Annotated in this window: 91 protein-coding genes and 1 other annotated feature (2 of these 92 cut by a window edge); of the genes, 73 read left to right on the top strand and 18 right to left on the bottom strand. The window is 34.6% G+C overall.

Annotated elements, in window-relative coordinates:
• A protein-coding gene (locus ACLTBU_RS06695; protein WP_412218268.1) for an MATE family efflux transporter crosses the window boundary here: on the top strand, window positions 1-287 show its end. The gene continues 1,084 nt to the left of window position 1, outside the view; only the last 287 of its 1,371 coding nucleotides appear in the window; its start codon lies off the left edge, out of view; the stop codon is at window positions 285-287.
• Window positions 288-359: 72 nt separating this feature from the next.
• Here ACLTBU_RS06695 and ACLTBU_RS06690 read toward each other — a convergent pair whose 3' ends face one another.
• Window positions 360-1,421 carry a PQQ-dependent sugar dehydrogenase gene (locus ACLTBU_RS06690; RefSeq protein WP_412218267.1) on the bottom strand — a complete coding sequence of 354 codons (1,062 nt, stop codon included), beginning with the start codon at window positions 1,419-1,421 and terminating at the stop codon, window positions 360-362.
• A 221-nt stretch (window positions 1,422-1,642) separates the two neighbouring features.
• On the opposite strand from ACLTBU_RS06690, the gene ACLTBU_RS06685 reads away from it, so the two are divergent.
• The 3 genes from ACLTBU_RS06685 (at window position 1,643) to brnQ (ending at window position 10,440) form a co-directional block, all read left to right on the top strand.
• Window positions 1,643-6,298: an Ig-like domain-containing protein gene (locus tag ACLTBU_RS06685; protein ID WP_412218266.1), complete on the top strand. Its 4,656-nt coding sequence runs from the start codon at window positions 1,643-1,645 to the stop codon at window positions 6,296-6,298.
• A 121-nt stretch (window positions 6,299-6,419) separates the two neighbouring features.
• Window positions 6,420-8,642: a glycoside hydrolase family 2 TIM barrel-domain containing protein gene (locus tag ACLTBU_RS06680; protein ID WP_412218264.1), complete on the top strand. Its 2,223-nt coding sequence runs from the start codon at window positions 6,420-6,422 to the stop codon at window positions 8,640-8,642.
• Window positions 8,643-8,759: 117 nt separating this feature from the next.
• Window positions 8,760-9,020, top strand: a binding site (T-box leader).
• Between the two features lie 73 nt (window positions 9,021-9,093).
• Window positions 9,094-10,440 carry a branched-chain amino acid transport system II carrier protein gene (gene brnQ / locus ACLTBU_RS06675; RefSeq protein ID WP_320650707.1) on the top strand — a complete coding sequence of 449 codons (1,347 nt, stop codon included), beginning with the start codon at window positions 9,094-9,096 and terminating at the stop codon, window positions 10,438-10,440.
• A gap of 47 nt (window positions 10,441-10,487) precedes the next feature.
• On the opposite strand, the gene ACLTBU_RS06670 is transcribed toward brnQ, so the two are convergent.
• The gene (locus ACLTBU_RS06670; RefSeq protein ID WP_320650706.1) at window positions 10,488-11,180 is read right to left on the bottom strand and encodes a YjjG family noncanonical pyrimidine nucleotidase; all 693 of its coding nucleotides are present in this window, start codon (window positions 11,178-11,180) and stop codon (window positions 10,488-10,490) included.
• A 557-nt stretch (window positions 11,181-11,737) separates the two neighbouring features.
• On the opposite strand from ACLTBU_RS06670, the gene ACLTBU_RS06665 reads away from it, so the two are divergent.
• From ACLTBU_RS06665 to ACLTBU_RS06605, 13 genes are all read left to right on the top strand, one after another.
• Window positions 11,738-12,256 (top strand): GNAT family N-acetyltransferase, encoded by a 519-nt coding sequence (locus ACLTBU_RS06665; RefSeq protein ID WP_412218263.1) that lies wholly within the window; start codon window positions 11,738-11,740, stop codon window positions 12,254-12,256.
• Between the two features lie 291 nt (window positions 12,257-12,547).
• The gene (locus ACLTBU_RS06660) at window positions 12,548-15,109 is read left to right on the top strand and encodes a transglutaminase domain-containing protein (RefSeq protein WP_412218261.1); all 2,562 of its coding nucleotides are present in this window, start codon (window positions 12,548-12,550) and stop codon (window positions 15,107-15,109) included.
• A 316-nt stretch (window positions 15,110-15,425) separates the two neighbouring features.
• Window positions 15,426-16,418 (top strand): glycoside hydrolase family 18 protein, encoded by a 993-nt coding sequence (locus ACLTBU_RS06655; RefSeq protein ID WP_412218259.1) that lies wholly within the window; start codon window positions 15,426-15,428, stop codon window positions 16,416-16,418.
• Between the two features lie 30 nt (window positions 16,419-16,448).
• Window positions 16,449-19,343 (top strand): extracellular solute-binding protein, encoded by a 2,895-nt coding sequence (locus ACLTBU_RS06650; RefSeq protein ID WP_412218257.1) that lies wholly within the window; start codon window positions 16,449-16,451, stop codon window positions 19,341-19,343.
• 28 nt (window positions 19,344-19,371) lie between these two features.
• Complete coding sequence (locus tag ACLTBU_RS06645) at window positions 19,372-20,319, top strand: carbohydrate ABC transporter permease (protein ID WP_412218255.1); 948 nt, start codon at window positions 19,372-19,374, stop codon at window positions 20,317-20,319.
• Window positions 20,320-20,332: 13 nt separating this feature from the next.
• Window positions 20,333-21,226, top strand: coding sequence for a carbohydrate ABC transporter permease (locus ACLTBU_RS06640; protein ID WP_412218254.1), 894 nt, complete (start codon window positions 20,333-20,335; stop codon window positions 21,224-21,226).
• Window positions 21,227-21,250: 24 nt separating this feature from the next.
• Window positions 21,251-23,362, top strand: coding sequence for a YIP1 family protein (locus ACLTBU_RS06635; protein ID WP_412218252.1), 2,112 nt, complete (start codon window positions 21,251-21,253; stop codon window positions 23,360-23,362).
• A gap of 43 nt (window positions 23,363-23,405) precedes the next feature.
• Complete coding sequence (locus ACLTBU_RS06630; RefSeq protein ID WP_412218250.1) at window positions 23,406-25,937, top strand: DUF5696 domain-containing protein; 2,532 nt, start codon at window positions 23,406-23,408, stop codon at window positions 25,935-25,937.
• Window positions 25,927-26,823, top strand: coding sequence for a carbohydrate ABC transporter permease (locus ACLTBU_RS06625; RefSeq protein ID WP_412218248.1), 897 nt, complete (start codon window positions 25,927-25,929; stop codon window positions 26,821-26,823). Before ACLTBU_RS06630 ends, ACLTBU_RS06625 begins: the two co-directional genes overlap by 11 nt.
• A 28-nt stretch (window positions 26,824-26,851) precedes the next feature.
• A complete protein-coding gene (locus tag ACLTBU_RS06620) occupies window positions 26,852-27,796 on the top strand; it encodes a carbohydrate ABC transporter permease (protein WP_412218246.1) in 945 nt (314 codons plus the stop codon).
• 54 nt (window positions 27,797-27,850) lie between these two features.
• Window positions 27,851-29,341, top strand: coding sequence for an ABC transporter substrate-binding protein (locus tag ACLTBU_RS06615; protein WP_412218243.1), 1,491 nt, complete (start codon window positions 27,851-27,853; stop codon window positions 29,339-29,341).
• 31 nt (window positions 29,342-29,372) lie between these two features.
• Entirely contained in the window at window positions 29,373-30,812 is a 1,440-nt protein-coding gene (locus ACLTBU_RS06610; protein WP_412218241.1) for a glycosyl hydrolase family 18 protein, read from the top strand.
• Window positions 30,813-31,027: 215 nt separating this feature from the next.
• Window positions 31,028-32,077 (top strand): AraC family transcriptional regulator, encoded by a 1,050-nt coding sequence (locus ACLTBU_RS06605; protein WP_412218240.1) that lies wholly within the window; start codon window positions 31,028-31,030, stop codon window positions 32,075-32,077.
• Between the two features lie 235 nt (window positions 32,078-32,312).
• Here the strand turns inward: ACLTBU_RS06605 and ACLTBU_RS06600 are convergent, their stop codons facing one another.
• Window positions 32,313-32,822, bottom strand: coding sequence for a hypothetical protein (locus ACLTBU_RS06600; RefSeq protein ID WP_337528461.1), 510 nt, complete (start codon window positions 32,820-32,822; stop codon window positions 32,313-32,315).
• Window positions 32,823-32,997: 175 nt separating this feature from the next.
• Between ACLTBU_RS06600 and ACLTBU_RS06595 the strand changes: the two genes are divergently transcribed.
• The 7 genes from ACLTBU_RS06595 (at window position 32,998) to ACLTBU_RS06565 (ending at window position 40,480) form a co-directional block, all read left to right on the top strand.
• Window positions 32,998-33,942: an LCP family protein gene (locus ACLTBU_RS06595; protein WP_412218237.1), complete on the top strand. Its 945-nt coding sequence runs from the start codon at window positions 32,998-33,000 to the stop codon at window positions 33,940-33,942.
• Window positions 33,943-34,109: 167 nt separating this feature from the next.
• Window positions 34,110-34,682 (top strand): cysteine hydrolase family protein, encoded by a 573-nt coding sequence (locus ACLTBU_RS06590; protein ID WP_177668741.1) that lies wholly within the window; start codon window positions 34,110-34,112, stop codon window positions 34,680-34,682.
• A gap of 71 nt (window positions 34,683-34,753) precedes the next feature.
• Window positions 34,754-35,869, top strand: a complete 1,116-nt coding sequence (locus tag ACLTBU_RS06585; RefSeq protein ID WP_412218234.1) for a glycosyl hydrolase family 8 — start codon at window positions 34,754-34,756, stop codon at window positions 35,867-35,869.
• A 22-nt stretch (window positions 35,870-35,891) separates the two neighbouring features.
• Window positions 35,892-36,737: a diguanylate cyclase domain-containing protein gene (locus tag ACLTBU_RS06580; protein WP_412218231.1), complete on the top strand. Its 846-nt coding sequence runs from the start codon at window positions 35,892-35,894 to the stop codon at window positions 36,735-36,737.
• The gene (locus tag ACLTBU_RS06575) at window positions 36,727-37,185 is read left to right on the top strand and encodes a hypothetical protein (RefSeq protein WP_412218228.1); all 459 of its coding nucleotides are present in this window, start codon (window positions 36,727-36,729) and stop codon (window positions 37,183-37,185) included. Before ACLTBU_RS06580 ends, ACLTBU_RS06575 begins: the two co-directional genes overlap by 11 nt.
• Window positions 37,186-37,197: 12 nt before the next feature.
• Window positions 37,198-38,448: a glycosyltransferase family 2 protein gene (locus tag ACLTBU_RS06570; RefSeq protein WP_412218225.1), complete on the top strand. Its 1,251-nt coding sequence runs from the start codon at window positions 37,198-37,200 to the stop codon at window positions 38,446-38,448.
• 10 nt (window positions 38,449-38,458) lie between these two features.
• Window positions 38,459-40,480 (top strand): cellulose biosynthesis cyclic di-GMP-binding regulatory protein BcsB, encoded by a 2,022-nt coding sequence (locus ACLTBU_RS06565; protein WP_412218222.1) that lies wholly within the window; start codon window positions 38,459-38,461, stop codon window positions 40,478-40,480.
• Between the two features lie 71 nt (window positions 40,481-40,551).
• On the opposite strand, the gene ACLTBU_RS06560 is transcribed toward ACLTBU_RS06565, so the two are convergent.
• A complete protein-coding gene (locus ACLTBU_RS06560; protein ID WP_177668729.1) occupies window positions 40,552-41,493 on the bottom strand; it encodes a 2-hydroxyacid dehydrogenase in 942 nt (313 codons plus the stop codon).
• 54 nt (window positions 41,494-41,547) lie between these two features.
• On the bottom strand, window positions 41,548-42,369 hold the full coding sequence (locus ACLTBU_RS06555; RefSeq protein ID WP_412182524.1) for a MerR family transcriptional regulator: 822 nt from the start codon (window positions 42,367-42,369) through the stop codon (window positions 41,548-41,550).
• Between the two features lie 102 nt (window positions 42,370-42,471).
• Here ACLTBU_RS06555 and ACLTBU_RS06550 point away from each other — a divergent pair, with 102 nt between their 5' ends.
• On the top strand, window positions 42,472-44,202 hold the full coding sequence (locus tag ACLTBU_RS06550; protein WP_412218219.1) for an ABC transporter ATP-binding protein: 1,731 nt from the start codon (window positions 42,472-42,474) through the stop codon (window positions 44,200-44,202).
• The gene (locus ACLTBU_RS06545; RefSeq protein WP_412218215.1) at window positions 44,199-45,959 is read left to right on the top strand and encodes an ABC transporter ATP-binding protein; all 1,761 of its coding nucleotides are present in this window, start codon (window positions 44,199-44,201) and stop codon (window positions 45,957-45,959) included. Before ACLTBU_RS06550 ends, ACLTBU_RS06545 begins: the two co-directional genes overlap by 4 nt.
• A gap of 196 nt (window positions 45,960-46,155) precedes the next feature.
• On the opposite strand, the gene ACLTBU_RS06540 is transcribed toward ACLTBU_RS06545, so the two are convergent.
• Both ACLTBU_RS06540 and ACLTBU_RS06535 read right to left on the bottom strand, forming a co-directional pair.
• Complete coding sequence (locus ACLTBU_RS06540; RefSeq protein WP_320649728.1) at window positions 46,156-46,959, bottom strand: TPM domain-containing protein; 804 nt, start codon at window positions 46,957-46,959, stop codon at window positions 46,156-46,158.
• Complete coding sequence (locus ACLTBU_RS06535; RefSeq protein ID WP_337528433.1) at window positions 46,956-47,528, bottom strand: LemA family protein; 573 nt, start codon at window positions 47,526-47,528, stop codon at window positions 46,956-46,958. The genes ACLTBU_RS06540 and ACLTBU_RS06535 overlap by 4 nt, the downstream gene beginning before the upstream one ends.
• A gap of 153 nt (window positions 47,529-47,681) precedes the next feature.
• Here ACLTBU_RS06535 and ACLTBU_RS06530 point away from each other — a divergent pair, with 153 nt between their 5' ends.
• The 9 genes from ACLTBU_RS06530 (at window position 47,682) to ACLTBU_RS06490 (ending at window position 60,637) form a co-directional block, all read left to right on the top strand.
• Window positions 47,682-49,094: a carbon starvation protein A gene (locus tag ACLTBU_RS06530; protein ID WP_249333604.1), complete on the top strand. Its 1,413-nt coding sequence runs from the start codon at window positions 47,682-47,684 to the stop codon at window positions 49,092-49,094.
• 122 nt (window positions 49,095-49,216) lie between these two features.
• Entirely contained in the window at window positions 49,217-49,849 is a 633-nt protein-coding gene (locus tag ACLTBU_RS06525; protein ID WP_320650209.1) for a pentapeptide repeat-containing protein, read from the top strand.
• Window positions 49,850-50,067: 218 nt separating this feature from the next.
• A complete protein-coding gene (locus ACLTBU_RS06520) occupies window positions 50,068-51,597 on the top strand; it encodes an alkaline phosphatase (RefSeq protein ID WP_412218210.1) in 1,530 nt (509 codons plus the stop codon).
• Window positions 51,598-51,701: 104 nt separating this feature from the next.
• A complete protein-coding gene (locus tag ACLTBU_RS06515; protein ID WP_412218208.1) occupies window positions 51,702-52,835 on the top strand; it encodes a YibE/F family protein in 1,134 nt (377 codons plus the stop codon).
• 66 nt (window positions 52,836-52,901) lie between these two features.
• Window positions 52,902-53,681, top strand: coding sequence for a histidinol-phosphatase (locus tag ACLTBU_RS06510; protein WP_412218206.1), 780 nt, complete (start codon window positions 52,902-52,904; stop codon window positions 53,679-53,681).
• A gap of 468 nt (window positions 53,682-54,149) precedes the next feature.
• Entirely contained in the window at window positions 54,150-55,172 is a 1,023-nt protein-coding gene (locus tag ACLTBU_RS06505; RefSeq protein WP_177668710.1) for a LacI family DNA-binding transcriptional regulator, read from the top strand.
• A gap of 15 nt (window positions 55,173-55,187) precedes the next feature.
• Window positions 55,188-56,501: a xylose isomerase gene (gene xylA, locus ACLTBU_RS06500; RefSeq protein ID WP_412218203.1), complete on the top strand. Its 1,314-nt coding sequence runs from the start codon at window positions 55,188-55,190 to the stop codon at window positions 56,499-56,501.
• 9 nt (window positions 56,502-56,510) lie between these two features.
• Window positions 56,511-58,034, top strand: coding sequence for a xylulokinase (gene xylB / locus ACLTBU_RS06495; RefSeq protein ID WP_412218200.1), 1,524 nt, complete (start codon window positions 56,511-56,513; stop codon window positions 58,032-58,034).
• An 11-nt stretch (window positions 58,035-58,045) separates the two neighbouring features.
• Window positions 58,046-60,637, top strand: a complete 2,592-nt coding sequence (locus ACLTBU_RS06490; protein ID WP_412218198.1) for a glycoside hydrolase family 3 N-terminal domain-containing protein — start codon at window positions 58,046-58,048, stop codon at window positions 60,635-60,637.
• 498 nt (window positions 60,638-61,135) lie between these two features.
• On the opposite strand, the gene ACLTBU_RS06485 is transcribed toward ACLTBU_RS06490, so the two are convergent.
• A protein-coding gene (locus tag ACLTBU_RS06485) for an IS3 family transposase (protein WP_316350628.1) occupies window positions 61,136-62,280 on the bottom strand; the annotation gives its coding sequence in 2 pieces (ribosomal slippage) (window positions 61,136-62,022 and window positions 62,022-62,280; 1,146 coding nt in all).
• Window positions 62,281-62,370: 90 nt separating this feature from the next.
• Between ACLTBU_RS06485 and ACLTBU_RS06480 the strand changes: the two genes are divergently transcribed.
• Window positions 62,371-62,643, top strand: coding sequence for a transposase (locus ACLTBU_RS06480; RefSeq protein WP_249334864.1), 273 nt, complete (start codon window positions 62,371-62,373; stop codon window positions 62,641-62,643).
• 23 nt (window positions 62,644-62,666) lie between these two features.
• Window positions 62,667-63,449 (top strand): IS3 family transposase, encoded by a 783-nt coding sequence (locus ACLTBU_RS06475; protein WP_412218195.1) that lies wholly within the window; start codon window positions 62,667-62,669, stop codon window positions 63,447-63,449.
• A gap of 86 nt (window positions 63,450-63,535) precedes the next feature.
• On the opposite strand, the gene adhE is transcribed toward ACLTBU_RS06475, so the two are convergent.
• The gene (adhE, locus tag ACLTBU_RS06470) at window positions 63,536-66,151 is read right to left on the bottom strand and encodes a bifunctional acetaldehyde-CoA/alcohol dehydrogenase (protein WP_177668703.1); all 2,616 of its coding nucleotides are present in this window, start codon (window positions 66,149-66,151) and stop codon (window positions 63,536-63,538) included.
• A 729-nt stretch (window positions 66,152-66,880) separates the two neighbouring features.
• Between adhE and ACLTBU_RS06465 the strand changes: the two genes are divergently transcribed.
• The 15 genes from ACLTBU_RS06465 to ACLTBU_RS06395 all read left to right on the top strand — a co-directional run bounded on the left by ACLTBU_RS06465 (window position 66,881) and on the right by ACLTBU_RS06395 (window position 87,582).
• Window positions 66,881-68,767 carry an FUSC family protein gene (locus ACLTBU_RS06465; protein ID WP_412218193.1) on the top strand — a complete coding sequence of 629 codons (1,887 nt, stop codon included), beginning with the start codon at window positions 66,881-66,883 and terminating at the stop codon, window positions 68,765-68,767.
• Between the two features lie 128 nt (window positions 68,768-68,895).
• Entirely contained in the window at window positions 68,896-69,765 is an 870-nt protein-coding gene (locus ACLTBU_RS06460) for a radical SAM/SPASM domain-containing protein (RefSeq protein WP_177668699.1), read from the top strand.
• A gap of 260 nt (window positions 69,766-70,025) precedes the next feature.
• The gene (locus tag ACLTBU_RS06455; RefSeq protein ID WP_249333596.1) at window positions 70,026-71,240 is read left to right on the top strand and encodes a cation:proton antiporter; all 1,215 of its coding nucleotides are present in this window, start codon (window positions 70,026-70,028) and stop codon (window positions 71,238-71,240) included.
• Window positions 71,241-71,337: 97 nt separating this feature from the next.
• Window positions 71,338-72,507 (top strand): flagellin lysine-N-methylase, encoded by a 1,170-nt coding sequence (gene fliB, locus ACLTBU_RS06450; RefSeq protein WP_412218190.1) that lies wholly within the window; start codon window positions 71,338-71,340, stop codon window positions 72,505-72,507.
• A 24-nt stretch (window positions 72,508-72,531) separates the two neighbouring features.
• Window positions 72,532-73,212 carry a DUF554 domain-containing protein gene (locus tag ACLTBU_RS06445; protein WP_412218188.1) on the top strand — a complete coding sequence of 227 codons (681 nt, stop codon included), beginning with the start codon at window positions 72,532-72,534 and terminating at the stop codon, window positions 73,210-73,212.
• Between the two features lie 186 nt (window positions 73,213-73,398).
• Window positions 73,399-74,307 carry a thioredoxin-disulfide reductase gene (gene trxB, locus ACLTBU_RS06440; protein ID WP_412218187.1) on the top strand — a complete coding sequence of 303 codons (909 nt, stop codon included), beginning with the start codon at window positions 73,399-73,401 and terminating at the stop codon, window positions 74,305-74,307.
• A gap of 322 nt (window positions 74,308-74,629) precedes the next feature.
• Window positions 74,630-75,451: a pyridoxamine kinase gene (locus ACLTBU_RS06435; RefSeq protein ID WP_249333592.1), complete on the top strand. Its 822-nt coding sequence runs from the start codon at window positions 74,630-74,632 to the stop codon at window positions 75,449-75,451.
• On the top strand, window positions 75,448-75,975 hold the full coding sequence (locus tag ACLTBU_RS06430) for a TIGR04002 family protein (RefSeq protein ID WP_412218184.1): 528 nt from the start codon (window positions 75,448-75,450) through the stop codon (window positions 75,973-75,975). Before ACLTBU_RS06435 ends, ACLTBU_RS06430 begins: the two co-directional genes overlap by 4 nt.
• 2 nt (window positions 75,976-75,977) lie before the next feature.
• Window positions 75,978-76,577 (top strand): TIGR04100 family radical SAM protein, encoded by a 600-nt coding sequence (locus tag ACLTBU_RS06425; protein ID WP_320651026.1) that lies wholly within the window; start codon window positions 75,978-75,980, stop codon window positions 76,575-76,577.
• A 413-nt stretch (window positions 76,578-76,990) separates the two neighbouring features.
• Entirely contained in the window at window positions 76,991-77,710 is a 720-nt protein-coding gene (locus tag ACLTBU_RS06420; protein ID WP_320651027.1) for a YdcF family protein, read from the top strand.
• Between the two features lie 98 nt (window positions 77,711-77,808).
• Window positions 77,809-79,443 (top strand): glycosyl hydrolase, encoded by a 1,635-nt coding sequence (locus tag ACLTBU_RS06415; protein WP_320651028.1) that lies wholly within the window; start codon window positions 77,809-77,811, stop codon window positions 79,441-79,443.
• Between the two features lie 211 nt (window positions 79,444-79,654).
• Window positions 79,655-80,347 carry a response regulator transcription factor gene (locus ACLTBU_RS06410; RefSeq protein ID WP_177668678.1) on the top strand — a complete coding sequence of 231 codons (693 nt, stop codon included), beginning with the start codon at window positions 79,655-79,657 and terminating at the stop codon, window positions 80,345-80,347.
• Entirely contained in the window at window positions 80,322-82,529 is a 2,208-nt protein-coding gene (locus ACLTBU_RS06405) for a sensor histidine kinase (RefSeq protein WP_412218182.1), read from the top strand. Before ACLTBU_RS06410 ends, ACLTBU_RS06405 begins: the two co-directional genes overlap by 26 nt.
• Before the next feature lie 146 nt (window positions 82,530-82,675).
• Entirely contained in the window at window positions 82,676-87,058 is a 4,383-nt protein-coding gene (locus ACLTBU_RS06400; protein ID WP_412218180.1) for a PolC-type DNA polymerase III, read from the top strand.
• 23 nt (window positions 87,059-87,081) lie between these two features.
• On the top strand, window positions 87,082-87,582 hold the full coding sequence (locus ACLTBU_RS06395) for a hypothetical protein (protein ID WP_249333135.1): 501 nt from the start codon (window positions 87,082-87,084) through the stop codon (window positions 87,580-87,582).
• Between the two features lie 135 nt (window positions 87,583-87,717).
• Here ACLTBU_RS06395 and ACLTBU_RS06390 read toward each other — a convergent pair whose 3' ends face one another.
• Window positions 87,718-88,110 carry a DUF2500 domain-containing protein gene (locus ACLTBU_RS06390; RefSeq protein WP_412218179.1) on the bottom strand — a complete coding sequence of 131 codons (393 nt, stop codon included), beginning with the start codon at window positions 88,108-88,110 and terminating at the stop codon, window positions 87,718-87,720.
• Between the two features lie 150 nt (window positions 88,111-88,260).
• Between ACLTBU_RS06390 and ACLTBU_RS06385 the strand changes: the two genes are divergently transcribed.
• The 14 genes from ACLTBU_RS06385 to ACLTBU_RS06320 all read left to right on the top strand — a co-directional run bounded on the left by ACLTBU_RS06385 (window position 88,261) and on the right by ACLTBU_RS06320 (window position 102,024).
• On the top strand, window positions 88,261-88,887 hold the full coding sequence (locus tag ACLTBU_RS06385; RefSeq protein WP_249333133.1) for a YczE/YyaS/YitT family protein: 627 nt from the start codon (window positions 88,261-88,263) through the stop codon (window positions 88,885-88,887).
• Window positions 88,888-88,914: 27 nt separating this feature from the next.
• The gene (locus tag ACLTBU_RS06380; RefSeq protein WP_412218178.1) at window positions 88,915-90,351 is read left to right on the top strand and encodes a DEAD/DEAH box helicase; all 1,437 of its coding nucleotides are present in this window, start codon (window positions 88,915-88,917) and stop codon (window positions 90,349-90,351) included.
• A 135-nt stretch (window positions 90,352-90,486) separates the two neighbouring features.
• Complete coding sequence (locus tag ACLTBU_RS06375; RefSeq protein ID WP_283246213.1) at window positions 90,487-90,618, top strand: clostri-philic family protein; 132 nt, start codon at window positions 90,487-90,489, stop codon at window positions 90,616-90,618.
• A 95-nt stretch (window positions 90,619-90,713) separates the two neighbouring features.
• A complete protein-coding gene (locus tag ACLTBU_RS06370) occupies window positions 90,714-91,445 on the top strand; it encodes an NAD-dependent protein deacylase (RefSeq protein WP_177668666.1) in 732 nt (243 codons plus the stop codon).
• Between the two features lie 136 nt (window positions 91,446-91,581).
• Window positions 91,582-92,661 carry an ABC transporter ATP-binding protein gene (locus tag ACLTBU_RS06365; RefSeq protein WP_320651036.1) on the top strand — a complete coding sequence of 360 codons (1,080 nt, stop codon included), beginning with the start codon at window positions 91,582-91,584 and terminating at the stop codon, window positions 92,659-92,661.
• The gene (locus tag ACLTBU_RS06360; RefSeq protein WP_320651037.1) at window positions 92,658-93,962 is read left to right on the top strand and encodes an ABC transporter substrate-binding protein; all 1,305 of its coding nucleotides are present in this window, start codon (window positions 92,658-92,660) and stop codon (window positions 93,960-93,962) included. The genes ACLTBU_RS06365 and ACLTBU_RS06360 overlap by 4 nt, the downstream gene beginning before the upstream one ends.
• On the top strand, window positions 93,952-94,827 hold the full coding sequence (locus tag ACLTBU_RS06355) for a carbohydrate ABC transporter permease (protein ID WP_249333138.1): 876 nt from the start codon (window positions 93,952-93,954) through the stop codon (window positions 94,825-94,827). The genes ACLTBU_RS06360 and ACLTBU_RS06355 overlap by 11 nt, the downstream gene beginning before the upstream one ends.
• On the top strand, window positions 94,820-95,647 hold the full coding sequence (locus ACLTBU_RS06350; RefSeq protein WP_412218175.1) for a carbohydrate ABC transporter permease: 828 nt from the start codon (window positions 94,820-94,822) through the stop codon (window positions 95,645-95,647). The genes ACLTBU_RS06355 and ACLTBU_RS06350 overlap by 8 nt, the downstream gene beginning before the upstream one ends.
• Window positions 95,647-96,570 (top strand): prenyltransferase, encoded by a 924-nt coding sequence (locus tag ACLTBU_RS06345; RefSeq protein ID WP_412218172.1) that lies wholly within the window; start codon window positions 95,647-95,649, stop codon window positions 96,568-96,570. Before ACLTBU_RS06350 ends, ACLTBU_RS06345 begins: the two co-directional genes overlap by 1 nt.
• 15 nt (window positions 96,571-96,585) lie before the next feature.
• Entirely contained in the window at window positions 96,586-97,419 is an 834-nt protein-coding gene (locus ACLTBU_RS06340; protein WP_412218170.1) for an ABC transporter substrate-binding protein, read from the top strand.
• A gap of 76 nt (window positions 97,420-97,495) precedes the next feature.
• Window positions 97,496-98,662, top strand: a complete 1,167-nt coding sequence (locus tag ACLTBU_RS06335) for an MFS transporter (RefSeq protein ID WP_320651038.1) — start codon at window positions 97,496-97,498, stop codon at window positions 98,660-98,662.
• A gap of 121 nt (window positions 98,663-98,783) precedes the next feature.
• Window positions 98,784-99,431, top strand: a complete 648-nt coding sequence (locus ACLTBU_RS06330; RefSeq protein WP_177668650.1) for an HAD family hydrolase — start codon at window positions 98,784-98,786, stop codon at window positions 99,429-99,431.
• Between the two features lie 18 nt (window positions 99,432-99,449).
• Entirely contained in the window at window positions 99,450-100,202 is a 753-nt protein-coding gene (locus ACLTBU_RS06325) for an exodeoxyribonuclease III (protein WP_249333126.1), read from the top strand.
• A gap of 484 nt (window positions 100,203-100,686) precedes the next feature.
• On the top strand, window positions 100,687-102,024 hold the full coding sequence (locus ACLTBU_RS06320; RefSeq protein ID WP_412218168.1) for a dicarboxylate/amino acid:cation symporter: 1,338 nt from the start codon (window positions 100,687-100,689) through the stop codon (window positions 102,022-102,024).
• A 63-nt stretch (window positions 102,025-102,087) separates the two neighbouring features.
• Here the strand turns inward: ACLTBU_RS06320 and ACLTBU_RS06315 are convergent, their stop codons facing one another.
• A complete protein-coding gene (locus ACLTBU_RS06315) occupies window positions 102,088-102,726 on the bottom strand; it encodes a helix-turn-helix transcriptional regulator (protein ID WP_177668646.1) in 639 nt (212 codons plus the stop codon).
• A gap of 149 nt (window positions 102,727-102,875) precedes the next feature.
• On the opposite strand from ACLTBU_RS06315, the gene ACLTBU_RS06310 reads away from it, so the two are divergent.
• Genes ACLTBU_RS06310 through ACLTBU_RS06285 form a run of 6 tightly spaced genes read left to right on the top strand, consistent with a single transcriptional unit; the run spans window position 102,876 to window position 107,873 of the window.
• Complete coding sequence (locus tag ACLTBU_RS06310) at window positions 102,876-103,376, top strand: flavodoxin family protein (RefSeq protein ID WP_177668643.1); 501 nt, start codon at window positions 102,876-102,878, stop codon at window positions 103,374-103,376.
• Window positions 103,377-103,378: 2 nt separating this feature from the next.
• Complete coding sequence (locus ACLTBU_RS06305) at window positions 103,379-104,605, top strand: coproporphyrinogen-III oxidase family protein (RefSeq protein ID WP_249333123.1); 1,227 nt, start codon at window positions 103,379-103,381, stop codon at window positions 104,603-104,605.
• A 2-nt stretch (window positions 104,606-104,607) separates the two neighbouring features.
• Complete coding sequence (locus tag ACLTBU_RS06300) at window positions 104,608-105,540, top strand: ABC transporter substrate-binding protein (RefSeq protein WP_412218165.1); 933 nt, start codon at window positions 104,608-104,610, stop codon at window positions 105,538-105,540.
• Between the two features lie 2 nt (window positions 105,541-105,542).
• Entirely contained in the window at window positions 105,543-106,523 is a 981-nt protein-coding gene (locus tag ACLTBU_RS06295) for a FecCD family ABC transporter permease (protein ID WP_177668637.1), read from the top strand.
• Window positions 106,524-107,330 carry an ABC transporter ATP-binding protein gene (locus ACLTBU_RS06290; protein ID WP_249333122.1) on the top strand — a complete coding sequence of 269 codons (807 nt, stop codon included), beginning with the start codon at window positions 106,524-106,526 and terminating at the stop codon, window positions 107,328-107,330.
• A 12-nt stretch (window positions 107,331-107,342) separates the two neighbouring features.
• A complete protein-coding gene (locus tag ACLTBU_RS06285) occupies window positions 107,343-107,873 on the top strand; it encodes a HugZ family protein (RefSeq protein WP_412218162.1) in 531 nt (176 codons plus the stop codon).
• Window positions 107,874-107,922: 49 nt separating this feature from the next.
• Here the strand turns inward: ACLTBU_RS06285 and ACLTBU_RS06280 are convergent, their stop codons facing one another.
• The 6 genes from ACLTBU_RS06280 to ACLTBU_RS06255 form a co-directional block, all read right to left on the bottom strand.
• The gene (locus ACLTBU_RS06280) at window positions 107,923-109,350 is read right to left on the bottom strand and encodes an oxaloacetate decarboxylase subunit alpha (RefSeq protein ID WP_412218161.1); all 1,428 of its coding nucleotides are present in this window, start codon (window positions 109,348-109,350) and stop codon (window positions 107,923-107,925) included.
• Window positions 109,351-109,364: 14 nt separating this feature from the next.
• Entirely contained in the window at window positions 109,365-110,540 is a 1,176-nt protein-coding gene (locus ACLTBU_RS06275; RefSeq protein WP_177668629.1) for a sodium ion-translocating decarboxylase subunit beta, read from the bottom strand.
• A gap of 28 nt (window positions 110,541-110,568) precedes the next feature.
• A complete protein-coding gene (locus tag ACLTBU_RS06270) occupies window positions 110,569-110,937 on the bottom strand; it encodes an acetyl-CoA carboxylase biotin carboxyl carrier protein subunit (protein ID WP_412218158.1) in 369 nt (122 codons plus the stop codon).
• A 20-nt stretch (window positions 110,938-110,957) separates the two neighbouring features.
• Window positions 110,958-111,230 carry an OadG family protein gene (locus ACLTBU_RS06265; protein WP_412218157.1) on the bottom strand — a complete coding sequence of 91 codons (273 nt, stop codon included), beginning with the start codon at window positions 111,228-111,230 and terminating at the stop codon, window positions 110,958-110,960.
• 107 nt (window positions 111,231-111,337) lie between these two features.
• Window positions 111,338-112,045, bottom strand: a complete 708-nt coding sequence (locus tag ACLTBU_RS06260) for a response regulator (protein ID WP_177668624.1) — start codon at window positions 112,043-112,045, stop codon at window positions 111,338-111,340.
• On the bottom strand, window positions 112,035-113,138 hold the full coding sequence (locus ACLTBU_RS06255) for a DUF4118 domain-containing protein (protein WP_412218156.1): 1,104 nt from the start codon (window positions 113,136-113,138) through the stop codon (window positions 112,035-112,037). Before ACLTBU_RS06255 ends, ACLTBU_RS06260 begins: the two co-directional genes overlap by 11 nt.
• A 182-nt stretch (window positions 113,139-113,320) precedes the next feature.
• Here ACLTBU_RS06255 and ACLTBU_RS06250 point away from each other — a divergent pair, with 182 nt between their 5' ends.
• Window positions 113,321-114,181, top strand: coding sequence for a DUF368 domain-containing protein (locus ACLTBU_RS06250; protein WP_320651049.1), 861 nt, complete (start codon window positions 113,321-113,323; stop codon window positions 114,179-114,181).
• 78 nt (window positions 114,182-114,259) lie between these two features.
• On the opposite strand, the gene ACLTBU_RS06245 is transcribed toward ACLTBU_RS06250, so the two are convergent.
• A protein-coding gene (locus ACLTBU_RS06245; RefSeq protein ID WP_412218154.1) for a DEAD/DEAH box helicase crosses the window boundary here: on the bottom strand, window positions 114,260-115,343 show its 3' portion. It continues 29 nt past the right edge of the window; only the last 1,084 of its 1,113 coding nucleotides appear in the window; the start codon falls outside the window, past its right edge; its stop codon occupies window positions 114,260-114,262.

Here is a 115,343-nt window from a genome sequence, read left to right as displayed (position 1 = left end):
TTGCGTTATTCTTCTTCTTACTGGCCTTTTCACATTGTATGGCAGGTATATTAAGAGGAGCAGGAAAGTCTATTATTCCAATGATGGTTATGTTGGCTTGTTGGTGTATGATTCGTGTTATTTATGTTACAATGGCGACTCATTTTATACATGATATTCAAGTTATCTTCTGGGCTTATCCACTTACATGGTCGTTAAGTTCTATTATATTCCTCATTTACTACTTGAAATCAAATTGGATGTATACCTTTAAGAAAACTACATCTGAAGAGGTTGTAGAGGCCTAAATATTCCATATAGAACATAAAAAATACCTTAAAATCATACCAATGATTTTAAGGTATTTTTTATAGAAGACTTTAAACTGATCTAGGAATGAGCTGGAGTATTTGATCATCAGCTATGTTAGGAATACCTCTACCATCACGATTACTAGTTGTTAAATAAAGGGAGCCATCAGGGCTTTCTATTATTTCGCGTAAACGCCCGTAATCGTTTTTAAGCCATACTTCCATACGTGTTACAAGGGTACCATATGGGTCTAATAAGAGAGCAAGGAGCTGCTCGCCACGTAAACAAGCTACAAGTAGCTTACCTTGCCATGGTCCATGTTTGATAAATACCAGACCGGAAGGAGCCCAGGTATTTTGCCCACTATGAATTAAAGGTTTTTGAACTATAACATTTGGCGCAATTTCATCATCTTGTACTAGAGGCCAACCATAATTAGCACCAGGATAGATAATATTGATTTCGTCATGAGCAGAAGGACCATGTTCGCAGGCGTATAAGGTATTTTGAAAATTCCAAGTTAGACCTTGAGGATTACGATGTCCTAGACTATAGACAGGAGAGGATGGAAAAGGATTATCAATAGGAATGCTACCATCTAATGCTATACGCAGTATTTTTCCTGCTGTGCTTTGAAGGTCTTGGGCTAGCATGGCATTACCTGCATCACCAGTTGTCACATAAAGTTTTTGATCTGGACCTATTTTTATTCTTCCACCGTTGTGGATCCTTCCGCCAGGTATTTGGTCCAGAATAATACGGTCAATAGAAGCTCTATTACTGATTTCAAGCAATCTTATAACACGGTTGTAGATTTGATTATTCTGAGTATAAGAATGCATAACGTAGAGATAATGATTTTGAGTAAAGTTAGGATCTAAAGCAATACCCATTAGACCTCCTTCTCCGGTACTTATAAAAGGTGGAGGTAAAGTGATCAGGGGCTCGGAGCGAAGGGCGCCATATTCTATGACTCTAATTGAGCCAGAGCGTTCTGTGAAATACAAGTTACCTTCACTGCTAATGGCTATAGCCCAAGGTACGTATAGATTTTGTGCTATAGCTCTAATAGCATAAGGAAATTGTCTGGATGATAAAGTTCTTGAATTTGAAAAGGATATTTTTTTCATATGTCTATTCTCCAGATTATGAATAATATAGGTCTTATAAGTATATTATTCATAACTTGGGATGATGGGACCTCTTAATTTATGATATTGAAAATAAATTTTAGATATTAAAATAAAATAAAGGTATTTTAGTACTTTGTAAATAATAATAAAAATAGTATAATCTAGATAGTAAAATTTTAAAAATATCAAGTAATTTATGTGAGAAATGGAGAAACTATATGACAATTCGAGGGACACAAAGTGACAGAAAGATAGAAATGAACAAAGATTGGACATTTTGCTGGGCGGGAGATGTTAATCATCCAAGGGCGGATATAAGTGATGCCTATAAAATCAATTACAATGATTCTGAATGGAGAAAGTTAAATTTACCACATGATTGGAGTATTGAGTTTGACTTTAATATCGAACATTCTTTAGTAGGTTCAGAAGCCGGTTACTTAGATGGTGGTACAGGTTGGTATCGTAAGAAATTAGTTTTACCACAAGAAATGAAAGATAAAAGAATTGCTATTCATTTTGGCGGTGTTTATATGGATAGCACAGTCTATGTGAATGAAAAGCAAGTTGGGAAATATCCTAATGGTTATATGCCTTTTACATATGATTTAACAGATTATATCATTGCAGATGGGGTAACAGAAAACGTTATTGCTGTTAAAGTAATAAATGAACAGCCAAGTAGTAGATGGTACTCAGGAAGTGGAATTTACCGTGATGTAGAGCTGATTGTAACAGAGTCAGTACATGTAGTAGAATACGGAACTTTCGTTACGACACCGTTTATTGAAGAGGAGTATGTAACAGGCAAAGTGACTATGCATATTCAGACAGAAGTAAAAAATACTTCAGAATCAGATAAACAAGTTGTAGTGCGTTCTACACTTTTAGACTATAAAACAAATGAGGTAGTAGCACAGGCGGTAGAAAGTGAAGTATATACTATAGCTGCTAGCCAAATAGATAAGGTAGATCAACAAATCGTTGTATCTGAGCCGAAACTTTGGTCTACAGCAGAGCCTAACCTTTATACAATGCTTACGGAAGTTGTTGTAGAAGGAGAAGTTGTAGATACTTATAAAACAAGATGTGGTTTTAGATGGATTAAATTTGATGCCAAGGAAGGTTTCTTCTTAAATGGTGAGTGGATGAAACTTAAAGGTGTATGTATGCATCATGACCAAGGAGCACTTGGAGCTGTTGCGAATACGCGTGCTATTGAGCGTCAGATGGAGATTATGCAGAATATGGGTGCTAATGCAATACGTGTGACTCATAACCCAGCGGCAGATGAGCTTTTACGTATCTGTGATGAAAAAGGACTTCTTGTTATTGATGAAGCTTTTGATACTTGGTATGGTGGAAAGAAACAATATGACTTAGGACGTTTCTTCTCACAAGGGTCCACTTCTCATCCAGATGGTGCTAATACTGTAACTTGGGCAGAGTTTGATCTTAAACGTATGGTAAAACGAGGACGTAACTTCCCATGTATTATTAAATGGTCCGTAGGAAATGAAGTAAGTGAAGCAAGTGGAGATGAACGTTCTTTAGAAACCATTAAAAATATGAAAAAGTGGGTTTATGAAGTAGATCCAACAAGAGGCATTACACAAGGTGCTGATAAATTTAGATTTGGTACAGGTGAAGGTGGTCATGAAGATATCGCTGCTGTGCAGGATACTGTAGGCTTTAACTATGCAGAAGAAAACTATGATAGCATACATGCAAAGCATCCTGATTGGGTGATTTATGGTTCGGAGACTTCTTCAGCAACTAAATCAAGAGGTGTATATAGTCATCCAGATTGGTTAGGAAGTCATGATTCAGGGGATCATTCAGATTATCAACAATCTTCTTATGATAATGACCATGTAGGCTGGGGAAAAACAGCGACAAACTCATGGATTCCAGATCGAGATAGAAAATATATAGCAGGTCAGTTTATTTGGACAGGCTTTGACTACATTGGTGAGCCTACACCTTGGCATAATACAGGAGGACCAGGTCATGAGTTATCACCTAAAAGTTCTTATTTTGGTATTGTAGATACAGCAGGTTTCCCTAAAGATGATTATTACCTTTACCAAAGTGTATGGAAGTGCGTAAGCGAAGCGCCAATGGTACATATTTTACCGCATTGGAATTGGGAAGATGATACTCTTAGAAGTCATGTAACAGGAGAAGATGGCAAGATTCCACTTAGAGTATACTCTAATGCACCACGTATTGAACTCTTTATAGATGGTGTAAGTCAAGGTGAAAAAATTTTCGCTCAGAAAGTAACAGATTATGGTTTTGCTTATCAACAACAATCTGAAACAAGTGATCGCCTGTATTTAGAATGGCGATTAGATTATGAGTATAGACCGGGAACTAAGATCCAAGCAGTTGCTAAAAGTGCAGAAGGCATAGTAATAGCTGAAGAAACTATTGTAACAGCAGATAAAGCAGCTCAAGTAGCTTTACAAGCAGATAGAAGTGTCATTCGTGCTGATGGCAAGGATCTTTGTTATATTACAGTAGATATTCAAGATGAAAGGGGTAACTTTGTCCCAACGGCAGATAATGAAGTACAATTTGAAATAATAGGACAAGGGCAAATTGTAGGAGTCGATAATGGAAATCCTGTAAGTCATGAACGCTATAAAGCACAGGCCGATGGCACATGGAAACGTAAAGTCTTTAATGGAAAAGCCGTTGTTATTGTTCAAGCAACAGAAGAATGTGGAAGTTTTACACTTAAAGCATCTTCTAAGGGACTAGAAGGGGCATATGTAACAGCTTATACAGTAGAAGATACTAGAAAAACATCGCAAGAAGTATTGGGTTATGAGGTTTACCCTATAAAAACAGAAGTAGGTGTGATGCCTACACTTCCTGAAAACGTAATAGCTGTACTGGCGGATGGAAGTAAAGTAAATCAAGCTATAAGATGGAATGAACTTAGTAAGCAGCAGTTTAATCAAATGGGTGTAGTAACAGTTGAGGGAACTGTAAATGGAGTAGAGGCGACAGTAAGTGTTGAAGTGGTAGTAGTAGCTATCAGACAAGGTGAAAAGGCAAGCGTAGCAGAGCTTACAAGTCTTATGATTAATAATAAGGAAGTAGCAGGCTTTAACCCGAATACATTTATTTATGAAATGAAAGTACCATATGGCGAGCAAATTACACATATTACTGCAGTTGCCAAAGATAATGCAAAGGTATGCATTGTGCCACCAAGTAGTTATACAGGCGTAGTAATAGTTGAAGTAGAAGCAGATGAGCATATAAAACAGAAATATATTGTTCATATAGACGAAGCTATGCCACAGCTTAAAGAAGTAAACTTTAAAGTAGAACATACACTTATTAAAGAAGATGAAAAAGTAGGCTTTATTTTAGAAGGAGTCAAGGAAGATGGCATAGCAATAGACCTTTCAAAAGCAGAAGTTCATTATCATGTAACAACAGAAGATAAAGCATATATTGAGTTTGTACAAAGTGAGATTTATGCCTATACAGCAGGTACTTTAAAAGTTGCTGTAGAAGTCATTTATGGAGGCATAAGTCTTACATCTGATGAAGTAACTTTAACGATTGTACCGAATGAAGTTGTTAAAGAAGTAGTAGCTTATGAAGAAGTTCAAATAGGCTGTACAGTCGGTAACAGTCCAAACTTACCAAAGATGGTGAAAGCATACTTTAACGTAGGTTTTCCTCGTATGGTAGAAGTAGAATGGAGTGAACTTTCAGAAACAGACTACAATACTTATGGTCAGTTTGAGGTAGAAGGAAAAGTAAAGGGATATGCACTTTTAGTTAAAGCTATTGTTGTAGTAAAAGGCATTCTGGCTATAGAAAGTGTAAGTGTGGCAGCGGTAAAAGGTATTCCAGCAGAATTACCTGAAAAAGTAATGGTTTACTATAGTGACCATACAAAAGCAGAAAGCTATGTAAGATGGAACGAGACTTGTGTAAATTACAGTGCTGTAGGTATAGTAGAAGTTACAGGAATGCTAGAAGATGTTAGGATGCCAGTTACTGCAAGTGTGAGAATTACTGAAGTAGCAGAAGAAATTAAAGAAAGTAAAAATTACGCAAAACAATGGACAGGCTCTCAGTTCCCAGCAGCTTTAGCATCCTTTACAAATGATGTAGAAGGTTCAAAAGATAATATTTCACATGTTAATGATACAGTCATTGCTTTTGATGAAATGCAACATAATAGATGGAGTAACTGGCAGCATGCACCTAGAGATAAAGAGTGGGTAGGTATTCTCTTTGCTGAAGGTGGTAATATTACAAAACGTTATATGGATACTGTAAAAGTAGGATTCTTTGAAGATCATGGAGTAGGTGCACCAGAGAACTTTACAATTGAATACTATGTGCCAGATAGAGAGCCAGCTGCGCCAAATCGTTTTGGGCATGTAATAGAAGGTGAATTAGCAGAGGAAGGAAATTGGAAGCCAGTTGTGGGAATCCAAGGAGATAAAGTAGGTGTAGAAGCTGGAAGAATGCATACCTTTACATTTGAACCAGTCCATACTTATGCAATTCGTCTTAATATGATTAGAAAAGCGGATAAGCAAGGTATCGCTATAACAGAGCTTGAAGCTTATGGTAAAGAAGCCATTGCATATGAAGACTATGAAGTAGCAGAAATTTTAGTAGATGGATGCAATATACTTGATAATTTTGATGAGGCATTACACTGTGTATGTGATATGCAGGGGGATAGAATGCCAGAAATTAGAGTAAATGCTACAAAACATGCTAAAGTAACAGTGATTCCAGCGGTAGATATAAACAGCATAGCTCAAATAGAAGTACTCCCAGAAAATGGAGATGTAACAAAAACTAAAATTTATCATATTAGTTTTAAATAAGAATATATCAATAAAAATAAAGGATATAGGGAATGTACTAGGAATCTACTGCTAGTATTTTTATTGTATATCATGTGACAAGATATAAATAGATTAGAAAATACTAAGAAAGGGGAACAATATGATTGCATCAAACAAAAAAACATGTATCAATAAGGGATGGTTTTATCGCATAGATAAGCAAGAAGAAGGGGTAAAAGTTAATTTGCCTCATGCTAATAAAGAAGTACCGTATAATTATTTTGATGAAAAAATGTATCAATTTATCAGCTTTTATGAGAAAGAGCTGTGGATAGAACATGGAAATGATAGAGAGTTTTTAGTTTTTGATGGTGTTATGACAGCTTTTAAAATCTTTGTAAATAATGTTTTTATAGGAGAGTATAAGGGCGGTTATATCCCACATCATGTAGAAATTACGGATTTTGTACAAAGGGGAGCATATAATAAGATTCTGGTAGAGGTAGATTCTACAGAGCGAGCAGATATTCCACCTTTTGGATATGTAGTAGATTATTTAACCTTTGGTGGGATTTATAGGGATGTATGGCATTATACACTTAGCCAAGCTTATATTAATCATGTATATTTTAAATACACTATTTTAGAGCATAATGGTGAACGGGGAAAAGTACAATGCTTACCGATTATTGAAATTGATAGCAAAGAAGAGGCTCAAAGTGTAAAGCTTATGGTACAGATTAATGACCATGGGGTAGAGATGCAGTTAGATGTAAAAAAAGGTATACATAGATATGATTTCACGCCATTTGTAATGGAAAATATGACATTATGGGATATAGAAAATCCACATAGATATAACTGTAAAGTTAGGATGCAAGGTGAGATCGGGAATGATGAAGCAAGTCTAAAAGTAGGGTTTAGAGAACTACATATAGAAGAGAATAAGCTTACTTTAAATGGCAAATCACTTACTTTATTAGGGCTTAATAGACATCAAAGCTATCCTTATGTAGGATATGCTATGCCAAAGAGAGTTCAAGAAAAAGATGCATACATTCTTAAGTATGAGCTTGGGCTTAATGCAGTAAGGACTTCACATTATCCACAGTCACCTTATTTCTTAGATGCATGTGATGAAGTAGGGCTATTGGTTTTAGAAGAGATACCAGGTTGGCAGCATATTGGACAGAGGGAAGATTGGCGTAGTAAGGTAATGGAAGATGTAAAAGCTATGATAGAAAGAGACTACAATCATCCTTCTATTATTACATGGGGGGTACGTATTAATGAATCTGGGGATGACCATGAATTATATACTGCAACCAATAAACTAGCAAGAAGTCTAGATGATACAAGGCCCACATCAGGAGTAAGATGCATGGAAAGAAGTGAGTTCTTAGAAGATATTTATACGATGAATGACTTTATCCATGATGGTTCAGAGAATATCTTAAGAACAAGGGAGCGTTGTACAGGGTCAGAAAAGCCTGTACCATATATGGTAACAGAATTCTGTGGTCACATTTACCCAACTAAAAAGTTTGATCAAGAAGAAAGATTAGTAGAGCATGCGCTAAGACATGGACGTGTACAAAGTATGGCAAGACAAAAAGATGAAGTGCTTGGTGCAATAGGTTGGTGTGCTTTTGATTATAATACACACTTTGACTTTGGGAGTGGAGATAGAATTTGTTACCATGGCGTAATGGATATGTTCAGAATTCCAAAGTTTGCAGCAGCAGTTTACAAAAGTCAAAGAGATCCAAAACATGGTTATGTTATAGAACCACTTACCTACTGGGCAAGAGGGGAGAAAAATAAAGGGGTTGTATTCCCAATTCATGTGTTTACTAACTGTAATAAGATAGAGGTTAAATTAGGTGGAGTGAGTAAAGGTGTCTTTTCAAGGCAATTCCATAATACAGATCCTAAGATGCAATATCTTAAACAACCACCTTTTGTATTAAGCATGAATAATGGTGAGTGGGGAGCACATTGGACAGATGCAGAGTTTATTGGTTATGTAGGAGATGAAGTAGTAGTAAGTAAAAAGTTTGCTGCGAACCCTGTATATTCAGGAATACAAGTAGAAATAGATGATTATAAACTCTATGCAGATGAACTAGATGCAACACGTGTTGTTGTACGTGCTATAGACCAGGTTGGCAATACCTTACCGTACTTAAGTGAAGGTATTCAGATAGAAACATTTGGGGATATAGAAGTAATAGGACCTAAGCAGCTTGCTTTAACAGGCGGAAGTATTGCTTTCTGGATTAGAACAAAGATAGAAAGTAGAGAAGGTATAGCAAAAATAAAAGTAAATAGCTATGGTGGATATAAAGAAGAAATAAGTATTGAACTTGAGAAGAGGGCTTAGATAAAATAAATTAAATAAAAAAGTCAGGCAAAAGAAGTTCGTATATAAATTAAAATTAATTGTTGACATATGTATAATTTTTGTGTAGAATCATAAACAACGAACAAAACACATCATATAAATTCGATGAAGAGAAAAAGTAAGTTATAAATTTGTTCCCCAGAGAGTTGGTGTATGCTGAAAGCCAATGTTCAAATTATAGCTGAATATCATCTCTAAGAAGCAATGCTGAACAGTTTTTAAGTAGGTGTTGCCGGAGTCTTTCCACGTTATAGGAAAAGCGTATTGGTAGATACGAAATGAGAGCTATAAACCTTTATTAATAATAAAGGAAGTTTATAGAATTAGGGTGGTAACGCGGTTAATCCCGTCCCTTGTTGTAGACAAGGGGCGGTTTTTTTATTGTCTAAAAATCAATTTAATGATGTTGTGATAAGGAGGAGAATGTAAAATGAAACAGTTATCAAAAAAAGATCTATTATTCGTAGGGCTTATGCTTTTCTCATTATTCTTTGGGGCAGGAAATCTGATTTTTCCACCTTTCTTAGGCCAATCAGCAGGGAATAAAGTATGGATTGCTATGGTGGCCTTTCTCATTACAGCAGTAGGATTTCCAATTTTAGGCGTTATTGCTGTAGCAAAATCAGGAGGGCTTGAAAATTTAGCAAGAAGGGTAAATCCTGTATTTGCTACTATATTTACAGTGCTTATTTATTTATCTATTGGGCCATGTTTAGGTATACCAAGAGCTGGGAGTCTTCCGTTTGAAATGGCAGTAGCACCATACCTTCCAGAGAGTATGTCTGTAGTTGGGGCAAGATTCATCTTTACTTGTGCCTTTTTCTCAGTAGCCTATTGGCTTTCTCTATCGCCAACTAAACTTGTTGATCGTATGGGGAAAATTTTAACTCCAACATTATTAACTATGATTTTTGTGATTGTTATCGCTTCATTATTCAGACCAATTGGAGAATATGGCAGTGCAGTAGCAGAATATGCTGAGTCACCTTTTGTAAAAGGATTTTTAGAAGGTTATTTAACAATGGATACCATTGCAGCTTTAAACTTTGGGATTGTTATTGCCTTAGCGATTAAGTCGAAAGGCGTAGAGGATGAAAAGACTGTTGTAAGAACTTCTATTAAAGCAGGTCTTATTGCAGGTGGATTACTAGTTGTTATTTATGTACTTTTAGCACACTTAGGAGCATCAAGTGGTGGAAGATTTGGAATGACAGAAAATGGGGCACAGACTCTAACACATGTTATGTCTTACTTATTTGGTAAACCAGGCGCTGTACTTTTAGCTGTGATCTTTACACTTGCTTGTTTAACAACAAGTGTAGGTCTTATTACTTCATGTAGCCAATATTTTTCCACTTTAGTACCTAAAATGACATATAAAAACTGGGTTAGAATCTTATCCCTTTCAAGTATGATTCTTGCTAATATGGGGCTTAATATGATTCTTTCGATTTCTATACCTGTATTAGATATGATTTATCCAATAGCAATCATGCTTATTGTGCTTGCTATGTTTGATAAATTATTTAAAGGCAATAGATATGTTTATGGTCTAACTATGCTCTTTACAGGTGTAGTAAGTATTATCTATGCATTAGATTCATTAGGATTTAAATTGAATTTTGTAACGCAATTACTTAATAAATTACCTTTCTATGGCCAAGGATTAGGATGGATTGTGCCAGCTTTAGTGGGAATAATTGCAGGCTATATAGTAGGTTTAGTAAAGCAAGAGCAAATAAATGAAGATTTAAGCATAGAACTTCCTGGAGAATAAGAAAATAAATAAAAAGGATAGAACGTATAGGGTTCTATCCTTTTTATTTACTCTGCAAATATTATAGCTTTAAGCTGCTCGAAATTTGCAACTTCATAAGTTGGTGAGATATTCTTAGTATTAGCAAGTCTGTCAGAATTATACCAACAAGTATCTATACCAAAGTTAATTCCGCCTTGTATATCAGAAGTAAGACTATCTCCCACCATCAGTACAGTAGTTTTATCCTGATGATTAATATTATTTAAAGCAAGTTCAAAAATTTTAGGATTTGGCTTGGAAACCTTAACTGTTTCAGAAATGACAATATCTTTAAAGTATGGAGCAATAATAGATTGACCAATACGTTTCGTTTGTACATCGGTAAGTCCATTTGTAATAATACTTAATGTACATACTTTAGAGAGGCTGTCTATAAACTCGAGAGCTCCTTCATATAAGAAAGAGGCATCTGCTAGGTGTTTCATATAAGAGGTAGAGAATGCTTGTGCATCAAATGTAACCCCTAAGCGTGTAGCTAGCCTTTCAAAACGTTCAATTTTCAGTTTGGCTTGTGTGATAAGACCTTCTTCGAACTCTTTCCAGATTGCTGTATTAATTTCTTGGTATATTTGTAAATGATAACTTTCATCATAATCTATACCAAATTCAAGCATAGCATTTTTAAACGCTTCTCTTTCGGATTTTTTAAAATCAAATAAAGTTTCATCAGCATCAAATAGTATAACATCATATTTCATAGTCGTTTCTCCCTTATGTAGTATAGTTATAACTGTTATAGATTTTATCATAATAAAGGAGAGAAGGATAGAAAATAGGATCGTAATAAATTTTATAGGAATTTTTATCTTCATCTAAAAGCTCTCTTTCTAATAGCTTCAAATCATAAGTAGCTTTATTATAAAGACGAGCTTTTTCTAAAGTATGAGCTTGAGAGGGGATGAGTATTAAGCGAGTATAAGTAAGGGGAACAATAAATTATTTAAAAAATTTTTTAGAGATAGAATTTGAGTTTAGTTTTTTCAAGTAAAACCTATAGATTTAATAATTGGAAAATCATGGAATTGAAAAATGGAAAAGTAGTTTAGAATAATATAATATTTATAAATAGAAGTATAAATGAGAAAGAGATGGACATAAAAAATAAATTTAAAATTGCAATTGTACAGACAGTAAGATATCCTTTTGATTATGATAAAAATACTCAGAGATGTAAGAAGTCCTATAATTTCTGTTTGAGTTAGTAGATAGATTGAAAAGAGTGATATAATAAGCGAGATAAAGTAGAGGGAGTAATATGGAGCGTATGAATAGACTATATTTACATATACCGAGATTAGAGGAGTTAGATTATAGACAGAAGATTTTACTGCAACCAGATACTATGGCTTATAATAAAGGATTTCATTTACAATTTATAGATTATGATAATGAAACGGGATGTATTTATTTTAGAAAGCAAGACTGGAAGAGTTGGTTTGATTTTTGGATTAATCAAGGACCAGATAGGTTTTATGCCTATATTGTGAAAAGGGAAAATCATCAGTTTATAGGAGAAGTCTCTTTTAGATATGATAAGCATTATGAGGCACATATGGTAGGTATTATTATAGAAGCTCAGCATAGGGGGAAAGGGTACTGTGAAGAGGCACTAAATTTATTAGTACAAGTAGCTTTTGATATATACGGTTTGGAGAGGCTTCAAGATGATATTCCAGCAGAGCGTGAAACTGCACACAAAGCTTTTGCAAAAGTCGGGTTTAAGAAAAAAAGAGTAAAGCATGGTAATATACTTGTAGAATTAGTTAAGAAATAAATTGTGCATGCTACATCAAATGATGTAAGTCTAGCATAGAGTTTGCCAAAGGGGATTTCAATAAAATCCATATCTTAGAAAGTTGTTTTAAAAGGTTATATGCAAGTTATAAAAAATATAACTTTAAATCTTTAAAAATATACAATATGTACAAGTTGTATAAAAGTGCTTTCGCGAAAATAAAAGAAAAGATAAACAATTTATAGAGGTTGTTTTATTTAATTTTAAGTTGTACTATGGTACTATAACTAAGTAGGATTGATAAAGGAAAACTAGAAAGGTAGGAAAACTATGCTAGTAAGTAATAAACACAAACAAATCATTGAAGAACGCTTTGCAGTCGTTCGAGAAAATGCTAAAAATAGAGAGACAGAGCTTTTTGACATACTTGATACATGTACAGAAGATGAGGCTGTTTGCTTAAAGTATCTTTATGCTTTTATGCCTGAACAAGATCTTGCTAACCATGATGGTGAACTTTTCCTTAAATTTGTAAGACAAGCTTTAAAAGTACGTCAAATTGTACCTTGGGGAGATAAACTTACAGGGGGATTATTCTTAAACTATGTTCTTCAATATCGTATGAGTAATGAAAATATTGAATACTATAAGGACGATTTCTTTGAAGAGCTTTATCCAAGAATTGAAGGAAAAAGCATGAAAGAAGCAGCCCTTATTATCAACTACTGGTGTTTTGAAAAGGCAACTTATCAAACAACAGATTCAAGAACAACTTGTCCACTTACAACAATCCGTAATGCATATGGTAGATGTGGTGAAGAATCTGTACTTGGCGTGGCTGCATTTAGAAGTGTGGGTATTCCAGCAAGACAAGCATACACACCAAGATGGGCACACTGTGATGATAACCATGCATGGGTAGAAGTATGGACAGATGGTGAGTGGCACTTCCTAGGTGCATGTGAACCAGAAGCAACACTTGACTCAGGTTGGTTCCAGCTTTCAGCATCCCGTGGTATGCTTATCCAAAGTAAAGTATTTGCTACAACTGTAGAGAATGAACTTATTACACGTCAGACAGATAGTGCAACGGAAGTTAATACACTTGATCGTTATGCATCGACAAAAGAAATTACGATTTATGTAGTAGATGAAGAGAATAAGCCGGTAGAAAATGCAAAAGTAAGATTTGAAGTGATTAACTACTCTGAGTTTTCAGCGCTTACAGAACTTGTAACAGATGCTAATGGGCAAGTGAAATTTACAACTGGTTTTGGCGATTTAGTCGTTTATGTACATAAAGACGGTATTGCAACCTTTGATCAAATTGATGTACGTTTAGCAGACAGTCTAACGATTACACTTAAAGACAGAGCACGTACATCAGGGACAGTAGAAAGTGTAACCCTTGTACCACCAAAAGGTGCATCTCCAGATGAAAATGCTGTAACTGAGGAAATGAAAGCCCTTCATGAAGAGCGTCATGGGCACGCCCTTCGTACAAGAAATGCTTTTGTAGAGACATTCTTCTTAGGAGAAAAAGCAAATGAATGGGCAAAGGACTTTGCACCATTTGAAGAAGGTGTAGCAAGACACTTAGAGGCAGCTCGTGGAAATTACGAAGAAATCCAAGCATTCTTTAAAGATGAAGAGACAAAAGATCTGTTAGAGTATAAAGTAAAGATGCTCGATACAATGAATAAAAAAGATATGTCAGATACAAGCTGTGAAACTTTAAAAGCACACTTAGAACATGCGATGCAGTTTAAAGACGATTTTGAAGAAGAAATTTTTGTAAAAGGCATTCTTGCACCTCGAATTGCTACAGAGAAAATCACGCCTTATAGAGCTCAGTTAGAGGCTATGTTTGATGAGGCAAGTAAAGCAGCTTATAGAAATAATCCAAGAAGTCTTTATGATTATGTTGATGAAACAATTGTGACTGCAACAAGTATGCAAAACGTTTATTTATGTGCACAACCAGTAGGTGTTATGAAACTTAGATGGGGACATGTAAGTGCTAAGAAAATTTTATTCGTAGCATTATGCCGTACATTTGGTATTCCAGCACGTTTAAATAAAGAAAATGGTAATATGAGTTACTACAAAGATGGTAATTGGGTAGAAATTGAAGTAGGTGCAGTGCAAGAAGAAGTTATTAAAAATAGTAACTTAACACTTCATGGACAAGACGATACTGTATGGGAATATATGAAAAACTACACAGTAGGTCGCTATGTAAATGGTGTATATCATACACTTTACTTAGGAACAGGCCAGTGGCAAGATGGTAAAGTAACTTATCCAGTAGAAGCTGGACAATACCGCATTGTAACTGTTAATAGAGAAGCAAGTGGGACAGTACATGCTAACCTTTACTATATGGACATTAAAGAAAATGAAGATGTGACAGTAGAAGTAGCACTTGCAGAAATAAATGCAGCACACCAAAAAGAAACAGCAGTTAATGAAACTACATTTAGGGATACTAACGGAGATGTATGTGAGCTTTCAAAAGTAATAGGAGAAAGTAATAATATTGTAGCATTCTTAGATGCAGGCGCAGAACCTACAGAACATCTTCTTAATGAAATGATCGAAGCCAAAGAGCAGTATCTTGAACTTAAACCAAATGTAATCCTTGTTGTAAAAGAAGAAAAAGACTTAAATAATCCAACACTTGTTAAAACATTAGAAGCAGTACCATTTATTAAAGTATTTGTTGGATATGAAAAAGAAGAACTTTCATATCTTTATGAAGGATTTGAAATTCTAGATAAGAAACTTCCGTTAGCTTATGTTATGAATAAACCTATGATTGCTTCTATGGCCATTGCAGGTTATAACGTAGGTATTGGTACAATGTTACTGAAATACTTAGCAGTAGAATAGTATAAAAATAGAAGGCCCTAATACTTTTATAGTATTAGGGCCTTCTATTTTTATACTATTAAAAGAGTTCCTGCTAAGATTGACAAAGAATATAAAAAATATTAACAAAATAAAAATAAAAAATAATAAATTTTAAAAAATGTAAAACAACAGAATATGGATTCCATTTTTTACACTATTTTAATTAAATTTTATAAAAAAATAATTAAATTCAGACTATATATTGATGCATATAGAGCAAAATGATAATATAAATAAAAAAATGGATAAAAATTTAGTGAATATTTACCGGTAATCGTATAAAGGAGGAGTAAAAATGAGCATTCTTTCTGTTTATGCAACAAATAAAAGTTTGTTACAATTAACAAAACAAGATATAGGTAAGCTTAATATTTTAAATGTGGGATTTGGTATTTTAGAGCAAGGAGAGATCTCTCTTAAAAATTTAACATATATTCATGCTATAAGAGAATTTAAAGTAATTAATCCAAATTTGAAGATTTATCTTTCATTAGCAAGTGGTTTAGAATGTAGTTTTTCAACAGCTTGCAGAACCAAAGAAGCTCGTGAAAAAGTAATACGTAGTATTGTGGCACTTATTAAAGAGTGGGATTTTGATGGAATAGATATTGATTGGGAATATCCATCAGGGAAAGAAGATAGACATAATCATACATTATTGTTAAAAGAATTAAGAGAGGGATTAGATACTATTTCAGCTCATAAATACCGAGGGCTTTCAATAGCTGCTGGTAGCAAGAGTTGGTACTTTGATATTACAGAATTAACAGAGTCTGTACGTTACTTAGATTATGTGAATTTAATGACATATGATATTAATGCTAATGAACATGTTACTATGCACCATACTTGCCCAGCTAAGATGAATACAGAATTAGTACAAGAAGGAAGTACTGAAGAGAATATTGAACTTTTTATAAAAAAAGGAGTACCCCCAGAAAAACTTATCATAGGTGCAGCATTTTACTCTCGCCAATGGAAGAATGTTGAGAATAAGAATAATGGTCTACATAGTTATGCAGGTAGTGCAAGTGAATATGGTCCAGTATATACCAAACTTATAAGAGATTATGTGAATAAAAATGGGTATATACGTTATTGGGATGAAGTGGCGCATGCGCCTTATTTGTTTAATGGTGATAATTTTATTACATATGAAGATGAAGACTCTCTTAAATATAAATGCTATTTAGTTAAAAAGTGGAAAATTGCAGGAATTATGGCATGGGAATATTCCTATGATGAGGAGCATACTTTGATAGCTTTAATAGATGACGCCCTAAAGTAAAAGTCTGTATAGAGAGGAGAGAAATTTTTCATGAAAAGGTTTAAAAGATATGTTGCTTTATTGATGAGCACTTTCATGGTTGTATCTACATCATCCGTTTTGTGTGCAGATATACCTAATGTTTTAGAAATTACACAGGATGTTCAAATAGACACTTTACTAAAAGCAGACGATTATGATGAATTTCTAGATACTTACAAAGATGCTAAAAGACCAGATAAAAGAGCTGAGTTCACATTTGATGTGGATAGAAGCAGCTCTGTAAGTTTAGTGACAAATTATGTAGAAGATATGGAAACAGGTGTTTATACACAGCAAGGGGATAAGACAACTTGGACGGTAGAGGTGGAAGAAGCAGGATTATATGCATTAGAGTTAGAATATGTAGCTGAATATGATAGAGGTTCTGCTATCCAACGTACTTTTTATATTAATGGAGAACTTCAGCATACAGGTGCTAAGGAAGTAGAATTTGCAAGAGTATATATAGATAATCCTTCAGATATTGGAAAAAGGGATCAGAATAATAATGAAATTAGACCTTCACAGTTAGAAATAAGAAAACTCCAAAAAAACTATGTAAAAGATCCTTTGGGTTATTACAATGAACCTTATTTATTCTATCTAAATAAAGGGATGAATATATTGGAAATCGAAGCAGTAAGTGAGCCAATGGTTATAGGAAAGGTATGGGCCAGTCCTATAGAGAATTATCCTACATATGAAGAGTATAAGGCTATGCAAAGTAATAAAAAGCTAGCGGGACAAGAAACCATTTTCCTGCAAGCAGAAAAAGCAGATTTTAAATCTACACCAGTACTTTATGCACAGCATGATAGGACAAGTCCTAAGACAATTCCTTTTAATAAAGATGCACAATTACTTAATATGGTAGGAGGAACTAACTGGAATACACCAGGGCAGAGTCTAACTTGGAATTTTGAAGTAGAAGAATCAGGATTATACCTAATAAATCTAAAAGCTAAACAAAATTTTAATAGAGATTTTAAAGCAAGTAGAGCCATCTATATTGATGGAGAAATTCCTTTTGAAGAGTTTGCACAGTGGGAATTTGGATATGCACCTAAATGGCAATTAATAGAGCTTGGAGATGGGGAAGAGGCTTATGCTGTTTACTTAGAAAAAGGGGCACATGAGTTAAAGATAGAAGCAAACTTAGGAGCTATAACTCAGCCAATCAGACGTGTACAAGATATTTTGCTACAGCTTAATGCTTTATACACGAGTATTATGATTGTTACAGGACCTACGCCTGATAGAATGAGAGATTATAGATTAGGTACTTTAATGCCAGATTTAACAAGTGAAATGGCAAGACTTGCAGATGAATTGCAGGAAGTATCAGATTGGATGATTGCTTATGGCGGAAAGGGTCAAAATAATGCTTCTTTAGATATACTCGTACGTCAGCTAAAAAAAATGAGTAAAGATGCAGATATTATTCCTAAAGAATTAGATTTTTTCAAATCTAATAATGGAGCCTTAGCGAACTGGCTTATTAAAGTAAGAGATCAATCATTAGCAATAGATTATATTGCACTTGCCTCTCAAGAGGAAACACAATTAGAAGAACCAAATGCAACATTTGTTGAACAGTTTATCTATGAATTTAGAAATTTCATTAGATCTTTCTCAAGTGACTATGCAACACTTGGAACTGCTACCTCACAAGAAGGGCAGAGAGAGAGTATTAAGGTTTGGATTCCAACAGGTAGAGATCAGGCACAGGTATTACGTAAGCTGATTGATATGTATTTCATACCAGAATATGGAATAGATGTTGATCTGCAGCTTGTTACAGCAGGGTCTTTACTACCAGCTACAGTAGCAGGAATTGGCCCGGATGTGGCGTTAAGTATGGGAGATACAGAGCCTGTTAACTACGCAGTCAGGGATGCTGTTATTGATTTGAATCGATTTCCAGATTTTGAAGAAGTATCACAGCGTTTTCTTCCAGAACGTATGGTACCTCTAACTTTTAATGATAAAGTTTATGCACTTCCCGAGACGCAAAACTTTAATGTTATGTTCTACCGAACAGATATATTAGAAGAATTAGGGATTGAAGTACCACAAACTTGGACAGATGTAATATCAATCATTCCAATTTTACTCAAAAACAATATGAACTTTGCGCTTCCAGTATCTGTACCAAGAGCAGACCTTATTGAAGCAGGCACAAGTACATATTATACAATGCTTTTTCAAAAGGGTGGAGAGATTTATAAAGATCAAGGAATGTCTAGTGATTTAGATTCAGAAATAGGGCTCGATGCTTTCAAACAATGGACCAATCTATTTGTAAACTATGCTTTACCGCAGGAGTATGATTTTCTTACTAGATTCCGAACAGGTGAATCACCCATTGTTGTAGGTAATTTTGCTAACTTTAATACACTTATGGTATCAGCACCAGAAATCAAAGGATTATGGGATTTCTCATTGATTCCAGGGACAGTTGGAGAGGATGGTGCACTAGATCATAGTACCCCGATATCAGGAGCAGATTGTTTTATATTAAAAAACTCTAATCATTATGAAGCATCTTGGAAGTTTTTAAAATGGTGGACAAGTGCTGAGATTCAAGTAGCATTTGGTAAAGAGATGGAAAGTGTATTAGGTCCTTCAGCTAGATATGCAACAGCTAATATAGAAGGCTTTTCACAAATTCCATGGGACAATAAGTTCTATGAAGTGCTAAAAAAACAAATGCAATGGGGAGTAGGCATTGAACAAGTGCCAGGTGGTTACTTTACAGGAAGACACATTAATAATGCTTTCCGTAAAGTTGTTACAAGTGGCGGAGATATTAGGGGGACATTGCTAGATTACGTTTATGTTATTAACCAGGAGCTAATTGGTAAACGTAAAGAGTTTGGACTACCTATTGCTGAGAAGTACTAGAAAAGACACATAGGTAAGGAGGGCTACCGTGAATTTAGAACAGAATCAAAAAATGGATTTTATGCAAAGGCAAAAAAGTAAGATTTTATATACATTAAAGCAGATGCGTCTTAATTATGATGCTTATCTGTTGCTAGCACCATTTGGTATTATTTTTATTTTATTTACGTTGTTACCTGTTGTTATTGCATTATATTACAGTTTTACTTACTACAATATTTTGGAACCAGCGCAATTTATAGGTTTTCAAAATTACATTAATCTTTTTGTTAATGATGATGTGTTTTTAATAGCACTTAAAAATACATTTATTATTGCGGCAATAACAGGCCTTATAGGTTATTTTGCATGTTTCTTTTTTGCTTGGCTCATTAATGAGCTACCGCCCATACCAAGAGCTATAATGGTTGTAATCTTTTATGCTCCATCTATTTCGGGATCAGCATTTTTAATATGGTCCATTATCTTTAGTGGAGATGCGTATGGCTATTTAAATGCCTTTTTACTTAATTTAGGACTTATTAATTCACCAATTAAATGGCTTACTGATCCTAAATATATGCTAACAGTCGTCATTATTGTACAGCTTTGGATGAGCCTTGGTGCAGGGTTCTTATCATTCGTAGCAGGCTTTAAAATGGTTGATCAGACTCAATATGAAGCAGGCTATATTGATGGAATTAAGAACCGTTGGCAAGAACTTTGGTATATTACATTTCCTTCAATGAGACCTCAATTAATGTTTGGTGCTGTTATGACCATTACATCTTCTTTCACGGTAGCAGAAGTAACAGCGCAACTTTGCGGAAGTCCAAGTACAGATTATGCAGCACATACCATACTTAACCATCTGAATGACTATGGTGGGGTAAGGTTTGATATGGGATATGCTTGTGCTATTGCAACAATCTTATTTATTACAATGCTAGGACTTAATCAAGTCATTCAAAAGATGCTTACTAAACTAGGTCGTTAAGAGAGAGGAGGATATGTCATTGGTTATTAAAAATAAAACAATTAATAAGTGGCGAAAATCAATGGGAGCACGTGTTGGGCGTTCAGCTACGGGTAACATGCTGAACTTAATTCTATTAGCCCTCGTAGGATGCTTTATGATTATACCTTTGGTTTATACGGTATGTAATGCTTTTAAACCTATGGATGAGTTATATAGATTTCCTCCTAAGATATTAGTTATGAATCCTACTTTAAATAACTTTAGTGATTTAGGACTTTTACTTGGTGAATCTTGGATACCATTTCCAAGGTACATCTTTAATACAATCTTTATTACGGTAGTAGGGCTAGGAGGACATATCATCTGTGCTTCTATGGCTGCTTATGCCTTAGAAAAAAGAAGATTTCCGGGAAGAGAACTCTTCTTCAAAATTATTGTTTCTACCTTGATGTTTACACCAGCAGTTACTCAAATTCCTAACTTCATTATTATGAAGCATTTAGGGTGGGTAGATTCTTTAATGTCTATTATTGTTCCAGCTTTTGGGGCACCTATAGGACTTTACCTAATGAAACAGTTTATGACAGGTATTCCAGATTCCTTACTCGAAGCAGCTAAAATAGATGGAGCAAGTGAATCTTATATTTTATGGAAAATTGTAATGCCTAACTTAAAGCCAGCATGGCTTACACTAGGAATGTTTACTATTCAATCTTTATGGAATGCCACCGGAGGGGTATATATTTTCTCTGAACAGAAAAAAACTCTTTCTTATGCCATGAGCCAAATTGCAGCAGGTGGTGTAGCAAGAGCAGGTGCAGGAGCAGCAGTAGGGGTTATTATGCTTATTGTACCTATTACAGTGTTTATATTCTCACAGAGTAATATCCTAGAAACAATGGCATCTTCAGGGATGAAAGAATAAGTCTGGGGCAAAGGAGGTTTAATAATGCAAGCAAGAAGAATAATAGTAAGCAATCAAATCAGAAAGATATGTATCTGGTTTCTGCTAGTTGCTATGTTGATAGCTTCCGTTGGTAACGTCTTTGCTGAAGAAGTTAATCAAAGTTATTTATATGGACCAAATAACTTTGTAAAAGCACCTATAGCTGCCGAACCAGGAAGAGATATAAACCATAGTGTAATAGGAACTACGACACTTAAGAATCCGAGTGATCTATATGCTACAGAAGATTATCTTTATATTGTGGATACAGGAAATAATCGTATTTTAAAGGTAGATAAAGATTATAAGTTAGTAAAAGAATATACAGAGTATACAGTAAAGGGTATAAAGGTTCCTTTTGCACAGCCACAAGGTGTATATGTAGATGAAAAGGAAAACTTACTTGTTGCGGATACAAATAACGGTAGCTTAGTTAAGCTTACACCAGATGGAGAGGTAATTGATATCTATGAAAAGCCAGAATCAAAAGTTTTACCTACTACATTTAACTATTTACCATCCAAAGTTGTATGTGATGCAGCAGGACGTATATTTGTAGCAGTTTCAGGTTTTAATATGGGACTTGTAGAACTTGATAGTGATGGAAACTTTGTTCAACTTTTAGGGGCATCTAAAGTTACATATAGTGTTACAGATGCAATATGGAGGCTCATATCGACTAAAGAGCAGCAAAAACGTATGGCTGCCTTTGTACCGGCAGAGTACAACAATATTTCAGTAGATGAAGATGGTTTTGTCTATGCTACAACAGGAACAATGAGCCAACAAAATGATGAGGGGATGAAGTTTGTACGTAAACTTAATGCACGAGGAGATGATGTGCTTAGGCGTACAGATTATGATGCAGTATGTGGAGATTTGGAATGGGCTAATATAGGATCTATAAAAGGGCCTTCCCAAATAGTAGATTGCCTAACACTTTCAGATGGTGTTTATGCCATTTTAGATCAGAAACGAGCAAGAGTTTTTGTATATAATTCTGAAGGTATCATGCTTTTTATTTTTGGAGAACTAGGTCAGACAGAAGGGACAATGACTTCTCCATCTTCAATTGTTATGTTTAATGATGACTTCTTAATCTTAGATAGTGTAAAAAATAAGATAGTATCTTTTAATTTAACGGAATATGGACGTACTATTTTAGAAGCGTGCCATTACCGTGAAAAAAATGATCTTCAGAATGAAGAAGTAGCATGGCAGAAAGTTTATGCTATGAATAATAATCACCCTGTTATTATGAGGGAAATGGGTAAAATTGCATATAGAGAAAGAGATATGCATACAGCAATGTACTATTTTGAACAGGGAGAAGATCAAGAAGGATACTCAAAAGCTTTCCAGTTTTATAGAAGGGAACTGATTAATAAGTATTTTACACCTGGAGCACTTTGTATTATTGCTTTAATTATTTTATATATGGGTTATAGGATTTATAAAAAATATTGGTGCAAAAAAGAGAAAGTAGTAAAAAAGCAAGGGCCTCTAAGATATACACTATATGTTATTTGTAGGCCATTAGATGGTTTTTGGGATTTAAAGCATGAAAAACGTGGTAGTGTAAAAGTAGCTTTGGGGCTAATGGTAGCAGCAGGAGTAGTATTAGTAATACAATCACTTACTACAAGTTTTATATTCAGTAAAGTAAGAATAGAGGATTATAATTTTATTTTTGATTTACTAAAAGCTTATGTACCACTAGTGCTTTGGACAGGTAGCATTTGGTGTGTATCTACACTTCTGGATGGAGAGGGATCTTATAAGGATATTATTATAGCTACAGGATATAGCTTAACACCTATGATACTTATTATTCCTTGCGTAGCTATCTTTTCAAATTTCCTTATTCAAGATGAAGGTATTTTGTGTGCCTTTTTCATTAATGTCGCTTACATATGGATGGGTGTACTGCTTGTAGCAAGCGTTATGCAAACACATAATTATGCCTTGAAAAAGACCCTTTTAGTTATTCTTATTTCTTTATTGGTTATTGTAATCATCCTATTTATTGCATTACTCTGTTTAGCTTTAATCCAAGAGATTTTAGCATTTGGTATAGATTTGAAAACTGAAATAGTCAATAGATTAGAGTTGTGATAAACATAAGACTAATAAAAAGAATGGGAAAGGAGATTTGCTTGTGAAAAAGATTGCTAGGCTAATATTGCTTATAGGGATAGTGCTTTCACTTTCAGCTTGTGCAACAGAAGAAGTAGAAACAGAATTACCTGAAGAACTTATTAAGCCAAATACTACAGCATTTTCTGAGGATGCAGACATTTATCAAACTATAGTAGAAAATGAATATTTATCATTAGCCTACTGTGAAGAGTCAGCTCAATTTAAGATAATAAATCAAAAAGATGGTTCAGAATTTTACACAATGACAAGTGAACCGGCTGTAAATGCCGAAAAATCCTTGTTTGAAATCTATTATATGGATGATAAAAATAATTTTTCTAGAATGTATAGTTATTCAGATTCAGTAGCAAAAGGTCAATATCAAACAGAATTAATAGATAATGGACTAAAGATAGCATTTACATTAGGAGAGGTGGAGCAAAATGTTTTTTGTCCTCCAGCTATTTCTAAAGAACGCTTTGAGGCAATAGTAGAAAAAATTGATAAGCAATTTGATAAAATTAGGTTTAAACAAAGCTATTTCTTACCTAATTTAGATAAATTATCAGAAGATAAAAAGGCAGACTTGTTTAAGAAATATCCTAAATTAGAAACAGAGGAGCTATATGTATTAACACAAAGTAATCTACCAAGTAGTGTACAAAAAGAAATCAGTGGAATCTTAGAAGCAACAGGTTACACAGAAGAAGATTATGCTATTGATATGGAAAATGCAGGCGAGCTTAAACAAGGAGGAAGTGCTATTTTTCATCTTAACATGTATGTGACTTTAGAAGAGGATCAGCTAAAAGTACGTATACCTATAGAAGAAATAATGGAGGTAAATGGTGGAAAGATACTGACTTTATCTTTACTTGAAAATTTTGCATCACCTGAATATGGTCAAGAAGGAAACTTTTTACTTCCAGATGGAGCAGGGTCACTTATGAATTTTTATAATGGTAATGGAGAGTTAACAACCTTCAAAGTACCTATTTATGGGGCAGATAAAGCAATACCTGTACAGGAGCAAATTTTTAAAGCAGAACAAGCTTATTTACCTATTTATGGTGTGCAATATGAAGATAAAGGGATGTTAGCAACAATAAGTGATGGTGAAGCCTTTGCAGAAATTCATGCACAACCTGGGAGTGATATTACACATGCTACAGCGTATCCTATATTTAATGTAAGACGAAATGCAAAAGCTTACTTACAAGGTTCTCAAAATGGAGCAGAAGCATTCATATTTTTACAAAAACAGTTATACGATGGTGATTTAGAAGTGACTTATCATTTCTTTGATGAAAGTAATAATAGTTTAGGAGATATGGCTACGTATTATGGCAACGAACTCTTTGGAGAAAAAGAGGGGATAGAGGAACCTTTGATCTACTTAGAGTTTATAGGAGCAGCTTATAATGAAGAGGGTGAGTATTCCTTAGGAAGTAGAGAGCTAGAGACCTTTACAACTATTGCACAAGTAAGAAGTATTGTTGAAGAACTTGTAGAAGAAGGGGTAGATCCACTTTCTGTAAAACTCTTAGGATTTGGAGAACATGGACTTGATTGCAGTGCAATAAATTCATTCAAGCTTAATAAGGAATTAGGAACACAACAGGAATTAGAAGATTTTTCAGCTTGGGCTAAGGCGAATAATGTAGAGCTCTATATAGATGTAGATCCACAATATGTCTACACAACAGGATTTGGAGATCATTTTACAAAGACTAAAGATGCAACTTACACCATTACTAATAAATATGGTGAAAATTATCCTTACTTACCAAATACATTGCAGCTGAATGAAGTTAAAAAGGGAAGCTATATACTTAATCCATTAGCTGTATCAGAAGTCATAGCTAAAAATAATGAAGCTATTCAAGAAATAGATGGTGTAGGTATCTCGCTTAGAGACTTAGGATCACATTTAAATTCTGACTTTACGAAGAAAAGACCTATTGATAGACAAAATGCTCTAAAACGCCTTGTACAAGATATGACTAATATTTCTAATGGAGAAGAAGGTATTGTAGTAAATGGGGCAAATGCAGCAATACTGCCATATGTGAGACATGTAAGTAGGGTAGCTGTAGATAAGCCACAATTTGATAATGCGGATCACTCTATTGCATTTTTACAAATGGTTCTAAGTGGAAGAGTAGGGTATTCAGATATTCCAGTAAATCTTTCAAGTAACTCAGAAAAATTTATGATGCAAGGTATAGGCGTTGGAACAGGATTTACATATGTTTTAACAGGAGAGCCCAATAAATCATTAAGAAAGACGACACATCCAGAGTATTACTCCACAGCTTATGATGTATGGAAAGAGGATATCCTAGTAAAAGCCGAAGCACTTGAAGAACGGAGTCAGTATATTGAAGGTAATATAACAGGTTATGAGGTAATAGATAAAGATGTTTATAAAGTAAGCTACTCAAATGGTGGTTGGATTTTATGTAATGGTTCAGATTTACCTTATACTTATGGTGGTAATACCCTTCAGCCTTATACTTATATGATGGGAGGTACTGGAAATGAAAGGTAAAAAGAAGAAAGTAGTTTCATGGGAGCAAAGACGTAATAAAATAGGTTATTGGTTCATTCTTCCTTTTATGATTGGTTCAGTGGCATTCTTAATTATCCCTCTTATCACATCTTTAATTTATAGTTTATCTAACCTAACAGTTAGTACGACGGGGTATGAATTAGAATTTGTAGGGATTGAAAACTTTAAGCAGCTCATTATGGTAGATCCTACATATCGAAAGGTTTTAGTAGAAGCTTTAATGGAACTGATTAATGTACCTATCACAGTTATATTTAGTTTCTTTATTGCTAGTATTTTAAATCAGAAGTTTAAAGGGAGAGGGCTAATAAGAGGAATATTTTTCTTACCAGTCATCCTCTCATCTGGGGTATATATTCAGTTAGAAAAAATGGATCAATTAATTTCACAGTATGCTCAAGGTGGAGCCGATGCCTATTATTTCTCTGGGGCTTTTATAAACTTTCTGACAATGCTTAACCTTAATCAAGACCTTATAACATTCTTAATGGAGTCTGTTAATCGTATTGGAACCATTGTTGCCATGAGCGCTATTCCAATTGTTATCTTTTTAGCTGGTTTTCAATCTATTTCACCTTCAATTTACGAAGCAGCTTATATGGAGGGGGGAACAAAGTGGGAAGTATTTTGGAAAATCAGTTTTCCAATGATCAGTCCACTTATCCTTGTATGTGTTATTTACTCTATTGTAGATAACTTTACAAAATCATCTAGTGTAATGATTAACTTAGTACATAGAACAATTTTTACAGACTTTAAGTTTGGGCTGGGGTCCGCCATGGTTTGGATTTTTATTATAGCAGTATTTGGCATTATTGGTATCACGTATGCTGTTATTAATAAATATGTATTCTATTATGATTAAAATATAGGGGGAGAGGAGCTTGTAGAATATGACAATTTCGAATCATACAAAAGCGAAGGTATTGAAGCAGATAAAAAATTTCTCTTGGAAATTTGGGCGAGGTATATTACTATTTGGGATTTGTTTCGTAATACTGTATCCTATTATTACAAAGTTTATGATTTCTTTTATGAGCATTGAAGATGTATACGATAATTCTGTAAGGTATATTCCAAGGAATTTCACCTTAGAAAACTATGCCAATGCTTTTGAAATTCTAGAGCTGGATAGTATTGTTTTAACGTCCTTCTTAGTACCAGGAATTTTATCACTTATTCATATGTGTGCAAGTACATTAGTAGCATATGGATTTGCAAGATATAATTTTCGTTTTAAAAATTTCTTTTTCGTACTGATTATACTTGGGATGATTATTCCACCAGATTTAATTTTACTACCTCTTTATATGAAGTTTAGATATTTTGATATCCTTGGAATCTTTGAACTCTTGACAGGTTCAACCCTTAACCTGCTTAATACACCATGGCCACAGATTCTACTTGGCTCAACATGTACAGGACTTAAAAATGGGTTATACATTTTTATTATGATCCAGTATTTTAGGGGACTTCCAAAAGAGTTAGAAGAGGCTGCTTATGTAGATGGAGCAGGTACAATTGAAGCTTTCATTAAGGTGTTTTTGCCAAGTGCTAAACAGATCATGATGACAGTATTTTTATTCTCATTTGTATGGCAATGGTTAGATGATATTTATACCTCAGCTTTTATGAAAAATGTCAAAATCATGTCAACTCAGTTACTGCGTTTATCTAATGTGGACCTAGGAAATGCTATGGGGATTGAGAGCATGGCTGAATTTAGTTTAATGAGAAATGCCAGTATGGTAGTTGCTTTATTACCAGTTTTAATACTATACCTAATCTGTCAGAAATATTTTACAGAGAGTGTGGAGAGAAGTGGTTTAACAGGTTAATGAGCGTAAGCTTCATTATATTAAAAGATTTATATATTATTAGGGGGAAAGAATATGAACACAAAGAACAAAACAATGAAGAAATTTTGGGCTGCATCTATTTCAGTAATGATGCTTTTAACAGGATGTAGTACACCATCAAACCAAGAAAATGCGCCAGCTAAAGAGCCAGTAAAGGAAGAGAAAGTACAAAGTGAAACTACTGCAACAGAAGAAGTAAAAGAAGAACTTAGTAAGACAGAACAAGCTAAAGCCGAATTAGATTTTGGTGGAGAAACTATTGTATTTTGCTATCCTCCAGGATATGGAATGATTGATACTACTGGTACTTCTGTACCATTAGCACGTAGGGATGCTCGCATTGAAGAATTAGAAGAAAAATACAATGTTAATATTGAACAACGTGATGATGCTTCTACATATTGGGAAAACATGGTGACAAGTATTGCTTCAGGAGCACCCGAAGGTCATATCATGGTCACACAAGAAAGACAATTATTATCATGGGTTGAAGCAGGAGCTGTAGCTGACTTATCAGCAGCTATGGAAAAAACAGGTGTAGACTTTACAGACCCGGAAAAGTATTCACAGTTAGTTAGAAAGTATACAAATTATAATGGAGCACAGTATGGTTTTAGTGATCCAGCACCATATGTTTCTCAACCATATTGGTTCTATAACAAACGTATATTTGAAGAGATGCAATTAGGTGATCCATATGAAATGGTTGCAAATAAAGAGTGGACTTGGGATAAGGTTACAGAAATTGCTCAAAAAGCTACTGTACGTAAAGCAGATGGTACAATTGAACAATATGGCTTAGGGGCAATGATGTTAGCTGATTTCTTAGGTGCTTTATGTCAGTCAAATGGTACAAATATGGCTACATTCGATGAAAATGGTAAAGCTGTATTAACTTTAGCTGAACCTAAGGCAATGAAAGCCTTCCAACAGATGTCAGATTGGTTATTTAAAGATAAAGTAGCATTATTTAATGACGGGTCTTTAGATTGGGATGCAACTATTAAAGACTTTATCAATGGTAATGTAGCTATTATGTGTGGAACAAACCCAGTATTAAACAATGCAAAAGGTGCACCTATGGCTGATGATTTTGGTATCTTACCACCTCCAATGGGACCAGATGTAGATAACTATACAATTGGTGGTTCTATGGGGCAATTCTATTTTATTCCTAAAACATATGAAGATATGGCAGATAAACTGATTTTATTAATTGATGATCTTTATGAATTACCAGATGGTATGACTCGTGAAGATACTGTTGCAGAATCTTATGCAACACATGTACGAGATGAAGAATCTTTGGCAACTTATACAGAAATGGCACTTAATTTTGATACTTCTATTTATGAGATTGCAGTTATTGCAGGTTTAGACTGGTCTTCTCCTTCTATTAATGAAATCTGTAACAAAGTTGTAAAAGGTGAGGGAACACCTGCAGATGTTGTAGAACAGAATAAAGTACAGTTGCAGACATTATTAGATGACAAATTCTCAAAGTTACAATTTACAGGTAGATAAAGTTTATACTTCAAAAAAGGAGATTTTATCTATGAAGTTCAGTAAAAAAATGATCGTATATGGAATGGTAGCTTTATGTTTGGGTATAACTGCCTGTACAAGTAGTATGCAGGCAATGGAAAATGTTGCTGATAAGAATGACGTAGTAGAAACAATTGAAGTAAAAAAAATAAAAGAGGAAGTATTAGAAGAAGCACAAGTTCAAGGCGTAAATACAATACTTCTTGAACTTGAAGGTGGCACACAAGATATTAACATAGTTGAAGTAAGTGAACAAGGAAGTAATGTAAGAAAGTTCCGTCTTGAAGCACATATTGATGGACGGTGGCAATCTATTTATACCAATGATTTAATAGAAGGTTATCATATGTGTGTACTAGAGAATACAGTGACAACAGATGCTATTCGTCTAGTAGTTGAAGAAGAAGCAGCACCTGTGACCATTACATCTATGTCTGCAAGATACTTAGAAAGTGTAAAAAGAGATAAACCCTTTACAAGTACAGCTTACCTTTCTAAGAACTATTATGAGCATGATTGGGATGAGATAGATTCAAATAACTTTGCATCTCTTACAGATATCATTATGATTGGTAATTTCTCTTTTAACAATAAGGGTGAATTTATTGTAATTGAACATGATGCATCAGGTCTTGATACTACTCCTCATGAATGGAATAGTGAGTATGCGAAAGCAAACTTCCCAGTATGGAAAGAAAAGATTACTAAGCAATTAGATACTAATGCAAATGTTTGGGTGTCTATTACATGTTATAAGAATGAACCTAATGGGGCTCCAAACGGACAGACAGATGTATTTCATGATCCTAAAATACGTGAAAAATTCTTATGCGACTTAGTAAAGTTTGCAAAAGAATACAACATTGCAGGTTATGATATCGACTGGGAATATCCAGGGACTGCTAGTCAATGGCAAGACTATAACAACTTAATTTTAGAAGCTGCTAAGCTTTTTGAGGGAAATGGAATAATGCTTTCTTCAGCACAAGCTACAGGTTCAGGTTTAAGTTTAGAGAGTCTCAATGTACTAGATCGTATTAATATTATGGCTTATGATAATTATGCAACTACAAAGAATCATTCTACTTTCTATAATAGTGCAGTAAAGATTGTTAAGGAGTTTAAAAATAAAGGTATTAGTCCAGATAAACTTATTTTAGGATTACCTTACTATGGTGTTAAAGTAGATAGCTATTTTGAGCAGTGGGATTATAAACATATTTACAATCAAATGGTAGATGCTAATGAATACGATCCTGGATGTAATCTGTATGGTGGTTGGGGATTCAATGGACCTAATCTTATAAGAGATAAAGTCGTTTACGCTATTGAACAAGAGATCGGGGGTGTATTCTGCTGGCAAATGAAAAATGATATTAAAGATTTTTCGAGTAGAGACTCCTTAGCAGGGACTACAAGTAGAACGATTGAAAGGTTCATAGCAGAGTAGGAAGAGAACTAGTCTATAACTCATTTATAAATGAGTTATAGGCTAGTTTCTTTTTTTTGCTTATGAAGTTATAGATGTTTGTAAAGTTTATTATAAAGAGACTAGATTAATAATAATTAAAAATATATTATGCAAGTCTAAAAATTTTATATATAATATATTGTATATTAGGATTTTGTTGATATATGTACAAAAGATAGAAGAAGGGGCTTGTAATGAAAGAGATGAAACCATACTTGTTTTTTGAAGACTTTCCACCTATGGAGAAAGGATTTTATTTTTTTGTAGAAGAGGCATTAATGAAAAAGCCACTCATTTTATTTCAAGATTTACAAGATATACAAAAAGTACAGGAGGGAGAAATTTTTACACTTAATCTAGATTCTGTAGGGAAACTTAACCTTCAAAAAAATAATGACAGTATATCAAAGATGATTTTAAAAGATATAATAAGATATAAAGTATATGAGGACTATGATGGGCAAGAAGAAAATTTATTCTACCATTGTCATAATGGATTTGAAATATCTATGATTATTTCTGGGGAAGGATATTATTTTGCGGAGGGAAGAGCCATAAAAGTTAAAGAAGGGTCACTTATAGTTTTTAATAGTTTAGTACCCCATGCATGGATTGCTGATGAAGCGAACCCACCTCTACAAAAAACTTTTACTTTTTATCATAGATTATTTCTAGAAAGTGAGCTTGCTAAAGAAGAGTTAACTATTATTGACGAGTATTTAAAATCACTTACGTTGCTAGATATACATGGAGATGAAGCTAAAGAAATTAGAACAATTTTAGAATTAATGTACGAGGAATATACTAATAAAAAAATAAATTATAAAGCCAATATTAAATATTTGTTATTAGTATTTTTTGTACATAGTTTAAGGTTAGGTAAAAATAAGAGAAAAGGACTCAATGAAAATACTAGAAAGAAAGTGCCTAATGCACAATTAGAAATAGCGATACAGTATATAAAAAGTCATTTTTATTTAAATATTACTCTAAAAGATGTAGCAAAAAAAGTTTATATGCATCCTAATTATTTTTCTGCTTCATTCAAGAAAACTTATGGAATAAGTTTTGTAGAATATATGAATGCGTTAAAAATAGCTATGGCAATTGAATTAATGGAGAGCACGGATTTATCTATTCAACAAATTGCTCATCAATGTGGCTTTGGATCACTATCTAATTTTTATAAAGTTTTTAAAAATAGTTACGGTATAAGTCCAGCTAAATATATAAAGCAAATATAAGGTATATAATAAGAACGTATTTTAGCATATTGAAATATTGAGTGTTAATGGTTGTTTTTCTATTTTGTTGTTATAATAAAGAGTATTAAAAGTCATAGGATAGATACTACTAGTCGAAGCAGGACTAAATGAATAGACTGATGAAAAGGTTTTATAAAAGTAGATAAGAGATGTATCTCTTTAAAAAGAATAATAGAAATAAAAAATAAAAAACGAGGAATAAATTCTGTTGAATTTATTCCTCATTTGATTTAAAGTGCATAATAAGATAAAAACCACCAATAAGTAGTAAAATACCTAGGATAAGACTTGGTATGTTATAGAAGAAACTATGAAACCAACCTAAATAATCTCCAAAACGATATAAAATAGGAAGGACTAAACGGTCAAAAAGTGTATAAACGCCAAGTAGAATAACTACAGTTCCAAGAACTATGCGGTGTTTAGTAAAGAAAGTATGCCAGTCTTGATTTAAGAAGCTTTTTAATTTATGTAAGAATTCTTCCTCATCGAGTCTACGTTCATCTTCATTAAGGCGACCTAAAATTAAAGTATCAAAAAAGGCATAGAACCAGATAACTGGAAGAATAAAATTAATAAGGTAAATAGGTAAAAGGTTACAAATAGTCCAGACGATTCCAAATCCAGTCATGATGCATATGCCTTTTTTCATACTTCCTAGATACATTTGCCCAGCACCAGGAATAAGCCCCAATAAAAAAGTAAAGAAATTATTTCTATTCATATTAAAACCTCCTATAATTTACTATCTATTAATAAGTATACAGGCTATTTCTTAAATTAGGTTATCGTATTTCTTAAAATTTCTTCAGAAATAACAAAGATATAAGTATTTAAAAATTCATATAAGAACAAATGGGAGGTTATACTAACAACATAATCATTCATAGAGGTGACTTATGCGTAAATCAACAAAAATAATATGGAGTATTGTTGGTATTCTTATAGCAATAGTATTGGTAATGGGTATTTATTTATATAAGACTTTAGATAGTATTACTGTGCCTAATCAAGATATAGTAGAGCAGGAACCAGCCACTTATCCTACTATACCTGGTATTAGTCATGTACTTTTAGTTGGAGTAGATTCGGCAAGTATAGATATAGCTACAAGGTCTGATGCTATGATGCTTCTAACTTTGGATACTATACATGACAATGTGAAATTAACCTCTTTTGCAAGAGATGCCTATGTCAACATTCCTGGTATTGGGTATGAAAAGCTTACACATGCTTATGCCTATGGAGAGGCACCATTACTCTTACAAACGGTAGAAAGTAATTTTCAACTTGAAGTAGACCGTTATATTGTTATAGACTTTAAATCTTTTATTGCATTAGTGGACCGTTTAGGTGGTGTAGAAGCCAATCTAGAACAGGTAGATTTAAGGGAGTTTAATCGTGTAGCGGAAGAAAACTATAGGAAGTTCTATGATAACAAAGAAGATAGTTTTAGGCCTATAGAAAGCCCGGGCATTTATAATTTAAATGGTTATCAGACACTAGCCTATGTTAGAATGCGTAAAACAGATTCCATTTATGCTAGAGAAGAAAGGCAGCGTGACGTGGTAGAACAAGTCTTTAAGAAAATAACACGTATGCCATTTACTTCTTACAGTACACTTTTGAAAGAAGTCTTACCTTATATTAAAACCAATATGAATGTTATGGATATGGTGAAGCTTGCTTTTACAGCTCTTCAAATAGGGACGAATGATGTAAGACAGTTAGAATTTCCAAATCCCAATACAAGCTATGGGGGCTCACTTCCAGGTAAGGGATGGGTACTACAATGGGATGAGGAAGCTGGCAGAGAGGAGTTGCATACATTTTTAAATGAATAAATAAAAAGTTAAAAGTATACAGGATAAATATATTTTATCATGTATACTTTTTAATATAAGGAAGCTACAAGAGCTCAGTTAAAGTAGAAAGTACTTGTTTTTACTAATTAAGGTGCTATAGAATAAAAAGAAAGTTATAATAGATAAAATTTTTGGGAGGAAATAAAATGGAAAAGATATTAGTAGTTGTAGATATGCAAAATGATTTTATAGATGGGACACTGGGCACGCAAGAAGCAGTTAGCATTGTACCAAATGTTATAGACAAGATAAAAGCTTATCAAAAAGAGAATAACCCTATTTACTTTACTAAAGATACACATACACAAGACTATCTCCAAACACAAGAAGGAAAAAATTTACCAGTAGCACATTGTATTAAGGGAACAAAGGGATGGGAATTACAGTTACAAATAGGTGCGTTAGCAGAAAAAATACAAAAAGGTGCAAGCCATCCGATTATTTTTGAGAAGGGAATATTTGGAGGAGAAGAGCTTGCAAAAACGCTTAGAGAAGTAATAAATAAGCCAAATCAGACAGAGATAGAACTTGTAGGACTTTGTACAGATATTTGTGTTTTATCTAATGCAATCTTGCTAAAGACTTATATACCAGAAGCAGTTATTCAAGTTGATGCAGCTTGCTGTGCAGGGGTTACACCAAAGACTCATAATAATGCGTTAGAAGCTATGAAGATGTGTCAGATTCAAATTAAAAATGAGAGTGAAGAGGTTTTCTAGACAAAAATCGCCCATTATATTATGATAAGTAATGCAATAGGCGAATGATAGTTTAAAAAGGAGCTCTACAGATGAAGAAATGGTGGATCAGATTAATAACTATAGTAGCTTTAGGAATATGCATGCTTATTATACTTGAGAGAAAAGATATTCAATATAGGAGACCAGCCATTACTGTCAATAGTGGAGATTATATAGAGTATGAAGACTTATGTGAACAGTTTGTAAGAAATCATTTAATGGATGAAAATAAAGGGATCTATACAAACTATAGACCGTCAGAAGAGACTAAAGAATGGTCAACAGGGCATGAAGTTTTATCAGAGTCTCAAGGGCTATATATGATGTACTTAGTGAATAGAGGGGATAAGGCAGGGTTTGATGCTATTCTTCGTTATGTAAGAGAGTTCTTAACAAGTGAGGACGGCATGATAGGATGGCGTTATAACAAAGAGAATAATGAGCTCGCACAAAGTAATGCCACTTTAGATGATTTAAGGATTATTAAGGCAACTTTTCTCGCCTATAAACAGTGGGGAGAAGAAGATTATCTTGCTGTAGCCTATAAGCTTGCATCGCGTTTATATGAGAATAATGTAAAGGATGGCAAGCTTTATAGTTGTTATGATGAAACGTATAAAGAACTGACATCATCTATACCACTTTGTTACTTTGATTTTGAAGCACTAAATTATTTAAAAGAAATAGATAGGAGATGGGGGGAAGTATACCAAAATAGCTTAAAAATTGTAGAAAGGGGCTATTTAGGAGATACATTCCCTTTTTATGCCTTTGAATATGATTATGAGACAAAAATATATAAAGAGGCAAATACAATAAGAATGACAGAAGGTATTTTAACAGTTTTACATCTTGCTCAGGTAGGTGAACATAGGGATGAAACCATAGAATGGCTTATTAAGGCTTTACGAGATGGTGCTATATATGGTGAGTACAACAAGACGACAGGTAAACCTATAAACAATACAGAATCTACAGCAATCTATGCATGTATTGCACAAGTTGCTAAAGTGATAGGAAATCAAGAACTTTATGATTTAGCTATTGATAAGATGCTCTTGTGGCAGATTCAGAATTCTGAGAGTGTATTAAATGGAGCATTTGGCAATAAAGATACGCAAGAAGTTTATTCTTATGATAATTTACAAGCTTTATTAGCATTTTAGAAGGACTAGAGAGGCGGGACTTATGAAAAAGAACAGAATAAAGGTAGATTTATGTATAGGTATTACTGTGCTTATATCATTTACTTTAGTACTCTTGACAGCTTTTTATTTTGGAGAAGAGCAGTTAAGTTTTTATTTTGCAGTTGGAATTTTATTTATAGGAAGCTTAGTTTGTTATTATAAAGGTATAGTATTTTCTATTTGTTTAGCTATGTTTTTAGATTTTATATATGCCAGTATGCTTCTGATTGGTGCGTTAAATAGCCCAATTTTAAAGGTAAGTACGCAGGCCATAGGCTTAGTGATTGTGCCATTATGTTACATTGCTTTTGGTACGCTAGGGCATTATATTATGGTATTACAAGAAAGTAATGAAAGATTAGAGATACAAAATAAAATGCTGGTTAGAATAGATGAGGAGACAGGCTTAGGAAATATGGTGGCTTTTAATACAGACTTAGGTATGTATATAAAATTATGTAGTAGACATGGGCTACCTCTTACTGTAATGGTTATTCAACTTCGCTATGATAACCGTATTAAAAGTTTAGTGGGAGCAAAGTGGTTTGAGGTATTACTTAAAGAAATAGGAACAGTCATTAATCAGACATTAAGAGCAGAGGATATGAACTATATTTTAAGAGAGTCACAAAGCTTTGTGTCAATCCTTATTACAGATATGAGTAGTTGTCAAATCGTAAAGCAGCGTATGATGCAGAAAATATCAGAAATAAAGTTTGAAGAGGGTACTCCTTTATATGGTATTAAAATTGACTTAAGGATAGCTTTAAAGCAGTATGATGATACAATAAGTTCGGCCTGGCAGTATATAGAAGAAACAATGAAAGAGCTGGAATATGATGTATAGAGGAAAAAGATATCTTATTATTGATACAGCATATGAAGATACTACATGGCTTGTAGAAAATAATATACCTTATAGGACAATAGATGAGGTGCCAGATAATTTGAGAATCATAGAAGGTGATGAGCTATTAAGTGCATACTACCAGCAATTTTTAAGAGATAGTGAAGATATGGGCATTTATATAGGGGAAGGGAATACGACTATAAAAGAGATTGTGCAAATATTTATTAATAATGAAGTAATGATTGATCAATATAAAATAGAACAAGTAGATAAATATGAAGTATTAGAAGAAATTAAAGAAAATATACCAGAAACTAACCAAGTAGATCTTACAAAAGCTAATCATATTATGATAGTAGCTATGGTTGGTATTATTCTACTCTTTAGTAGTTTTATCATAAAAGCTAGAAGAAGAGACAAAAGACGATTTTTTGATGATCACTAAGAGAGGACATATATGAATATTATAGATTATTTATTTATCATATCCCTTATTACGATGTGGATTGTAATTTTTGTGAATATTTTATTGGTAATAGGTGGATATCGTTATAGTCATGAAATGGAGGAGACTATAATTGATACACATTTAGAAGAGTATCCTTTTGTATCCATAATGGTACCTGCACATAATGAGGGCATTGTAATTGAAAAGACTGTACGTTCTCTATTAAGTCTAGATTATCCAGCAGAGCGTTATGAAGTGATTATTATTAATGATAACTCGAGTGATAACTCAGCACAAATTTTAAAACGTATTCAAGATGAGAAGCCTGCTGTGACACTTAAGGTCATTAATACAGATGCTGTGACGGGAGGAAAAGGCAAGTCTAATGCACTCAATATAGGCTTTAACATAAGTAAAGGTGAATACTTAGCTATTTATGATGCAGATAATACACCAGAGAAAAAAGCACTGAAGTATTTAGTTGTAACTTTATCAAGGAATGAGGACTTAGGAGCGGTCATTGGAAAGTTTAGGACACGTAATAAGTCTTATAATTTACTTACACGTTTTATTAATATTGAGACGTTATTTTTTCAGTGGATGGCACAGGCAGGAAGATGGAAACTTTTTAAACTATGTACCATACCAGGAACCAACTTTCTGATACGTAGAAGTATTATAGAAGAAATAGGTGGATGGGATACTAAAGCATTGGCGGAAGATACAGAAATTAGTTTTAGAATTTATCGTATGGGCTATAAAATTATGTTTATGCCAAAAGCGGTAACTTGGGAACAGGAACCTCAAACTTTTAAAGTATGGTTTAAGCAGAGGACAAGATGGGTTAAAGGCAATATCTATGTTATTTTTAAAGATATTAAATATCTATTTGATTTGAAAAGTGGACCTATCAAATTTGATATTATTTATTTTACATCTATTTATTTATTTGGATTAACAGCTAGTATTATTTCTGATGTACTTTTTATACTAGGACTAACACAACTTATAACAGTTAACGTAGTGGGATATAGTTTAATTTTATGGATTCTTGCTTATATTGTATACGGCTTATCTATAGCCATTACACTTATTATAGAAAAAGGAGAATTTGATTTAATTAACATAGGTATAGCTATGTTGATGTATTTTACTTACTCTAAAATGTGGTCTGTTGTAGCAATGGTAGGATTTTATCATTATATGAAAGATAGTATATTAAAAAAAGAAGCAAAATGGTATAAGACAGAGCGATTTTAAGGAGAATGCCGTGAAAAAAATAAAAGTTATTTTATTAATTATAGTAGTAAGTGGATTACTACACATTAATCTATTTGCAAGTGAAAATGGAGGACAGGTAGAGTATAAGTTAGGAGAAAATATATCCCTAAGAGGAAGTTTTGGGACACATGATTGGTATTTCTATGTAGAAGAACCTTGGCAGGTTACCAATAGCCAGTTAAATCTAAATTATATAGGAACACAGTTATTAACAAGCCCTAAGTCTACTCTTACGTTATCACTGAATGGAGAAACTTTTTATTCAATAGGGCTTAATAGTTTAAAGGAGCAAAATTTAACATTAAGTTTACCAGTAAATCAAATCAAAGCAGGCTATAATAAAATTTCAATAAAGGCCTATGTCAGGTTAACAGAAGATCATCATACAGATGCAGTTAATCCTGCAAGTTGGGTAAAATTATTTAAAGATTCGAATATAAAATTAGAATATACAGAGCCAAAACAAAATAATTTAGATGTATTTCCATATCCTTTTATTCAAACTCAAAGTAAGGCCATTACCCAAATTGTTATTCCGGAAGCTTATACAAAGAATGAATTAGAAGCAGCTTTAAGGATGACAAGTTATTTAGGGAGCTATACAGATGAGAGTGAACTTATTAACATTCAAGCTAAGAGTACATTACAGCAAGTTAAAAATGCTATTATAATAGGAAATGAACAATACATTAAACAGCTCTATCCTGACCTTGCTTTTAACTTAGGGAATAAAGGCCTTATATTTTTAGAGCAGATAGGACCATATAGTAGACTTATTATATGTGCTGATAATGAAGATATTTTAGATACAGCTTTTCAAATTTTAAGTGATGATCAAATTAGAGATCAAATAGATAAACCTTATTATATTATTCCAGAAGAACTTACATTGAAAAATGACTTAAAAACTGAGCAGAAGATTAATTTTACATTAAAAGAGTTAGGTTATGATTCTATCTATATGATGGGACAACACCGTAATCAAACTTCTATTTTTATCAATTTACCAAGTGAAACAATACTTCAAAAAGGTGCTAAATTAGTCATTCATACAAGATATTCAAAGAATCTTAACTTTGAACATTCACTTGTTACACTCTATATTAATGGGGAAGCTTTAGCGAGTAGTAAATTAGACATCAATAAAGCAGATGGAGATACAATTGAGCTTTCTATTCCACCAGATATCAAAATGAATAAGGGAAGTCAGGTGACGATTGCTTTTGACTTAGAACTGGATATAAATGCTGCTGTGACAAGAGAAGAGGATACGCCATGGGTACTTATAGAAAATAGCTCTTACTTCTATTTGCCACGTGGCAGTATCAAGGAATATAGTTTTGATGTCTTTCCATATCCCTTTGTACAAGAGGGAAAGATGCAGGATATAGGTGTTATTGTGCCAGATAAATTAAATGCTGAAGATTTAATACTACTAGGTCGTCTATTTGAAAAGATAGGAACATACACTCAGCAATATGAAGGAAATATATCGATTATGAATGATTCCATACCAATAGAAGAAGTAGAAGATAAGCATTTAATCGTGTATGGAACACCTGTTAACAATCAATTTATACAGAATATAAAAGAGCAAAGCTTCCTTCAGTTTAGTGAGAATGCGCAATATTTTTTACCTAATGAAGAAGTTCATTTACTGCCTGAGTATAGCAGAAATTTAATATTGTGTGAGATGAAACCAAGTACGGTGAATTCGCGTTATGGTATGCTTAGTATGATAGCTCCTGAAGAGCAAGTCTTTAAAGAAATTTTAGGACAAAGAGTATCTATACCAAATCTCAAAGGGCAAGTACTCATTATGGATGAAAGAGGAGAAGGGAGGCTTTATAGGCCTATTCTAGAGGAGCATAGTGAAAAAGTTATAGTAAATGATAAAGTACAAAATGGAAGAAATGGCCAATCACAACAGGTTATAGGGATTTTTATAGGAAGTATTATTTTACTAAGTATTTTTCTAATAGGTTTTTTATCTTATAAAAAATATAAATAAAAATAGAAAGGCTAGCCTACTTATCCATCTAATAGAAGGAAAATAAGTAGGCTAGCCTTTTTAGTAATGTTTTAGATTATATTTGTAGGTGAACCATTTAAATAATTTAAAATGTTATTAAAAACAATAACTGCTCTTTTTTCTAAAGCTTCTTTAGTTGCAAAGGCAACATGGGGTGTGACGATCGTATTGATGCTATGAAGTAGTGGATGATCAGAAGGAACTGGAGGTTCCATTTCAAATACATCAATCCCAGCACCTGCAATTTGATGACTATTAAGGGCATCAGCTAAAGCCTGGCTATCTACTACTGGGCCTCTTGCTGTATTAATGAGAATAGCATTTGGCTTCATCAGTGCAAGCTTTTGGGCATTAATAAGGTGTTTTGTATGGGCATTAAGTGGAACATGAAGTGAAATGATATCACATGTTTGAAGAAGTGTATCAAGGTCTGTATAAATAAGGCCTGTATTTTCTTTTACTGTACGACTATAAGCATAGACTTCACATCCAAAAGCCTTAGCAATATTGGCAGTGCGAAGGCCGATAGCACCTGTTCCGATGATACCAAACTTTTTGCCTTCAAGTTCAAAACCTATAAGGCCATCTTTAGTACCACTTTGACGTACTACTTCATTACAAGACACCATATTTCTATAAAGTGCTACGATCATACCAAATACTAGGTCGCTTACAGCAGCATTAGAGTAGCCTGCACAGTTGCAGATGGTAATACCTTTTGCTTTGCAAGTGTCTACTGCAATATGGTCTACACCTGTAAAAGCAACAGCAAGCATTTTAAGATTTGGACATCCTTCAATGACCTCACTGTTAAGAGGTAGATTAGATACAGCAATAATATCAGCGTCTTTACCACGTTTAATAAGTTCCACTGTGTCTGTTACACGCGTGTCATAATAAATAATTTCTACTTGGTTACCTAAGGTAGCAGTTGCTAAATCAAGGAGTTTTTCCTTGGCAACACCTAAAGGTTCAATAATGACTAGTTTCATTTCACTCATCCCTCTTTACTTTAATTAATATATAAAATTATAGCATAAATCTATTTAATGTTTAATCTCTACCATAATCTGAGTAACAAAGTCGTTAGGATTTTGGGAAGCTAGGTCATCTAAGAGATATTCCTCATAGAAGAATTCGCCAATCTGAAGGTGATGGGCTTTAACAAACTCTAAGACTTTCTTATAGGTTTCATGTAAAGTTTCATAAGTTCCATGATGATAGGTAATAGCATAGAGTCCTTTAGGTTTAATAATAACAGAAGGGATAGTAGCATCATAAGTTTTGGAATAGAGACTTGTAAAGCAGTTTTGGAGTCCATTTGCTACATCTGCTACTTTAATAAGAGAGCCAAAAGCATCATGATTGCTTAGTTCATGTTTATTACAGAACTGAATATACTCAAGCATAAAAGTTGAAAACTCTTTATGTGTTGCAGAATTTAAAGGAGAACTAATAATAAGATATTCTTCTTCTTGCTCTTCTAGAATGGTTTTAGCATGTTCTGTCTGGAGGGCATGAGTAATATGATCAGTAGCCATAGTAAGGTGACTACGAATTTTATTTAGTTTTTTTATAAATAGATCTACTTCATCAAGTTTTTCATTAAGTAAATGGGTATAAGTTGTTGGTGTACGTGTATCAAGATAAGTTTTAATATCTTTAAGAGGCATATTCAGCTCTTTTAAAGTAGCAATCATATTAAAGGTATAAAGCTGACGGTAAGAATAATAGCGGTAGCCGTTTTCCTCTGTAAGAGTAGGAGAGAACAGCCCGATTTCATCATAATGAAACAAAGTTTGCTTTTTCACACCACACAGTTTAGCGAATTCACCTGTTGTAAAATGATTTTCAATTTTTTTGTTCATGAGTACAATCTCCTCTTGACTATATGGTTACCGTATAGTTTACCATACTATAATGATGAAAACCATGAAAAAGACAAACATTAACAAAAAGGAGGTATAAACATGAAACTTATTTTAAGCTATTTAAAGCATTATAAACTTTTAGTGCTACTTAATATAATATCTGTTTTCGGATTTGCACTTGTAGAGCTTGGAATACCAACCATTATGGCGAAAATCATAGATAATGGTATAGCCACTAATAATACAACTTATATTTATCAAATGGGGATAGTCATGGCTGTTATTTCAGTTATTGGTGTATTAGGGACCATATTGCTTGGATATTGTTCTGCTAAAATATCCACAGGTATAACACGCGATATTCGTAATGATATTTTTAGAAAGGTACAAGATTTTTCACATAGTGAATATGATGCCTTTGGTGTTTCTTCTATGATTACAAGAACAACAAATGATGCTTTTCAAATTTTACAGTTTACAAACACTTTACTTAGAACAGCTTTGTTAACGCCTATTATGTTCTTAGTAAGTTTGTTCATGATTGTAAAGACTAGCTTAGCCTTATCAGGGGTATTAGCTATTACAGTACCTTTCATTATACTTGGAGTTATTGTCATTGCTAAACTTTCAGGGCCACTTTCAGAGACTCAGCAGAAGAGATTAGATAAGCTGAATCGTATTTCTAGAGAGAATTTAACAGGTATTAGAGTTATTCGTGCTTTTGGTAATGATGATCATGAGAATGAAAGATTTGCTCATACGAATGAGGATTATGCAGGAGTATCTAAAAAGTTACATAAGCTTATGGCCGCTTCTCAGCCAACCTTCTTCTTCCTTTTAAATTTAGCTATTATTGCAATCTTCTGGGTTTCTAGCCAGATGATTAATGTAGGCACATTACAGGTAGGAGAACTTGTGGCTTTTATTGAATATTTATTCCATGCTATGTTTTCTATTATGCTCTTTTCAATGGTATTTATTATGTATCCAAAAGCGCAGGTATCAGCTAATCGTATTCAGGAACTTTTAAATGCTAAGCCACTTATTGTAAGTCCAGAAAATGGTGTAAAAGAAACAAAAGAACAAGGCTTAGTAGAGTTTGATCATGTAACTTTTACTTATCCAGATGGAGAAGAGCCAGTACTCCGTGATATTAGCTTTACTGCGAAAAAAGGACAGACTGTTGCCTTTATTGGAAGTACGGGAAGTGGAAAGAGTACACTGATTAACCTGATTCCAAGATTTTATGATGTAACAGAAGGTTCTATTAAAATCGATGGTGTAGATATAAGAGATTATGACCTTAAAACTTTAAGAAATAAGATTGGCTTTATTCCTCAAAAGACAAGACTCTTTACAGGAACTATTGCTAATAACATTAAATTTGGTAAAAAAGATGCTACGCAGGAAGAAATCAAACATTCTACAAAAGTGGCACAGGCTTATCCATTTATTAAGCGCAAACCTAAACAGTTTGAAGAACCGATTAGTGAGGGTGGGGCTAATATGTCTGGAGGACAGAAGCAAAGGCTTTCTATTGCAAGAGCGGTGGTGAGAAAGCCAGAAATTTATATTTTTGACGATAGCTTCTCTGCACTTGACTTTAAGACAGACGCTACACTTCGTGCCAAACTAAAAGAGGAAACAGAAGAATCTGTAGTACTTATCGTAGCACAAAGAATTGGTTCTATTTTAGAAGCAGATAAAATTATTGTCTTAAATGAAGGAGAGGTAGTGGGAATAGGAACACATAGTGAGCTCCTTAATACTTGCCAAATTTATAATGAAATTGCTTTATCACAGCTTACAAAGGAGGAGTTAATGCAATGAAAAAACTATTTCCTTTCTTAAAGCCTTATTTAGTACCTTTTATAGGTGCAATCCTATTTATTATTTCAGCTGCGGTTATTAATGCCATTACACCAAGAACAGAAGGACTTATTATTACTAAGCTTACAGAAGATGTACTAGCGATGAGTAAAGGCCTAGAGGGCGCAGGTATTAACTTTGCCTATATTATTAAGGTTCTTATTGTGTTAGGGATACTTTATTTAATAAGTACTGTATCTACTTATGCAGCGAGTTTTTTCTTAACCAATGCGATTCAAAATACAATGAAAGATTTAAGAAATGCTGTACAGAATAAAATAAGAAGACTTCCTATCAGCTACTTCGATAAAAATAGCTATGGGGATGTGCTGAGCCGTATTACAAATGATATTGATACCATCTCTAATGCAATGCAGCAAAGCTTCAGCCAGGTTATTAACTCAGTATTATCATTAACATTGGCATTAGGTATGATGTATGTCATAAACGTAAAGATGGCTTTAGTAGCAACACTTATTATTCCTCTTAGTTATCTTGTCTCTAAGTTTATTGTAGGAAAGTCTCAAAATCTCTTCTATAATCAGCAACAGGCACTGGGAAAACTTAATGGGGCTGTACAAGAAATGTATACAGGCTTTAATGAGATTAAATTATATGGTAAACAAGAGGATTCTATAGAAGAATTTGAAGCGATTAATGAACAGCTTTGCCAGACAGGTTTTAAGGCACAATTTATCTCAAGTATTATGTCACCACTTGTATCCCTTGTAAGTTATTTAGGTATTGCTGCTATAGGTACAATGGGGGGAATCTTCACTCTTGCAGGGGCTCTTACAGTAGGGAATCTTCAAGCTTTTATCCGTTATATCTGGCAAATTAATCAGCCTCTTTCACAAATTACGCAGCTTTCTTCAGCTATTCAGTCAGCTTTTGCAGCGGCAACTCGTGTATTTGAATTTTTAGAAGAACAAGAAGAAGTAAAGGATCCTAAAGATGCAGTAAAACTTACTCATGCTAAAGGTAACGTAAGCTTTGAGCACGTACGATTTGGATATAAAGAAGATACACCACTTATTGAAGACTTAAGCCTAGAAGTAAAAAGTGGTCAGATGGTTGCTATTGTAGGTCCAACGGGTGCAGGTAAAACGACGCTTATTAACTTACTTATGCGTTTTTATGATGTGCAAGGTGGTGCTATTAAAATAGATGGCGTAGATATTCGTAAGATGAAGCGTGAAGATTTAAGGAGTCTCTTTGGTATGGTACTTCAAGATACATGGCTTTATAAAGGTACTATTGCAGAAAATATTGAGTATGGAAGATTTGGTGCAACGAGAGAAGAGATTATACAGGCAGCAAAGATTGCCAATGTCCATCACTTTATTAAAACACTTCCAGATGGCTACGATATGCTTCTTAATGAAGAAGCTTCAAATATCTCTCAAGGAGAAAAGCAGTTACTCACCATAGCAAGGGCTATTTTAGCTGACCCAGCTATTTTAATCTTAGATGAAGCAACAAGTTCTGTTGATACAAGAATTGAACTTATGCTCCAAAAAGCTATGAGAAATGTTATGAAGGGACGTACAAGTTTTGTTATTGCCCATAGACTTTCTACCATTCGAAGTGCTGATTTAATATTAGTCATAAATGAAGGGAATATTGTAGAAAAAGGTACACATGAAGAGCTTATGGCGCAGGGAGGCTTCTATGAAACACTTTACAATAGTCAATTTGCCAATAAAGAAGCCAAATAAGCACATGAAAAATATGGAAAAGGTAAATTTTTGCAAAAGGGGTTTATTTTTGCGTGGAAGTTGTTATAATAAATAACGAAATACCTAGTTGCTGGTACCACTAAGTATTTTTAAGAGCATACCTATAATGTTCACACAGCATTTAAAAAGACACTACAGTTTTGTAGTGTCTTTTTCTATTTAAAGTAAGAATGATTTACCAACTTCCAGAAGAACCACCACCACTGGAGGAACCACCTCCGAACCCGCCGAAACCACCTCCACCAGGGCCACGTCCATTCCGATTTCCGGGGCCACCTTGTCTATTATAGAAGGAATTAATAAAGAGAATTTGCATAATAGTACTTAAGATACGCCCTCTGTTCAAAATTAAATCCATAGCAATCAGTATAAAAACAATCCAATACCCTAAGATATTTTGTCTGTTAGAAGTACCAGGAGAAGTAGGGGCATAAGAAATATTTAAAGATTTATCTAAGGTGACACCATATTCCATAGCAATTGTATCACATACGGTACTGTAACTTGCAAGAAGGCCTTCACTGTAGTTCTCTTGAATAAAAGAAGGGCGTGCAAGATCTGTCATAATACGATTAGTAAGAGCGTCAGGAACGACACCTTCTAATCCTCTACCTACTTCAACACGCCATGTTTGATCCTTTATAGCAAGGAGAATAAGTAGGCCATTATCTTGGCCTTTTTGACCAATTCCCCAACCTCTAAAAAGTTTTAATGCATAATCCTCAATAGGAAGACCTTCCGTAGAGTTAATAACAGCTATAATAGCTTGAGCACCTGTTTTAATCTCAAGTTCATAACCTATTGAAATAATTCGATTTGTAGTTTGTTCATCAATCGTATCAGTGTAATCATTGATGTATTTGGCATTAGTAGGAGAAGGAAGAGTAGGGGCTCCATAAACTAATGTTTTAGAAAGTATAAGAAAGAGGAGCAAGTAAGAGAGAAGACATTTATAAGATTTAAAATTACGTCTTATCATGAGTTAGAAAAATCTACTGTAGGTGCAGTCTGAGCACCTGCATTTGCTTTATAAAGTGGTCTTTCAGGGAAACTAAAAATAGAAGCAATAATATTACTTGGAAATCTTCTCCTCTTAGTGTTATAGGCTGTAACGGCTGTATTATAGTCTTGACGTGCAATAGCAATACGATTTTCAGTACCTTCTAGCTGAATGGAAAGGTCTTTAAAGTTCTGATTCGATTTAAGGTCAGGATAGCGCTCGACAATAAGAAGTAATCGAGATAAAGCATTAGAAAGCTCACCATCGGCCTCAGCTTGTTCAGTAAGTGTAGTAGCACCAGCTAAGCGGCTTCTAGCATTAGCAATGTTAGTGAAAATTTCTTTTTCTTGAGAGGCATAGCCTTTAACCGTATTAACAAGATTTGGAATTAAGTCCATACGACGTTGAAGCTGTGTTTCTATATTAGCTTCGGCACTATTAACAGTTTGATCTAAATTAACAAGTGTGTTATAACCACCTATAACTGGAATAGCAATAATACCAATAATAATAAGTAAGCCTATAATAACTTTCGTAGCTGATTTCATAGTATCAAAACTCCTTTCGTTAATGTTTTTATTATGCGTCAGTAAGAGATTTATTATAGAAAAAAATAAGTTAATCTTTTATAGATTTTAGACATAAAAGGTTAGATAAGATAATAGGATTTCATAGGATAGTCTTAAGAAAGGGGAGATTTAATGATTACTTTTCTTGTTTCACTTGCATTACTTATTGGGGGATACTTTGTTTATGGTAAGTTTGTAGAAAAAGTATTTAAGCCCGATGATAGACCTACACCAGCGACTGTTATGGAGGATGGTGTAGACTTTGTACCTATGAAAACTTCTAATATTTTTCTTATTCAATTACTAAACATTGCAGGACTTGGACCTATTTTTGGCGCTATACTAGGAGCATTGTGGGGCCCCGTTGTTTTCTTATGGATTGTATTTGGAACAATCTTTGCTGGCGCAGTACATGATTATTTATCTGGAATGATTTCTCTAAGACATAATGGTGCAAGTATTTCTGAAATTGTAGGGATCTATCTTGGTAAGTTTATGAAGTTTGTTATGCGCATTTTTTCTGTTGTATTACTTGTATTAGTAGGAACAGTTTTTATGACAGGACCAGCTGGACTTTTAGCTAGGCTTACTCCTGATCATCTTAATGTAACATTTTGGCTAATTGTCATTCTTATCTATTATTTCTTAGCAACCCTTCTTCCTATTGATAAGCTTATTGGTAAAATTTATCCTATATTTGGTATTGCACTGATTATTATGGCGATTGGTATTGGCGGCGGTATTATATTCCAAGGCTATAAAATTCCTGAATTAACACTAACTAATTTACATCCTGATAAACTACCTATTTGGCCACTTATGTTTATTACAGTAGCATGTGGTGCTATTTCTGGATTCCATGCTACACAATCTCCTATGATGGCACGTTGTATAAAGAGTGAAAAAGAAGGTCGTAAAGTCTTTTATGGTGCTATGGTAGCAGAAGGTGTTATTGCACTTATTTGGGCAGCAGCAGGTGTAGCTTTTTATGGTTCAACAGGTGGACTTAATAATGCACTGACAGAACTTGGTTCACAGGCAAGTGTAGTTTATGATATTTCCTTTAAACTTTTGGGGCCTGTAGGTGGAGTACTAGCCATGATAGGTGTTATTGCATGCCCCATTACATCTGGCGATACAGCTTTTAGAAGCGCACGTCTGACACTTGCTGATTGGATGGGAAAAGAGCAAAAATCTATGAAGAGTAGATTACTTTTTGCTGTTCCGCTTTTAGCAATTGGCGCACTTCTTTCACAGATTGATTTTAATATCATATGGCGTTATTTTTCATGGTCTAACCAAACCTTGGCTATGATTGCACTTTGGGCAGCAGCAGTTTACTTATTTAAGAATAAATTACCACATTGGATTGCTACAGTTCCGGCAACCTTTATGTCTGCTGTTTCTTGTACGTATATTTTACAGGCACAAGAAGGTTTTAAACTACCTATTACGATTTCTTATCCATCAGGTATCATTTTTGCTCTTGTATGCCTAGGTATTTTCCTTTACACTACAGTTTTTCGTGCACATAAACAAAAATAAGATAAAAGAAACGGTAGAAGAGGCTTAGAATCTATAGGTTACAACTTGACTTTATAGGTTATCCTATATAGTATGAAAAAGAAAAATAAATAAATGCTAGGCTAAGTCTGGCAGGAGGATAAATGGAACTTAATTTTAAAAGTACACAGAAGCTAAATAAAAACTTTATGTATAATAACCTAACAAGAAGCAATTGTTTTGCAGTAGATTTTGGTGGTTCTAACTTTGATTTTACAAGTTTAAGAGGCGCTCATTTTAAATCATGTAATTTCTTTGGATGTAGCTTTAAATCAGCAGAATTTGTAGGAACAAACTGTAAAAAGAGCAAATTTAAAAATGCTAAGTTTGAGGGAACTCTTTTTGAAGGTGTTAACTTAAATGGGGCAGACTTTAGAGGGGCAACTTTTAAAAATGTTATTTTTGTGGGCACAGATTTAAATGTAGCTAATAACTTAGACTTAAATGCTGAAGGTATTACTATCTATGAAGCAATGCCAGAGCTTGAGATGAGTAGTGAACTTGAAGAGGCACTTAAGTTAGCTATGGAGAATCAATATGTAAAGGCCTCACGTGTTTTAGATACAAAGGATGGGGGTATCCATACCGTTAATATGATGCGCCTTTTAGAAATCTTTGATGAGAAAGCACTTATTAGAGGGTTTAAAATTATGACACCACGTCTTGATAAAGATTTTTGTACATTAAGTTATATTATTAAAACTTTAACAACTTATAAAGAAGCTGGGCTTCTATAAGGAGATTAAGAGCGAGAAGGGTAAAATAAGGATATCGAGAAAACATAAAAGGAGAAGAAGTTGTCCGAGTAGGTGGCAGCTTCTTCTCTTTTTATAGATAAATATTAAAGGATTTTACATAGAGTTAATACAAAACTAATGTTTATCTAATATAGATTTAATTTTAATCCCTTATGATTTGATTGAAATTCAAAGATTAAAACAAAAGGGGAATGAAAATGAAATTAACAAAGAAATTAGTTGCAGTATTAATTGGTGTAGTTGTAATGGGGACTTCACTTGTAGGCTTTACTTCAATGGAAGCTAAATCAGTAGCACAAGTAGATGCAGCAAGTACGACAACTCAGAAAGCACAGTACAAAAAACCTAAATATATCTTTACATTTATTGGAGATGGTATGTCTTATGTACAGCTTAACGCAGCTAATATCTATCAAGGGGTAACAGAAAAAGGTGATTTAAATCTTGGTAATTTAGCAGTATCAGAATTTCCTGTAGTAGGTTCAGCTACGACACAAGATGCTACATCATTCTGTCCAGATTCAGCCTCTACAGCAACAGCTATATCAAGTGGTGTTAAGACACATAGTGGTGTAATTGGCTACAATGCAGATAAACAAACAAAACCTGAAAGCATTACAGAAAAACTTAAAAAAGATGGCTATAAAGTAGGAATCGTAACAAGTGTATCTATTGATCATGCAACACCAGCTGCTTTCTATGCACATGTTGTATCAAGAAGTAATATGTATGATATAGCACTTCAACTTGCAGATAGTGGTTTCGATTACTTTGCAGGCGGTTCACTTGTACAACCAACAGGTAAAAATGGTGACCAAAGAGATGCTTTTGAAATTATAGAAGAAAAAGGCTACAAAATTGTAGATTCTAAAGAAGAAATTATGGCTTTAAATGATCAATCAGGCAAAGTTTATGCCATAAGTCCTAACCTTCAAGATTCACAAGCTATGACATATGACTTAGATGCGGATAAAGGTGAACTGAGACTTAAAGATTTTGTAGAAAAAGGTATTGATGTACTTGATAATGAAAATGGTTTCTTCATGATGGTTGAAGGAGGTAAGATCGACTGGGCAGGCCATGCTAATGATGCAAGATCTAACATTGGTGATGTTATTGCATTAAATGAAGCGATAGAGGTAGCTGTAGACTTTGCAAATGAGCATCCAGAAGAAACACTTATTATCGTAACAGGGGACCATGAAACAGGTGGTATGACAATTGGGCAAGCAACAACAGGTTATAATACAGCCTTTGATATTTTAGAAAATCAAAAAATGAGCTACGTAGAATTTGATAAGCTTATCGGGGACTATAAAGCGAGTACATCAGCAGATAAGGCAAAACTTGAAGATCTACTTCCAATCATTAAAGAAAACTTTGGTCTTGTAACAAGCAAAGATAAAGATGCAGCTAAAAATCCAGCACTTGTTTTAACAGATTATGAATACAAAAAACTTGAAAATGCTTTCAAAGAAACAATGAAAGCACAAGAGGATAGAGCACAAGGTGAGCAGCAGACTGCTCTTTATGGTGGATATGAACCACTTAGTGTAACACTTACACATATCTTAAATAATAAAGCAGGTATCGGCTGGACTTCATATGCTCATACAGGGGTACCAGTTCCAGTTTATGCAATGGGCCAAGGTCAAGAGCTCTTTAATGGTTCATATGACAATACAGACATCTTTAATAAACTTGTAGAAATCTGTGGTCTTAAGTAAAATTTTATGAAACTAAATAGATAATAAAAGGTGGTGGTGAAAAGTGAATTTTGTCCACCACCTTTTTAGCTCGAGATAATTAAGAGAGGATAGGTTACTAGAAAATGATACAAAAATATTTAAAAAATAAAAATGTAATTTTTTCATTAGTATGTTTAGTGGTCATAGGCATACTACTTATGGTATCTACAGGTTTTGAAAAGCAACTTTATGTCAATGCAGAAAATGTAAAAGCTAAGGTAGTTGAAACGAATGAATCTACTGTTTATAATAACGGACTTTTAAAACAAGGAAGTCAGGTATGTATGGTAGAACTCTTACAAGGTAATCATAAAGGAAAAGTAGTAGAAGCTGTTAACTTTTTAAATGGTAAGCTAGAGTTCGATAAAATGTTTGCACCAGGAGATAAGGCACTAGTACTAGTGGAGCAAGATGAGCAGGGAAATATTCTTTTTGTAAATATGTTGGATCATTACAGACTGAACGTAGAGTTATTGATTGTGCTGGTTTTTATGGGTGTTTTAATATTATTTTCAGGAGCAACTGGCCTGCGAACTATTATTTCATTTGTATTTAGTCTTTTATGTATATGGAAGGTACTTATACCTCTTTTATTAAAAGGGTATCATCCTATGCTTGTAGGACTTTGTATAGGTGTAACGATGGCAGTAGTAACTTTAATTTTAGTGGCAGGTTTTACAAAGAAAGCTTATTGTGCCATATTAGGATCAGGTGTAGCTTCGATTATAACCTGTTTACTGGCAGTAGGTTTTGGTTATTTATTTAGAATAGATGGGACAGTTATGCAGTGGTCAGAATCATTGCTTTATGCAGGCTTTGAGCATCTTAATTTAACCCTTATTTATCAAGCATCTATTTATCTAGCTTGTTCAGGCGCCATGATCGATTTAGCTGTAGATATTTCAGCAGCATTAGATGAAGTAGTAGAAAAAAAGCCAGACCTTTCAGTGAGAGAGATTCTACAGTCTGGCATGAATATTGGAAAGTCTGTAGTAGGCTCACAGGCTACAACACTTTTACTTGCCTATATGGGAAGTTTTATTGCAGTCATGATGGTATATATGGCACAAGGTACACCTATGATTAGTATTTTAAACTCCAAGTCTATTGCGTCAGAGGTTCTACATACTTTTGTAGGCTGTATAGGATTAGTTATTGTATCTCCAATTACAGCGCTTATCTGTAGTTATATTTATAAAAAGAAGAAGGAAATTTAATTGACTCCCATTATGGTGTATAATAATTAAAAAGCATATTAAAAAATAGATTAGAGGGGTTATAAAATGAAAAATTATCATACACATACTTATAGATGTAAGCATGCAGTGGGAACTGTAGAAGATTATGTAAAAGTAGCTATAGAAAATGATGTACAAGTACTGGGTATGTCTGACCATACACCTTTTCCAAATGATAGCCATTGGCTCAAGGTACGTATGGCATATGAGGAGCTTGAAGCATACTGCAAAGAAATAGATGAAGCTAAAGAAAAATATAAGGAAATCAAAATCTTAAAAGGATTTGAATGTGAGTATTTGAAAGAGTACCATGAATTCTATAAAGAAGTGTTATTAGGACAACGCGAAGCAGATTATCTTATATTAGCAGGCCATCAAATCTTTGGAACTTCTCCATGGAATTTGAGGGGAGAAGTAAAAAGTTTAAAAGAAGAGTTAAGACTTTATGCAGATTATCTTGTAAAAGGCATGGAGACAGGCCTCTTTACTTTTGTAGCCCATCCTGATGTATTTGGAACTTTTTATTTAAATTGGGATGAAGAAGCTCTAGCTGCCTCTAAATATATTATAGAAGCGGCAAAGGCTTACCATATGCCACTTGAAGTGAATGGATATGGTCTTCGTAAACCAGAAATTACAACAGCGCAAGGTGTAAGACGTATGTATCCACTGCATGGCTTCTGGGAATTAGCAGGTCATTATGATATAGAGGTACTCGCTAATTCAGATGCACATAAGCCATCTGATATTATCTCAAATATTGAAGAAGGATATAAGATTGCAAGTACATATGGACTTCATAAAAAGTTTGAGATAATAAGATAAGAAGAAAAAAGATTGCTGGATGCGTTAATTTTTTCGAGTTATTTTCAGCTTTAGGGACTATGCATAGAAGCTCTCTATTCTGAAGGTTATGCAAAAAGCTTATAAAAATAAAGGATAAGCGATTACTTTATTTCATACATCTACCACACTAAAAGTCGTTCTAAAGAGCTACCATTAAGGGGGAGGCAGTCTCTTTAGGATGGCTTTTTTTGTTCCTCAGGTGAGTAGAAAAGGATAATGAGGTAGCATACTTTAAAAAGTGTGCCTGTGTGCATTGGTTTGTGAGAAAGTAATAGTTTTATAATAAATTAGAGAGAATATACGATTAATATGCAAGAAAAAAGTAATATTTGTGAGTTTTATACAAAAATTAATTGACGTTGAAAAAATAGACGATTACTATTAAGGTAAGAAGTGTGCTGGGGCACACCGTTAGCAAGGAACTCAATACAGGGAGAGGGATGAGAGATGGCAGTAACCATTAACAAAATTGCTGACCTATGCGGTGTATCAAGGGGGACTGTAGATAGGGTGCTTAATAACCGTGGTAGGGTAAAAAAAGAAACCGAAATAAGAATTAGAGAAATAGCAAATCAATTAGGCTATACCCCGAATATGGCAGGGAAGCAGCTTGCTATAAGGAAAAAGGCTCTTACAATAGGACTGATCCTCATTGCGGAGGGCAATGCTTTCTTTGATGATGTGATAAGAGGTGTACAGAGTGCTGAAAAAGAATTACAAGACTATGGTGTAACAGTGCAGATTAAAACAATGAAGGGCTATAATGTTTACAGGCAGCTTCAACTGATTGATGAAATAAAAGATAAGGTAGATGCATTGATTATTAATCCAATTAGCGTACCTGCTATCGCGACTAAGATTGATGAATTAGTAGAGGGTGGTTTATGTGTGATTACAGTAAATACAGACATAGAAAATAGCAAACGACTGTGTTACATAGGAAGTAATTATACAAGATGTGGACAGACAGCTTGTGGTGTGTTAGGGCTTTTAACAGGAGGTAGAGCTCATATAGGCATCTTAACGGGTTCAAATAAAGTACTTGGTCATAATGAAAGAATAAAGGGATTTAAAGAAGTTTGTAAGAAAAAATATCCTGCTTTTAAGATAGTAGGCTATGGAGAGACGGAAGATGATGATATTAAAGCCTTTGAAGTGACGAATAAACTTTTAAGCGAACATCCTGAAATGGATGCCATTTTTGTGGTAGCAGCAGGGGTGTATGGTGTGTGCCGAGCAGTTCTTTCTTTTGGACGGGAGCATGAGATTACGATTATTTCATGTGACAGTATTCCTACTACTATTGAAATGATGAAGCAAGGAGTAATTAAGGCTACAATTTGCCAACAGCCTTTTATTCAAGGCAATAAGTCTGTGCACACAGCTTTTAATTATCTTGTAAGTGGAGAAGTACCAGAGAACAAAAAGTTCATTGTACAAAGTGAAATTAAAATAGTGGAAAATTTATAAATGGGGGTTATTATTATGAAAAGTTATTTTGAAGATATGCCAGTAATTAAGTATGAGGGGCCGGATTCTAAAAATCCTTTTTCCTATAAATACTATGATGCTGAAAGAGTGATTAAAGGCAAAAAGATGAAAGAGCATTTAAAGTTTGCTATGAGTTACTGGCATACTATGTGTGCAGGGGGTGCTGATCCTTTTGGGGGAGTAACCATGGATAGGTCCTATGGGGAAACAGAACCGATGGCAATCGCAAAAGCTAAAGCAGATGCTGCTTTCACTTTTATGAGTAAGATGGGCATTGAATATTTTTGTTTTCATGATGTAGATATTGCACCTGAAGGTACAAATTTTGAAGAGACAAGAAACAATTTTCATGAGATGGTAGCGTATATTGAAGGAAAAATGAAAGAAACAGGTATAAAGCTTTTATGGGGTACAGCAAATTGTTTTAGTCATCCAAGATATATGCATGGTGCGGGAACTGCTTGTCATGCAGATAGCTTTGCTTATGCTGCGAGCCAGATTAAAAATGCATTAGATGCAACGATTCGATTAGGCGGTCAAGGGTATGTATTTTGGGGTGGCAGAGAAGGGTATGAAACACTTCTGAATACAGATATGGGTTTTGAATTGGATAATATGGCACGTCTTATGCATATGGCAGTAGCATATGGTAGAAATCATGGTTTTACAGGTGATTTCTATATTGAGCCAAAACCTAAAGAACCTATGAAACATCAATATGATTTTGACACAGCAACAGTGCTTGCATTCCTTAGAAAATATGGACTAGATAAAGATTTTAAAGTGAACATTGAAGCAAATCATGCCACACTTGCAGGTCATACTTTTGAACATGAACTAGCGGTAGCACGTATTAATGATGTTTTTGGGAGTATTGATGCCAATCAAGGAGACCCGCATCTAGGGTGGGATACAGACCAATTTCCAACAGATGTACAAAGCGCAACTTTATGTATGTTAGAAGTGATTAAAGCAGGCGGTTTTACAAAGGGTGGTCTTAACTTTGATGCAAAAGTCAGAAGACCTTCCTTTGATTTTGAGGATATTGTCTATGCTTATATAAGTGGCATGGATACTTTTGCACTAGGTTTAATTAAGGCTTATGAGATTTTAGAAGATGGTAGGATAGAAAATTTTGTAACAAAGCGCTATAAAAGTTACACTTATGGTATTGGAAAGGAGATTGTAGAAGATAGGGCGACTCTTGAAAGCCTAGAAGCTTATATACTTGAAAAGGGTGAGACTAAAGTAGAAAGTGGTAGACAAGAATTATTAGAAAGTATTTTTAACACTATCTTGTTTAAATAGGAGGACAATATGAAGTATCTTTTAGGAATTGATATAGGGACATCAGGCACCAAAACAATACTTTTTGATACAGCTGGAAATGTAGTGGCTTTTAGTACAAAGGAATATCCTCTTTATACCCCTCAAAATGGGTGGGCAGAACAAGATCCTATAGATTGGTGGGAGGCTACAAAAGATACAATTCAAGAAGTTGTGACATTATCAGAAGTAGAGAATGAGCAGATTGTAGGTATTGGCCTTTCAGGACAGATGCATGGCCTTGTCATGTTGGATGAAAAAGGTCAGGTGATTAGAAATGCTATTATTTGGTGTGACCAAAGGACGGCTAGGCAGTGTGAAGAGATTAATCGTTTGGTAGGCAAAGAAAGACATATTGAAATTGCAGCCAATCCGCCTCTTACAGGGTTTATGGCTTCTAAAATTTTATGGGTAAGAGAAAATGAAAGCGAAAACTATAACAGATGTAAGCATATGCTACTGCCTAAAGATTTTATTCGTTATAAGTTAACGGGTATATTTGCAACAGAAGTATCAGATGCTAGCGGAACAGGGCTTTTAGATGTGAGAAAACGTTGTTGGTCAGATGAAATTTTAGAAAAGCTTTCTATTGATAAGGAGTTTTTACCAAAGGTCTATGAATCGCAAGAAGTAACAGGGACTGTAATGGAGGAAGTAGCAGCACTGACTCACCTTAAGGCTGGTACGATTGTTGTGGGCGGAGCAGGAGATAATGCAGCGGCTGCTGTAGGCACAGGGGTAGTTTCAGATGGAAAGGCTTTTGTGACCATTGGAACATCAGGTGTAGTCTTTGCCCATACCTCACAAATCAATATTGACCCAAAGGGGAGAGTGCATACCTTTTGTGCTGCAGTACCAGGAGCTTGGCATGTGATGGGAGTTACACAAGCGGCGGGGCTATCTTTAAGATGGCTTAAAGATCAAATGTGTGAGGAAATAAAATTTCAGGCAGATGAGAAGGGGGAAGATGTTTATGAAATAATGACCCAAATGGCAAATCAGTCTCCTATAGGTGCACACAAGTTACTGTACTTACCTTATTTGAATGGAGAGCGTACACCTCATCTTGACCCAAATTGTAGAGGCGTATTCTTTGGTATATCGTCAGTACATACAAAAAAAGATTTTATACGTGCTGTAATGGAAGGTGTAACGTATTCTCTTAAAGATTGTCTAGGGATTATTTTGGAGATGGGCTATTCAGTAGATGAAATGATAGCATGTGGTGGAGGCGGTAAAAGTAGATTTTGGAGACAAATGTTAAGTGATAATTTTGACTGTAATGTTCAAACCCTAACTGCTGATGAGGGTCCTGCACTTGGTGCGGCAATACTAGCAGGTGTCGGAGCAGGACTATTTTCTTCAGTAGAAGAGGCTTGTAACAAGATTATTCATAAAAAATCACAGCAAGAACCTATTGTGGCAAATACAGAAGTATATGAAAAGTATTATAAAGCCTACCAAGGTTTGTATAGAACGCTTAAAGAAAATTTTAAAGACCTAGCTAAGTTATAGGAGGAAAAAGTATGATACAGTATCCATTTCAAGACAGCACACTCCATATTGAAGCAAGAATTCAAGATCTTATATCTAGAATGACTTTGGAGGAAAAGGTAAGACAATTAGATATTTATTCAAATAACGAGTTTAAAGATGACAAAGATGATTTTGATTTTGATAAGTTGATGGAAGTATGTGGGGATGTAGGTATAGGGTGTTTGCAAAATAGGTATTCAAGTGCTCATCTGAATAATAAGATTCAAAAAGCAGCCTTAGAGGCTTCTAGACTTCCTATTCCGATTTTATTTAGTGAAGAAGCCTTACATGGATTAATTTGGCCTGAGTGTACAGTCTTTCCACAACAGATTGCACTCGCTTCTACTTTTTCACCTGAGTTAGGTTTTAGACAAGGGCATGCTATTGCTAGAGAGTGTAGAAGCTTAGGTGTTCATGAAACATGGTCGCCGGTTCTGGACCTAGCACGTGACCCAAGATGGGGCCGTGTTGAAGAAGCTTATGGAGAGGATACATACTTAGCTTCTCGTTTTGCAGAGGAAATGGTAAGAGGGCTACAAGGTGATGACTTAAGTAGAAATGACACCATTATAGCTGAAGTTAAGCATTTCTCTGGTTATGGTGCACCTACAGGTGGTTTAAACTGTGCACCTGCTATGATGGGGAAACATGAACATGAGTTTTACTGTTTACCAGTATTTGAAGCAGCATTTAAAGCTGGAGCATTAAATACAATGTGTTCTTATAATTCTATTGATGGTATTCCAGTAGCTGGTGACCGTCATTTACTAACAGATGTATTACGAGGCGATTTCGGCATGAGAGGATTTGTGCGTGCGGATATGACAGCTATTACCATGTTACATAGATGTCATTATGTAGCACCAACGCAGCGAGAGGCTATTCGTATGGCGATTGAGGCTGGGGTTGATATGCAGCTTTATGATTTCTCACATGATTTTTACCAAGATACTTTAATAAGTCTTGTTAAAGAAGGGGAATTAAAAGAAGAGGTGGTGGATTTATCGGTTAGCCGCGTTCTAAGAGTTAAGTTTATGCTGGGGCTCTTTGAAAATCCTTATACAGATGAAGCGTTATCTAAGTCAGTAGTTCATTGTCAGGAGCATGTTGACTTAGCCCTTGAAGTAGCAGAAAAAGCAATTTGTCTTCTTAAAAATGCTCATCATACATTGCCACTAAAAAAAGATTTAAAAACCATTGCAGTCATTGGACCTAGTGCTGCAGTGCCACGCTTTGGAGATTATAGTGCACCAACAAAATCTTGCTTAGGGGCAGTAACCTTATTAGATGGCATTCAAGCGGTAGTGTCTGAAGATACAAAAGTTTTATATGCTAAGGGGTGTGATATTTTAGAATTTGAAACAATGCCTATTCCTGCTACATGGTTAAAAGATCATAAAGGTAACCCAGGTCTTAAGGCAGAATATTTCAATGCCCATAATTTTGAAGGTGAGCCAATTGTGATAAGAAATGATACACAAATTAATTTTAACTGGATTTATACAAAGCCTGCTGAAGGGGTAAATGCAGATAGATTTGCAGTAAGATGGACAGGTGTACTTGCGCCGACGCAAACATTTGAAGGCTCTATCGGTTTAAGCAGTATGGACAGTATGCGCCTTTGGATTAATGAAGAACTTGTTGTAGATGGATGGGGCGATAAAGAGGCCACCACAATGAAGCCGTTCTTCTTTGAAGCAGGTAAGGAATATAACGTCCAAATAGAATTTATAAATGATCAAAGAGGCGTAAGAGTAATCTTTGGTTATAATATGGGTAACGATGATATGGAACAGGCTGTTTTAGTGGCTAAACAAGCTGATGTAGCCATTGTGGCAGTGGGAGATAGTGAAGAAACTTGTGGTGAGAATTTAGATAGAGCAGATTTGAATCTTCCTGGAAGACAACTAGAACTCGTAAAAAAAATCTATGAAACAGGAACCCCTGTGGTACTTGTCCTTCAAAATGGACGTCCACTATCTATTACATGGGAAGCTGAACATCTTCCAGCAATTATTGAAGCATGGCATATTGGTGAACAGGGAGGTCATGCTCTTGCTAAAGTACTCTTTGGCGATACGAATCCAGCAGGGCGTTTACCAATTTCTTTTCCTAAATCCGTAGGTCAAATTCCAGTTCACTACAACCGTCGTCCATTTGGTGCAACAAAATATGTAGAGATGGATTGGAATCCTCTTTATCCATTTGGATTTGGTCTAAGTTACACAAACTTTGAATATAGCAATCTAAAACTGTCATCAGATACGATTACAGCTGATGAGATTTTGGAGGTATCTATTGATGTAACCAATACAGGCACATGCTATGGTGAGGATGTTCCACAACTTTATATTCATGACAAATTTAGTAGTGTAGTACGCCCATATAAAGAACTTGCTGGTTTTGAAAGAATAGGTTTAGATTCAGGACAAACGAAGACAGTTACATTTAAATTAGGTGAAAGGCAACTTAGAGTTTTAAATCCTAAATTTGAATGGCTTGTTGAAAGTGGTGAATTTGAAGTAATGGTAGGTGCACATTCACAAGACTTACCTCTTAAAGCTACATTCTGTGTAAAATAAATTAATTAAGTTTTTAAAAGCTAGGACATAGTCATTACTTAAAAGTAGAATGATATTATTCTAGTTTTTTTGTAGATAAAGTAAAATGTTATAAAAAAATATGTAAAAAAGTAATATTGAAAGGTGTTTACAATATCAGAGAACGTATGCACAATCTGTATCGTATAAAATGTATAAGGATTTATTATACGTAGGATAGCTTTTAATAATCAAAATGTATAAGAAATCAAAGAGGATTACTGTTATACTTCCTGTAATAATTGGATTGGGTACACTAATTGTTGTAAATACACATCATAGTGCTATTATTTTAGGATGTTTGACACTAGGTATAATCTGTTTTATCATATCCTATTATATAAGTAAAAGAATTTATATAGTATCCTAAACATTAAATAAAAAGAAGCAGGTAGCGAGAATGCACCCCGTTTAGTAGACACATAATAAAAAAGATGTGTGGAGTTGTCAATAAAAAGTAGACACAAAGTTAAGTTGATTTTATGAATTTAATTCTTCAAATTGTGCAGGTGAAATATACCCAAGAGCAGAATGAATTCGCTTTGTGTTATAATACATTTCAATATATTTAAAGATATCTTTTTGAGCTTGTTCAGGGCTTTCGTATTTTGCATCCTGAATAAGCTCTCTTTTTATTGTTCTATAGAAAGATTCCATAACAGCATTATCATAAGGATTTCCTTTTCGACTGTTACTCTGAATAGCGTGATATTTAGCGAGTAAGGATCTAAAATTTCCACTTGTAAATTGTGAACCTTGATCGGTGTGAACGATTAAGCCAGCATCTGGATGTTCTTTGCCATAAGCTTGTATAAAAGCATCTTGAACTAAAGTATCTTTCATTTTTTTATTCATAGACCAACCTACTACTTTTCTAGAATAGATATCAAGAAAAACAGCTAAATATAAGGTTCCTTTTCGTGTTGGGATATAAGTAATATCTCCAACCCATATTTTATTTTTCTTATCTGCATAGAACATCTGATTTAATAAATTTGGTCTTTCTATTGAATTTGTTTTTTTATTATAATTTTTGTATTTATAACGTGTTCCTTTAGGATATAGCTTTAGTTCTCTCATAAGTCTAGCAACTCGTTTACGATTTACATAAATTCCTTTAACACTTAAAACTTTAGATATTCTAATTGAGCCATAACGTCCTTTATGCTCTTCAAAAACTCGGATAATCTCTTCTTTTAAAACCTCATTTTCAATATCACGTTTAGAAGGTTTACGATGTAAATATTTATAGTAGCCAGCTCTTGATACATTTAGTGTTTTGCACGCCTTCTTGATGTTATATTTTCCTTGATTTTCTTTCAGATACTGAAATCTTACTTGTTCCTTTGCTTCAAGAAGGCCTGGTATTTTTTTAGTAGTTCAAGTTCCTTCTTTAGTTCTAAATTCTCCTGTTTTAATTTCTTTATTTCATACTGACATGAATAAAGTGCGGTCCCATGACCTGGGAATGCACTTTCTCCATACTCTTCATATTCATTTATCCAGCGATACAAAGAATTGTAATGAATAGATAGTTCTCGAGCTGCATGGGAAACAGACATATCATCTTCAAGAACTAATTTCACTGCAGCAATTTTAAACTGTTTATCATAACTTCTTCTCATAAGTAGACCACCTTTCACTATTTTATCTTAACTTTGTGTCTACTTTATCATACCATGCCCAGTGTTCAACTAAATGGAGGTGCATTTCTTATGCCTAAAAAAGGTCAGAAATTCCAAAGATATGATAGAGACTTAGTGCTCTCTATAGTGCAAGAAAAACTACAAGGGGATAGCTCTTACACACAACTCAGTAAAAAATACAACATTCCTGAAGGAACAATTAGTGTTTGGGTTCACAAATACACTACAAAGGCGTGGGATTGTAGTGATCGTCGTGGTAAGAAAGATGATTGTGATATAGATTATAAAGTGAGGTATGAGATTGTAAAAAAGTTCCTCATCTTCTTACAGCAAAAACACTAGATAAAATTCAGTTTATCCAAAGTATGCGTCATGAATATCCTATTAAGCTATTGTGCGAAGTATTGAATATAAGCCGTGCTACATTTTATAAATATAGAAATTCTAAAACACAGGATTTTGAAGAATACCTTACAATTAAAGCAATCTTTGAAGAAGATGGCTGTATGTATGGATATCGTAGGCTTAAGAAAGCTATTTTACAACGAACTGGATGGATTATTAATCATAAAAAACTCTTAAGAATCATGAGAAAATATGGATTAGAAATACGCTATAAGAAGGTTTATAAACGTAATTATATGAAAAAATTTATTGCTGACAATGTCCGACCAAACTTACTGAATGGAGATTTCAAGGCTGAACAAAATAATGAAAAGTGGGTAACGGATATCACATATCTAGCATATGAGGGGCGTTACGCCTATCTTTCAACTATTATTAACTTGCATTCACGTGATATAGTGGCAGCCGTTATCAGTAATAGAAATGATTTGAAACTTGTAAAGGATACCTTAGAAATGGCTTTATCAAAGGAAAAAGATGTGCATGGAGTCATTCTTCATTCAGACCAAGGATTCCAATACACATCTTATGAATACCGTGCTATATGTGAAGCCAACGGTATTACTATTTCCATGAGCCGAAAAGGTACCCCTTCTGACAATGCTCCTATAGAGAGTTTTCATAGTTCTCTAAAACGTGAAACACTCTATAGCTATAATATAGCCAATCTAAAGGAATATATATCATTAGTTGAGAAGTGGTTAGAAAAATATAATAATGTTCGTTTAAGACTAACATCATAAAAATAGACACGGTCTTTTTTACCGTGTCTACTAAAAAGGTAGCATCATCAGCTATAGGTGCTATCTGCTTCTTTTTTATTTATAGATTATTTACCGTAGTAAGCTTTTTTGTAAAGATCTTCTAACTCATGTACTTTTGGAAGTCTTGGGTTAGCTGTAGTACATTGGTCTTCGAAGGCTTTATAGGATAAGTCTTTGATTTTTTCAAGGTAAACTTTTTCATCTACTCCCATTTCTTTAAGTGTGAATGGGATATTAAGTTCTTTCATTAAGTCTTTAACGGCTTTTACTAAAGATTTAACACCTTCTTCTGTAGTAGAAGCTGGAAGGCCTAAACGTTTAGCAATTTGAGCGTATCTTTCTGGTGCTACGAATTTACCGTATTTAGGGAATGCCATAAATTTAGTTGGATTTGTTTCACCATTGTATTCAATAACGTGTGGAAGAAGAATAGCATTTGCACGACCATGAGCAATATGGAACTCGCCACCAAGTTTATGAGCAAGTGAGTGGTTGATACCAAGGAATGCATTTGTGAAGGCCATACCTGCAATACATGAAGCATTGTGCATTTTTTCACGAGCTTCTGGGTCATTTGCACCAAATTTATATGAACGTGGTAAGTATTCGAATACAAGTTCAATTGCTTTCATAGCAAGTGCATCTGTATAGTCTGAAGCAAGCACAGATACATAAGCTTCAATAGCATGTGTTAATACGTCAAGACCTGTATCCGCTGTTGGACCAGCAGGAACACTCATAACGAACTCTGGGTCAATGATAGCAACGTCTGGAGTTAATTCGTAGTCAGCAAGAGGGTATTTCATATTTTTAGATTTATCTGAGATAACTGCGAATGATGTTACTTCAGAACCTGTACCTGATGTTGTTGGGATAGCTACGAATTTAGCATATTTACCCATATGAGGGAATTTATAAACACGTTTTCTAATATCTAAGAATTTTTGAGCCATACCGATAAAGTCAGCTTCTGGGTATTCGTAGAATAACCACATAGCTTTACCAGCATCCATTGCAGAACCACCACCAAGTGCAATAATTACGTCTGGTTTGAATGACTTCATAAGTTCAGCACCTTTTCTTACTGTTTCAAGGTCTGGATCTGGTTCTACATCGCTGAAGATTTCAATAGCAAGTTTATTTTGGTTTTTATTGAGTTGGTAAAGCACACGATCTACATAGCCTAGTTTTACCATCATTGGGTCAGCAACAATGAGTGCACGAGAGATGTTAGGCATCTTTGCTAGATATTGTACAGAACCTGCTTCAAAATAGATTTTTTCTGGAATTTTAAACCATTGCATATTCACGCGTCTTTTTGCCACCCTTTTCTTATTAATTAAGTTCATAGCTGTTACGTTAGATGAAGTAGAATTACGTCCGTATGAACCACAACCAAGTGTTAATGAAGGCATCATAGAGTTGTATACATCACCGATACCACCGAAAGCAGAAGGAGAGTTTACAATGATACGACAAGCTTTAAGTCTTTCACCATATTCTTCAACAAGTTTTTCATTTGTTGAATGGATAACAGCTGTATGGCCAAGTCCACCAAGTTCAACCATTGCTTCAGCTTTGGAGATACCATCTTCTACATCTTTCGCTTTTACAACAGCAAGTACTGGAGAAAGTTTTTCTCTTGAAAGAGGATAAGCTTCACCCACGCCGTCAATTTCACAGCAAAGCACTTTTGTTTCTTTTGGAATAGTAATGCCAGCAAGTGCTGCAATTTCATAAGGGTATTTACCTACGATATCTGGGTTAACCATTTGTTTTTCAGGATTGATTACAATTGGTTCAAGTTTTTTAATTTCTTCTTTAGTTGCAAAGTAGCATCCAAATTTTTTCATGAAAGCTACTGCTTTATCATAAATAGGCGCTTCGATGATAGCAGCTTGTTCAGAAGCACAGATCATACCATTATCAAATGCTTTTGAAAGCATAAGATCTGTAAGAGATTGTTCAAGGTTAGCTGTTTTCTCAATGAAAGCAGGTACGTTACCAGGGCCAACACCAAGTGCTGGTTTACCAGCTGAGTAAGCTGAACGAACCATAGCAGAACCACCTGTAGCAAGAATCATAGCTACTTTTGGATGATTCATAAGTGCTGTAGTTGCTTCGATTGATGGGTGGTCAATCCATTGTACACAGTTTTCAGGAGCACCAGCAGCAATAGCAGCATCTCTTACGATTTTAGCTGCTTCACGAGAGCAATTTTGTGCAGATGGATGGAATCCAAAGATGATAGGATTACGTGTTTTAGCACAGATGATTGCTTTGAACATTGCTGTTGAAGTAGGGTTCGTTGTAGGTGTAACACCACATACGATGCCAACTGGTTCAGCAATTTCTGTATAGCCTTCATCATCATTATCTTCAATAATACCTACAGTTTTATCATGTTTAATACTATGGTAGATATATTCTGTAGCAAAAATATTTTTTGTAACTTTATCCTCAAAGACACCGCGCCCAGTTTCTTCTACAGCCATTTGAGCCAGTTTCATTTGAGCAGATAAACCAGCAAGTGCCATTGCTTGTGTAATGGCATCAACTTGCTCTTGAGTGAGTTTCATATATTCCTCAAGTGCTTTATCAGCTTTTTCTACTAATTCGTTCACCATAGCTTGTGCATCGATTACAGGTGCAGCAGTTTTAACTTTCTTCTCTTCAGCCATTATAATAGCCCCCTTATAAAATATTAAAATTTTTTATAGATAACTAGCTGAGTCGTGATGTCGAAGTTTTTTATTGTTTATTTTTTAACATAATCAAATAATAACACTTTGGTAAAGCATTGTCAAATGTTTAACGAAATAAAATTTATAAAAAATAGTTAGTTTATGTAAAAATATAACAAAAATATAATAAAAATAAATTATTAATTGTGTATATTTTATAATTGTTGATTTTCATAAGTAAAGTAAATTTTAGAAAAATGGATATAAAATATAATTAGTATAAATATAATATTTATGCTTATGATGAAATTTAATATGTAAGGTAGTAGAGCTAACATTAAAAAGAAAGAACTCTCATACATTAAAAAAGAAAAGTCATAGTACTTATTGGGGTTAGATAAACAGTCGTTTAGGAGAAAAGAGGGGTTTTAGTGAAAGAGATCATAAAGGGTATACTGATTATAATGGGATGTCTACTTATTCTAACTGGTGTAGCAGGCTACTATGAAAAGGATAGGATAGATAGAGGAACTAGAATATATCAGAGGAGATAGTTAGAAAAATGAAAGAATAATAATTTAACAATTATAGGAGCGATTCTATAACTCATTACAGGATTTTCATAATTCTATGTTAAAATAAAAGGAAGTCAACTAAAAGGTAATGTGTAGCAAGTATATTAAAGAGAGAAAATGAAAGTGACATAAAAGGGAGGCAGAGGGACTATTGAACAAAAAAATTATTTTATCAAAGACTATTGTATTTGTATGTATCGTTGGTTTTATTACTTTGTTTAAAACCATTTTCGGAGCTGAAAATGCATTAATTGGTGTAACTTCTATTACAGCCCTATTAATGTTTTTGGAAAGAGATTTAACTATTGCACCGTGGAAAAATACTATGAAATTAATAGGGTTAAATTTATTTATTGGATGTACAGCAACACTTGCTAGCACTAATATGTGGATTGCAATACCTGTTAACTTTATGGCAATTTTTATATTAGGACACTCTCTTTTATATAATTTGAAGAAACCAATGTATTTACCTTTTATTCTTCAATATTTATTTATCCTAGCATCACCTGTTCCAGCTGAAAAACTTCCTATGAGGTTATTAGCTTTAATAGTTGGAGCGGTAACCATTATGGGCATGCAGCTTTTAACGAATAAAGGGAAGCTTACAAAAACAGGGAATAAGCTATTGGAAAGAGCATGTACAAGCCTTACTCAAAAAGCTATTAGTATTAAAGAGGATAAGGGTTATGAATGTATAGATAAAGAGATTAATCGGACCCTTCATGAATTTAGAAGATTACTTTATGATAAAAGAGAAAATGATTTTTATCTTACAGAAGAGGGAATGATTAAGCTTAATTTATCTGTTTCCTTACAAAAGATATCTTATTTATTAGATAAGATGAGCTATACAGGTGTGCAGCAGGAAGTTATTGATGACCTAATGAAATACCTTGATAAACTTAAAGATTGCCTTAATGATACTGCATATGTTAAGCAGCTAAAGCAAGTATTGCAGCAGCTATTTAATAAATATGAAGATAAGCAACTTAAGGATACTACTTCTTTAGAGATTCTTAATCATTTAGGATTTTTAGAGAATAATTTTAAGGCTTTAGAGACTTTAAAAGAAGAACACTATAATAGTGTTAAAAAGCTTGAAGATATTCCTAATGAATATAAAAAAAGTATCATTTTAAATGGTGCTATTAATAGGAATTCTATTAAATTTTCATATGCTATGCGCCTAGCTATAGGGATTACGTTAGCAGGTTTTATAACGGACTTCTTCAATTTATCAGAAGGCAGATGGATCATGTTTACTGTCCTTTCACTTATTGTACCAATCTATGAATTGTCAAAGCAAAAGGTAAAAGATCGTTTATTTGCTACAGTAGTAGGGGGCATTATTGTTACTCTTTTATTTGGGGTATTCCAAGATCTCACTATACGTACAATGATTTTAATGTTAGCAGGTTATATTGGTAGTTATTTAGCAGCGTATCGTTATAGTACTATTTGTGTAACGGTATCAGCTATTGGGGCAGTAGCATTAATGGGGAATACACAAGTATTTACTATCAATCGCATTATCTTTGTAGCATTGGGGGCACTTATTGCGAGTTTACTTAATAAATTCGTTTTCCCATTTAGAATAGATGACCATAATAAACAGCTAAAGAAAATGTATAAAGAAACGATTGCTGAAATGTTTAAAGCAGTATATGAAGTAGCACAAGGTAGGGAGTGTAAACATCGTATTAAAAATCTTCTCATTATAGCCTCTCTTATTGAAGAACAATTAAGGTTAAATAATCAAATTGTAGTAGATGAGACAGTAGAAAAATTAGAAAAAGCGCGTTGTTTACTACTTACTAATATTTATGAACTTTATATTTGGATTAGTGAGAATAAAATTAAAGAAGTAGATATTCAACATATATTAGAAGATATTAAGACAATATCGAATGCTGACAAACAGGATATTCTCCCTGTTATTGAAGGTATACAAAAGCATATGGATAGGGTGAAGGGGATTAATGATAAAGTTATTTTAGGTATTATGCTTAATATCTTACAAGAGGAGGCTATATAACAATAAGGAGTATTCGTATTCCTTATTTTTTTATGGGCAAATTATGCTATAATGAGAAATGCTAAATACAATTAAGATAAATAAGGTTAAAGACATTTTATAAAGAAATTAAGATAATAGGTGACGATATGAAAAGATTTAAAAAGGTTTATATTGAGATTACAAATATTTGTAATTTAAGTTGTAATTTCTGTCCGAAAACAAAAAGAAAACTCACTATGATGGAGACAGACGCTTTTAAACATATTTTGCAAGCTGTTAAGCCTTATACGGATTATATTTATCTACATCTTATGGGAGAGCCTACGCTTCACCCAAGGCTTAAGGAGTATTTAGACTTAAGTTATGAGGCAGGTCTTACTGTTAATATGACAACTAATGGAACCTTACTCCCTAAAGTGAAGGAGATTCTTTTAAATGCACCTGCTTTGAGACAGGTAAATATTTCACTTCATAGTTTTGAAGCCAATCAAAGTGAGGTGGAGCTTGAAACGTATGTAAATCATATTACAGATTTCGCTCAAGAAGCAACTAAGAAGACAGAAATGATATGTTCGATTAGGCTTTGGAATATGGATAGTGAGGAGCTTAAAGCAAGTAATACTTTAAATAGCCATATTCTTGAGTTGTTAGAGGAAAAATTAAATCCTGAGGTGAATATTAGACAGCTACTTCAGCATAAGCAAGGTATTAAACTTGGGCATCATCTCTATCTCAATATGGCTGAGAAGTTTGAATGGCCAGATATGGATAAATTAGATGAGACAAGTAAAGTGTTTTGTTATGGCTTAAGAGACCAAATTGGTATTCATGTAGATGGAACAGTAGTACCATGCTGTTTAGATAGTGAGGGCAATATTCCACTAGGCAATTTATTTGAGAAGCCACTTGAAGAGATTATTAACTCAGAACGTGCAAAAGCCTTATATGAAGGATTTTCTAACAGATGTGCTGTAGAGGAACTTTGTAAACGCTGTGGATATGCAAAAAGATATTAAAGATATGTAGAAATAATAAAGTTAAATATCCTAAAATTATACACAATGATAAAAGTGATGAGAGTTTAGGGTGTTTTTTTATGAAAACATTATAAATGTATAGAGGAAATAGATGAAGTAAACAAGCAAAATGATGAAAAATTTTAAGGATTAAAATAGATAGTATTTTTAGATCTGCTTTAAAAAGTTGAATATTAAAATAAGAGGTATATAATAGGAAGTTGGGAAAAGATTTTAATATAAATAAAGGTGGGGAAGATATGCTTTCTTATGAATTCTTTCTAGATTTAGCGATTATACTAATTGCCGCTAAATTATTTGGTATTGCGTTTAGGAAGATTCATCTTCCGCAAGTAGTCGGTGTCCTTATTGCAGGGCTTGTAATAGGCCCAAATATGTTAGGACTTGTGAATGAAAGTGAATTTTTAGTAAAAATGGCTGAACTAGGCGTTATTATGCTTATGTTTACAGCAGGTCTTGAAACGGATTTAAAAGAACTTAAAAATACAGGGCTTGCCTCAATGTGTATTGCTGTGTTAGGTGTAGTTACACCATTAGGGGGAGGTTATGTACTTTATTCTTTATTTCATGGGGGATTCTCACCTGTTGGGAGTGAAGAATTTTTTAGAGCTCTTTTTATAGGAATTATTATTACAGCGACCTCTGTAAGTATTACAGTAGAGACACTTCGTGAAATGGGTAAACTTAAGGGAAAAGTAGGGACTGCTATCTTAAGTGCAGCCATTATCGATGATGTTGTAGGTATTATTTTATTAACTTTTGTGATAGGGCTTAAGAATCCAACTGTTAGTCCTGGAAAAGTTGTTTTCAATACAGTGGCATTTTTTGTTCTTGCAGCAATTGGTGGTGTTTTAGTAAATTACCTCTTTAAATACTTTGATAAAAAGTATCCACATAGAAGAAGAATACCAATCTATGGTTTTGTCCTTTGTCTATTACTCGCTTATGTAGCAGAAGAGTACTTTGGCATTGCAGACATTACAGGAGCTTATGTAGCAGGTATTATCCTTTGTAATATTCGTTCTTCAGAATATATTGTAGAAAAAATAGATATCAGTTCTTATATGATTTTTAGCCCTATTTTCTTCACAAGTATTGGACTAAAAACAGAAATTAATGGTGTAACAGGTACTATACTTGCCTTTTCTGTAGGTTTTGTTTTAGTTGCTCTACTCTCTAAGATTATTGGATGTGGTGTAGGGGCTAAACTTATTGGGTTTAATAGTCACGAGGCTTTACGTATTGGTGTAGGTATGATGGCAAGAGGTGAGGTAGCCCTTATTGTTGCACAAAAAGGGTTAAGTGCAGGACTTATGGATCCTGTATACTTCACAAGTGTTATATTCCTTGTTATTACTTCCTCTGTTATAACGCCTATTATTTTAAAGGTGCTTTATAAAAAGGAAGATGCTATAGATGAGCAAGTTCAGGCAAAGTCTGCACTTGTACACTAAAGAGAGAATCCTAGTCTTTTATAAAAATAGAGACTAGGATTTTTTTTGCCTATCTTATACAATAAGGAAAGAATATTATTTTAGGAGACTGTAAGTTATGAAAAATATAGAAGTCATAAGAAGAGCGCCATCTTACTTAAAAAACTTCAAATGTATAGGTGGAGCTTGTGAAGATACATGTTGTGCAGGGTGGTCCATTGAAGTGGATGAGGGAACCTATAAAAAATATAAAAAAGTAAAAAATAGTTCGATACGTACAAGATTAGATAAAGACCTTGTAGACCGAAAAAATAAAAGTACTCCAGAATTCGCGGCTAAAATTAAGCTTAAAAACAACCGATGTGCTTTCCTATCTAAAGAAGGCTGGTGTGATATTTATAGTGAATTGGGTGAAAGTTATTTAAGTCATACGTGTACTCTTTACCCACGTACCATTAATAAGATTAATAATGAACTAGAATATGGACTGACATTTTCATGCCCAGAAGCTGCAAGAGTTATTTTACTTAATGAAGCACCTATGACTTTTGGAGCACCCGAAAATAAGATGAATGAATCTGTACTAAGTGCTGTACTTGTAGTGAATGAAGTTAAAGCGAGTAAGTGGCAGGATTACTTTAAAGTTATCCGTCAGATGATGATCGAGATGGTGCAAGATAGACACTTTAATATAGAAGAAAGACTGGCACACCTTGGGGACTTTATGTTGCAACTTACTAAGCTTACGCAGCAAGGTAGTGTAAAGAAAATACCTGGGTTTATACAAGAATACAGAAAAAAACACTTAGATATGCTATCTTCAAAATCAAATGAAGATTGTCATGCCGATAAGCAAGAGATGATTAGGCTCTTAGAAAAAATGGCTACTTTTAGGCAGGAAAAGAAGATTCCTTCTAAAAGATATGAAGGATGTTTAAGTGAAGCTGTAGAAGGATTAGGGCTTATAGCCTTTAATAAAGAAACAGCTTATAAGCTATATGAAGAAGGGGAAAAAGCTTATTTTAAGCCTTTTATACAGGAAAGAGATTATATACTTGAAAACTATCTGGTGAATTATATTTTTGAAAGATGTATTCCACTAGATGGGGCTACACCACTTTTAAGCTATGAACGTATGATGCTTTACTATCGTATGCTTAAGCTACATCTTATAGGGATAGCTCAGGTGGAAAAGGGCATAGAAGATAGTAGGGTTATCACACTTGTTCAGTCTTTTACCAAGACTTTTGATCATAATGATGAGTGTCTAAAGTACTTTATTAAATAAAAGGGAACTAGGGGAGGAAGAAAGATGTTACTTGGTACATTAGTAAATGTAGCACTTGTTTTAATAGGAGGATTTGTAGGGCTCTTTTTAAAAAAAGGTATTTCAAAAAGATTTTCAGATTTAATTATGAATGCTATTGCCTTAGTAACTATGGTTATAGGTATTACTTTTGCAACTGCATCAGAAAATATGTTGGTTGTCATCATTAGCCTAGTAGTAGGTGCACTTATGGGAGAAGGAATCAATATTGATAAGAAGCTTAACCAGCTAGGTGGCTTAATTAAAAGTAAGGTGAAAAGTGAGTCTGGCAATGTAGGAGAAGGCTTTGTTACAGCAACTTTACTTTTCTGTGTAGGCTCAATGGCTATTATGGGGTCGTTAGATAGTGGACTTCGTGGGGATCATACAGTACTGTATACCAAATCTATTATGGATGGAATCTCTGCCCTAATTTTTGCAAGCAGTATGGGAATAGGTGTACTTCTATCAGCTGTACCGATTCTTCTTTATCAAGGTAGTATTACGCTTTTATCTAGCTTTATCCAGCCTTATCTCACACAAAGTATGATGACTGAGATGAATGCAGTAGGAGGTATATTATTGATTGGTTTAGGGATTTCTATATTAGGTATTAAAGAGATTAAAGTATCTAATTTACTTCCAGCTTTAGTCATTCCAGTTATTTTATTAGCATTCATAGGTTAGATAGAAGAAAGGATTGCTTTAAGCAATCCTTTTACTTTATAAAAAATAAATCCTATTAAAAATTGCATATAAGAGAAAGTTACTTAGGTTTGAAGGCTTTTTGTGGAGAATTATATTATAAGGCAAATAAAAATAACTTAAATGGCTTAAACTAAATCAAAAGTTTAGTAGAAATGAGGAATAGACATGTACGATATGATTATTGTAGGTGGTGGCCCTTCAGGGCTTACAGCTGCACTTTATGCAGGGCGCGCTGAACTTAAAGCACTGATGATAGAAAAAGCTTTTCATGGTGGTCAAATGGTTACAACTAATGAAGTAGAGAACTATCCTGGCATTATAGAGACAACAGGACCAGAATTAGCAGGCATTATGTATGAGCAAGCTACAAGATTTGGGACAGAAGTAAAATTTGAAGAGGTTATTAAAATAGAAGATGAAGGAGATATAAAAAAAGTCGTTACAGCGTCTAATACGTACGAAGCAAAAACTGTCCTTTTATCTATGGGTGCTAAACCTAGAAAATTAGGTTTATCAAATGAAGAAGCTCTTGCTGGGAAAGGAGTATCTTACTGTGCTATTTGTGATGGTGGATTTTATAAAGATAAGACATTAGCTGTAGTAGGGGGCGGAGACACTGCGTTAGAGGATGCCCTTTATTTAGCTCGATTAGCTAAGAAGGTTTACCTCATTCATAGAAGAGATAGTTTTAGAGCTAATAAACATTTGCAGACAAGAGTAGCCCAATCTTCAGTAGAAGTCATTTGGAGTAGTAGTGTGACTAAGCTTAATGCAGAAGAAACATTAAAGAGTATAGAAATAACCAACTTAATAGAGAACACTACTCAAGAAATACCTGTAGATGGCGTATTTATAGCAGTAGGTAATATTCCTGTAACAGAACTGGTAAAAGGTCTTGTTGATCTTAATGAACAAGGCTATATTATAACAGATGAAAATTGCAAGACGAATAAATCAGGGATTTTTGCTATAGGGGATATTCGTCAGAAGAAATTAAGGCAGATTATTACAGCAGCAGCAGACGGTGCTATTGGTGTATATGAAGCAGAGCAGTATTTAGTAGAACATGAATAAGTATAGGCCATCATAAGATGGCTTATTTTTATATAATCTATTGACAGTAGAATGAGAAGAAGATAGACAGAAAGTCTTAAAGGAAACTCAGCGTATACTAAAGCCAGGCGAAAAAGTTATCATTGCTTATATGAATACTGTGAGCTACCACAGTATCGTGATACGACCGAGGATTTAAAATAGTAGTGTACCCATACAAAATGGGATTTATAAATTTTATTTAAAGTATATATTGACGTATTTAGATGAATATGTAAAAATGCCTCTGATATAAGGTGAAGAATACAAAATTGTATCGATTTAATTTGTTGGAGGAAAGAATGTGATAAAAAAAGTTGCAGCAATTCATGATTTATCAGGAATTGGACGATGTTCTCTTAGTGTAGCTATTACAACTTTATCAGCCTTAGGTTTACAAGTGTGTCCTATGCCTACAGCCATCTTATCTAATCAGACAGGATTTAGTTCTTTTTCTTTTTTAGACTTTACACCCTATATAGAGGACTATATGAAAGAGTGGAAGAAAATAGGTTATCATTTTGATTGTATTTACTCAGGATTCCTAGGATCTAGTAAGCAAGTTGATCAAATGAAACAGTTTGTAGAATTTTTTAAAGAAGAAGGGACATTAGTAGTAGTAGATCCGGTTATGGGAGATGAGGGGCAGCTTTATACGACTTACGATGAAAGTTACATAGGAAAAATGAGAGAACTCATTAGCTATGCAGATGTGATTACACCTAATTATACAGAGTTTCTGCTTTTATTAGGGCAGTCGCAAAAAGAACTTACAGAAGAGGAAATTTATAAAGGAGCTAAAGAACTCACTAAACTAGGTCCTACAAGAATAGTAGTGACAGGAAGAATAGAAGAAAATAGGGTTTACAATTATGGATTTGACGCTATAACAGAGGAAAGCTTTAAGGTCATTATACCTTTTAATCAAAAGAGTTATAGTGGGACAGGAGATTTAATGGCTTCTATTGTAAGTGGTATGCTTACTAAAGAATTTACATTAGAAGAAGCTGTCAAAAAAGCAGCAGATTTTATTTGGAAAGCAGTGGTTTATACAGAAGAGACTGGGATAAGACCAGAAGAAGGAATTATATTTGAACATTATTTGGGGGAGTTGATACAGTTATGAGCAGGGGGAAAAATGTAAAAACTATAATTTTAGTGGGACTATTTGCTAGCATAATTTATTCAACCACAGCATACTTATTTCATATCCCAACAGGGATGAATAATGGGTATATTCATTTAGGAGATGCATTCATTTATTTAGCAGCAAGTTTATTGCCTATGCCTTATGCTATGGCAAGTGCAGCTATTGGAGCAGGACTTGCAGACTTATTAACAGGTGCTACGGCATGGGTGTTACCAACTATTATTATTAAACCTCTTCTTGTTATTTGGTTTACTTCAAAAACGGATAAAATTGTAGTGAAGCGTAATATAGGAGCGGTTTTTATAGCAGCAGTAGTAGGGCTTTTGGGTTATGGTTTAGCAGAAGGGATTATGTATGGTAATTTCTTAGCACCACTTATTAAGTTACCTATCAGTGCACTTCAGCCTATAGGGTGCGGCACTCTCTATATTTTAGTAGGTTTTGCCTTTGACCGCATTAAACTTAAAAGTCAACTAGTAAAAACATTAGAGGAGAGATAGAGATGACCATACTTTACACCATAGATAAAAGCCTATATGTTAATGTAACAAATGCCTGCCCATGCAATTGTACTTTTTGTGTAAGACTTGAACATAATAGTGTAGGAGAATGTGATAATTTATGGCTAGAGCATGAGCCGACGTTAGAAGAAATCATAGAAGCTTTTAAAAAGCAGAACTTAGAAGCCTATGACCAGGTTGTATTTTGTGGCTATGGCGAGCCGCTTGTACGACTAGATATTGTATTAGAAGTGTGTAAATGGATTAAGGCTCATAGCAATAGGCCTATTCGTATTAATACAAATGGACTTGCAAATCTTATTCATCAAAGAGAAATAGCTTACCTTTTGGAAGGAGCTGTAGATGCTATTTCAATTAGCCTAAATGCACCTAATAAAGAACGTTACTTAGAAATTGCTAGGCCATGTTTTGGGATAGATTCATTTGAGTCACTTATTCAGTTTGCGCAAGCATGTAAAAAGGTTATTCCTAGAGTTACCTTTTCGGTAGTAGATGTCCTTAGTCATGAAGAAATAGAAGCGTGTCAAAGGCTTGCGACAGACATGAATATTTCATTACGTGTAAGAGAAAGGATTAAATAATTTGTTAGAAGACATATAAAGCCAGCCTAAGACCTTACCCCCTTTAAAATGAAGGTCTTAAGCTGGCTTTAATCGAGTGGCAACTTGATAGGATTCCCCCTTTATCTACTTTGTTGCCACTAGAAAGTAGATAAATCTTGCAGAAAAGCTTGAGGAGGGCTTAAAGGGGGAAAAGCTCAATAAACTTTTCTGCTTTTAATAGGATTAAAGGTGACCTAGGATTTTATCTTTTCTCCTATACATTCTATATAGTCTCTATATACTTAAATTCCTCAAAATAAATATAAAATAAATTATTTTTGTCATCCTATACAAAAATAAATTAATTTTTTGTATAAAATTAAATATTCTATTTTTATAGAGTACTATAAAATGATATGATGATATAAAGAATATTTAAAGGGGGTGAGTAAATGATTTGGTTTTGGAGGGCAGTTGTTCTTTTTGGCCTATTAAACTTGATAAACCTGTTAGTTTATGACGGTGGGGCAGGTATGGAGCCTGTATGGATAGGGATTATAATAGGTAGCCTTATTCTTTCTTTCAAAAAAGCTTATGTATTTTTCTTCTCTAAAAGATGGTTTAAGGGCCTTATTATAGTAGGACTTGTCATATTTAGTATGGTTGAATTCCTTATTATTATGAATGGTATAGGAACTAGTAGTAAGGAAACGAGTGATTATCTTATTGTATTAGGTGCTAGGGTAAAAGGGGAAACACCTTCTTTGGCCTTGCAGTACCGATTAGATAAGGCATATGAATACCTTATAGAGCATCCTAATACAAAGGTTGTTTTATCTGGAGGGCAAGGACCAGGTGAAGACATTACAGAAGCCGAAGCTATGAGAAGGTATTTAAAGGAAAAAGGGATTCTAGAAAGTCGTATGATCCTTGAAGATAAATCTACAGATACAGTTGAGAATTTAAGAAATTCCTTCGAGCTTATTAAGAAGGAAAAGGATAATGCAAGTATAACAGTTGTAACAAGTCGCTTTCATGTTTTAAGGAGTAAAATGATTGCAAGAGATTTAGGTAAAAAAGTAGATGGCATAGGAGCAGAAACGTTACTTTTCCTTATTCCAAACTATTATTTAAGAGAGTTTTTCGCTGTTGTTGTAGAGTTTATGGTGTAATAAAAATCATTCTGATGAAGATAAAATGATTTATATTCTGTAGTATAATAAATAGGGTTTTTATAAAATAGACAATTATTGAATGAGGGAGAAAGAAGATGAATTACAAGTACAAAAAAGTATGCCTTATACTAGGAGTAACGACATTGTTAAGTACAGTACCTGTCTATGCAGGGGCGTCTTGTGGGGGGAATGGTTGGAATTGCTATAAGAAAGGGGTAAGTTATAGTAAAGAAGGTAACTATAAAAAAGCTATAGAGGAGCTTGCTTATGCAGCTGGGAAACTGCCAGGGCAGGCGGCTATACATAGTGAACTTGCTAAAGCTTATGAGAAGACAGGGCAGTATCAACTAGCAGCGGATCATTATTATAAGCAAGCAGCACTTTATAAAAGCAAGGGAGAAGATCAACAAAGTTATTTGGCTGCCATGCGTAAAGCAGATGAGCTAAATAGTATAGTAGAATTTTATGTGTTAGAAGATAAGGTGCCAGTAGCTCCTTATACATTAGAGAAGTATGAGCCTATTAGCGGGGCTTATATTGGTGCTTTTATTGGCGCTGAAGAAAAATATAAAGATAGTGCTTATAACTGGGGTGGTACACTCAATGAGTTTGAAGAGTTTAACACCCTCACAGGTAAGAAACATGCTACTTTCTTTGACTATGGTTCTATAGGAACACCTCTTCAACAAAGTTTTCAAAGACAAGAACAAGATATGAAGGAAGCAGGTGCTGGCATACATATTGCTTATGAACCAAACAGAGGGCTTCAAGAAGTAACAAAAGAAGCTATTACAGTTTATGCAGAAGAATTACGTGATTTAGGTGTACCTGTTTTCTTGCGTTATGCATCTGAAATGAATGGTAAATGGGTACCTTGGCATGGTAATCCAAGCTTATATATTGAGAAGTGGAAGATGGTACATGACATTATGGAACAAGTAGCACCTAATGTAGCTATGGTATGGTCACCATCAGAAATGCCTCTTGATCAGATTGATGCTTATTATCCAGGGGATAACTATGTAGACTGGGTAGGCATTAGTATTTATAGTGCACAGTTTGAAAATGGTGATATAACAAAGCCCACAGACAGAAGAAATCCTCTTGAAGCAGTAGATTATATTTATAACAAATATGCAGCGCGTAAACCTATTATGATTAGTGAATATGCAGCAAGTCATGAAGCTGGTTTTGCACCTAACAAACAAGATACAACTCAATTTGCAAAAGCTAAAATGACTTATTTCTATGAAAGTCTTAAAATGAAATATCCACGTGTTAAATGTATTCAGTGGTATAGTGCAGATAACTATAACTTAGCAGATAAGAGTAAGAACAGAGTGAATTATAGTCTGTTAGAGGGAGAGGCTAAAGGCGTTTTAGCACGTTATAAAGAAATTATTGCAGATGAGTATTTCTTAAGTGATGTAGTGAATGGACCGCTTGTAGAAAATCAGATGAATGCACCTAAGCAGACAAAGAAAGTAAATGGTCAGCTTAAAGTAACCAAGGATACTACTCTAAGAACTTGGGTAAAATCTTATGATGCTTACATCAGTAGTGTAGTCTACAAGTTAAATGGAGAGCGTATAGAAGAAGTACAAGTAGCCCCTTATGAACTTACTATACCTTATAGTAAGTTAAAAGCGGGAGCTCATACGTTAGAAGCAACTGTAATCGATTCACAAGGTAAAGTCGTCAAAAAGGAAGTTATAAAGCTAATTAAATAATAGATTTGCGAATAAAAGGAAGTAAGTTATGTGACTTATTTCCTTTTATTTTATTTATAAGAGAAGATAGATTTTGAGTATAAAAATTATGACGAAATCGTAAGAAAGCTAGTTATAACTTTGTAAGTTTTGGGATTTACAATAAAGATATGACCTTGGGAAGAAATCTCATGTATAATAAGTCTAAAAAGTTTTAAGCGGGGGATAAAAGATGACGTATACTATACTAGTTTGTGATGATGATCAGCTCATTGTAAACTCTATTGCTCTTCATTTGCAAAAAGAGGGCTATAGAGTGATAAGAACTTATAATGGGTTAGAAGCCCTAGAGGCAGTAGAGCAGCATGAAATCCATCTTATTTTGCTAGATGTGATGATGCCGAAGTTAGATGGCTTGTCTACGACACTACGTATTAGACAGGAGAAAAATATTCCTATCATTATGCTGTCTGCTAAAAGTGAGGATACAGATAAAATCGCAGGACTTAACTTTGGTGCAGATGATTATATGACGAAGCCTTTTAATAGCTTTGAACTTTTAGCAAGGGTCAAATCACAAATTAGAAGATATACGACACTTGGAAGTATGGCATCTAAGCCGCAGTGTCTATCAACAGGAGGACTTTGGCTGGACTTAGATACAGGAAGTGTGACTTTAGATGGTGATCTGGTTAAGTTGACCCCAACAGAATATAAGATTCTTGTTTATCTAATGAAACATATGGGACAAGTTCTCTCGATACATCAAATTTATGAAAATGTATGGCAGGAGGTAGCGCATGCACCTGAAAATACAGTAGCTGTCCATATTAGGAGACTTAGAGAAAAAATTGAGATTAATCCTAAAGAACCAAAATATATAAAGGTGGTGTGGGGCAGTGGCTACATGGTGGAAAAAATTTAAGTACAGTAAGGTACATAAAAGTTTCTTATTTGCATTGCTTTGTTTAGCAGGGATACTTTTAGGGAATAGCTTGGTTGGAATAGCTATAATGCCATACAGAGAAAGTTATTATGAAACATGGGAGTATCAAAGTAATATTATGGATAAAGCTGGTTTCGTAAGAGACTGGATTGTACGATATGTAGATGAGGATATTTTTAATCCTGATAAGGTGACAGATGAAGAGGCTGCAAGATATTTAGGTATAGATTTGTCTATGATAGAGGGGTATAACCCTGATAAACAGGAGCAAGGAGTAGAAGAAAAAAGTGAAGAAACTGTAGCTATAACGGAGCAAGTACCTTCTATAAAGAGATGGACAGAAGAAAAAGCAAAAGCTGTATCAGGTATTATAAAGGATCGTAAGGAGTACTTTGCCACAATTCAAACGAGCTTAGATACACCTAATATTGAATACTTTGCGAGAAATAAAGAAACAGGTGAAGTTGTAACCAATAGAGAAGATTATAATGGTACGAATAGTTTAGAGATACTAGAAGATTTTAAATCAAGAGAACACTATGTAAAAGGGAATGGCGACAGTGCCTTACTTTACGAAAATGGAAGAGTACAAGTAGATTATTATGGTGGATTAGAAAGTCGTTACTATAATTACTATTATGGAGAAGGTGTAGACTATACGGATCAATATGAAGTCTACGTAGCACTTAGAGATGAGCTTGTACCAGGTGATTCTTTCTATACAAATAAATTACAGATAGATAGAGCGCTTGCTATTAAGGAGAAAGTTTATGTAGGTCTTGTGATAGGCATAGCTATAGCAATTATAGCAGGTCTATTATGGCTAAGTGTAGTAGGTCAAGGAGAGAAAAAAGGGAAGATATATTTAAACGTCTTTGATAAGTTACCGTTTGAAGTTCAGACTATGCTCTATATACCAGCATTGTTTATAGTTTTTATAGGTTCAGCTTTTGCTTTAGATAGGGTACTTTCTAAAGAATGGTTACCTTATGGGGGAAGCCCATTTGAAATTGGTGTGATTGTGTTTAATTTTATGTTGGTTATAGCTGTAAGTTTAACGGTTCTCTTTATAAGCAGCATAGTGAAGCATATAAAAAATGGAAGTTGGAAGCAGTATATTTTAATAGTACGCCTAGGACATTGGCTTATTATGAATATGACAGAGGGAACTTTGCCATTTGTAGTGATTGGTGTTATCCTTATTTATCTTGTGTTAAGTGGAATAGGTATATTAACTTTTCTAATGGGCTTTGGTATAATGAGTCTTCTAGCTTTTATGGGATTAGTATGTCTTAATATAGGCGTGGCTCTTATAAGTATAAAGCTTGTAGTAGATTATATGCAGATAGCTAAAGGTATTAAGAAGGTAGCAGTAGGTGACCTTAAAGCAAAGGTCGAACTAAAGTACACCCTTCCTGCCATGAAAGAAACAGCTAATGCACTTAATCATATTGGAGATGGATTAGAGTCAGCTGTAACAGATGCTTTAAGAAGTGAGCGTTTTAAGACAGAACTGATTACTAACGTTTCTCATGATCTTAAGACACCACTTACTTCTATTATCAGTTATATTGATTTATTAAAAGAGGAACCTATAGACAATAGTACAGCTAGGGAATATATTGGTATTCTAGATGAACGTAGTAATAGACTTAAGCAGCTTGTAGAGGATCTCGTAGAAGCTTCAAAGGCGGCTACAGGTAATGTTAAAGCAGAACTTATGCCGACGCGTATAGACCAATTAGTCATTCAAAGTGTAGGGGAATATACCGACAGACTAGAGGAGAGGCACTTAAATATTGTGTTTAACAAAGTCGAAGAAGTTATGGTGCCTATAGATGGCAGACATATGTGCAGAGTCATTGAAAATCTATTGTCTAATGTATGTAAGTATGCGATGCCATACACACGTGTGTATATAGATGTGTATAACTTACAAAATAAAGCTTGTGTTGTGATTAAAAATATTTCAAAAGAGCAGTTAGCTATAGAAGCGGAAGAACTCCTAGAACGTTTTGTAAGAGGAGAAAGCTCTAGAACTACGGAAGGTTCAGGACTTGGTCTCGCTATAGCAAGAAGTCTTGTAGAAGTACAAGGCGGCAAGCTTGGTTTAGAGGTTGATGGAGATTTATTTAAAGTGGTGATTGAATTACCACTTTAGCAAATATTAGAAGCAAGTTGCCTAGAGAGGCAGCTTGCTTTTTTGTGTTGATTGACTTAAAGTATCTAGTTGTAGTACTTCCTTGTTATTTCTAAGAAATACAGATAGAATACTAATAATAAATAAAAGTGTGGGAGGAGACAAGCATGGACCAAACAGCTGAGGTAAGACGTTTTTTTGAAGTTTTGCCTGAATTAAAAGTAGAAGATAAACTTATGCAGCTGTTTTCTATTGTAGATGTAGAAAAAGTTGTTTTAGATAATAGTACAAATGTACTTATGTTCCATTTATGTAGTCGTGAAATCATTCATCATGCGCAAATTGTTAAAATGCAAGAACATATTAAAAACAAGCTGTTTCCTAATACACCTGTTACCATACAACTTAGGGAAAAGTATCTGCTCTCAGAGCAGTATACTGTAAAATATATAACAGATGTTTATAAAGACAGTTTGCTTTATGAAATATCCGCAAAAAGTGAAATGTTTTCTGCTATGATTCGTATGTCGGAGTGGACTGTAGAAGGGGACACCTTAACAGTAACCTTAGATAATAGCCTCTTTGCAAGAAGAAAGGCTGAAGAGATTAAAACATTCTTAGAAAGTGTTTATAGAGAACGTTTTGATAGACGTATACAGATTTGTTTTGAATTTACAGTACTTGCGCATCATACACTTGCTGAGGAAAATGAGCAGAAGATTAAACGAGAAGTGAGCACAGTAATGGGTAACGTACGTGTGCATGAGAAGAAGGAAGAAGAGGTAGAAAAACCTAAGAAAGCACCTGAAGAAATCAAGGCCAATCAAGAAAAATATCGTAAGAAAGCCCAAGATCCAGATGTATTCTATGGCCGATACTGTGATGGAGAAGTTACACCAATTGATGAAATTGTGGATGAAATTGGTGAAGTTGTCATTCAGGGTAAAGTGATAGGCATTGAAACACGTGAAATCCGTATGGAAAAAACCATTATTATGTTTGATATTACAGACTTTACAGATACCATTACAGTTAAGCTTTTTGTTAAAAATGATGATTTAGTAGATGTACTGGGTAATCTTAAAAAAGGTGGTTTTTATCGTGTAAAAGGTATGGCTATGATGGATAAATATGATAGAGAAATCAGTATCGGTTCCGTACAAGGTATTAAACCAAGTGCCGATTTTACAACCAAGCGTATAGATACCAGTGAAGAAAAGCGTGTAGAACTTCATCTTCATACAGTCATGAGCGATATGGATAGCGTTGTAGATATTAGCAAGATGATTAACCGTGCCAAAGAGTGGGGCATGCCGGCAGTAGCTATTACAGATCATGGATGCCTTCAGGCTTTCCCTATTGCTAATCACTGTGTTAAGAAGGATGAGCCCTTTAAAGTCATTTATGGAGTAGAAGCTTACTTTGTAGATGATATGAAAGAAATGGTAGTAAACTCTAAAAATCAAAGCTTAGAGGATAGCTATGTAGTCTTTGACTTAGAGACAACAGGTTTTAGTCCACATCAAAACAAAATTATAGAAATCGGAGCAGTAAAAGTAGTAAAAGGTCAGGTTGTAGATACTTTTAGTGAATTTGTTAATCCACAGGTACCTATCCCTTATCAAATTGAAAACTTAACAGGCATTAATGACCGTATGGTCATGGATGCACCTGTTATTGAAGAGATATTGCCAAAGTTTATGGCATTCTGTACAGATAGTGTTATGGTTGCTCATAATGCAGATTTTGATATGAGTTTTATAGTAGAAAATGCAAAAAGACAAAATCTACCTTGTGACTATACAGTATTAGATACCGTAGCCTTAGCTCGTATGTTAATGCCACACCTTGGAAACTTTAAGCTGAATAATATTTCCAAACATTTAGGAATCAACTTAGAAAATCACCATAGAGCGGTAGATGATGCAACAGCTACAAGTGAAATTTTCATAAAGTTTATAGAGATGCTTAAGGAGCGGGAGATTACACACCTGGGCCAGCTTAATGATCAGATGGATGTATCTCCTGAATATATTAAGAAGCTGCCAACTTATCATGGGATTATTCTAATCAAGAATGAAACAGGACGTATTAACCTTAATAAACTTGTTTCAGCTTCTCACCTAGATTATTTCGCAAGACGTCCTCGTATGCCAAAGAGTCTCATTCAAAAACATAGGGAAGGTCTTATTATTGGGTCGGCCTGTGAGGCAGGTGAACTTTTCCAAGCTATTGTAAGAGAAAAGGACGAAAATGAATTAAGACGTATTGTAAACTTCTATGATTATTTAGAAATCCAGCCCGTTGGCAATAATAGTTTTATGCTTCGTAGTGATAAATATGAAGCAAGTACAGTAGAAGATTTAATTAACTATAATAAACGTATTGTTGAGCTTGGTGATATGTATGGCAAGCCAGTAGTAGCTACTTGTGATGTACACTTCTTAGATCCAGAAGATGAAGTTTATAGGCGTATTATTATGGCAGGAAAAGGCTTTAAAGATGCTGATGACCAGCCACCAGTATACTTTAGAACAACAGATGAAATGCTTGAAGAATTTAAATATTTGGGTAAGGAGAAAGCGAGAGAAGTTGTTATTACCAATACAAATCTTATTAATGACCAAATAGACAAGATTTCTCCTGTACTACCAGATAAGTGTCCACCTGAAATTCCAAATTCAGATGAAACACTAAGAAGCATCTGCTATGATAAGGCCCATGAGATTTATGGGCCAGAGCTTCCAGAGGTAGTTGTAGAGCGTCTTGAAAGAGAGCTTAACTCTATCATTTCAAATGGTTTTGCCGTAATGTATATCATTGCACAGAAATTGGTATGGGATTCTAATGACCATGGCTATTTAGTAGGTTCAAGGGGATCTGTAGGGTCTTCCTTTGCAGCAACGATGTCAGGGATTACAGAAGTTAACCCACTTTCACCTCATTATATCTGCCCTGAATGTCACTTCGTAGACTTTGACTCTCCAGAAGTTAAGGCTTATGCCGGAAGTTCTGGGTGTGACATGCCAGACCGTGACTGTCCTAAATGTGGGCATGAACTATTAAAAGAAGGCCATGATATTCCATTCGAAACTTTCCTTGGATTCATGGGAGATAAAGAGCCCGATATTGACCTTAACTTCTCAGGAGATTACCAAGCTAAGGCTCATAAATATGTAGAAGTAATCTTTGGGGAAGGAAAGGCCTTTAGAGCAGGAACCATTGGTACAATGGCAGAGAAGACGGCCCTTGCCTATGTCTATAAGTACTGTGAGGAAAGAGGTCTGCATAAGAGACGTGCAGAGATGAGACGTATTGCTGAAGGATGTACAGGTGTTAAACGTACAACAGGGCAGCATCCAGGTGGTATTATTGTAGTGCCTCATGATAGAGAGATTTATGAGTTTACAGCGATTCAGCATCCAGCCAATGATACAACAACACCTATTATTACAACGCACTTTGAGTATCACTCCATTGACCATAACTTACTAAAGCTCGATATTCTAGGGCACGACGATCCAACTATTATTCGTAGGTTAGAGGATATTACAGGAATTGATTCTCATACTGTAAAGCTAGATGATAAAGATGTTATGTCTCTATTCCATAGTACGAAGGCTCTTGGTATTGAGCCTAAAGATATTGGAGGTATCCCACTGGGTTCATTAGGTATACCAGAGTTTGGTACAGACTTCGTTATTCAGATGTTAGTTGATGCCAAACCAAAGAGTTTCTCTGACCTTGTTCGTATTTCTGGACTATCACATGGTACAGACGTATGGCTAGGAAATGCACAGACACTTATTGAAGAAGGAAAAGGAACGATTTCAACGGTTATTTGTACACGTGATGATATTATGACCTATCTCATTAATCAAGGGATGGATAAAGCCTTATCCTTCACTATTATGGAAAGTGTACGTAAAGGGAAAGGGCTTAAGCCAGAATGGGAGGAAGAAATGCTTAAATACGGCGTACCAGATTGGTACATTTGGTCCTGTAAAAAGATTAAGTACATGTTCCCGAAAGCCCATGCGGCAGCTTACGTTATGATGGCATGGCGTATTGCCTGGTATAAGATTTTCCATCCACTTGCTTATTACACCGCTTTCTTTAGTATTCGTGCGTCTTCCTTCTCTTATGAACTGATGTGTCAAGGGAAAGAAAGACTGGAATATCATATGAAAGAAATTATGAATAAAGGGAAAGAAAATCAAACAGCCAAAGAGCAAGATACTTTAAAAGATATGCGTCTTGTTCAGGAGATGTATGCCCGTGGTATTGACTTTATGCCAATTGACTTAGCTGTTGCAGATGATAAGAAGTTCCAAATTATAGATGGCAAGATTATGCCGGCCTTAAGTGCTATTGATGGACTTGGGGAGAAAGCGGCGGAAGGGATTGTAACGGCTATTAAAGATGGTCCTTTCCTTTCAAAGGAAGACTTTAGAAACCGTGCTAAAGTAAGTAAAACTGTTACAGATAAAATGTCCGAGTTAGGTATACTAGGACATTTATCAGAATCTAATCAGTTAGACTTATTTTAAACATAAAGAAGTAGGAGATTACAATGAACCATAATATTGAAATTAATGATTTAAACTATTATGCAGAGGATTATGACTTAGACGGACTTATAAGAGTCGCTGATAGTGTAGAGGCAGCCTTTGTATTTATGGAACAAGATGAGATGGATGATAAATACTATCGTAATCGCTATACCAATCTAGAGCCTCATATGAGTCTTAATAATATTATTAAAAGTGTACATTACTATCTAGAGCAAGATGAGCTTAACAGCTTATTTATTTCATTTGCAGTAGAATATGAAGGGAAACTCACTGTATTTGATGGTAGAGAAGAACAATATGAAGGGCTAGAGTTGGGTGAACTAGAATTAGGAGAGAATTTAATTTATGGTCTGATTGTTCAACTAGTAGATGAAGCATATTCTTTTAAAGAAGTTCTTTATAAAGATGGTGGTCTTAAGCAGCAGTCAGAAGCAGTACCTGTATTTGATGCAGGGGAGCTTAGAGAGCTTATGGGCGACTTTATTATGCAGTTTATGTAACAAGAAAGATATGTAAAAGCCTAAGGGGATACTTGGAATGAGTAACCCCTTAGGCTTTTTTAAATAAATTACCTATCTATTAAAAAGGTATATTTATACTTCTATACAGATGCTGTACTCTTAAAGATTATAAGTTTATTTTATACGCTCAAAATTTTTATAACGTGTACCTTGGAAAGTAAGCTTACCCATATCACCTTCTACAAGGTAGCCATACTCATTGGAAGCAACATGAAGTTCTAGGCGGTCACCACTTTCAAATTCAAAAGTAACATAATAGCTTGTAGAACTACTCGAATGAGGTATATTGTCATGAGTATTATGGGAATGGCTCGTATGACTGCGTTTGGCTACAACTTTAGCAGGTACAGTAAGTAAGGGTGAATGATTATTTTTGTTCCAAGTTCTAATGCCTTGTGCAAAGGAAAGGATAAATACCGTTATAATAATAAAGAAAACAATAAAAAATATAAATGGAAAAAGTGTATCCATCAAAGAATACATGCCAAAGCCTGAATGAAATCCCATTTTTAAATCCTCCCTAAAGTGTATATTAATATCAGTATAATTGAAAAAAGTTTAATATTCAACAAAGATTCTTGCCATAGACGAGTAAAAGTAGTTATAATCAAGCATAGAACATAAGACATTTTTATATACTACAAGGAAGGATTTATTATGCTAAAAAAACTTTTACTTTTTTTTATGGGACTTTTTATTATTCAATTTGGTGTAGCCTTATTTTTAGAGCTGAATCTAGGTTCTGACCCTTTTACCATTTTCACACAGGGGATGGCAGGCTTATTAGGGATAACACCTGGGGCAGCGAACAGATTATTAACAGCTATTATTTTCTTTATCATTCTTATGCTTGACCGTAAAAACATACATATTGGTACTTTCCTAAGTATTTTATGTGTAGGAGTAGTATTAGATTGGATGCTTCTTATTGTAGCACCATTTGAATTAAGTACATATCCACTTATTATAAAAATTAGTTTATTTATCGTAGCATGTATCATTATTGGCATAGGGGTACCTATTTTAAAATGTGCTACTTTAGGTGTGCCACCTAATGACCTTGTATACTTTACAGTTGTGGACTTTTTAAGTAAACCATATGGTAAAGTACGTATGGTAACAGATATTTTATTTGCTATTGTAGGGATTATGTTAGGCGGTGTGATAGGTATAGGAACTTTACTATGTATCTTTTTATTAGGACCTATTGTAGAATTCTTTTTCCCGAGAATTGAAAGATTTACAGAGACTTTCTTAGCAGAAGATGCAATGGAAGCTGTATAAATATAAAAGAAAGAAGAAGGACAATATATGCAATTTAAAGATTATCAACTTAGTAATACACTTATAAAAGCACTCGATTTATTGCATTTTAATACACCAACCAAAGTACAGCAAGCTATCATTCCTCTTGCTTTAGAGGGTAAGGATGTCATTGTAAAATCACAGACGGGAAGTGGTAAGACAGCGGCTTTTGCTATTCCTATTTGTGAGAGAATCAATTGGGATGAAAATAAACCTCAGGCCCTTATCCTAACACCTACACGTGAACTTGCTATGCAGGTAAAAGAAGATTTTTTTAACATTGGTCGATTTAAGCGAATGAAGGTAATGGCTCTTTATGGTAAGTCACCTTTCCATATTCAGCAAAAAGGTTTGAAACAAAAGACACATATTGTAGTAGGGACACCGGGGCGTGTACAAGATCATTTAGATAAAGGAACTTTTATTACAGACGAAATACGGTATTTAGTGATAGATGAGGCAGATGAAATGCTAAGAATGGGTTTTATTGACCAGGTTGAAAACATTATTAAAACCCTTCCAAAAGAACGTGTCACTATGCTCTTTTCAGCGACTATGAAACCACATATTGAAAAGCTATGTGAGTCTTATATGATAAATCCTGTTACAGTAGAAATAGAAAGTACGACTCTTACTGCTGACAGAGTGGAACAGGTTTATTATAAAGTAGAAGATAGAGATAAGATGCAGGCTTTAGAAGCTATAACAACAGTAGAAAGTCCTGAAAGCTGTATGATTTTCTGTAATCGTAAAGAAGGGGTAGATTCAGTACATGAAGGACTCAAACAGCTAGGTTATCCATGCATTAAAATCCATGGTGGCATGGAGCAGAAAGACCGTTTTGCCGTTATGGAGGATTTTAGAGGTGGACGATTCCGTTACCTTGTAGCAACGGATGTAGCTGCTAGGGGGATAGATATTGAACATATTACCCACGTCATTAACTTTGATGTGCCAGAAGACCTTGAAAACTATGTACACCGTATAGGACGTACAGGTAGAGGTGGTAAATCAGGGAAAGCCCTTATGCTTGTAACACCATCAGAAGAAGATAGGCTAAGTGTCTTAGAAGACTATATTGGTCATACGCTCACCTTGGGTATGCTTCCAAGTGAAACAGAGGTCGAAGAGGCTAAAGTGCATTTTGAAAAGAAAATGTCTACACCTATGAAAAAGGTTCAAACAAAAGGTGAAAAGCTCAGCGCAGAGATTATGAAACTTCATATTAATGCCGGTAAAAAGACAAAAATGCGCCCTGTAGATATTGTAGGGACACTTTGTAATTTAGAAGGTATGAGTGCAGATGATATAGGCATTATTGAGATTCAAGATATATCTACTTTTGTAGAAATTCTTAATCACAAAGGAGAGTCTGTATATAAACAGCTTCAAACAACTCCTATTAAAGGACGTTTAAGAAGAGTAAGTAAGACAGGTAGGTAAGTAAGACGAAAAAGACTTATAAAGGGTTAAATAAAAATAGGTAAGAACTGAAATAGGAAAAATAAACAGTCTTCTTATATGCACATAACTTCAAGATGATAAGTATAAACTATCTCTGAAAGGATGTGTTAAAGGATGAATCATAAACCTAATCAATCTCAGCAAAAAGGTGAAAGAAGAAGACGCCTACATGAACACCAAAATAACCATGGTGAAGCTAAGAAACAAACAAGTTATGAGGACTTTAATGGAAATCCAATCAAATAGAAAGTATAGATGGAGAGAAGAAATACTCTCCATCTTTTTTTATACTCAGTTCTATGCCATAATAAGAAATAAGAATAATTTATGGAGATGTTTAGATGAGTATAGAAAGATTAACTGAAATTTTAAAAGGAAGTCAAAATATTGTTTTCTTTGGAGGTGCAGGCATTTCTACAGAAAGTGGTATCCCAGACTTTCGCTCTGAAAATGGACTTTATAAAGCTTCAAGTGGTGTAGGCTATAAACCAGAGACTATGCTTTCACATAGTTTTTATAAAAGGCACACAGAAGACTTCTATAAGTTTTATAAAGAAAAGATGATTTATAAAGAAGCCAAACCTAATGCAGGGCATTTAGCCCTTGCAAAGCTCGAAGAGATGGGGAAATTGAAAGCTGTTATTACGCAGAATATAGATGGACTGCATCAAGAAGCAGGAAGTAAAAGAGTTTATGAGCTTCATGGGTCAGTACATCGTAATTACTGCACCAAATGTGGCGCTTATCATTCATTAGATGAAATAATGATGCAGGATGGCATTCCTCACTGTAAAGTATGTAAAGGAATTGTCAAGCCAGATGTAGTACTTTATGAAGAAGGATTAGATGATGCTACTATTAATGGAGCAGTTCGTGCCATTATAGAGGCAGATACACTGATTATAGGGGGAACCTCCTTAGTCGTACAGCCAGCAGCAAGTTTAGTCACTTACTTTAGAGGAAAGCATCTCGTTCTTATTAATAAAAGTAGTACACCTTATGATAGGCAAGCAGATTTAGTTATCCATAATGCCTTTGGAGAAGTAATGGAGAAGGCTATAAGACAGCTCTAAAAATAGAGTTGTCTTTTTCGTATGTTTTTTAAAAAGTTGATTAAACTAACAAAGTGTATATGGGGGAAATTGACAGGTAGCATAAAGGATTATATAATAATGTGCTAGGCACTTATACATAAAGGTGGTGAAGCACATGGGAAATGTGACGTTTAATAAAGTTTCTAAGAGATATGAAACCAATAAGTCTTATGCTCTCAAAGACTTTAATCTTCAAGTTGAAGATGGTGAACTCATTGTAGTAGTAGGGCCAAGCGGTAGTGGAAAGTCTACTTTGCTTGAGCTAATCTGTGGATTTGAAACCTTAACAAGTGGTGATATTTTAATAGATGGTCAGTCTATTCAAGATAAACATCCTAAAGATAGAGATGTAGCTATGGTTTTTCAAAACTATGCTTTACTCCCTCACTTAACTGTCTATGACAATATTGCCTTTGGTATGAAAATAAGAAAAGAATCTAAGAAAGTTATAGAAGAGAAAGTAACATGGGCAGCAAAACTTTTAGAGTTAGAATCCTATCTAAAGGTCAAGCCTAAAAAACTTTCTGGAGGACAAAGACAGCGTGTAGCCCTTGCAAGAGCCATGGTGAGAAAACCTAAGCTTTTCTTAATGGATGAGCCACTTTCAAATTTAGATGCTAAATTACGAGATAATATGTCCCAGGAAATTAAAAAATTGCATGAGGCTCTTCATGCAACGATGCTTTATGTGACTCATGACCAAATAGAGGCGATGACCATGGCTGACCGCATTGTAATTTTAAACCAGGGAGAGATTCAACAGGTAGGCTCTCCAAGTGAAATTTATCAAGAACCTAAGAATTTGTTTGTAGCGCAGTTTATTGGTAGGCCTTCTATTAGTTTATTTACATGTAAAGGAACAAAGCGAGGCATACTTTTAGAAGAAGAGATTGAAATTATTACAAAAAAGCAAGTCCTAGAGGAAGATAGAAACTATTTGTTAGGTCTAAGAAGTGAACATATTCAAATAGTAACAGAAGGAGAGGTGCATTTAGAAGCAGTTCTTCAGAAAGTCGATTATTTGGGCGGTGAATCACTTCTTTATTTACAATATAAAAATTGCAGTTTTACTGCTAAAGCGTATGGAGATGTAGCTTACAAAAAAGGTGATACTGTCAAGATAAGACTAGACCTAGAGAAAGCACATTATTTTGACCAAGAAACTAAAGAAAATATTAGGAGGAATGGAACATGAGAAAATGGATGGCGGTATTACCCCTTATTCCAATGATTTTTACAGGTTGTGCAAATGGAAATGGAGGTCAAGGCACTACTCCAAATGGTGGAACAACTAATGGGAATACAAGTGACATAGGAGGAACAATCACAGTTGTAACTTCTCGTACAGATGCAGAGGAACTTTTTGCAGATATAGAAGAAGAGTTTAAAGCTCTCTACCCATCTGTAACAGATATTATTTGGGAATCTTCTTCAGATTATAATAACTATATTACAACAAGAATGAATACAACAGATTATGGTGATGTTCTTTTTGTACCTTTCAGCATGTCAGGCGAGCCTGAAATGTATCCAAACTATTTTGAGCCATTAGGTACAGTAGAAGAGTTAGGCAAAGCTTATATTGATGTAACGGAAGCTGATTATAATGGCATAGCATATGGACTACCAGCAGCTATTAACTCATTAGGGATTATTTATAATGAGGATGTATTTGAAGCAGCAGGGATTAAAACTTTTCCAACTTCAATAGAAGAGCTTTTAGCAGCTTGTCAGCAGATTAAAGACAATACAGATGCTATTCCTTTCTTTACCAACTATAATTCAGGACTTGGAACATGGGGGGGCATGCTCTCATCTTTCGGAGGAGAAAATTATAAAGAGGCTATGCTTCAAAGTGGTACAGCTTTTATGCCAGGACAGCCTATAAGACAAGTCATGGATCTTTTCTATGCCCTTACAACAAATGGGTTTACTGAGCCAGACCCAGTTACTATTGACTTTGCTCAAGGTAAACAGATGATAGCAGATGGTAAAATTGCTATGATGATGAAAGGGTCTCAAGATGAAAAAGCGATAGAGGAACTTTCAGATACAAGTGATATTGAGATTGCACCTATGCCAGTTAAGGTAAATGGCAAAACAAGTATTGCATTTGGGTCACCTGAAGTAGTAGGAATCAATGTAAACAGTACAAATAAAGCAACTGCTAGAGCTTTCCTTGATTTCTTTATCTCAGCTGAAAGTGAATATGCTGATGATTTAGGTGGTATGTCACCAGCACTTGCTGACTTAGATCCTGAAGAAAGAGCTATCTTTGAAAATAATAATATTGTTTTAACAGCCCCACCAGTAACGGCTGAAGTAGAGACAGTTTACACGAGCATTGCCAATGAAGTAGGTGTAGCAAGACTTACAGAGGTACTTCAACAAGTCATTAATATGGGACTTTACCCTGATCAATATGAAAGCTATGAAAACTATGTAAATAGCCTTGAAGCACGTTGGGAAAAGGCTGCAAGTGAATATGCTAAGTAATAAAACTAAAAAAGAAAGACAGCTGATTGGCTGCTTTCTTTTTTGTCCTTTATTATTACTTTTTACTTTTGGCATTTATCCTATTTTTGCACTCATAGAATATAGTTTTACCTCATGGAATGGTCTGTCACCAGTTAAAACTTATGTAGGTTTTTCTAACTATATTAAAATTCTAACAGATCCAGTTTATTTAAAAGTATTTTTTAATAGCTTAATTTATTTTATAGCAGGGTTTATACAGATTGTGATTGCTCTCTTTTTTGCTATTTTACTCTCTACTAAAGTAAAGGGTAAAAATTTCTTTAAGGCAACTTTTGTATTTCCTTGCCTCATAAGTGGGATGGCTGTAGCGATGCTCTTTAGACTATTTTTTAGCCCGGGAGGAAGTTTTGACAGTCTCTTAGAACTGATAGGACTTACTGAGCATACACGCTATTGGTTAGGAGATCCTAGAGTTGTAAATTATACCCTAGGTTTTATTTCTATATGGCGTCATACAGGTAAAAGTTTTATTTTATATTTTGGGGCTGTTCAGTGTGTCCCACTTGAACATTACAAGTTAGCAGAGATAGAAGGAGCTAGTTGGTGGCAGAAAGTGCGTCTTGTTATTTTACCAGGTATTCAAATCGTACTTAAAATAAATTTCATATTATTAACAATAGGCGCTCTATCTACTTTTGAATTACCACTCATTTTAACAAATGGCTCTAATGGGACTATGACTTTCTTACTTCAAACTATGAAGACAGCTTTTGAGAAGAAGATGTTTGGTCTTGCGGCGAGTATGGCTGTTATAGTTAGTCTTGTTATTTTAGCCATTACAGCTATTCAAAATAAAATCTATAAGGGGGTAGAAGATGATTAAAAAAGTCTTGATAAGTCTATTAAAATATGGAAGCTTATTGCTGTGGAGCTTTATTATATTTTTCCCGCTTATAACTTTATTCTTTGGTAGCTTTAAAACGTATGATGAGTTTGTAAATACAGCTGGAATGGTACCACCTGAGAACTTCTTGAACTTTGATAATTATATAAGAGCTTTTAATGAAGGCAAAATGCTTATGGGATTTACAAACACTTTTATTTTACTGCTCTTTGGAGTTGGTGGAAGTATTATCATTGGTTCTATGGTAGCCTATATCATTAACCGTTTTGACTTTAAGTTTAAAAAGACTATTTTATTTGCTTATCTATTAGTCTCTATTGTGCCTTTGGAAATTTCACAGGTGGGCACGTTTAAGCTCATGCATAAGCTAGGACTTTATAATACACTATTGGCACCTATCGTTATTTACATAGGAGCAGATGTGCTTATGGTCTATATCTATCTGCAGGCATTAGATAAAATTCCTAAGGAAATGGATAAGGCAGCGATTTTAGAGGGAGCATCTTACTATAAGATTTATAGTAGGGTTATTTTTCCACTTCTCAAACCTGCTACGGCTACAGTAGCCTTACTTAAAATGATTGCGATTTATAATGATTTTTATATTCCATATCTTTATATGCCGGGGGAGAAGATGAATACAGTTTCAACGACTATCTATAGATTTGTAGGCCCTAACCAAACAGATTGGCATGTTATAAGTGCAGCTATTTTAATCAGTATGATACCTATGTTAATTCTATTCTTTATGCTGCAAAAATATATTTACCAAGGTATTACAGCAGGGAGTATACGATAATGAAAGAATTTTTAAAACGTGCGTACACAGTCATGGAAATTAGGACAGGCTTTGCTACAGGTCTTCCTATATTAAGTGGGGGATTATATGGAGCTTATCTAAGTGGAAGCTTAAAATTTTGGACACTTGTATGGTTCTTTTTAAGTGGATTTAGTTTTAATATTGTAGCGAATGTAGCGAATGAAATAAGAGGCTATCTGAAAAAGGAAGAAAATGAATCTACAATGACAGGCCATAAAGGGAGTGAAGGACTTGTAAGAGGAGATGCTACACTTAAGGATGCTCTTATTGTACTGGTAGGCTTTCTAGCCTTGGGAGGAATAAGTGGGCTTATGGTAGTGCTTCTTACAAAGAGTCTGTTTATATTAGGAATGGGTCTATTAGGTGCATTAGCAGCAGTGACTTATTCATTAGGGCCTAAACCTTATATTGTGTATCCTATAGGAGAAGCTATATCGGGGCTTTTTGTAGGCGGATTAAGTAGCTTTCTGTCTACCGCTATACAAGTAGGGAATTTAACACCAGAGATTGTACTTTATGCTTGTATTCCTATGATGATGACGGTCTTTTTAATGTCTACAAACAATACTTCAGATTATGAAAAAGATAAAGGTGCAAGAGTAACACTTCCTCATGTTATTGGGTTTAGAAACTCCATTAAGATTATTATTCCAGAGGCCATTTTTATGGTATTATGCTGGGGTGCATTATTTCTTATAGGAGGCATTACTTGGTGGATGTTTATAAGTGGTCTTATTATATTTGGTGAATTTGGATATAGACGCTGGTATAAAGACTACTATAAGATAAAGGAAGTATATCCTGCTATGGGCAAGGAGTGGGGGCCAAGACCACTTTTGCTTATTTATAGTTTTCATGCGATTTTAAGTGTAGAATTTTTACTTGGACTTATCATGCAGTAAGAGAAAGGAGTTTATATGGAGCCAATTCATTTACATCATACAAAGAAAAACCCTCTTATTATCCCAGCCTTATTAGCAGATCGAAGAGGATTATTTGAAAAACGTGGGTTAAAAGTTTATCTAGATTTAGCAGAAGATTTTACCTTTGATGGGAATAAACCTTTTATAGAAGGTAAATCAGATGTAATGATGGGGGATTTAACTTTCTTCTTCTATATATTAGAACAAGGGAAAAAAGCTGTACTCACCTCTAATCTAACACGTACTATTCATCTTGTAGGTAGAAAGGGACTTACACCTCCTTATAAAGGCATTAAAGTAGGAGTTAACCGTAAAGGGCTCTTTAGGCTATATCTTGAAAATGATTTAAAAGATATAGTGCCAGATGCGAAGATTGTATGGATGAATAACTCTTATGAGCGTATGCAGGCATTAGAAAAGGGAGAAATAGATGCTCTTGTAGCTATAGAACCTTTTGTAACAGACCTTACAGAAAAAGGACATCATATTATATGGAGTACGAGAAATAGTGATAAAAATCTTGTTATGTGGGCCTTTGGTCAAACTTTCTATGAGAAGCATAGAGAGAGTGTACAGGCTTTCCATAATGCGCTTGAAGAAGCCGGGCAGCTTTTTAATGCATTAGAAAGCAAAGAAAAAGTCAAAGTATGCCATGAAGAATTAGGTTATCCCCTTGCTTTTGCAGAGCGAATGGCAAATTTCGAATTTGAAAATCAAGCACCCATTCGGTTAGAAGACTTTAACCTCTGTATGGAATGGATGTATAGAGAGAATGAAATTACAAGGCTATATGATGGAAAAGAGCTGATTAAACAAAGCCTATGTTAAGGATTTTAAGGCTGCCTTGTAGTAGACTTATAAAGTTAATCAAACTTTATATTTTTACAACCGGAGGAGACTTAATTTGAAAAGCAAATGGTTTATGTTTTTAGTTTTATTTTTATCGGGGGTTACGGTAGCACTTAGTCAATTAAAGGTACCACCTATTATGGGTCTACTTAGTGAACAAATGAATATCTCACTTTCAGAAGCTTCTTGGCTTATGTCTATTTTTACAGTAGGTGGAATCGTATTTGCTATTCCAGGAGCAAGTATTATGAATAAATTAGGGCCTAAAAAACTTTTACTTTGTCTGATGGCTAGTTTATGTGTAGGAAATATGCTTGGAGGCATGACAAAGGTATATCATGTACTTTTATTAAGTCGTATGATAGAAGGTATAGCCTTTGCCATGATTATTCTTGTAGCACTTGTTATGATTAATACATGGTTTGGTGAAAAGGCAGGTTCAGCAATTGGAATCTTTAATACTTTTGCAGCAGTGGGCTCTTTTATCACAATGAATGCCTGCTTACCAATTACAAATACTTTTGGTTTAAAAAGCTTATGGTTCATAGTAGGAGGACTTGCTGCACTTTGTTTTGTACTCGTTTTGGTTTTTATCAAAATGCCAGAAGATATGCAAAGTGAAAGGCAAGAGAAAGGCTTATTGAAAGAAGCTAGTAAAAATAAGCATACATGGATTGTAGCAGGTGCTATGGGGTGTATTGCTTTTGTACTCTTTACTTTTGTAACAAGCTATCCTCAGCTTTTTACAGGACTTTATGGCCTAGCGCCTAATGAGGCAAATTTCTATGCTAGCTTAAATGGTCTGTTTGGGATTCCTTTCTGTATTCTGTGTGGCTTTATTGTAGATAAGACAGGTAAGCCTATGTTAGTGGCCTTACTTGGATTTATTGCACTTGCCCTAACATGCATGATGACAACTTTATTAGGTCCTACAACTTTTGTTTTACATACAATACTCACAGCCTTATTTGGTGGTGTTACTTTAACAGCGATGTTCTGCATAGCACCAGCAGTAGCTAAGAGACCAGCTTGTATAGGCTATACACTTGCCCTCGTTAATCTGGTTTATTATATTGGTGTATTTGCTTGTAGTCCGGTCATACTGGGGACAGCAGAAAGTATGGGATGGCAGATGTCAGCTACTATTTTAGTAGGGGTATCCGTAGTAGGAGCCTGTCTTGTGGCCTATTTAATATTTAAAACGAAAAAAGAAAATAACTAAAAAGCACCTTAAAGTCTGTTTTAAAGAAGAGACTTTAAGGTATTTTTTTGAAAAGATTTATAAAGTTGTGATATGATTAAGCTAAGTACTAAAAGTGAGTAGATTAGAAAGGGAGGTTAAGATGAAATACATATTATTTGATTTAGATGGAACGTTGACAGATCCTAAAGAAGGTATTACAAAAGCTGTACAGTATGCTCTTAAAAAACATGGCATAGAAGTGGAAAGCAGGGATGAGCTAGAAAAGTTTATTGGCCCTTCTCTTAAGTATTCTTTTATGGAGTTTTATAACTTTAGTGAAGAACAGGCGCTGCAGGCAGTAGAAGATTATAGAGAATATTTTAAACCTATAGGACTCTATGAAAATGAAGTTTATCCTGGTATAGTAGCATTATTAGAAGAGCTTCATAGTAGAGACATGAAGCTTTTTATTGCTACTTCAAAACCTACTGTATTTGCAAGCCAAATTGCAGCACATTTTAATATAGATAAATATTTTACTGAAATAGTAGGTTCACAGTTAGATGGCACACGTGTAGAGAAAGATGAGGTTATAGGTTATATTTTAGCAAAGTATAACTTAACTCAAAAAGACCACATTATAATGGTGGGAGATAGAAAATTCGATATATTAGGCGCTAAAAAGCATGGTCTACAGGCTATTGGCGTAAGCTATGGTTATAGTGAAGATAATGAATTAGAAGAAGCAGGAGCGTGTTGTATAGCAGATACAGTAGAGCAACTGGCAACTTATTTACTAGGAGATTAACAAGAAGGAGAACAGAAGATGAAATGTGTATCATGGAATGTTAATGGGCTACGTGCCATTGTAAAAAAGAACTTTTTAGAGTTCTTTAATGAAGTAGATGCAGATATTTTCTGCATTCAAGAAAGTAAATTACAAGAAGGACAGATAGAATTAGACCTTCCTGGCTATTATCAATACTTTAACTATGCTGAGAAAAAAGGTTACTCAGGGACAGCTATCTTTACAAAAGAGGAGCCTCTTAGTATAAAACTTGGTATGGGAATAGAGGAGTTTGATCATGAAGGTAGGGTGATTACACTAGAATACCCAGAGTTTTATTTTGTAACGGTTTATACACCAAATGCTCAGTCAGAGCTTGCAAGGTTAGAATTTAGAATGGCATGGGAAGATGCTTTTAGAGCATATCTTGTGGATCTTGACCAAATGAAACCTGTTGTTGTGTGTGGTGACCTTAATGTAGCCCATCAAGAGATTGACCTTAAAAATCCTAAGACAAACCGAGGTTCAGCAGGTTTCTCAGATGAGGAACGTGCCAAATTTACAGAGCTTCTTGAAAGTGGATTTGTAGATACTTACCGTTTCTTTAATCCAGAGCAGGAAGGCGCTTATACTTGGTGGTCTTATCGTTTTAAAGCACGTGAGAAGAATGCAGGGTGGCGTATTGACTACTTCTTAATTTCTAAAAGACTTATAGAACGCATTCAAAATGCAACTATTTATCATGAAATAATGGGCTCAGATCATTGCCCAGTTGGTATAGAGCTTGAATAGATGACACAAAAGAAAAGACTTGCTAAGAAATAATAAAAGTAAGTCTTTTTTATATTCTAGTAATGATACATAAAACCAAAGTTTCGCAAGTTATAAAACTAAAAGGGGAGAGTGAGATTATGAAAGTATTGTACATAGCAGGGTGGATTGGATTTATAGGAGCATCTATTAATTCAGTCTGACTTAGAAGGAAAAGTGAAATGTAAGGATTGTGGTAGCTTAATTAAAAAGGAGGTAGAAGAGTGCCCAATTTGTGGGAAGAAATAGTAGATAAAATGAATTAATAATAGTACGACATTTTGGGACTTTATTGACATAAGAAACCGGTTACTATATACTCATACATAATGAATAGGATACCTTTAAGATAGTCCAGAGAGGCTAAGAAGGTTATACATTGAACGGTGTATGAGTCTTAATATCTTAAAGGGATATTAGGACTTTTTTTGGTGTCCTAGAAAAATAAACATCTTAGGAGAACATCATGACAAAAACGAAAAATCATGCAAATAAACTGGCCATGAAGATGGGGATTGCCCTAGGTGGAGGATTACTTGCTGGAATGCTTTTCATCTTTTTAAGAGAGTATTTATTAGGAGCAGGTAAAGAAAATGTATGGCAGACAATTAATTTAATTTTATTCCAAGATATTAATGGAAGTAGCCAAGGGTTAGGAATCTTTTATATATTAGGACAGCTTTTTGTAAATGCCCTTCAGCTTGTAATTATTCCAATGGTCTTTACTTCTATTGCACTTGCTATGTGTCATATTACAGATACTAAAAAATTAGGTCGTATTTCGTATAAAACGATTATGGGATTCCTTGCAACATCAATCTTTGCACTAGGATTTGCAGGTGTACTCGGTTTCGTAGCACATAAAGCTGGTATTTTCCAGGTAAGTATTAGTAATATTACTGCAGCAGCAGGAAGTGAAGGAAGAAATCCACTTCTTGTAATCTTAGAAGCAGTGCCAAACAATATTGCAGGTGCTTTTACACAAAATGGAAAAGTATTAGCGATTGTATTCCTAGCAGTAGTGACAGGGCTTATTATTCATAAACTTGAAGATGAAATTGTCATCATTAAAAAGATTTTAATAGAACTTAATAAGATGATTACAGTATTCTTAGGTTTTGTCATTACTAAATTTGGTCCGGTTGCAATCTTTGTACTTATTACAAGAACGTTTGCAATATATGGTATAGAGCATTTAAAACCAGCCCTTGCTTATGTAGGGATTGTAACAGTAGCATTACTTATCTTCTTAATAGTGGGGTATGCAATATTTATTTTAATTGCAACACGTTTAAATCCAATACCATTTGTGAAGAAAATTGCTAAAGTAGCTTTATTTGGCTTTTCAACTTCTTCATCAGCGTCAACACTTCCTCTTAATACACAGACAACAGTAAATGAATTAGGGGTTAATGAAGAGGTAGCATCTTTTATCTTACCACTTGGTATGACAATTAATATGAATGGTACAGCAATCATGCAGGTTATTGCAGCTATTTTTATTGCATCAAGCGCAGGATATGAAGTAACAATAGGAAAAATTATAACGATCGGTCTTTTAGCCCTTATTGCATCCATAGGAACACCAGCTGCTCCAGGTGCAGGTGCTATTATCCTATTTACAGTATTAACAGGTATGGGGTATCAAAATGATGCAGCTGTACTAGCATACTCTTTAATTTTAGCAATTAATAGACCAGTAGAAATGCTTGTAACTTCACTCAATGTAGTAGGAGATGCAGCAACTGCAGTGGTGGTAGCAAAATCAGAAGGTGCCTTTGACGAGGAAACATATTATAAATAAAGATAAAATAAAGAAGTACCCCTATGCATTCTGTAGATGCATAGGGGTACTTCTTTGTTTGCGCTAAGAAGCCACAAGAAATTCTGAAGGGGATAGACCTATAACTTTCTTAAAGGTAGTACAGAAGTAAGAATAACTATTAAAGCCACAGCGAAAAGCGATTTCATGAAGGGTGAGCTGGGTTTCTGACATAAGTTTTTTGGCTGCATGAATACGGGCTTCATTAAGATACTGAGTAAAGGTTTTACTGGTATGGGTTTTAAATAAAGTGCAGAAGTAACATTTATTTAAGTTAATAGCTTCACAGACAGACTCTAAGGTGAGTGGTTCTTCCATATGAGCGTGTATATACTGAATAGCTTTCTTAATCTCAGGATGTGAAAACTTTTCAAATAAGTAGTCTTGGCAACCTGCATATTTACTAATAGTTTCTAGACCAGCTTTTTTGAGCGAAGCTAAATCAAGTGCATTAGAAATATGTACATTATTAGCCAGGCAGCACTGATGTAAGGAATTATTTTCTTTGATTAAAATATAGTTATAGATACAAAAGTTGAGTGATATAACAAAAAGTTTACATTGGGAAAAACAATTATTTTCTTTAAGCGTATCAAAACGCTCTTCAAAAAGTTTCAGTGCACCTTGAGTGTTACCTAGGTAAAGTAAGGAACAAATAGGTGAATGATTGAGTAGAATTTCCATGATTAACCTCCTAAAACTTTTAAAAAAACAACGAAATATAATGAAACATAGAGTGAGTATAGCATGATAAACTAATCTAGTAAATGAAAATGAATATCAAAATTTAAATTTAAACATTTAGAATAAATAAGATAAATTGGGAGGTCATCATGAAATTATTAATCACGTACTCAAGTAAAACAGGGAATACAAAAAGATTAGCAGAAGGTATTTATAAAAATATCCAACTAGAAAATGTAGATCTTAAGGCTATTAGTGAAGTAGAAGACTTAAATGCATATGATACTCTTTTAGTAGGTTATTGGGTAGATAAAGGTGGCCCAAATGACGAAGCAGCAGAGTTTATGAAAGGGATTGAAGGAAAACGTGTAGGAATTTTTGCAACACTAGGTGCATATCCAGACTCCCAACATGGATGGGATAGCCTATTAAGAGGAGAAGATTTAGTTAAAGAGAAAAATACTATTCTCGGAAAATATATTTGCCAAGGAGCTGTGGATGAAAGGCTAATAGAAGTGTTCAAAAAATTTGAACCGGGTAATCCTCATGCCATTACACCAGAAAAACTAAAAAGGTATGAAATTGCTAAACAGCACCCTAACGAAGCAGATATGCTTTCAGCGGCTATTATGTTTAGAGAAAGGATTTAAGCATGTTTAAAGAAAGACTCAAGACGCATCATAGTGCTATGGCAGAAGCGGCGCGTTATACAAGAGGCCCAAGAAAAGTATCAGAGTTTCTAAATGTAACCTTGCCTGATGAAGCTGTAAGCAAAAAAGCAACTATTTACATACATGTTCCTTTCTGCAGTAAGATTTGTAGTTTCTGCAACATGAGAAGAAGTCTTCAATCACCAAGAGAGAATTACCATACACTTCTTATAGAAGAGATGAAAGCTTATAAAGACTTAGACTATATTAAAAACTTAACTTTTGATGCTATTTATTTTGGGGGTGGAACACCTACTACTCTAAATACAGGGGCTTTAAGAGAAGTATTACGTGCATTAAGAGAATACTTTAACTTAAGTGCAGATGTAGAAATTACTATTGAGACAACAGTAACAGAGTTAACACATGAGAAACTTCAAATGTTTAAAGAAGAAGGGGTTACACGTTTTTCGGTAGGTGTACAGACTTTCAATGATGAAGGTAGAAAGCTTATGGGACGTATAGGCAGTGGTGAAACGGCTTATGAGAAGTTAAAGCAAATGAAAGATATGGGCTTTAAAACTTTAAGCATGGATTTGATTTATAATTACCCAGGTCAGACTAAAGAGGATTTAGAAGAGGATTTAGATAAAATCATAGCATTGGAGTTAGATGGTTTCTCTATGTATTCACTTATTGATATGAAAGCTACCACTATAGAAGATGCTCAAGGCATTAATCAAGATACATTATTTTTTGATATCATAAGTGAGAAGATGAAAAAAGCAGGTTATAGATTCTTAGAACTTACAAAGATGGTAACACGTGACCAGTATAAATATGTTATGAATCGCCATGAAGGTATGGACACACTGCCATTAGGTGCAGGCGCAGGAGGTAGCGTAGGTGGCCTTATGCTTATGAATCCCATTAATTTAGATCAATATGAGGAAAGTATTAAGACCTTTGGCGCAAGAAATGGTATGCTCTTTAGCCCAGCCTATAGAGATTTAGCTATTTTTAAAGGTACGCTTCAAAAAGGTTATTTACCAGAGGATATAAGTGTTTACATTGACCTAGCTCAGTATGAGAAAACACTTCTAGAAATGCTTGAAAAAGGTTATATAGAAAAAGAAGGAAGTAGTTATCACTTTACTTCTAAGGGCATTTTCTGGGGCAATAATATTTCAAGATTACTTTATGATATGAGAGTACAAGAAGGAGAATAAAAATGAAGTTAAGATATATAGCAGCAACACTTGGCATAAGTGCTGTGGCCTTTACAGGATGTAGCACATCAAGTGAGGTTCAGCCAGAAATCAAACAAGAAGTAGCAAAACAAGAAGAAACAAAACAAGAAGAGACTAAGCAAGATGAAGCTGTAACGGATATGAATATTGTTTCAGCTACAGTAGCAGCGACACAAGTACTTGATAAGCTTGAAACAGATTTAGTAGGTGTACCAAATACAAAATATACTTTACCAACACGTTATGATGGGGTTACACAAATTGGTCAGGCTATGAGTCCAGACTTTGAAATTATTGCCTCGCTTGATCCAGATTTAGTTGTTATAGACAGCATGTTTAAAGAAAATGTGGAAAAAAGTATGAATGAGTTTGGTATGGAAGCATTCTATTTTAACACAAGTACTTATACAAACTTCTTAGGAAGTATAGAAGAACTTGGTCAGGTTATTGGCAAGGAAGAAGAGGCTAAAGCACTTATTAGCGAGCTAGAAGGTGTAGAAGAAGTTGTCAAAAGTAAAATAAAAGGGGAAGCCCCAACAGTAGCCGTATTATTTGGTGGTGGTGAAAACTTTATGTTAGCTACAGATAACTCTTATTTAGGTGATTTAGTAGATACTGCAGGTGCTAACAATATTACAGATGACTTAAATGTAGAATCAGATTATATACCTTTTAGTATGGAACAGATTGTAGCAAGTAATCCAGATTATATTTTACGTTTTGCTCATGGTAATCTAGAAGAAACGAAGAAGTCTTTTGACCAAGCTTTTGATAAGAATCCAGCTTTTGCAACATTAGATGCAGTTAAAGAAGGAAGAGTCATTGACCTAGACCCAACAATATTTGGGGTATCTGCTAATATTCATGTTGTAGATGCTATTGAAGTATTAGGTGACATTTTATATGGTGAATAATAATGAAAAACAAAAAACTATTTTGGATTATATCAGCCAATATTTTACTTATTACACTAATCATCCTCTTTTCCACTGTTGGGAGTGTTAACTTAGGTTTTGGCGAGATTATACATGAACTTCTTCAAGGGGATAACCAGATGGTACGTACTATTGTACTTAAGATGCGTTTGCCACGTAACTTATTAGCTGTGTTAGTAGGAGCAAATTTGGCAGTAGCAGGGCTTTTTTTACAGGCTGTTATGAAAAATCCACTGGCTGATCCAGGGATTACCGGGGTATCTAGTGGTGCAAGTGTAGGTGCTATTATTATCTTACTTGTTTCTCCAGCACATACAGGTATTTTACCTATTGTTGCTTTCGTAGGCGGAAGTATTGCCTGTATACTTGTTTATGCGATGGCATGGAAGAAAGGACTTCAGCCTAACCGTATTGTACTTGCAGGGGTAGCTGTTAATACAATTTTAGGTGGGATTATTTCCTTCTTCTCTACCATGTATAGTGACCGTATTCAAAGTGCTATGTTATGGCTAAATGGTAGTCTTGCGACTAAGACATGGGGCGATGTAGAAACTTTAGTAGGTTACTCTATCGTAGGTCTTATTGCTTCATTTTTCCTTATTAGAAGTGCAAATATCCTTCAGCTTGGTGATGAGGCAGCTGTCAACTTAGGTCTTAATATTCATAGGGCAAGAATAATTATTTCAGCAGTTGCAGTATTTTTAGCAGCTACGGCGACTGCAGTTGTAGGTATTGTAAGTTTTGTAGGCCTTATTGTTCCACATATTGCACGTATGTTAATGGGGAATGATCATAAATATACTTTGCCATTTAGTATGGCGTTAGGGAGTACAGTGCTCCTTATAGCTGATACGTTAGGACGTACTATAGGAGGTTCTATCGAAATTCCAGTAGGTGTTATTATGGCCATTGTAGGAGGACCATTCTTCCTTTATTTACTTAGAAAGAAAGGAGCGTACTAAATGATTCGTGCAGAGCACATACAAATTGGTTATGATGAAAAAATTGTTATTAAGGATTTAAGTCTTAATATTCATAAAGGTGAAGTCGTTTCTATATTAGGACCAAATGGTTGTGGTAAATCAACGCTTCTTAAAACCCTTTCTAGAGTATTAAAGCCTATGAAAGGAAGCATACTTATAGAAAATAATCCTATTCATTCTATTGGAACTAAAAACTTATCACGTAAAATAGCTATGCTTTCTCAGCATAATGAGGCACCAGCTGGGATTACGGTTAAGGAACTTGTTTACTACGGTAGATTGCCGCATAAAAAATGGTTTGAAACAAAAAATAAAGAAGATGAAACGATTATTGACTGGGCCCTTACACACACAGGGCTTAAGGATTATAAGGATAGGTTAGTAAGTGGTTTATCCGGAGGAGAAAGACAAAGAGTATGGCTAGCTATGGCTCTTGCTCAAAAGCCAGAAGTCTTACTCTTAGATGAACCAACTACTTACTTAGATATTTCACATCAGCTTGAACTGATGGAGCTTATTAGAAGCATTAATGAAAAATTTAATATGACAATTATTATGGTTTTACATGATTTGAACCAAGCTAGTGAGTATAGCGATAGGCTAGTAATTATGAAAAAGGGTGAAATTAAAGGGGATGGGTCACCTTGTGAGCTCATTAATGAGCAGTTACTAAGAGAAATTTATAATATTCAATGCGATATTGATATTAATCCTCTTACTTCAAAACCTCGTATTCACCCTATCAAAACATGTAGAGGACACTGTATATTGCAACAAGCAAATTAAGGAGAATGACTTATGGAACAATTATTTAAACAAAAGTCTCTTATGATTAGTTCATTAACTGAGATGGGAGAACCTTTTATCAGTTATGCACCTTTTGCGAAAGTAGGAGATAAAATTTACATCTATATTAGTAAAGCAGCAGAGCATTACTATAATATTTCAAGAAACCCTAAAATTGCTATTATGCTTATTGAAGATGAAGCAGCTTCAAAAACAGTATTTGCAAGATGTAGAGTATCTTTTAATGCAACGGCAACAAAAATGGAAGAAGTAACAGATAGTATTTGGGAAGCCTTTGAAGGTGTTCAAGGAAAAGAAATGCTACAAGTACTTAAAACATTGGATTTTGATATGTTTGAGTTAGAGCTTCATCATGGGAGACTTGTAAAAGGCTTTGGTAAAGCTTATAATATTCAGCTTAAAGATGGTGAGTGGATACAAGAGCAAGTAACAGGTGCTGGGCATGGACAAGGTATGCCTCATTCACATGGCATGAGTCGCCTACAAGGTATGGGACATCTACACGGTATGTCAAAACAATAAATAAAAGATAAGGCTATTGCAGATTTGAATACTGCAATAGCCTTATCTTTTACTGAAATAAATCTTGTACGTAGAGCGTACGTATTTGAGGCTCATGAGTTGGAGGAGTTTGCGCTGAATGCAGGAAAGGGGCAGGACTCTCACGTTTTTCAAAAAAGGATTTAGCTACTTGAGGAAAGAGCGCATAACTTAACACATCTTCTTCATTATGAGCAAGGAGGCCAGCTTCTAATTTATACTTTTCAAGTTCAGGGGGAAGAAGGTCTGCTGGTCTACAGGTTATAACCTCTTCATCGCCTATTGCTTTTTTTCTAACAACTTCATTAACTGGGGCTGGAACTTTTCCGTACTCTCCTCTGAGCAATCCTTTAGATTCTTTTGTAAATACCTTATAACGCTCACCAGATAAGACGTTAAGGACAGCCTGTGAGCCTACAATTTGGCTTGTTGGGGTGACAAGAGGAGGATAACCGAAGTCTTCACGTACACGAGGAATTTCTGCAAGGACTTCATAATACTTATCTTCAGCTTTTGCTTGTTTAAGTTGAGAGATAAGGTTAGAGAGCATACCACCAGGGACCTGATAAAGGAGTGTATTAGTATCTACCGAGAGGACTTTAGAATCTAGGAAACCTTCTGTTTTAAGGCGGTTTGCAACACCTCTAAAGTGAGTGGCAGCCTGACTAAGTTTAGAAAGGTCAAGTCCTGTATCATAGTCTGTATGCTGCAAGGTAGCTACTAAGGATTCTGTAGTAGGTTGAGAAGTACCGTTTGCAAGAGGGGAGAGGGCACAGTCTACAATATCTACGCCAGCTTGAATAGCGAGGAGGTAGGTCATGTCACCTGTTCCAGTTGTATTATGTGTATGAAGATGAATAGGCACAGAAATATTTTCTTTAAGACGCTTTACGAGATTATAGGCATCAAAAGGAAGGAGGAGATTTGCCATATCTTTAATACAAATCACATCAGCACCTTTTTCTTCAAGGGTTGTAGCTAATTTTACAAAATAGTCTTCATTATGGAAAGGGCTCGTAGTATAGCTGATAGCGGCTTCGCAGATGCCACCATATTCTTTAACTGCTCTCATAGCACGTTCCATATTACGAATGTCATTAAGTGCATCAAAAATACGTACCACATCAATACCATTTTCTATAGATTTTCGGCAAAAAGCATCTACAACATCATCGGCATAATGTTTATAACCTAATATATTTTGTCCTCTTAAAAGCATTTGAAGTTTAGTATGAGGTAAATGAGCTTTTAATGTACGTAGTCTTTCCCAAGGATCCTCATTTAAAAAGCGCATACAGGCATCAAAAGTAGCACCCCCCCAGCATTCAAGTGACCAGTAGCCCATTTCATCAAGTAGTTTACAGGCAGGGAGCATCTCTTCAAGTTTCATACGGGTAGCGGCTTGAGATTGATGGGCATCTCTTAAAATTGTATCTGTTATATAGATTTGTTTCTTCATGTTTTATCCCTCCATTAACCAAATAAGGCAAGCAGTACACCTGCTGCAATAGCAGAACCGATAACACCAGCTACATTTGGACCCATAGCATGCATAAGTAGGAAATTGCCAGGGTTTTCTTTTTGTCCTACGACTTGAGAGACCCTTGCCGCCATAGGAACAGCAGAAACACCTGCTGAACCAATAAGTGGATTAATTTTATCTTTAAGAAAGAGATTCATAAATTTGGCTAAGAGTACACCGCCAGCTGTACCAAGTGCAAAGGCTGCAACACCCATAATTAAAATCTTAATAGTAGATAGACTTAAAAATGTATCAGCTGTAGCTGTTGCACCAACACAAATACCTAAGAAAATAGTAACGGTATTAATCAGACCATTTTGAGCCGTTTGGCTTAACCGATCTACTACGCCACATTCACGGAATAGGTTACCAAGCATGAGTGTGCCTACTAAAGGTGTAGCAGATGGAACAAGCAAGGCGACGAAGATGGTGACAACAAAAGGAAACACGATTTTCTCGCGTTTAGAAACACGGCGTAGTTCATGCATTTGAATTTTACGTTCTTCTTTGGTAGTAAGCAGCTTCATAATAGGTGGTTGAATAACAGGGACTAAAGCCATATAAGAGTAGGCGGCAACAGCAATAGGGCCAAGAAGATGGGGTGCAAGGCGGGTCGTTGTATAGATCGCAGTAGGGCCATCAGCACCACCGATAATACCAATAGAACCTGCTTCAGCAGGAGTAAAGCCTAAATATCTAGCGCCAACAAAAGTGAGGAAGATGCCTAATTGAGCAGCTGCACCAAGAAGCAAACTTTTAGGATTGGCAAGTAGTGGACCAAAGTCAGTCATAGCACCAATGCCTAGGAAGATGAGGCAAGGATAAATACCTAGTTTAACACCTAGGTAGAGAAAGTCTAATAGACCAGGCATAATATCACCTTGTCCTCCAAATAAATCCCAATGAACTTTGCCACCTTCAAAAAGTGCCTCGTGGAACATTTCAGCTCCAGGCAAGTTGGTTAGTAACATACCAAAGGCGATAGGCAGAAGAAGAAGGGGTTCAAAGCCTTTTACAATAGCTAAGTAGGCAAGAAAGCAGGCAATACCTAGCATAATTAAAGTTTGAGGATGATCAAGAATTAAGGAAAAGCCTGTCTGATTTAGAAAATTTATAACAGCGTCCATAGATTATGTACCTCCCGCATAGTCTTCTTTATTCTATTACACAAAGGAGGCTACCGGATTCAACAGTAGTTCCTTGGGTAACATGAATAGTCGTTACTTGGCCATCACAAGGAGAAAGAATTTCATTTTCCATTTTCATAGCTTCTAAAATCATAAGGACTTCACCTTTTTTTACAGGTTTGCCTGGTGTAATATGTAGGGATAAAATATTACCAGGCATAGGACTTTTAATAGGGTAAGAACGAGAAGTAGGAGTAGAAGTAGGAGTAGAAGTAGGAGTAGGGGATGGAATAGAATTTGGGGTAAGCATTACAGGAGTGTGACATTCTGTTTCATTGATGACTTCTAAAACAATTTCATAATCGGTTCCATTTACATTAACTTTATACTTTTTCATATTGCACTCACCTTTCTTAACTATAGCTTTGTTATGGAAATAATACGTATAGCAGAAACATCTTCACCTAAATCCTCAGCAATGGCGCTCGATACAGCAGCTACAAGTTCACCTCTATTAGGAATGGGAGAAGTGGATTTTGGCGCTGGTGTTTCAGAAGATATAACAGGCTTATGAGCTTCGCTTCTCATGCACAGAAAGCTCATAACTTGGCACAAAATAATAATGCAGGTTAAGCCAACAAATACAGTCCCAAGACCCATAAGACAGACAAATACATTGGATGGCTCCATTAAAATAACCTCCTTAAATTTAATAAGTAAAAAGTTGGAAAATTCAATACAATAATAGACCACTTAAATGTACTTATCAATTCAAAAGGAGGTTTCTTAGCATAATCTTAACAAGGATCTTCTTCAATCATACGATAGCCTATACCTATTTCAGTGAAAATATATTTAGGCTCAGCAGGATTCGTTTCCATTTTACGGCGAATATTAGCCATATTCACACGTAAAATACGATTATTGGTATCGGCATAAGGGCCCCAGATGTTTGTAATAATAGCATCATAAGTCATAACTTTACCAGCATTTTTGGCAAGGAGAGAAACGATTTTATATTCTACTTGAGTAAGATGAATTTCTTCGTCTTTAATCATAATAAGACGTCTATTAAAATCCATCTTAAGTTCGTTGTTACGAAAAGTATGAATGGTACTAGAAGAAAGATGTGTAGTTTGACTATGACGGAGAGCTGTACGTAGGCGTGCGAGAAGTTCTGCTGTTCCAAAAGGCTTCGTAATATAATCATCTGCACCTAAATCCAGTGCCTTAACCTTTTCCTTCTCTACATTACGAGCAGAAATAACAATAATAGGAGTATTAGACCAAGTACGAATTTGACGAATCACTTCTATACCATCTAAATCAGGTAGACCTAGGTCTAGTAAAATGAGGTCAGGGCATTGAGAAGTTATGAGGGAGAGGCCTTCTGATGCAGAATAGCTTTTAAAAACTTTATAGTTTTGAGTTTGTAAGGTGGTTTCAATAAAATTACAAATGTTTTTTTCATCTTCAATTACTAATACAGAAAGTTTATAAGTCATTGGTTTCATTCCCCCTAGGTAATTTAAAAGTAAAACTTGCACCATCTTTATGATTTGATGCGAAGATCATACCTTCATGGGCTATAATAATGGTTTTGCAAATAGATAAGCCGATGCCCATGCCTTTATGTATATCAGAACCCGTTGTGTCCATATAGGAATTGCCATCAAATAGACTAGATAGTTTATTTTCGGGAATGCCAATTCCATGGTCAATAATATGAAAAGACACAAAATGATCATCATAATCTACAGAGCATTCAATAGGTTTAATACTATGAGAATGAATAATGGCATTCTCAAGAAGATTAATAATAACTTGTTCAATCAAGATAGCATCCATAGGAATCATAAGAAATTCATCAGGTACACTGACTTTAATATGAGCATTAGGCAACCTTTTTTTTAGACGAAATACAGCTTCTGAAACGACTTCTTCAATGGGTTCTAAAGAAGTTGTAACAGAGGCAGAATCATTATGTATACGCGTAACAGAAAGAAGATTTTCTACCATATTCAAAAGCCAGTTAGAATCTTCATAAATATGTTGGACTAGGTCTATTTGTTGGGTCTTAGATAAAGCTTCATGATTTTCAAGGTAGGTACTGCTAGAGCCGATAATACTGGTTAAAGGTGTACGGAGATCATGGGAAATAGCCCTAAGTAGATTGGCTCTCATCTTTTCTTTCTCTGCTTCAAGAAGAAGTTTCTCTCGTTCCGTAATAATACGTGCTTGATGTTTAAGATGTGTTGTCGTTGTACTGGTAAGTAGAGAGATAGAAAGCATACCTAGAAAAGTAACAGGATAGCCAGTAAGTATAAAGTTTAGCTCTAGATAAGGGTAGGTAAAGAGAAAATTGACGCAGACAACACCTACTAAAGAAGCTATAACACCAAACCAGTAGCCAGAAGTTAGCCTTGCAATTAAAACAATAGCAAGCATATAAATAATTCCAATGTTAGGAGAGTTTTTAGTAGCTATATGAAAAGAGAAAGCAAAAAAAGTGGCGATGATAAGGAGAGTAACAGTAATGCAACAATCTTTAAGAAAATCTTTTAAAGTCATATCTTTTAAAGTCATATCTTTTAGCATGAGGACACCTCTAAAATTATAATGTTTTATTATACAATAGGAGTAAAAAAAGACCAATAGTCAAGTTGCTAAGAAGTCGTTAAGAAATACTAAGGCATATTGTATTAAGGAAAAGAAAATGATAGATGTAGTACTAGAAATAAAAATAAAAACAAAAATATAAAATGCTAAAGGATGGTAAGATGGGGAATTTAAACTTCATAAAAGAATTGTTTAAAGGTATTATAATAGGAATTGCTAATATTATTCCAGGTGTAAGCGGTGGGACACTCGCAGTATCTATGGGCATATATGATAAGATTATTTCAGCTGTAACACACTTGTTTAAGAAACCTAAAGAAAGCATACGTACTTTAATTCCATATGGGATAGGGGCAGTAGCAGGCATTATAGGTTTATCTTTTATTATAGAATGGCTTTTTCTTAATTATCCTTTACCAACTAATCTATTTTTTATAGGTTTAATTTTAGGTTCAGTGCCTATGCTCTATAAAAATGTAAAGAATAAGAAAATCAATATAAAATATATTATAGCTTTTGTCTTGATGTTTGTCCTTGTAGTAGGTCTAAGTTTAGTAAATGGGGATCAAAACATACAGGTAGATTTAGAACTTAGCCTTATAGGTTCTATCAAAATGTTTGTAGTAGGTATCATAGCATCAGCAACTATGGTGATTCCTGGAGTGAGTGGATCTATGGTCTTAACCATTATGGGGTATTATTTACCTATTATTGAAACGATTAATCAGGTGATTAAGCATTTAGTTACATTTAACTTTGTAGAATGCATACAATCAGCTATTATGCTTATTCCCTTTGCTATAGGAGTAGGCTTAGGTATATTTCTAATAGCCAAGCTTATAGAATTTCTTTTCCAAAAGGCCAAAACACTTGTCTACTGGGCCATTTTAGGCCTGGTTATAAGTTCTCCAGTAGCTATTTTAATTGTAGCCCAGATAGAGCAGGTATCCATACTAAGTTTAGTCATAGGATGTACTTGTCTGATGGTTGGGTTAAAGGTTGCTACTATGCTATCAGAATAAATTAAAGAAGCCTTAGCAAGGCTAGAGAGGTCTCTAGCTTGCTAAGGCTTTTGTGTGTAATAGAAAAGGCTTGATTAGTTAAAGTTCAGTCATTTGAATACCTAGTTTTTTCTCATACTCTTTAACTGTTGCTAAATCTTTTGGGGTTAAGATAGCAATGGAAGTTCCTTTATTATGACCACGTGCACTACGACCAGCACGATGTAAATAGTCATGAGCACTTGGAGGAAGGTCCATGCTAAAGACGTGACTAATATTTGGAATATCTAGACCACGTGCAGAAAGATCAGAAGAAACAAGGACATTTAACTTACCACTTCTAAATTGGTCAAGTGTTTGTTTACGTTGTTCTTTCGTTTGACTTCCGTAAAGGCCACCAACCTTTTTATCATGGAAAGCAAGTTTATTTACGGCAACTTCCACTTCATGGTTATTATTAAGGAAAACAAGAGACTTTGTTGGATTCTGAGTTGTAAGCATTTTACGAAGGGTCTCTAGTTTTTTACGAAACTCTACTACTGTATAAAGATGTGTAATGTTTGGATTTAAAATAGTTTCTTCGCAAGCATTGAGTCTTACGGGTTCTTTCAGTAAGCTTTCAGCTGTTTTAAGTGTAAAGTCATTAATCGTTGCAGAAAATAGCATAATCTGCGTATCACGCATAACGGTTTTTAAAATATCTTTAATAGGATGACTTTGATTTTTATCTAGAAGGTTATCTGCTTCATCTAAAACAATCGTTTTAATGGTATGAGCAGTAATCTTTTTCTTTTTCATAAGGTCTAGGATACGACCTGTTGAGCCTACAATAATATGAGGTTTATTTTTCTTGAGTTTTTCAATCTGCTTTTCAATATTCATGCCCCCCATAATAGTAAGGCTTGTTACAGCTTTACTACTATTTTCAGCAAGAAGACGAATTTGCTCTTGAATTTGAACAACAAGCTCGTGGGTAGGTGCTAAAATAAGTGCTTGTGTTTGACGCTGCTTTGTATCCACCTTTGTAAAGAGTGGTAGTAAGAAAGCTAAAGTTTTACCGCTTCCTGTGTGGGCCTGGGCAATAAGATCTTTACCTTCGAGTGCAGTAGGGATAACAAGCGATTGAATAGGCATAGGCTCTGTGATATTTTGTTTAGCTAGGCCTTCTATAAGGGCTGGGTCT

This window comes from Zhenhengia sp. (genome assembly GCF_046966505.1).
Lineage (GTDB): Bacteria > Bacillota > Clostridia > Lachnospirales > Cellulosilyticaceae > Zhenhengia > Zhenhengia yiwuensis.
The sequence above is the reverse complement of the archived record's forward strand: the minus strand, read 5'-3'. Positions and strand labels throughout refer to the sequence as shown.

Excerpts from the sequence above, each read along its gene's own strand:
- ACLTBU_RS06690 (WP_412218267.1), bottom strand. The coding sequence starts at position 1,421 with ATGAAAAAAATATCCTTTTCAAATTCAAGAACTTTATCATCCAGACAA.
- ACLTBU_RS06685 (WP_412218266.1), top strand. The coding sequence starts at position 1,643 with ATGACAATTCGAGGGACACAAAGTGACAGAAAGATAGAAATGAACAAA.
- ACLTBU_RS06680 (WP_412218264.1), top strand. The coding sequence starts at position 6,420 with ATGATTGCATCAAACAAAAAAACATGTATCAATAAGGGATGGTTTTAT.
- brnQ (WP_320650707.1), top strand. The coding sequence starts at position 9,094 with ATGAAACAGTTATCAAAAAAAGATCTATTATTCGTAGGGCTTATGCTT.
- ACLTBU_RS06670 (WP_320650706.1), bottom strand. The coding sequence starts at position 11,180 with ATGAAATATGATGTTATACTATTTGATGCTGATGAAACTTTATTTGAT.
- ACLTBU_RS06665 (WP_412218263.1), top strand. The coding sequence starts at position 11,738 with ATGGAGCGTATGAATAGACTATATTTACATATACCGAGATTAGAGGAG.
- ACLTBU_RS06660 (WP_412218261.1), top strand. The coding sequence starts at position 12,548 with ATGCTAGTAAGTAATAAACACAAACAAATCATTGAAGAACGCTTTGCA.
- ACLTBU_RS06655 (WP_412218259.1), top strand. The coding sequence starts at position 15,426 with ATGAGCATTCTTTCTGTTTATGCAACAAATAAAAGTTTGTTACAATTA.
- ACLTBU_RS06650 (WP_412218257.1), top strand. The coding sequence starts at position 16,449 with ATGAAAAGGTTTAAAAGATATGTTGCTTTATTGATGAGCACTTTCATG.
- ACLTBU_RS06640 (WP_412218254.1), top strand. The coding sequence starts at position 20,333 with ATGTCATTGGTTATTAAAAATAAAACAATTAATAAGTGGCGAAAATCA.
- ACLTBU_RS06635 (WP_412218252.1), top strand. The coding sequence starts at position 21,251 with ATGCAAGCAAGAAGAATAATAGTAAGCAATCAAATCAGAAAGATATGT.
- ACLTBU_RS06625 (WP_412218248.1), top strand. The coding sequence starts at position 25,927 with ATGAAAGGTAAAAAGAAGAAAGTAGTTTCATGGGAGCAAAGACGTAAT.
- ACLTBU_RS06620 (WP_412218246.1), top strand. The coding sequence starts at position 26,852 with ATGACAATTTCGAATCATACAAAAGCGAAGGTATTGAAGCAGATAAAA.
- ACLTBU_RS06615 (WP_412218243.1), top strand. The coding sequence starts at position 27,851 with ATGAACACAAAGAACAAAACAATGAAGAAATTTTGGGCTGCATCTATT.
- ACLTBU_RS06610 (WP_412218241.1), top strand. The coding sequence starts at position 29,373 with ATGAAGTTCAGTAAAAAAATGATCGTATATGGAATGGTAGCTTTATGT.
- ACLTBU_RS06605 (WP_412218240.1), top strand. The coding sequence starts at position 31,028 with ATGAAAGAGATGAAACCATACTTGTTTTTTGAAGACTTTCCACCTATG.
- ACLTBU_RS06600 (WP_337528461.1), bottom strand. The coding sequence starts at position 32,822 with ATGAATAGAAATAATTTCTTTACTTTTTTATTGGGGCTTATTCCTGGT.
- ACLTBU_RS06595 (WP_412218237.1), top strand. The coding sequence starts at position 32,998 with ATGCGTAAATCAACAAAAATAATATGGAGTATTGTTGGTATTCTTATA.
- ACLTBU_RS06590 (WP_177668741.1), top strand. The coding sequence starts at position 34,110 with ATGGAAAAGATATTAGTAGTTGTAGATATGCAAAATGATTTTATAGAT.
- ACLTBU_RS06585 (WP_412218234.1), top strand. The coding sequence starts at position 34,754 with ATGAAGAAATGGTGGATCAGATTAATAACTATAGTAGCTTTAGGAATA.
- ACLTBU_RS06580 (WP_412218231.1), top strand. The coding sequence starts at position 35,892 with ATGAAAAAGAACAGAATAAAGGTAGATTTATGTATAGGTATTACTGTG.
- ACLTBU_RS06575 (WP_412218228.1), top strand. The coding sequence starts at position 36,727 with ATGATGTATAGAGGAAAAAGATATCTTATTATTGATACAGCATATGAA.
- ACLTBU_RS06570 (WP_412218225.1), top strand. The coding sequence starts at position 37,198 with ATGAATATTATAGATTATTTATTTATCATATCCCTTATTACGATGTGG.
- ACLTBU_RS06560 (WP_177668729.1), bottom strand. The coding sequence starts at position 41,493 with ATGAAACTAGTCATTATTGAACCTTTAGGTGTTGCCAAGGAAAAACTC.
- ACLTBU_RS06555 (WP_412182524.1), bottom strand. The coding sequence starts at position 42,369 with ATGAACAAAAAAATTGAAAATCATTTTACAACAGGTGAATTCGCTAAA.
- ACLTBU_RS06550 (WP_412218219.1), top strand. The coding sequence starts at position 42,472 with ATGAAACTTATTTTAAGCTATTTAAAGCATTATAAACTTTTAGTGCTA.
- ACLTBU_RS06545 (WP_412218215.1), top strand. The coding sequence starts at position 44,199 with ATGAAAAAACTATTTCCTTTCTTAAAGCCTTATTTAGTACCTTTTATA.
- ACLTBU_RS06540 (WP_320649728.1), bottom strand. The coding sequence starts at position 46,959 with ATGATAAGACGTAATTTTAAATCTTATAAATGTCTTCTCTCTTACTTG.
- ACLTBU_RS06535 (WP_337528433.1), bottom strand. The coding sequence starts at position 47,528 with ATGAAATCAGCTACGAAAGTTATTATAGGCTTACTTATTATTATTGGT.
- ACLTBU_RS06530 (WP_249333604.1), top strand. The coding sequence starts at position 47,682 with ATGATTACTTTTCTTGTTTCACTTGCATTACTTATTGGGGGATACTTT.
- ACLTBU_RS06525 (WP_320650209.1), top strand. The coding sequence starts at position 49,217 with ATGGAACTTAATTTTAAAAGTACACAGAAGCTAAATAAAAACTTTATG.
- ACLTBU_RS06520 (WP_412218210.1), top strand. The coding sequence starts at position 50,068 with ATGAAATTAACAAAGAAATTAGTTGCAGTATTAATTGGTGTAGTTGTA.
- ACLTBU_RS06515 (WP_412218208.1), top strand. The coding sequence starts at position 51,702 with ATGATACAAAAATATTTAAAAAATAAAAATGTAATTTTTTCATTAGTA.
- ACLTBU_RS06510 (WP_412218206.1), top strand. The coding sequence starts at position 52,902 with ATGAAAAATTATCATACACATACTTATAGATGTAAGCATGCAGTGGGA.
- ACLTBU_RS06505 (WP_177668710.1), top strand. The coding sequence starts at position 54,150 with ATGGCAGTAACCATTAACAAAATTGCTGACCTATGCGGTGTATCAAGG.
- xylA (WP_412218203.1), top strand. The coding sequence starts at position 55,188 with ATGAAAAGTTATTTTGAAGATATGCCAGTAATTAAGTATGAGGGGCCG.
- xylB (WP_412218200.1), top strand. The coding sequence starts at position 56,511 with ATGAAGTATCTTTTAGGAATTGATATAGGGACATCAGGCACCAAAACA.
- ACLTBU_RS06490 (WP_412218198.1), top strand. The coding sequence starts at position 58,046 with ATGATACAGTATCCATTTCAAGACAGCACACTCCATATTGAAGCAAGA.
- ACLTBU_RS06480 (WP_249334864.1), top strand. The coding sequence starts at position 62,371 with ATGCCTAAAAAAGGTCAGAAATTCCAAAGATATGATAGAGACTTAGTG.
- ACLTBU_RS06475 (WP_412218195.1), top strand. The coding sequence starts at position 62,667 with ATGCGTCATGAATATCCTATTAAGCTATTGTGCGAAGTATTGAATATA.
- adhE (WP_177668703.1), bottom strand. The coding sequence starts at position 66,151 with ATGGCTGAAGAGAAGAAAGTTAAAACTGCTGCACCTGTAATCGATGCA.
- ACLTBU_RS06460 (WP_177668699.1), top strand. The coding sequence starts at position 68,896 with ATGAAAAGATTTAAAAAGGTTTATATTGAGATTACAAATATTTGTAAT.
- ACLTBU_RS06455 (WP_249333596.1), top strand. The coding sequence starts at position 70,026 with ATGCTTTCTTATGAATTCTTTCTAGATTTAGCGATTATACTAATTGCC.
- fliB (WP_412218190.1), top strand. The coding sequence starts at position 71,338 with ATGAAAAATATAGAAGTCATAAGAAGAGCGCCATCTTACTTAAAAAAC.
- ACLTBU_RS06445 (WP_412218188.1), top strand. The coding sequence starts at position 72,532 with ATGTTACTTGGTACATTAGTAAATGTAGCACTTGTTTTAATAGGAGGA.
- trxB (WP_412218187.1), top strand. The coding sequence starts at position 73,399 with ATGTACGATATGATTATTGTAGGTGGTGGCCCTTCAGGGCTTACAGCT.
- ACLTBU_RS06430 (WP_412218184.1), top strand. The coding sequence starts at position 75,448 with ATGAGCAGGGGGAAAAATGTAAAAACTATAATTTTAGTGGGACTATTT.
- ACLTBU_RS06425 (WP_320651026.1), top strand. The coding sequence starts at position 75,978 with ATGACCATACTTTACACCATAGATAAAAGCCTATATGTTAATGTAACA.
- ACLTBU_RS06420 (WP_320651027.1), top strand. The coding sequence starts at position 76,991 with ATGATTTGGTTTTGGAGGGCAGTTGTTCTTTTTGGCCTATTAAACTTG.
- ACLTBU_RS06415 (WP_320651028.1), top strand. The coding sequence starts at position 77,809 with ATGAATTACAAGTACAAAAAAGTATGCCTTATACTAGGAGTAACGACA.
- ACLTBU_RS06410 (WP_177668678.1), top strand. The coding sequence starts at position 79,655 with ATGACGTATACTATACTAGTTTGTGATGATGATCAGCTCATTGTAAAC.
- ACLTBU_RS06400 (WP_412218180.1), top strand. The coding sequence starts at position 82,676 with ATGGACCAAACAGCTGAGGTAAGACGTTTTTTTGAAGTTTTGCCTGAA.
- ACLTBU_RS06395 (WP_249333135.1), top strand. The coding sequence starts at position 87,082 with ATGAACCATAATATTGAAATTAATGATTTAAACTATTATGCAGAGGAT.
- ACLTBU_RS06390 (WP_412218179.1), bottom strand. The coding sequence starts at position 88,110 with ATGGGATTTCATTCAGGCTTTGGCATGTATTCTTTGATGGATACACTT.
- ACLTBU_RS06385 (WP_249333133.1), top strand. The coding sequence starts at position 88,261 with ATGCTAAAAAAACTTTTACTTTTTTTTATGGGACTTTTTATTATTCAA.
- ACLTBU_RS06380 (WP_412218178.1), top strand. The coding sequence starts at position 88,915 with ATGCAATTTAAAGATTATCAACTTAGTAATACACTTATAAAAGCACTC.
- ACLTBU_RS06375 (WP_283246213.1), top strand. The coding sequence starts at position 90,487 with ATGAATCATAAACCTAATCAATCTCAGCAAAAAGGTGAAAGAAGAAGA.
- ACLTBU_RS06370 (WP_177668666.1), top strand. The coding sequence starts at position 90,714 with ATGAGTATAGAAAGATTAACTGAAATTTTAAAAGGAAGTCAAAATATT.
- ACLTBU_RS06365 (WP_320651036.1), top strand. The coding sequence starts at position 91,582 with ATGGGAAATGTGACGTTTAATAAAGTTTCTAAGAGATATGAAACCAAT.
- ACLTBU_RS06360 (WP_320651037.1), top strand. The coding sequence starts at position 92,658 with ATGAGAAAATGGATGGCGGTATTACCCCTTATTCCAATGATTTTTACA.
- ACLTBU_RS06355 (WP_249333138.1), top strand. The coding sequence starts at position 93,952 with ATGCTAAGTAATAAAACTAAAAAAGAAAGACAGCTGATTGGCTGCTTT.
- ACLTBU_RS06350 (WP_412218175.1), top strand. The coding sequence starts at position 94,820 with ATGATTAAAAAAGTCTTGATAAGTCTATTAAAATATGGAAGCTTATTG.
- ACLTBU_RS06345 (WP_412218172.1), top strand. The coding sequence starts at position 95,647 with ATGAAAGAATTTTTAAAACGTGCGTACACAGTCATGGAAATTAGGACA.
- ACLTBU_RS06340 (WP_412218170.1), top strand. The coding sequence starts at position 96,586 with ATGGAGCCAATTCATTTACATCATACAAAGAAAAACCCTCTTATTATC.
- ACLTBU_RS06330 (WP_177668650.1), top strand. The coding sequence starts at position 98,784 with ATGAAATACATATTATTTGATTTAGATGGAACGTTGACAGATCCTAAA.
- ACLTBU_RS06325 (WP_249333126.1), top strand. The coding sequence starts at position 99,450 with ATGAAATGTGTATCATGGAATGTTAATGGGCTACGTGCCATTGTAAAA.
- ACLTBU_RS06320 (WP_412218168.1), top strand. The coding sequence starts at position 100,687 with ATGACAAAAACGAAAAATCATGCAAATAAACTGGCCATGAAGATGGGG.
- ACLTBU_RS06315 (WP_177668646.1), bottom strand. The coding sequence starts at position 102,726 with ATGGAAATTCTACTCAATCATTCACCTATTTGTTCCTTACTTTACCTA.
- ACLTBU_RS06310 (WP_177668643.1), top strand. The coding sequence starts at position 102,876 with ATGAAATTATTAATCACGTACTCAAGTAAAACAGGGAATACAAAAAGA.
- ACLTBU_RS06305 (WP_249333123.1), top strand. The coding sequence starts at position 103,379 with ATGTTTAAAGAAAGACTCAAGACGCATCATAGTGCTATGGCAGAAGCG.
- ACLTBU_RS06300 (WP_412218165.1), top strand. The coding sequence starts at position 104,608 with ATGAAGTTAAGATATATAGCAGCAACACTTGGCATAAGTGCTGTGGCC.
- ACLTBU_RS06295 (WP_177668637.1), top strand. The coding sequence starts at position 105,543 with ATGAAAAACAAAAAACTATTTTGGATTATATCAGCCAATATTTTACTT.
- ACLTBU_RS06290 (WP_249333122.1), top strand. The coding sequence starts at position 106,524 with ATGATTCGTGCAGAGCACATACAAATTGGTTATGATGAAAAAATTGTT.
- ACLTBU_RS06285 (WP_412218162.1), top strand. The coding sequence starts at position 107,343 with ATGGAACAATTATTTAAACAAAAGTCTCTTATGATTAGTTCATTAACT.
- ACLTBU_RS06280 (WP_412218161.1), bottom strand. The coding sequence starts at position 109,350 with ATGAAGAAACAAATCTATATAACAGATACAATTTTAAGAGATGCCCAT.
- ACLTBU_RS06275 (WP_177668629.1), bottom strand. The coding sequence starts at position 110,540 with ATGGACGCTGTTATAAATTTTCTAAATCAGACAGGCTTTTCCTTAATT.
- ACLTBU_RS06270 (WP_412218158.1), bottom strand. The coding sequence starts at position 110,937 with ATGAAAAAGTATAAAGTTAATGTAAATGGAACCGATTATGAAATTGTT.
- ACLTBU_RS06265 (WP_412218157.1), bottom strand. The coding sequence starts at position 111,230 with ATGGAGCCATCCAATGTATTTGTCTGTCTTATGGGTCTTGGGACTGTA.
- ACLTBU_RS06260 (WP_177668624.1), bottom strand. The coding sequence starts at position 112,045 with ATGACTTATAAACTTTCTGTATTAGTAATTGAAGATGAAAAAAACATT.
- ACLTBU_RS06255 (WP_412218156.1), bottom strand. The coding sequence starts at position 113,138 with ATGCTAAAAGATATGACTTTAAAAGATATGACTTTAAAAGATTTTCTT.
- ACLTBU_RS06250 (WP_320651049.1), top strand. The coding sequence starts at position 113,321 with ATGGGGAATTTAAACTTCATAAAAGAATTGTTTAAAGGTATTATAATA.